The 115343-nt window shown below is 60.3% G+C and carries 99 protein-coding genes and 1 tRNA gene (1 of these 100 running past the window's edge); 44 read left to right on the top strand and 56 right to left on the bottom strand.

Going from position 1 to position 115343, the window contains the following annotated elements; translation table 11 throughout:
* A protein-coding gene (locus tag ACGHU1_RS10960) for a MaoC family dehydratase N-terminal domain-containing protein (RefSeq protein WP_390586832.1) crosses the window boundary here: on the top strand, positions 1-682 show its 3' portion. It extends 176 nt beyond the left edge of the window; the window shows 682 of its 858 coding nt (coding positions 177-858); the start codon falls outside the window, past its left edge; it ends in the stop codon at positions 680-682.
* Here ACGHU1_RS10960 and ACGHU1_RS10955 read toward each other — a convergent pair.
* From ACGHU1_RS10955 to ppk2, 3 genes are all read right to left on the bottom strand, one after another.
* Positions 679-900 carry a toxin-antitoxin system HicB family antitoxin gene (locus tag ACGHU1_RS10955; protein WP_390586830.1) on the bottom strand — a complete coding sequence of 74 codons (222 nt, stop codon included), beginning with the start codon at positions 898-900 and terminating at the stop codon, positions 679-681. The genes ACGHU1_RS10960 and ACGHU1_RS10955 overlap by 4 nt on opposite strands.
* A gap of 22 nt (positions 901-922) precedes the next feature.
* The gene (locus ACGHU1_RS10950; protein WP_390587043.1) at positions 923-1795 is read right to left on the bottom strand and encodes an SPFH domain-containing protein; all 873 of its coding nucleotides are present in this window, start codon (positions 1793-1795) and stop codon (positions 923-925) included.
* A 77-nt stretch (positions 1796-1872) separates the two neighbouring features.
* Positions 1873-2652, bottom strand: a complete 780-nt coding sequence (gene ppk2, locus ACGHU1_RS10945) for a polyphosphate kinase 2 (RefSeq protein ID WP_390586828.1) — start codon at positions 2650-2652, stop codon at positions 1873-1875.
* A 60-nt stretch (positions 2653-2712) separates the two neighbouring features.
* Here ppk2 and phhA point away from each other — a divergent pair, with 60 nt between their 5' ends.
* A complete protein-coding gene (phhA, locus tag ACGHU1_RS10940; RefSeq protein WP_390586826.1) occupies positions 2713-3651 on the top strand; it encodes a phenylalanine 4-monooxygenase in 939 nt (312 codons plus the stop codon).
* A gap of 86 nt (positions 3652-3737) precedes the next feature.
* Here the strand turns inward: phhA and ACGHU1_RS10935 are convergent, their stop codons facing one another.
* From ACGHU1_RS10935 to ACGHU1_RS10915, 5 genes are all read right to left on the bottom strand, one after another.
* Positions 3738-3986 carry a hypothetical protein gene (locus ACGHU1_RS10935; RefSeq protein ID WP_390586824.1) on the bottom strand — a complete coding sequence of 83 codons (249 nt, stop codon included), beginning with the start codon at positions 3984-3986 and terminating at the stop codon, positions 3738-3740.
* Between the two features lie 86 nt (positions 3987-4072).
* Positions 4073-4330, bottom strand: a complete 258-nt coding sequence (locus tag ACGHU1_RS10930) for a hypothetical protein (protein ID WP_390586823.1) — start codon at positions 4328-4330, stop codon at positions 4073-4075.
* 90 nt (positions 4331-4420) lie between these two features.
* Complete coding sequence (locus ACGHU1_RS10925; RefSeq protein WP_390586821.1) at positions 4421-5278, bottom strand: undecaprenyl-diphosphate phosphatase; 858 nt, start codon at positions 5276-5278, stop codon at positions 4421-4423.
* 117 nt (positions 5279-5395) lie between these two features.
* Entirely contained in the window at positions 5396-7576 is a 2181-nt protein-coding gene (locus ACGHU1_RS10920; protein ID WP_390586818.1) for a M13 family metallopeptidase, read from the bottom strand.
* 113 nt (positions 7577-7689) lie between these two features.
* Complete coding sequence (locus ACGHU1_RS10915) at positions 7690-9516, bottom strand: ABC transporter transmembrane domain-containing protein (protein ID WP_390586816.1); 1827 nt, start codon at positions 9514-9516, stop codon at positions 7690-7692.
* Positions 9517-9729: 213 nt separating this feature from the next.
* Here ACGHU1_RS10915 and ACGHU1_RS10910 point away from each other — a divergent pair, with 213 nt between their 5' ends.
* The gene (locus tag ACGHU1_RS10910) at positions 9730-10980 is read left to right on the top strand and encodes a polyhydroxyalkanoate depolymerase (RefSeq protein WP_390586815.1); all 1251 of its coding nucleotides are present in this window, start codon (positions 9730-9732) and stop codon (positions 10978-10980) included.
* Positions 10981-11170: 190 nt separating this feature from the next.
* On the top strand, positions 11171-11599 hold the full coding sequence (locus ACGHU1_RS10905; RefSeq protein WP_390586812.1) for a hypothetical protein: 429 nt from the start codon (positions 11171-11173) through the stop codon (positions 11597-11599).
* Between the two features lie 121 nt (positions 11600-11720).
* Here the strand turns inward: ACGHU1_RS10905 and ACGHU1_RS10900 are convergent, their stop codons facing one another.
* From ACGHU1_RS10900 to ACGHU1_RS10875, 6 genes are all read right to left on the bottom strand, one after another.
* Positions 11721-12320, bottom strand: a complete 600-nt coding sequence (locus tag ACGHU1_RS10900; protein ID WP_390586810.1) for a DUF4126 domain-containing protein — start codon at positions 12318-12320, stop codon at positions 11721-11723.
* Between the two features lie 86 nt (positions 12321-12406).
* Complete coding sequence (locus ACGHU1_RS10895; RefSeq protein WP_390586808.1) at positions 12407-13366, bottom strand: DUF5996 family protein; 960 nt, start codon at positions 13364-13366, stop codon at positions 12407-12409.
* 15 nt (positions 13367-13381) lie between these two features.
* Positions 13382-14563 carry an acetyl-CoA C-acyltransferase gene (locus ACGHU1_RS10890; protein ID WP_390586806.1) on the bottom strand — a complete coding sequence of 394 codons (1182 nt, stop codon included), beginning with the start codon at positions 14561-14563 and terminating at the stop codon, positions 13382-13384.
* Between the two features lie 84 nt (positions 14564-14647).
* A complete protein-coding gene (locus ACGHU1_RS10885) occupies positions 14648-15097 on the bottom strand; it encodes a MaoC family dehydratase (protein WP_390586805.1) in 450 nt (149 codons plus the stop codon).
* Between the two features lie 124 nt (positions 15098-15221).
* Positions 15222-16640 carry a putative O-glycosylation ligase, exosortase A system-associated gene (locus ACGHU1_RS10880; protein ID WP_390586804.1) on the bottom strand — a complete coding sequence of 473 codons (1419 nt, stop codon included), beginning with the start codon at positions 16638-16640 and terminating at the stop codon, positions 15222-15224.
* Positions 16640-16828, bottom strand: coding sequence for a hypothetical protein (locus ACGHU1_RS10875; protein WP_390586803.1), 189 nt, complete (start codon positions 16826-16828; stop codon positions 16640-16642). Before ACGHU1_RS10875 ends, ACGHU1_RS10880 begins: the two co-directional genes overlap by 1 nt.
* Before the next feature lie 63 nt (positions 16829-16891).
* Between ACGHU1_RS10875 and ACGHU1_RS10870 the strand changes: the two genes are divergently transcribed.
* The 6 genes from ACGHU1_RS10870 to ACGHU1_RS10845 all read left to right on the top strand — a co-directional run bounded on the left by ACGHU1_RS10870 (position 16892) and on the right by ACGHU1_RS10845 (position 27741).
* On the top strand, positions 16892-18157 hold the full coding sequence (locus ACGHU1_RS10870; protein ID WP_390586800.1) for a TIGR04063 family PEP-CTERM/XrtA system glycosyltransferase: 1266 nt from the start codon (positions 16892-16894) through the stop codon (positions 18155-18157).
* Between the two features lie 27 nt (positions 18158-18184).
* On the top strand, positions 18185-19273 hold the full coding sequence (locus ACGHU1_RS10865; RefSeq protein ID WP_390586799.1) for a hypothetical protein: 1089 nt from the start codon (positions 18185-18187) through the stop codon (positions 19271-19273).
* Positions 19274-19501: 228 nt separating this feature from the next.
* The gene (gltB, locus tag ACGHU1_RS10860) at positions 19502-24142 is read left to right on the top strand and encodes a glutamate synthase large subunit (protein WP_390586796.1); all 4641 of its coding nucleotides are present in this window, start codon (positions 19502-19504) and stop codon (positions 24140-24142) included.
* A gap of 12 nt (positions 24143-24154) precedes the next feature.
* Positions 24155-25591, top strand: coding sequence for a glutamate synthase subunit beta (locus tag ACGHU1_RS10855; protein ID WP_390586794.1), 1437 nt, complete (start codon positions 24155-24157; stop codon positions 25589-25591).
* A gap of 263 nt (positions 25592-25854) precedes the next feature.
* Positions 25855-27192 carry a carbohydrate porin gene (locus tag ACGHU1_RS10850; RefSeq protein ID WP_390586791.1) on the top strand — a complete coding sequence of 446 codons (1338 nt, stop codon included), beginning with the start codon at positions 25855-25857 and terminating at the stop codon, positions 27190-27192.
* A 27-nt stretch (positions 27193-27219) separates the two neighbouring features.
* Positions 27220-27741 carry an AAA family ATPase gene (locus tag ACGHU1_RS10845; protein WP_390586789.1) on the top strand — a complete coding sequence of 174 codons (522 nt, stop codon included), beginning with the start codon at positions 27220-27222 and terminating at the stop codon, positions 27739-27741.
* A 119-nt stretch (positions 27742-27860) separates the two neighbouring features.
* Here ACGHU1_RS10845 and ung read toward each other — a convergent pair whose 3' ends face one another.
* Positions 27861-28550 carry a uracil-DNA glycosylase gene (gene ung / locus ACGHU1_RS10840; RefSeq protein ID WP_390586786.1) on the bottom strand — a complete coding sequence of 230 codons (690 nt, stop codon included), beginning with the start codon at positions 28548-28550 and terminating at the stop codon, positions 27861-27863.
* A 101-nt stretch (positions 28551-28651) separates the two neighbouring features.
* On the opposite strand from ung, the gene ACGHU1_RS10835 reads away from it, so the two are divergent.
* The 3 genes from ACGHU1_RS10835 to ACGHU1_RS10825 all read left to right on the top strand — a co-directional run bounded on the left by ACGHU1_RS10835 (position 28652) and on the right by ACGHU1_RS10825 (position 30562).
* Positions 28652-29272, top strand: a complete 621-nt coding sequence (locus ACGHU1_RS10835) for a ribonuclease D (protein ID WP_390586785.1) — start codon at positions 28652-28654, stop codon at positions 29270-29272.
* A 25-nt stretch (positions 29273-29297) separates the two neighbouring features.
* Positions 29298-29963, top strand: a complete 666-nt coding sequence (gene lptC / locus ACGHU1_RS10830; protein ID WP_390586782.1) for an LPS export ABC transporter periplasmic protein LptC — start codon at positions 29298-29300, stop codon at positions 29961-29963.
* A 68-nt stretch (positions 29964-30031) separates the two neighbouring features.
* Positions 30032-30562, top strand: a complete 531-nt coding sequence (locus ACGHU1_RS10825; protein WP_390587041.1) for an LptA/OstA family protein — start codon at positions 30032-30034, stop codon at positions 30560-30562.
* Positions 30563-30606: 44 nt separating this feature from the next.
* Here ACGHU1_RS10825 and ACGHU1_RS10820 read toward each other — a convergent pair whose 3' ends face one another.
* From ACGHU1_RS10820 to ACGHU1_RS10800, 5 genes are all read right to left on the bottom strand, one after another.
* Positions 30607-32010 (bottom strand): sugar transferase, encoded by a 1404-nt coding sequence (locus ACGHU1_RS10820; RefSeq protein WP_390586780.1) that lies wholly within the window; start codon positions 32008-32010, stop codon positions 30607-30609.
* Between the two features lie 101 nt (positions 32011-32111).
* A complete protein-coding gene (gene holA, locus ACGHU1_RS10815) occupies positions 32112-33152 on the bottom strand; it encodes a DNA polymerase III subunit delta (RefSeq protein ID WP_390586777.1) in 1041 nt (346 codons plus the stop codon).
* Positions 33153-33159: 7 nt separating this feature from the next.
* On the bottom strand, positions 33160-33702 hold the full coding sequence (gene lptE / locus ACGHU1_RS10810; RefSeq protein WP_390587039.1) for an LPS assembly lipoprotein LptE: 543 nt from the start codon (positions 33700-33702) through the stop codon (positions 33160-33162).
* Positions 33702-36212, bottom strand: a complete 2511-nt coding sequence (gene leuS / locus ACGHU1_RS10805) for a leucine--tRNA ligase (RefSeq protein ID WP_390586776.1) — start codon at positions 36210-36212, stop codon at positions 33702-33704. The genes lptE and leuS overlap by 1 nt, the downstream gene beginning before the upstream one ends.
* A gap of 25 nt (positions 36213-36237) precedes the next feature.
* Positions 36238-36690: a DUF3576 domain-containing protein gene (locus tag ACGHU1_RS10800; RefSeq protein WP_390586773.1), complete on the bottom strand. Its 453-nt coding sequence runs from the start codon at positions 36688-36690 to the stop codon at positions 36238-36240.
* Between the two features lie 445 nt (positions 36691-37135).
* Between ACGHU1_RS10800 and ACGHU1_RS10795 the strand changes: the two genes are divergently transcribed.
* Both ACGHU1_RS10795 and phbB read left to right on the top strand, forming a co-directional pair.
* Positions 37136-37876 carry a hypothetical protein gene (locus ACGHU1_RS10795; RefSeq protein ID WP_390586771.1) on the top strand — a complete coding sequence of 247 codons (741 nt, stop codon included), beginning with the start codon at positions 37136-37138 and terminating at the stop codon, positions 37874-37876.
* 108 nt (positions 37877-37984) lie between these two features.
* A complete protein-coding gene (phbB, locus tag ACGHU1_RS10790; protein ID WP_390586768.1) occupies positions 37985-38707 on the top strand; it encodes an acetoacetyl-CoA reductase in 723 nt (240 codons plus the stop codon).
* A gap of 33 nt (positions 38708-38740) precedes the next feature.
* Here the strand turns inward: phbB and ACGHU1_RS10785 are convergent, their stop codons facing one another.
* Positions 38741-39514: a DUF4019 domain-containing protein gene (locus ACGHU1_RS10785; protein ID WP_390586765.1), complete on the bottom strand. Its 774-nt coding sequence runs from the start codon at positions 39512-39514 to the stop codon at positions 38741-38743.
* 119 nt (positions 39515-39633) lie between these two features.
* Between ACGHU1_RS10785 and ACGHU1_RS10780 the strand changes: the two genes are divergently transcribed.
* The gene (locus ACGHU1_RS10780) at positions 39634-39849 is read left to right on the top strand and encodes a TIGR03643 family protein (protein ID WP_390586763.1); all 216 of its coding nucleotides are present in this window, start codon (positions 39634-39636) and stop codon (positions 39847-39849) included.
* Between the two features lie 237 nt (positions 39850-40086).
* A complete protein-coding gene (locus tag ACGHU1_RS10775) occupies positions 40087-40317 on the top strand; it encodes a ribbon-helix-helix domain-containing protein (protein WP_390587037.1) in 231 nt (76 codons plus the stop codon).
* A 3-nt stretch (positions 40318-40320) separates the two neighbouring features.
* Here the strand turns inward: ACGHU1_RS10775 and murA are convergent, their stop codons facing one another.
* A complete protein-coding gene (murA, locus tag ACGHU1_RS10770; RefSeq protein WP_390586761.1) occupies positions 40321-41604 on the bottom strand; it encodes a UDP-N-acetylglucosamine 1-carboxyvinyltransferase in 1284 nt (427 codons plus the stop codon).
* Positions 41605-41727: 123 nt separating this feature from the next.
* Here murA and ACGHU1_RS10765 point away from each other — a divergent pair, with 123 nt between their 5' ends.
* The gene (locus tag ACGHU1_RS10765) at positions 41728-42609 is read left to right on the top strand and encodes a UTP--glucose-1-phosphate uridylyltransferase (RefSeq protein ID WP_390586759.1); all 882 of its coding nucleotides are present in this window, start codon (positions 41728-41730) and stop codon (positions 42607-42609) included.
* 80 nt (positions 42610-42689) lie between these two features.
* Here ACGHU1_RS10765 and ACGHU1_RS10760 read toward each other — a convergent pair whose 3' ends face one another.
* The 8 genes from ACGHU1_RS10760 to glnE form a co-directional block, all read right to left on the bottom strand.
* Positions 42690-44375, bottom strand: coding sequence for a flotillin family protein (locus tag ACGHU1_RS10760; RefSeq protein WP_390587035.1), 1686 nt, complete (start codon positions 44373-44375; stop codon positions 42690-42692).
* Between the two features lie 143 nt (positions 44376-44518).
* Positions 44519-45169: a YqiJ family protein gene (locus ACGHU1_RS10755; RefSeq protein ID WP_390586757.1), complete on the bottom strand. Its 651-nt coding sequence runs from the start codon at positions 45167-45169 to the stop codon at positions 44519-44521.
* Between the two features lie 195 nt (positions 45170-45364).
* The gene (locus ACGHU1_RS10750; protein ID WP_390586753.1) at positions 45365-46660 is read right to left on the bottom strand and encodes a cytochrome P450; all 1296 of its coding nucleotides are present in this window, start codon (positions 46658-46660) and stop codon (positions 45365-45367) included.
* Positions 46660-48198, bottom strand: a complete 1539-nt coding sequence (locus ACGHU1_RS10745; RefSeq protein ID WP_390586750.1) for an acyl-CoA synthetase — start codon at positions 48196-48198, stop codon at positions 46660-46662. The genes ACGHU1_RS10750 and ACGHU1_RS10745 overlap by 1 nt, the downstream gene beginning before the upstream one ends.
* A gap of 233 nt (positions 48199-48431) precedes the next feature.
* Positions 48432-49130, bottom strand: coding sequence for a M23 family metallopeptidase (locus ACGHU1_RS10740; RefSeq protein WP_390586748.1), 699 nt, complete (start codon positions 49128-49130; stop codon positions 48432-48434).
* Between the two features lie 158 nt (positions 49131-49288).
* The gene (locus tag ACGHU1_RS10735) at positions 49289-50080 is read right to left on the bottom strand and encodes a ferritin-like domain-containing protein (protein WP_390586745.1); all 792 of its coding nucleotides are present in this window, start codon (positions 50078-50080) and stop codon (positions 49289-49291) included.
* Between the two features lie 14 nt (positions 50081-50094).
* Positions 50095-50568, bottom strand: coding sequence for a peroxiredoxin (locus ACGHU1_RS10730; protein WP_390586743.1), 474 nt, complete (start codon positions 50566-50568; stop codon positions 50095-50097).
* A 42-nt stretch (positions 50569-50610) separates the two neighbouring features.
* Positions 50611-53346 carry a bifunctional [glutamate--ammonia ligase]-adenylyl-L-tyrosine phosphorylase/[glutamate--ammonia-ligase] adenylyltransferase gene (gene glnE, locus ACGHU1_RS10725; protein WP_390586740.1) on the bottom strand — a complete coding sequence of 912 codons (2736 nt, stop codon included), beginning with the start codon at positions 53344-53346 and terminating at the stop codon, positions 50611-50613.
* A gap of 88 nt (positions 53347-53434) precedes the next feature.
* On the opposite strand from glnE, the gene ACGHU1_RS10720 reads away from it, so the two are divergent.
* The 3 genes from ACGHU1_RS10720 to ACGHU1_RS10710 are packed head-to-tail and all read left to right on the top strand — an operon-like array spanning position 53435 to position 56341.
* A complete protein-coding gene (locus ACGHU1_RS10720; protein ID WP_390586737.1) occupies positions 53435-55138 on the top strand; it encodes a M28 family metallopeptidase in 1704 nt (567 codons plus the stop codon).
* Positions 55139-55169: 31 nt separating this feature from the next.
* The gene (locus ACGHU1_RS10715; RefSeq protein ID WP_390586736.1) at positions 55170-56156 is read left to right on the top strand and encodes an agmatine deiminase family protein; all 987 of its coding nucleotides are present in this window, start codon (positions 55170-55172) and stop codon (positions 56154-56156) included.
* Between the two features lie 50 nt (positions 56157-56206).
* Positions 56207-56341 (top strand): hypothetical protein, encoded by a 135-nt coding sequence (locus ACGHU1_RS10710; RefSeq protein WP_390586734.1) that lies wholly within the window; start codon positions 56207-56209, stop codon positions 56339-56341.
* An 8-nt stretch (positions 56342-56349) separates the two neighbouring features.
* Here the strand turns inward: ACGHU1_RS10710 and ACGHU1_RS10705 are convergent, their stop codons facing one another.
* Positions 56350-57060 carry a TSUP family transporter gene (locus ACGHU1_RS10705; protein ID WP_390586730.1) on the bottom strand — a complete coding sequence of 237 codons (711 nt, stop codon included), beginning with the start codon at positions 57058-57060 and terminating at the stop codon, positions 56350-56352.
* 36 nt (positions 57061-57096) lie between these two features.
* Complete coding sequence (gene thrS / locus ACGHU1_RS10700; RefSeq protein ID WP_390586727.1) at positions 57097-59112, bottom strand: threonine--tRNA ligase; 2016 nt, start codon at positions 59110-59112, stop codon at positions 57097-57099.
* Positions 59113-59480: 368 nt separating this feature from the next.
* Here thrS and ACGHU1_RS10695 point away from each other — a divergent pair, with 368 nt between their 5' ends.
* From ACGHU1_RS10695 to ACGHU1_RS10685, 3 genes are read left to right on the top strand one after another with little or no spacing between them, the layout of a single operon-like run.
* Positions 59481-59669, top strand: coding sequence for a hypothetical protein (locus ACGHU1_RS10695; protein ID WP_390586725.1), 189 nt, complete (start codon positions 59481-59483; stop codon positions 59667-59669).
* A complete protein-coding gene (locus ACGHU1_RS10690; protein WP_390586723.1) occupies positions 59666-60259 on the top strand; it encodes a hypothetical protein in 594 nt (197 codons plus the stop codon). The genes ACGHU1_RS10695 and ACGHU1_RS10690 overlap by 4 nt, the downstream gene beginning before the upstream one ends.
* Positions 60256-60447: a helix-turn-helix transcriptional regulator gene (locus ACGHU1_RS10685; protein WP_390586720.1), complete on the top strand. Its 192-nt coding sequence runs from the start codon at positions 60256-60258 to the stop codon at positions 60445-60447. Before ACGHU1_RS10690 ends, ACGHU1_RS10685 begins: the two co-directional genes overlap by 4 nt.
* 85 nt (positions 60448-60532) lie before the next feature.
* Here the strand turns inward: ACGHU1_RS10685 and ACGHU1_RS10680 are convergent, their stop codons facing one another.
* Positions 60533-60805 carry a hypothetical protein gene (locus ACGHU1_RS10680; RefSeq protein WP_390586719.1) on the bottom strand — a complete coding sequence of 91 codons (273 nt, stop codon included), beginning with the start codon at positions 60803-60805 and terminating at the stop codon, positions 60533-60535.
* Positions 60806-60933: 128 nt separating this feature from the next.
* Between ACGHU1_RS10680 and ACGHU1_RS10675 the strand changes: the two genes are divergently transcribed.
* The 5 genes from ACGHU1_RS10675 (at position 60934) to ACGHU1_RS10655 (ending at position 69682) form a co-directional block, all read left to right on the top strand.
* On the top strand, positions 60934-61668 hold the full coding sequence (locus ACGHU1_RS10675) for an alpha/beta fold hydrolase (RefSeq protein ID WP_390586716.1): 735 nt from the start codon (positions 60934-60936) through the stop codon (positions 61666-61668).
* A 13-nt stretch (positions 61669-61681) separates the two neighbouring features.
* Entirely contained in the window at positions 61682-62542 is an 861-nt protein-coding gene (locus ACGHU1_RS10670) for a tetratricopeptide repeat protein (protein WP_390586713.1), read from the top strand.
* Positions 62539-63534, top strand: coding sequence for an LLM class flavin-dependent oxidoreductase (locus ACGHU1_RS10665; RefSeq protein ID WP_390586710.1), 996 nt, complete (start codon positions 62539-62541; stop codon positions 63532-63534). Before ACGHU1_RS10670 ends, ACGHU1_RS10665 begins: the two co-directional genes overlap by 4 nt.
* 136 nt (positions 63535-63670) lie before the next feature.
* The gene (locus ACGHU1_RS10660) at positions 63671-68380 is read left to right on the top strand and encodes an NAD-glutamate dehydrogenase (protein WP_390586708.1); all 4710 of its coding nucleotides are present in this window, start codon (positions 63671-63673) and stop codon (positions 68378-68380) included.
* A gap of 51 nt (positions 68381-68431) precedes the next feature.
* A complete protein-coding gene (locus tag ACGHU1_RS10655) occupies positions 68432-69682 on the top strand; it encodes an NAD(P)/FAD-dependent oxidoreductase (RefSeq protein WP_390587034.1) in 1251 nt (416 codons plus the stop codon).
* Here ACGHU1_RS10655 and queG read toward each other — a convergent pair.
* The gene (gene queG / locus ACGHU1_RS10650; RefSeq protein ID WP_390586707.1) at positions 69666-70727 is read right to left on the bottom strand and encodes a tRNA epoxyqueuosine(34) reductase QueG; all 1062 of its coding nucleotides are present in this window, start codon (positions 70725-70727) and stop codon (positions 69666-69668) included. The genes ACGHU1_RS10655 and queG overlap by 17 nt on opposite strands.
* Before the next feature lie 52 nt (positions 70728-70779).
* Between queG and ACGHU1_RS10645 the strand changes: the two genes are divergently transcribed.
* The 4 genes from ACGHU1_RS10645 (at position 70780) to msrB (ending at position 75119) form a co-directional block, all read left to right on the top strand.
* Complete coding sequence (locus ACGHU1_RS10645; RefSeq protein ID WP_390587033.1) at positions 70780-71772, top strand: ABC transporter ATP-binding protein; 993 nt, start codon at positions 70780-70782, stop codon at positions 71770-71772.
* Positions 71769-73073: an ABC transporter permease gene (locus tag ACGHU1_RS10640; protein WP_390586705.1), complete on the top strand. Its 1305-nt coding sequence runs from the start codon at positions 71769-71771 to the stop codon at positions 73071-73073. The genes ACGHU1_RS10645 and ACGHU1_RS10640 overlap by 4 nt, the downstream gene beginning before the upstream one ends.
* 95 nt (positions 73074-73168) lie before the next feature.
* Positions 73169-74512: a cytochrome P450 gene (locus ACGHU1_RS10635; RefSeq protein WP_390586702.1), complete on the top strand. Its 1344-nt coding sequence runs from the start codon at positions 73169-73171 to the stop codon at positions 74510-74512.
* Between the two features lie 106 nt (positions 74513-74618).
* Positions 74619-75119 carry a peptide-methionine (R)-S-oxide reductase MsrB gene (msrB, locus tag ACGHU1_RS10630; RefSeq protein WP_390586700.1) on the top strand — a complete coding sequence of 167 codons (501 nt, stop codon included), beginning with the start codon at positions 74619-74621 and terminating at the stop codon, positions 75117-75119.
* Here msrB and ACGHU1_RS10625 read toward each other — a convergent pair.
* The 3 genes from ACGHU1_RS10625 to ACGHU1_RS10615 form a co-directional block, all read right to left on the bottom strand.
* Positions 75077-76318 (bottom strand): hypothetical protein, encoded by a 1242-nt coding sequence (locus ACGHU1_RS10625; protein ID WP_390586697.1) that lies wholly within the window; start codon positions 76316-76318, stop codon positions 75077-75079. The two genes, msrB and ACGHU1_RS10625, sit on opposite strands and share 43 nt — an antisense overlap.
* 124 nt (positions 76319-76442) lie before the next feature.
* Positions 76443-77069, bottom strand: a complete 627-nt coding sequence (locus tag ACGHU1_RS10620; RefSeq protein ID WP_390586695.1) for a PilZ domain-containing protein — start codon at positions 77067-77069, stop codon at positions 76443-76445.
* A gap of 139 nt (positions 77070-77208) precedes the next feature.
* Positions 77209-77293, bottom strand: a tRNA-Leu gene (locus tag ACGHU1_RS10615).
* A gap of 161 nt (positions 77294-77454) precedes the next feature.
* Between ACGHU1_RS10615 and ACGHU1_RS10610 the strand changes: the two genes are divergently transcribed.
* A complete protein-coding gene (locus ACGHU1_RS10610) occupies positions 77455-79137 on the top strand; it encodes a cation:proton antiporter (protein ID WP_390586693.1) in 1683 nt (560 codons plus the stop codon).
* 15 nt (positions 79138-79152) lie between these two features.
* On the opposite strand, the gene ACGHU1_RS10605 is transcribed toward ACGHU1_RS10610, so the two are convergent.
* Together ACGHU1_RS10605 and ACGHU1_RS10600 are read right to left on the bottom strand one after the other, a co-directional pair.
* Complete coding sequence (locus tag ACGHU1_RS10605; RefSeq protein WP_390587032.1) at positions 79153-79434, bottom strand: integration host factor subunit beta; 282 nt, start codon at positions 79432-79434, stop codon at positions 79153-79155.
* A gap of 212 nt (positions 79435-79646) precedes the next feature.
* Positions 79647-79985, bottom strand: a complete 339-nt coding sequence (locus tag ACGHU1_RS10600; protein ID WP_390586691.1) for a GntR family transcriptional regulator — start codon at positions 79983-79985, stop codon at positions 79647-79649.
* 174 nt (positions 79986-80159) lie between these two features.
* On the opposite strand from ACGHU1_RS10600, the gene ACGHU1_RS10595 reads away from it, so the two are divergent.
* The 4 genes from ACGHU1_RS10595 to ACGHU1_RS10580 all read left to right on the top strand — a co-directional run bounded on the left by ACGHU1_RS10595 (position 80160) and on the right by ACGHU1_RS10580 (position 85358).
* Positions 80160-81848 (top strand): peptide MFS transporter, encoded by a 1689-nt coding sequence (locus tag ACGHU1_RS10595; protein WP_390586688.1) that lies wholly within the window; start codon positions 80160-80162, stop codon positions 81846-81848.
* A 34-nt stretch (positions 81849-81882) separates the two neighbouring features.
* Positions 81883-83280, top strand: coding sequence for an amidohydrolase (locus tag ACGHU1_RS10590; protein ID WP_390586687.1), 1398 nt, complete (start codon positions 81883-81885; stop codon positions 83278-83280).
* Positions 83277-84602, top strand: a complete 1326-nt coding sequence (locus ACGHU1_RS10585) for an amidohydrolase (protein WP_390586685.1) — start codon at positions 83277-83279, stop codon at positions 84600-84602. Before ACGHU1_RS10590 ends, ACGHU1_RS10585 begins: the two co-directional genes overlap by 4 nt.
* A gap of 87 nt (positions 84603-84689) precedes the next feature.
* On the top strand, positions 84690-85358 hold the full coding sequence (locus ACGHU1_RS10580) for an NnrU family protein (protein ID WP_390586682.1): 669 nt from the start codon (positions 84690-84692) through the stop codon (positions 85356-85358).
* 18 nt (positions 85359-85376) lie between these two features.
* Here ACGHU1_RS10580 and ACGHU1_RS10575 read toward each other — a convergent pair whose 3' ends face one another.
* The gene (locus ACGHU1_RS10575; RefSeq protein ID WP_390586679.1) at positions 85377-86174 is read right to left on the bottom strand and encodes a crotonase/enoyl-CoA hydratase family protein; all 798 of its coding nucleotides are present in this window, start codon (positions 86172-86174) and stop codon (positions 85377-85379) included.
* Positions 86175-86293: 119 nt separating this feature from the next.
* Here ACGHU1_RS10575 and ACGHU1_RS10570 point away from each other — a divergent pair, with 119 nt between their 5' ends.
* The gene (locus ACGHU1_RS10570) at positions 86294-87472 is read left to right on the top strand and encodes a VacJ family lipoprotein (RefSeq protein ID WP_390586677.1); all 1179 of its coding nucleotides are present in this window, start codon (positions 86294-86296) and stop codon (positions 87470-87472) included.
* Between the two features lie 24 nt (positions 87473-87496).
* Here ACGHU1_RS10570 and dxs read toward each other — a convergent pair whose 3' ends face one another.
* The 4 genes from dxs to ACGHU1_RS10550 all read right to left on the bottom strand — a co-directional run bounded on the left by dxs (position 87497) and on the right by ACGHU1_RS10550 (position 90947).
* A complete protein-coding gene (gene dxs, locus ACGHU1_RS10565) occupies positions 87497-89422 on the bottom strand; it encodes a 1-deoxy-D-xylulose-5-phosphate synthase (RefSeq protein WP_390586676.1) in 1926 nt (641 codons plus the stop codon).
* Between the two features lie 127 nt (positions 89423-89549).
* Positions 89550-90011 (bottom strand): Fur family transcriptional regulator, encoded by a 462-nt coding sequence (locus ACGHU1_RS10560; RefSeq protein ID WP_390586674.1) that lies wholly within the window; start codon positions 90009-90011, stop codon positions 89550-89552.
* A gap of 58 nt (positions 90012-90069) precedes the next feature.
* The gene (gene msrA / locus ACGHU1_RS10555) at positions 90070-90756 is read right to left on the bottom strand and encodes a peptide-methionine (S)-S-oxide reductase MsrA (RefSeq protein WP_390586671.1); all 687 of its coding nucleotides are present in this window, start codon (positions 90754-90756) and stop codon (positions 90070-90072) included.
* An 11-nt stretch (positions 90757-90767) separates the two neighbouring features.
* Entirely contained in the window at positions 90768-90947 is a 180-nt protein-coding gene (locus ACGHU1_RS10550; protein ID WP_390586669.1) for a hypothetical protein, read from the bottom strand.
* Here ACGHU1_RS10550 and ACGHU1_RS10545 point away from each other — a divergent pair, their 5' ends adjacent.
* Entirely contained in the window at positions 90948-91133 is a 186-nt protein-coding gene (locus tag ACGHU1_RS10545) for a hypothetical protein (RefSeq protein WP_390586666.1), read from the top strand.
* A 39-nt stretch (positions 91134-91172) separates the two neighbouring features.
* Here ACGHU1_RS10545 and purH read toward each other — a convergent pair whose 3' ends face one another.
* The 3 genes from purH to rpe are packed head-to-tail and all read right to left on the bottom strand — an operon-like array spanning position 91173 to position 95372.
* Positions 91173-92795 carry a bifunctional phosphoribosylaminoimidazolecarboxamide formyltransferase/IMP cyclohydrolase gene (gene purH / locus ACGHU1_RS10540; RefSeq protein WP_390586664.1) on the bottom strand — a complete coding sequence of 541 codons (1623 nt, stop codon included), beginning with the start codon at positions 92793-92795 and terminating at the stop codon, positions 91173-91175.
* Positions 92796-92802: 7 nt separating this feature from the next.
* Positions 92803-94710 (bottom strand): heparinase II/III family protein, encoded by a 1908-nt coding sequence (locus tag ACGHU1_RS10535; RefSeq protein ID WP_390586662.1) that lies wholly within the window; start codon positions 94708-94710, stop codon positions 92803-92805.
* Positions 94710-95372, bottom strand: a complete 663-nt coding sequence (gene rpe, locus ACGHU1_RS10530; RefSeq protein ID WP_390586661.1) for a ribulose-phosphate 3-epimerase — start codon at positions 95370-95372, stop codon at positions 94710-94712. The genes ACGHU1_RS10535 and rpe overlap by 1 nt, the downstream gene beginning before the upstream one ends.
* 233 nt (positions 95373-95605) lie before the next feature.
* On the opposite strand from rpe, the gene ACGHU1_RS10525 reads away from it, so the two are divergent.
* On the top strand, positions 95606-96124 hold the full coding sequence (locus tag ACGHU1_RS10525; protein ID WP_390586660.1) for a DUF2141 domain-containing protein: 519 nt from the start codon (positions 95606-95608) through the stop codon (positions 96122-96124).
* Positions 96125-96131: 7 nt separating this feature from the next.
* Here the strand turns inward: ACGHU1_RS10525 and ACGHU1_RS10520 are convergent, their stop codons facing one another.
* A complete protein-coding gene (locus ACGHU1_RS10520; protein WP_390586658.1) occupies positions 96132-97049 on the bottom strand; it encodes a hypothetical protein in 918 nt (305 codons plus the stop codon).
* 27 nt (positions 97050-97076) lie between these two features.
* Positions 97077-98138, bottom strand: a complete 1062-nt coding sequence (locus ACGHU1_RS10515; protein ID WP_390586656.1) for a diacylglycerol/lipid kinase family protein — start codon at positions 98136-98138, stop codon at positions 97077-97079.
* Between the two features lie 178 nt (positions 98139-98316).
* On the opposite strand from ACGHU1_RS10515, the gene ACGHU1_RS10510 reads away from it, so the two are divergent.
* Positions 98317-99522: a M20 family metallopeptidase gene (locus tag ACGHU1_RS10510; protein WP_390586654.1), complete on the top strand. Its 1206-nt coding sequence runs from the start codon at positions 98317-98319 to the stop codon at positions 99520-99522.
* Positions 99523-99543: 21 nt separating this feature from the next.
* On the opposite strand, the gene ACGHU1_RS10505 is transcribed toward ACGHU1_RS10510, so the two are convergent.
* Together ACGHU1_RS10505 and ACGHU1_RS10500 are read right to left on the bottom strand one after the other, a co-directional pair.
* On the bottom strand, positions 99544-100782 hold the full coding sequence (locus ACGHU1_RS10505) for an outer membrane beta-barrel protein (protein WP_390586652.1): 1239 nt from the start codon (positions 100780-100782) through the stop codon (positions 99544-99546).
* A gap of 368 nt (positions 100783-101150) precedes the next feature.
* Positions 101151-103499, bottom strand: coding sequence for a TonB-dependent receptor (locus ACGHU1_RS10500; RefSeq protein WP_390586650.1), 2349 nt, complete (start codon positions 103497-103499; stop codon positions 101151-101153).
* On the opposite strand from ACGHU1_RS10500, the gene ACGHU1_RS10495 reads away from it, so the two are divergent.
* Positions 103477-103992 carry a hypothetical protein gene (locus ACGHU1_RS10495; RefSeq protein ID WP_390586648.1) on the top strand — a complete coding sequence of 172 codons (516 nt, stop codon included), beginning with the start codon at positions 103477-103479 and terminating at the stop codon, positions 103990-103992. The two genes, ACGHU1_RS10500 and ACGHU1_RS10495, sit on opposite strands and share 23 nt — an antisense overlap.
* Positions 103993-104661: 669 nt before the next feature.
* Here ACGHU1_RS10495 and ACGHU1_RS10490 read toward each other — a convergent pair.
* The 5 genes from ACGHU1_RS10490 to ACGHU1_RS10470 are packed head-to-tail and all read right to left on the bottom strand — an operon-like array spanning position 104662 to position 112909.
* Positions 104662-107874 carry a type I restriction endonuclease subunit R gene (locus ACGHU1_RS10490; protein ID WP_390586646.1) on the bottom strand — a complete coding sequence of 1071 codons (3213 nt, stop codon included), beginning with the start codon at positions 107872-107874 and terminating at the stop codon, positions 104662-104664.
* Positions 107874-109637, bottom strand: a complete 1764-nt coding sequence (locus ACGHU1_RS10485; RefSeq protein ID WP_390586644.1) for a DUF262 domain-containing protein — start codon at positions 109635-109637, stop codon at positions 107874-107876. Before ACGHU1_RS10485 ends, ACGHU1_RS10490 begins: the two co-directional genes overlap by 1 nt.
* A 25-nt stretch (positions 109638-109662) precedes the next feature.
* A complete protein-coding gene (locus tag ACGHU1_RS10480) occupies positions 109663-110079 on the bottom strand; it encodes a hypothetical protein (RefSeq protein ID WP_390586642.1) in 417 nt (138 codons plus the stop codon).
* Positions 110076-111365: a restriction endonuclease subunit S gene (locus tag ACGHU1_RS10475; protein WP_390586640.1), complete on the bottom strand. Its 1290-nt coding sequence runs from the start codon at positions 111363-111365 to the stop codon at positions 110076-110078. Before ACGHU1_RS10475 ends, ACGHU1_RS10480 begins: the two co-directional genes overlap by 4 nt.
* Positions 111362-112909: a type I restriction-modification system subunit M gene (locus tag ACGHU1_RS10470; protein ID WP_390586638.1), complete on the bottom strand. Its 1548-nt coding sequence runs from the start codon at positions 112907-112909 to the stop codon at positions 111362-111364. The genes ACGHU1_RS10475 and ACGHU1_RS10470 overlap by 4 nt, the downstream gene beginning before the upstream one ends.
* A gap of 218 nt (positions 112910-113127) precedes the next feature.
* On the opposite strand from ACGHU1_RS10470, the gene ACGHU1_RS10465 reads away from it, so the two are divergent.
* A partial coding sequence (locus ACGHU1_RS10465) for a DUF4011 domain-containing protein (RefSeq protein WP_390586636.1) occupies positions 113128-115343 on the top strand: 2216 nt, incomplete at its 3' end.

Here is a 115343-nt window from a genome sequence, read left to right as displayed (position 1 = left end):
CAAAGATGGTCATCCAGCGCGGGATACCAGCGAGGCGAGCTTCCTTCCGCCGTTCCCGATGCCGCGCCGGATGTGGGCGTCGAGCAGGATCGCCTTTCACGCACCGATAGCGGTGGGCGCAGCGATCAGCCGGTTAAGCACCGTCGCCTCCGTCTCCGAGAAGTCGGGGAGCAGCGGACGCCTTGCGTTTGTCGATATTGAGCACCGGACGCAGGCCGATGGCGCGCTCGCGGTGAGCGAGATGCAAACGCTTGTCTACCGCGATGTGGCTGCGGCTGATGCACCGCTGGTCCCGCCACAGCCGGGCGCGGACGCTTTCGATCCCTCAAGGTGGGAGGCGCACCGCCAAATCCTGCCTGATCCGCGCCTTCTGTTCCGCTTCAGCGCGCTCACGTTCAACACCCACCGCATCCACTACGACGCGCACTATGCGCGCGAGGTGGAGCGGTATCGCGGGCTGGTGGTGCATGGACCGCTGACGGCCAGCCTGTTGTTACAGCTTGCCGCGGGCGAGCTGGGCGACAACGCGCTCACCAGCTTCGCCTTTCGCGGCCTCTCGCCTGCGATCTGCGGAGAGGCATTGCATCTGGTCATGCGCAAGACCGGCGAGGGATCGGAATTTGAACTCGGCGCATTCGCGAGCGATGGCAGGCACGTCATGTCGGCAAAGGCCGCGATCTAGCTTCCGGCTTTGGGCGGGCGACCGCGCCGTGGCCGCTGAGTCCGCGGCGCCTCGATCCCCCGCCCTTTCAATGCTTCTCGCAGCAGCATTTCGATCTGCGCATTGGCAGAGCGCAATTCGGCCGCTGCCAGCCGCTCAACCGCGGCGTGGACCGCCGGATCGAGCCGCAGGGCGAAGGCTTTCTTCGCCGGTTTCTCTGGCTTTTTCGGCGCAGCCATCGCTGCCTCCCGTCATCGCGGATTACTGGTAGAGCGTTCCGGCGTTCACCACCGGCTGCGCCTCTCGGTCGCCGCACAACACGATCATGAGGTTTGAAACCATCGCGGCGCGGCGTTCATCGTCAAGTTCCACGATCCCGTCGCGTGACAGTTTATCAAGGGCGTCCTCAACCATGCCGACGGCGCCAATCACCACTTTCTTGCGGGCTGCGATAACCGCATCAGCCTGTTGGCGGCGCAGCATTGCGCCTGCAATTTCAGGCGCATAGGCCAAGTGGGTTAGGCCCGCTTCATCGACTACGATGCCTGCGACCAACAGCCGCTCATTGAGTTCAACGCGCAGTTCGTTGGCGACCACCTCAGCGCTGCCGCGCAGAGTCGTCTCATCCTCATCCGACATATCGTCATAGGGATGGCGAGCGCCCACGGTACGCAGTCCCGCCTCAATCTGGATGTTGACGAATTCCTTGTAATCATCGACATCGAACACCGCCTGAGCGGTATCGGATACGCGCCACACGACGTTGCAGGCAATTTCAATCGGGTTGCCGCGCAGATCGTTGATCTTGACCTTGTCGGAGTGGATGTTGTGCGCGCGCACGCTGATCTTATTTTTCAGCATCCAGGGCCAAACCCATTGCAGCCCTTCTTTACGAACAGTGCCGCGATATTCGCCGAACATCGTGATGACCGCCGCTTGATTGGGCTGGATCATGAAAAACCCGATGCTCAGGAAAAGTGCAAGGATCAGTCCGGCAATCACACCGATGACGAAATATCCCTTGCCGCCCATGGCGATCCCGATGAGCTGCGGGAGTATTAAAGCGGCAAGGACCACCAACAGCATAATATAGCCGTTATACCCCGTCGCGCCGCTTTCCCGGCTTACCGCCATTGCGTGTGAATTATCCGCCACTTCAATTCCCCTTCATATAATTACGATATCATATTTATATGAGAAGGCGGTTGAAGTCAATCGCTGACCGGATAGTCCTTAATAGGTTGCAGTACCGGGTAACTCTCCCGTTTCGGCTCCCGCCCCAGTTCGGGAAAGTCGATTTCAGGCGGTGCGACATGCATATCGGGTAGCCGGTCCAGCAGATCGCGGATCAGCGTCAGACGCCCGCGCTTCTGATCGTTGAAATCAACCAGCGTCCACGGCGCACGGCCGGTATGGGTCGCCTCCAGCATGGCTTGCCGCGCGTCGGTGTACGCGTCGTAATGGCCACGAGCGGCAAGGTCGATCGGCGACAGTTTCCAACGTTTGAGCGGATCGTCCAGCCGTTCGCGAAGGCGTTCTTCCTGGTTTTGCTGGTCGGTCGTCAACCAGTATTTGAACAGCAATATGCCGTCATCGGTCAGCATTTTTTCAAACACCGGCGCCTGATTCAAAAACAGATCGACCTGATCCGCATCTGCAAAACCCATCACCTTTTCAACCCCGGCGCGGTTGTACCAGCTGCGGTCGAACAGCACGATTTCGCCTGCACTGGGAAGATGCTGGATATACCGCTGGAAATACCACTGGGTGCGTTCGGCATCGGTTGGTTTGCCCAAAGCGACCGTGCGGCACTGCCGCGGATTAAGTTTGTCGCGGACCGCGCGAATAGCGCCGCCTTTGCCCGCCGTATCGCGTCCCTCGAACAGCACCACGATCCGCGCCCCGGTGGTTCGCGCCCAGCGGGCCATGCCGACCAGCTCTTCGGTCATCGGTTCCAGCAGATTGCGGTATTCCTTACCTTTCAGGCCCATGACATTCCCTTGATAAAATTGCCCTTGTTTAGCCGCAGTGGTAGTCTCAAATGACGCGCTATGGCTACTCTTGCTGATCCTGACACCGATTTTTCCCGCCTGCCCGACCTTCCGGCGGACGTATTCACCGCGCCGCTGGCAAAACCGGCGCATCTGGGTGAGGATTGGCTGGAGCCTGCGCAGACCGATTATTCGTCTGATGATCACGCAGTCTGGAACGATCTTTTCGCGCGCCAGATGGAGGTTCTCCCCGGCCGAGCAGCCAGCGCATTTATGGCGGGACTGGATAAGCTGGATCTATCGCGCGGCGGCATTCCTGAGTTTGAAAAATTGTCAGAGGAATTGGGCAGTCTGACGGGATGGAGCGTCGTGCCCGTGCCTATGCTGATCCCGGACCATGTGTTTTTCTGGCACTTGGCAAATCGGCGTTTTCCTGCAGGCAATTTCATACGTACGCGCGAAACGTTCGATTACATCCAGGAACCCGACGTGTTCCACGATGTGTTCGGCCATGTGCCGATGCTGACCGATCCGGTCTACGCCGATTACATGCAGGAATATGGCCGCGCAGGCTGGAAGGCGATGCATTACAACCGTCTAAAGGCGCTTGGCGCGCTCTATTGGTATACGGTGGAGTTCGGCCTCATTGAAGAGGCCGACGGCATAAAGGCGTATGGCGCAGGGATCTTGTCCGGCCCGACCGAAGCGAAATTTGCGGTCGAGGCGGAAAGCCCGAACCGGATCATGCTGAACGTCGACCGGGTCATGCGCACCGATTACGTGATCAGCGACCTGCAACCGACCTATTTCGTGATCGAAAGTTTCGAGGATCTCTTCCGGCAGACCGTAGAGCGCGATTTCGACCGCCTTTATCGCAGCCTTGCAGCCAATTTCACCTACGCAAATTCCGCGATTATCGATGTCGATAATGTCGTGCATCGCGGCACGCAGGAATACCACCTGCGGGGCGGCAGGGGATCGGGCGCGGCGCCCGTTTAAACCAAGAACGCTAGAGCGAAGACCGAGCAAACGAAAAAAGGCGCCGGATCGCTCCGACGCCCTTTTCAAATTCGCATTCGCGAAACTTACATTTCGTCGATTTCGTCAGCCTGCTCTTCAAGCGACTCTTCCATGGCATCGGTGTTGTCGTCCATGACATCAGCCTGATCTTCAGTGATCTGGCCAGCTTCTTCCATGGCATCAACCTGCTCGTCGCGGGTGTCTTCCATTTCTTCGATCGCATCTTCAGCTTCGTTTTCAGCCGGGCTGTCACATGCGGTGAGGGTCAGGCCGAGCGAAGCTACAGCAGCGAGAGTGATTGTGCGGATGTTCATGAATATTTCCCTGATATCGTTGTTGTCGATGGAGACAGGACGGTTTCGGACACTTTTGGTTCCTAACCTCCCGCTCTAACAAAGTGTTACGCGTCAACGCGGTGTTCACGCAACCAATATATCGCCCCAACCGCCGCAACGCTTGCGGCAAAAGCCAGAGCGAGCGCGAGAAACGTCAGTCCGCCAAGGAACGTTCCGCCGTTTGCTGCAAGTCCAACAACCAGTGCGCTGACTGTTCCTGCAGCCATCATGCGAAGAATGTCACGCGAATGTTCAGTGCGCGTGATGATCGAGGCAAGCCAACCAATGGTCGCCCCCATCATTATCAGCACCAACAAAGCCATTACGTTTTCTCTTTTAATTCAATTACCAAGTTACACTTAAAGAATGCGTCCGGCCGCTTTGCGGTTCCGAGAAATACGGCATTTCTCCGCTCAGAAGAACCAGAGCAAGGCACAGCCCATCGCGATGCGGTAGACCACGAAAACCATCATTGATGCGCGTTTCAGGAAATTCATCAGGAACGCCATGGTCGCAAATGCCGCGATGAATGTCAGCACGCCCGCAATCAGCGCATCCAGCGCCAAAACCGCGCCTGCTTCGAATATTTCCGGCACGATCAACACGCCCGCGCCGGCCACTGCGGGAATCGATAACAGGAAAGAGAACCGCGCAGCCTCGACCCGCTTATACCCCAAGAACCGGGCAGCAGTCATCGTCACGCCGGACCGGCTGGTGCCCGGAATAATCGCCAGCGCCTGCGCTATCCCGACGATCAGGCCGTCGCGCCAACTCATATCTTCGAACGATTTGACCTCTTTGCCGACCCAATCGGCGATTCCCAGCAGGATGCCGTAAACGATCAGGTTGAACGCGATGAGATCGGTGAACCGGATCGATGACATCAGATCATCATCGACCACGGTGATGTTGAACATCGTTTCCGCGATGGAATTGAAGGCGCCCAGTTTGATCGCCAGCCCGAATGCGACCGCCGGGATCGTGCCCAGCACAATCCACCAGAACAGCCGCCGCTCTGCCGGGGCATTGGGATTGCGCGTCCCGATCCCGATGCTGGCAAAGCCCCCGCGCGCCAGAACCAGCACATCTTTAAGGAAATAGACGATGATCGCCAGCAGCGATCCGACATGCACGGCGACATCGATCAGCGGACCCTGATCGGGAAAGTCGGTGAAAGTCGGGATCAGGATCAGGTGGCCGGACGAGGAAATCGGAAGAAATTCCGTGATCCCCTGAACCACCGCAATAATCAGCAGCTGGATAAAAGTCATTGAGGGTCTGGCACCTTCATGGGCGCGGGATGTGCGCTTTCACGGGGAGGCCATAACCACCCCCGACTCCCGCTGCAAGCGAGAGGAGCCGGGGGGGGGGGCCCTTAGCTGCTGTGATTACCAGATGCGCACGCGGTCTTCCGGTGCGATATACATTGCGTGATCCTCTGTAATGCCGAACGCTTCGTACCACGCGTCGATATTGGCGACGACGCCGTTGACCCGGTATTCCTCGGGGCTGTGGCTGTCGGTGCGCAGGCGCTGGCGATAGTTTTCCTCGCGCTGCGCCGAACGCCATACCTGCGCCCAGGCAAGGAAGAAGCGCTGGTCGCCGGTCAGACCGTCGATCACCGGCACGTCCTGCCCATCCGTTGCGATCTTATAAGCGCGGTAGGCAAGGCTGAGCCCGCCAAGGTCGCCGATATTTTCGCCCAGCGTCAGGCGGCCATTTACGCAGGTTTCTCCGCCATCAAGCGGGCAGAAGGCATTGTATTGCCGGACCAAGGCATCGCCGCGCTCGTCGAAATTCGCACGGTCTGCGTCCGTCCACCAATTGCGCAATTTGCCGGTGGCATCGTATTTTGAACCCTGGTCATCGAAACCGTGGCCGATTTCATGGCCGATCACGCCGCCAATCGCACCGTAATTGACCGCCGGATCATTGCTCAGCGCAAAGAACGGTTGCTGCAAAATCGCGGCGGGGAACACGATCTCGTTCTTGGTCGGGTTGTAATAGGCATTCACTGTCTGGGGCAGCATGAACCATTCGGTCCGGTCAATCGGCTCACCCAGCTTTGCTATGTTATCGGCGAGCTCCCACGCTTCGGATGCAATTTCATTGGCGAGCGGATTGCCGGGCGTAACCTCAAGCCCGTCATAGCTGTCCAGATTGTCCCGATACCCGATCTTGGGATCGAAGCTGGCCAGTTTTTCAAGCGCCTGCGCCTTGGTCTCTTCGCCCATCCATTCAATCTCGCCGATGGACTGCGCCACGGAGAGCCGCAGGTTGGCGACCAGTTCTTCCATCGCCGCCTTGTTTTCTGCGGGGAAGTAACGTTCGACATAGGATTTGCCGATCAGCTCACCCAGGCCGCCCTCAGCCGCAGCGATGGCGCGTTTCCAGCGCGGGCGCTGTTCGGGCGTGCCGCGCAGCATCTTGCCGAAAAATTCAAACTGCGCGCGGTCGTATTTTTCTGGCAGGACGTGAGAGCGATCCGACAGGAATTCCTTGATCGACCATGCCTGCAGCGTCGCCAGCGGCGTATCGTTCAGCAGCTCCATCATGCCTGGCAAGCCTGTGCCAATCTTGGCGAGGGCTTCGGCGTCCAGACCCAGCTCTGCGATTTCATCCTCGGTCGGCGGCATTTCACCGACAACGAAGATCGGCGATGCAGCGAGGCCGATTTCCGCGAGCATGGCCTCCACCGGAAAATCACCGGCCATCGCATTCAGTTCAGCGGTGGTCAGCGCGTTGTAGGTGAGGTCGCGGTTGCGGCGCATTGTGCGGTCCCAGCTGATATCGCGCGCAATCCGTTCCTCCAGCGCGTAAACCGCAGCAGCGGCCGCCTGCGGATCGGCATAGCCTCCCGCCTCCAGGATCAGCGTCATATAATTGCGGTAAGCCGCCTGAATTTCGCGGCCCTTCTCGCTCTCGTCGAGATAATAGTCGCGGTCAGGCAGGCCCAGACCGCCGCTGCCGATATAAGCGACATAGCGATCAGGCTGTTTCGCATCGACATTCACAAACCCGCCAAGCGGGCTGGCATAGCCCGGCTGCGCCCACAGCATCGCCAGTTCATCCAGAGAGGAAACCTGCGCCAGCGCATTGATATACGGCTGCGCGTGCGAAAGCCCCGCCGCATTGATCGCATCCACATCCAGAAACGCATTGTGCATATCGACGATGCGCCGTTCGTCCATGGTCAGCGTGGCCGGGTCTTTGGCAATCAGCTCGTCCATCAGAGCCTTTACGTCACTGGTCGATTTTTCGCGCAGCAGGTTGAACGCGCCAAACCGGCCAAATTCCGCTGGCAGCGGGTTGGCATCCAGCCATTCCTGATTGACGTAAGCGAAAAAGTCGTCGCCCGGCGCGATCTCTTGGGAAAGCAGTGCGGGATCAACGCCCCATGTGCCGAAACTCATCGTCGGCGTGTCCGGCGCTTCGGCTTCGCTTTCGGCCTCTTCCAGCAGCATTTCGATCGGCAGGGCCGGACCTTTATCGGCGCTGTTGGCGAGGACTGGTGCCGAAATGGCGAGCGCGAGCGCGCTGGCCCCGAAAAATACGGTGCGACGGATCATGTGTGCGAGTCCCTGTAAAAATCAAACGATATCAATGGCTCTGGATAACGCGCGCAGGCTGGCGGTGTTGTCGCTGGTCCGATGCGGGCAGCGATTGATCGAAAACAGCTGCGTCAGGCCGCCTGATTGGCCGCGAATTGCAGCTTGGCGAGGCGCGCGTAAAGCCCGCCTGCCCGCGACAATTCGGCGTGATTGCCCTGCTCCACGATTTCGCCGCCATCCAGGACGACGATCCGGTCCGCTTTGCGCACGGTGGCGAGGCGGTGCGCGATGACGAGCGTGGTGCGGTCCTGCATCAGCGTATCGAGCGCCTGCTGCACCAATTGTTCGCTTTCGGCGTCCAGCGCGCTCGTCGCCTCGTCCAGCAGCAGGATCGGGGCATCGCGCAGCAGCGCGCGTGCGATAGCAACGCGCTGTTGCTGCCCGCCGGAAAGCTGCGTTCCGCCCTCGCCCAAATACGTGTCGAGCCCGTCGGGCAGGTCGCGCAGGAAACTTTCAGCATTTGCCGCGCGCGCCGCATCCCAGATATCGCCGTCGCTCGCTTCCCAATTGCCATAGCGCAGATTGTCGCGGGCATTGGCGCTGAACAGCACACCGTCCTGCGGCACCAGCGCCAGCCGGTCGCGGATGTCGGCAGGATCGGCCTTTGTCAGCGGCACTCCGTCAAGCCGGATGGTGCCGATCTGCGGATCGTAAAACCGTTCGACCAGTTGGAAAATGGTGGACTTACCCGCACCAGACGGGCCGACGATTGCGACCGTTTCCCCTGGTTCGATCTCCAGCGTGAAGTCTTTGAGCGCAGCCGTTTCAGGGCGCGCCGGATAGCGGAAGGTGACATTGCGGAACGAAAGGCTGCCACGCGGCGGCTGCGGCAGGGTTTCTGGCCGCGCCGGGGCCGCGATGCCCGGCTTTGCCTCAAGCAATTCTGCCAGCCTGCTCGCCGCGCCCGCTCCGCGCAGCAATTCCCCATACACCTCGGTCAGCGCGCCGAACGCGCCCGCAACAATCATCGCGCCGAATATGAAGGCGAGGATTGTGCCGCCGGTAATCTCGCCGGTGGCCACCCCCTCAGCCCCGCGCCACAGCAGCAGGACGATAGAGCCGAAGATCGACAGGATAATGATCGCGGTCATCACCGAACGCAGCACGATACGCCGTTTTGCGGTTTCGAACGTGCGCTCCACCGCATCGCCGAACCGGTCAGCTTCCCGCGCCTGCTGACCAAAGCTCTGGACGATCTTCATCGCGCTCAAAACCTCGGTCACCATCGCCCCGACATCGGCCACGCGGTCCTGATTGTCGCGCGAAATGTTGCGGATTTTCCGGCCGAAGAACACAATCGGCAGAATGATCCCCGGAATACCGATGGCGAGCCAGATCGTCAGGCCGGGCAGCAGCCAGAACAGGTAAATCGTCCCGCCAATGCCCAGAAAGATATTGCGCAGCGCAACAGAAACCGTCGTGCCGACAACCGTTTCGATGATCGTCGTATCTGACGTCATCCGGCTGGAGATTTCTTTAGGGCTGTTCTCTTCATAGAATGACGGTGACAGGCGCAGCAGATTGCGGTGCACCTTGCGCCGGATATCCGCGACAACGCGCTCTCCGATCCAGCTCACGAAATAGAACCGGGCCGCCGTACCGACCGCAATCACTACGACTATGCCGAGCAGCAGCTGGAACCAGTAACCGATATCGGCCATCCCGCTGCCTGCCTCGCCAAATCCCCGGTCGACGATCATCTGCATTGCTGCGGGGATCGCCAGTGTCCCGGCAGCGGTCACGACAAGCGCGATCAGTGCAAACACGACCTGGCGCGGATACTTTGCTGCCTCGCGGTAAACCATGCGCAGAGGAGCGAGCGAGCGCGGCTTGCGCGGCGCAGCGGCAGGCTTGGCCGCAGCGTCGCCCGGTATCTCTTTGGCGAGATCGGCGGTCATGTCTGGTTCGGAGTGCGCGGCCATTTCAACGGTGATCTAGCTATCGCGGTGCGAAATTTCACGTGCAAAAAGCACACAGACCCCGGCCCAATGCCTCCGCAAGCTTTATTGTGCATTGCACAATGAGCTCTATATCCCCATTTAATGCGGTAACAACACACAATTATGCGCCGGACTGCGTCCGCATTCGGCCGAAAAGATACGGGGCCGACCATGCTTTACCACGCCTATGAAATTCAGCGTAACTTGATGAATTCCGCCAGTTCATGGGCAGCAATCAGTGCCTCTGTCCTTTCAAACACGGCCAACCCGTTTGCGAAAATGGGGGCGATCCCGCTGGCTGCGAACGCTCTTGACGTGTTTGCCCACGCGACCGCCAGCTATGGCAAGCCGGCTTTTGGCATTACCGAGATTGAAAGCGGCGGAAAACTGTATCCCGTGATCGAGGCGACGGTGGTGAACCGCCCGTTCGGTGATCTCAAACGCTTTCGCCTGGACGGCATTGATGACACGGACGACACGGTCCGGCCAAAAATGCTGATCGTCGCCCCGATGAGCGGGCATTACGCCACGCTGCTGCGCGGCACGGTCGAACGGATGCTGGAAAGCTACGAAGTCTACATCACCGACTGGGCCGATGCCGCAACCGTGCCGGTTCACGAAGGGCATTTCGACCTCGACGATTATATCGATTACCTGATCGATTTCCTCGAATACATCGAAGGCCAGCAGCCCGGCCAGCGCCCGCACATGCTGGCGGTGTGCCAGCCGTCGGTTCCGGCATTTGCCGCGACCGCTTTGATGAACAAGCATAAGTCACCCGCCGCGCCGGCAACGCTGACGATGATGGGCGGCCCTATCGACACGCGCGAAAGCCCGACGTCGGTCAACGATCACGCGATGAACCGTCCGATCGAATGGTTCCGCAATTCGGTGATCGCCACGGTGCCGATGAATTACCGCGGCGCGGGACGTAAGGTGTATCCCGGTTTCATGCAGCTATCCGCGTTCATGAGCATGAACCTGCGCAGCCACATGATGAGCCATTACGAGATGTTCAAACACCTCACATCGGGCGATGATGCCAGCGCGCAGGCGACCAAGGATTTCTACGACGAGTACCGCAGCGTCTGCGACATGACGGCGGAATTCTACCTGCAAACGGTCGAGGAAGTGTTCCAGAAACACTCGATCCCGAACGGCACCTTTGAACATAAGGGCGACATCGTCGACCTAGGCGCGTTGACCGAGACAGCGCTGCTCGCGATCGAAGGCGAACGCGACGATATCTCAGGCCTCGGCCAAACCCGCGCCGCGCTGAAGCTGACGCCGAACCTGCCAGAAGACAAGAAACGCTATTACATGGCGGAGGGCGCCGGACATTACGGCATCTTCAACGGCAGCCGCTGGCGGACCAAGGTCGCGCCGGTGGTTGAGGAATTTGTTGCGGCGCATCCAGGATAAGATTTCCTACTCAGGCTCGGCTAACTCAATCGGTCCGATGGCTGATCTGAATATCACCTGCTGATACGATGCATTCCTTGTGTAATCGCAACGCTTACTGTCTAGTGCTTTTGGTTCGCGCAACTTGGGGAAGCGAATTGGTTAAGGGTCGCAATCCCAATCAAGGGTCGTACACTTGAGGGAAATGACTATGATGCGAACACTTATGGGCGGCGTTGCAATCGCGACGATTGCGATGTCTGCCGCACCTGCTGCGGCTCAGGAAGAAGCTGAAGAAGCTCGGACAACCTACAGCGTAGAGTTTGTGCGTTTTGCGGACGGGAAAGAAGAAACCTGGGCGGAAATGCGCGAGAAATACTGGGTGCCTGCTGCAAAAGCAGCCGGGCTACCCGTGCCTACAGTCCACTGGATGATGGATGGAGAATGGGACCTTATGATAGTGCGAGAAATGCCTCGCGGTCTTGCCTCGCTCGATGCTCATAATGTTCCAGAAAGAACACGCTGGACAGAGGAATACCATAAACTTGTTGGCGGAGAAGATGCTGCCAAGGCCTTGGAAGAAGAAAACGGCGACTTGATTGAGGCTCAAACAAGGTTTCTGACCCACACCCACCCATAAATCCTGATCGAGCAATCGCTCCGATTTTGCCCAAAAATTAGAAATGGGGCCATTTTTTAAAAAGATGGCCCCTTTTTTGCTTTCAATCCATCAACCGCCGCCGATGCCAAAAAATGGCGAACTAACCCTGCACATTCGGCGTTCTGAAAAACACCCGCTTGATAATCCGCCGCGCCCACAGGAGCAGCGCGATCATCAGAACCAGCAGCACCACCGCGATCCCGGCGGCTACCACCGGATATTCGTAGGCCAGCCACAGCAGACCGACAGTTGCGATATCCTCTCCGCTTGAGACTAGCGCATTGCTGACCGGTTCAGGCGAGGTGTTGACCACGGCGCGGGCGCTCGCTTTACCGCCATGCGCAAGGAAGCTCGCCCCGCCGCCCAGCATAAAGGCGATCACCTGCATCGCCGGATCGGACGGATCGACAATCGCCAGCGCCAGCAGTGCGCCGCCCACCGGACGCACCAGCGTGTGGACTGTATCCCAAACGCTATCGAGCCACATGACCTTGTCGGCAAAGAATTCCGCCAGCGCGCCGAGCAGCGCGATCCCCATAACCCACGGATTTTCCAGCACGCCAAGACTGGCGAGATGCTCTGGTACAGGCAGCGCCTCCAGCCGCATCGCAAGTCCCGTCGCGAACACGCACAAATACAGTCGCCAGCCCGAAAGCAGGCTGACGCTGCCCGCGATCCCGATAATTTCCATGATGCCCAAAGCCTGCCCTCCTCTGCAAAGAATGCGGACAATATACGGGCAGGGCAAGCTTTGAGCGAATGGGCGCTCCGCGAATTACCTCAGGCTCAATCGCGGTTTCGCAGCGCCGCAAGGTCGTAAGGCGCGCCATACTTGCCGCCAGGTATCTCCAGCGCAGGCCGGTACCATCCGGCGCGATCCGCAATCGCAGCGTAGCTTTCTTCAAGAAACATGAGCAATGCCGCATCCGGGTCATCGGCAGAGACCACCGCTGCGTAGGGGAGGACAAACTCACCGAGATCGCCGTGCCAGAATGCGCCTGAGGCTGAAAGCGGCGCATCGCTCAGACCATCGGGCGAAGGATAGCCATAGGCATAGAACGCGGCTTCATCCACGCCGCCGCCCCCTAGCCAGAATCCTGCGCTGGCGACTTCGTGGCTATAGGCTTCGCGCGTGACGCGGTCGGGCAAGTTTGGAAAACCGCCGGGATGAAGCGGAGCCTCGCGTCCCGAAAAACGGGTGACTGCCAGATCGAGACTGCCCCAGAAAAGGTGTGAAGGGCTCGATTTGCCGACAAATCCGCTACGGAAATGTTCGAACACCCGGTCTGCGCTGCGGAATGCTGCGTGGAACCGGCGAACGGCCCCGGCATCCCAGCTGCGCTCGCGTTTGTCCTCGGCAAAGGGGATGGCGGGATCGACCTCATTGGGCGCTCCTGCAACATCCGTCGCAATCCCGGCCTTGCCGAGCAAAGCCTCGAAATCATCGAGGAATTGCGCGACGGTCTGGCCAGCGATGGGCATTGCGCCGCGAAAGCCGTCGGTTGTTTCGAGCGCAACCTCGCTGGCAATGCAATCGAACAGGATTTCGGCGTCGCGCTCGCCTGCCGCTACCGGATAGAAACGAAAGCCGCGCGGGACGACGCGCAGCGCCACGTGCCAGCCGTGATTGCTCCACACGCGTGCGCGGGTTGGCAACTTGCCAATGACTTGCAGGTACGCGTGGCAGGTTTCGATCACCGCCTTGTCGGCAGCGTAATCGAGATCCGGCCAGCTTCCTGCAGTCATTATGTCAGCTCCAGATTAGAAGACCTCGAAAAGCCCCGCTGCGCCCATGCCGCCGCCGACGCACATGGTCACGACGACGTATTTCGCGCCGCGACGCTTGCCTTCGATCAGGGCGTGACCGGTGCAGCGTGCGCCGGTCATGCCGTATGGGTGACCGATGGAGATCGAGCCGCCATTGACGTTGAGGATGTCGTTATCGATGCCCAGCTTGTCGCGGCAATACAGCACCTGCACGGCGAACGCCTCGTTCAGCTCCCACAAGCCGATATCGTCCATTTTCAGACCGGTCTGCTTTAGCAGTTTCGGGATCGCGAACACAGGGCCGATGCCCATTTCGTCAGGCTCGGTGCCCGCAACAGCCATGCCGACATAGCGGCCCAGCGGCTCAAGACCTTTTTGCTCGGCAAGCTTGGCTTCCATCAGGACGCTGGCCGAAGATCCGTCGGACAGCTGCGAGGCGTTACCGGCGGTGATCACCTTGCCCGGACCCATGACCGGGTTGAGCGATTGCAGACCTTCAAGAGTGGTCGAAGGGCGGTTGCCTTCGTCTTTGGTCAGGGTGTGTTCGACCTGGCTGACTTCGCCGGTTTCCTTGTCCTTCACCATCATGGTGGTGGTGACAGGCACGATTTCGTCGTCGAATTTGCCCGCTTCCTGACCGGCCGCGGTGCGCATCTGCGATTGCAGCGCATATTCGTCCTGCGCTTCGCGGCTGATGCCATAGCGTGCAGCGACGGTCTCTGCCGTGCCAAGCATCGGCATGTACACATCCTTGTGCATCGCGATGAGCGAAGGATCGGGGGCGACGCGCATTTCAGGGGTCTGGACCATCGAAATGGAATCCTGACCGCCGCCAACAACGACATCCATATTGTCGACAATGATCTGTTTTGCCGCGGTGCTGATTGCCATCAGGCCCGAGGAGCACTGACGGTCGATGGTCTGTGCCGCGACCGAAACCGGCGCGCCGCCGCGAAGGGCGACCTGGCGGGCGATGTTGCCAGCCTGCGTGCCCTGGGTAAGGACAGCGCCCCACACGACATCGTCGATTTCAGCAGCGTCGATACCGGCGCGCTCAACAGCGGGGGCAAAAGATGCAGCGCCAAGTGTGGCACCGGGGGTAGCGTTAAAGCCGCCTTTGTATGCGCGGCCGATTGGCGTGCGGGCGGTGGAGACGATGACTGCGTCACGTGACATGAGGGGGTGTCCTTTCAAAAGGGTATTGGACCGCCGCACCGGATCGGCACAGCGAGATTGAGTTAAGCGGGCCTAGGCGCGCGATTAAACGAAGTAGAGCGTCATCCATTCACAGATGAGAGCAGGCTTCTCTTCGCCTTCGATCTCGATCGTGATTTCGCAGGTCTGCTGCCACTGGCCCGGACGTTTCTCAACCATTTCGGTAAGCTTCCAGTGACCGCGAATGCGTTTGCCAGAACGGACAGGCGCGATGAAGCGCGTTTTGTTGCCGCCGTAGTTCACCGCCATCTTGATCCCGTCGAGCTTGGGCATATCGCTCGCCGCGCCCAGCGCCGGGATCATCGAAAGCGTCATGAAACCATGCGCGATGGTGCCGCCAAACGGCGTCATCTTGGCGGCTTCTTCGTTGACGTGGATGAACTGGTGATCACCGGTTGCCTCGGCGAACATGTTGATCTTGTCCTGGCTCATCTCGATCCATTCAGATGTACCGATATTCTCGCCGGTTTTTGCTGCCAATTCTTGCGGGTTCATGGGGTGCTCCTCTGCCATTATCGCCGCGCGCAGTGATGCTGCGCAGCCGGTTTACGTTTACGTTATGCTGGCCGCTACATGGCAGGCGAGAGGAGTTGATGCAATGCGCCAGAACGGCGCTGGCCTATGCCGTTACGGAATCGCCATCAGGAAAGCGGCCCGCGCCATCACCGCGATTTACGCGCTCCCCACCCGGCCCCGCCAATTTGCGTTCCAGCCGGGCAAGTTCAGCCCGCTCCGATTCGATCCGCAGGCAATAGGAGTTCAAACCGATTTGCAGGCCGATAATCATCAGCACGACCGGTTGATAGGCGATACCCTGAAACAGCGCGCCGGTGACGTAAACCAGCGTCGCCAGCTGGAGCGAGGCTGCCATTGGCGCGATCCAGTTTTCCTCTTCGGATTGCTTGCCCCGCCAGCGCCGGTGAATGCGCTCCATCTGCCAAACGCCCAGCCCCTGCAGCATCAGCCATATCGCCAGCCCCGGATACCCCTGTTCGCCCAGCAGCTCGAATATGGCCGAGTGATAGGCGCGCGCCTGATCGGTGACTTCGCGGTATTCGATGGAGGTCGTGCTCCCCACCTGTTCGCGGACCGGCAATTCATATGTAACACTGTTGCCGCGATATGCATCGAAGCCTCCGCCCGCCGGATTGCTGGCGGCATAATCGAGCGTCCATTTCCACACGGCCATGCGGGTCGAGGCGCTTTCATCGCCGCTAGGCTGGGTGATGGTCGCCATGCGTTCATAATAGGATTGCGGCAGGAACGGCAGCGCCATCAGGCCCAGCGCCCCCCCTGCGACGATAAACACCATGCGCCGCTTCACATAACGAAGCAGCAGCAGCGCCAGAACCGCGATACACACCAGCCCGGTGCGTGCCTCCGTTCCGATGGGCACCATCAGGCACGCAAAGATCAGCAGGACGGCAAAACCGGTCACGGCTGGGCTGGGTTTAAAAATCGTGCCATACCGCGCAAACCACGCGATCAGCGGCGTCAGCGCGATGGAGACCGTCGCCAGTGTAGAGCTTTCGTAAATACCGCTGTTGTCGTTGACGAAGAATTTGAGGTTCTCATACCCGCCGCCGCCCAGCACGGTTTTCATGCCTGTGCCGATGACGATGGTCGCGATGGACAGGACCAGGATCAGCGCCAGTGCCTCTATCCGCGCCCGCGTTGTCAGCGTCAGCGGAAGGAACAGTGCAAACAGCAATGCCTTCCACACCCAGTCCCATTTCGTGGCCGCGCTATCGGGAAAATCGGCATTGCTCGTGGTCCACCAGCAATACATCAGCAGCGCCAGGATCAGCCCCTGCCGGAATGAAAAGCGCGCGCCCTCTTTCCGGTCCAGCAGCAGCCACCCGCCAAACGCCGCAGCAAACGCAACGAGGGAGATTTGCAGCTCCGTTATCAGAGTGTAGCCGATACGCTGCGGCGCCACGATATCGATATAGACATACAGCAGCACCCACAGGAACGGCCGTCTCAGCCCCAGCAGCAGGATGTAGAAAATGAAGGCGAGGAAGACGAGATCGAGCATCAGCTCTCCTCGGCTTTCGCTCTGGATTGGCGCCGCCCGGCCCCGCGCAGCTGTTTGCGCGTTTTTGTATTGGCTTCCTTGATGCCCTCTATCAGGGGATCGGTATCGACCCTCTCCCGCCCAAACAGCTGCCAAAAGGCAAACGCCATCAGCGCGTGTCCAATAGTAAGGGCGAGGTAATCGATCATCGCCCTGCCTTAAAGCGGTGCGGTTGACGGTCCGTTAAGCACAAGTGTGCAAGACGGCGCGCCATGACCCGCATCCTGCACGTGCTTGACCATTCGCTGCCGCTTCACAGCGGCTACACTTTCCGCACGCGCGCCATTTTGAAAGCGCAGCAGGCGGCAGGGCTGGAGGTGCGCGCCATAACCGGACAGCGGCACCATGTGGACGCGCCGGGCGACGGGGCGGACCAGATCATTGACGGGCTGACCTTTCACCGCACGCCCGGCGCGCCGTCGGGTCCGGCGGTGGCAAAGGAAGCGCGCGAGATCGCGGCTTTGTCCTCCAGCATTCGCGGCCTTGCGCGCAAATGGCGGCCCGACATCATTCACGCGCACTCACCCGCATTGTGCGGGGCGGCTGCGACGGGTGCCGCCCGCGCGCTTGGAATACCGCTGGTCTATGAAATCCGCGCTTTTTGGGAGGATGCGGCGGTCGGCAACCACACCGGCACCGAAGGGTCGATGAAATATCGCCTGACCCGCCAGCTTGAAACGCGCGTTGTCAAAAGCGCCGATGCCATCTTCACCATTTGCAGCGGCCTGCGCGATGATCTGATTGCGCGCGGGATTTCTCCCGGCAAAGTCGGCATCATGCCCAATGGCGTCGATCTGTCGCTGTTTGGCGATCCTCCGGCTCGCGACGTATCCCTGGCCTATGAGCTGGATTTACAGCGCGGCGATCCGGTGATCGGGTATATCGGCAGCTTTTACGATTACGAAGGCGTGGACGATCTGATCGCCGCGATGCCGATCCTGCGAAAGGCGCATCCGCGGGCGAAATTGCTGCTGGTCGGCGCGGGCGAGATGGATGCGAAATGGCGCGAAGCCGCAGCGCGGTTGCCCGATCCCGGTGCGGTGATTTTCACAGGGCGCGTGCCGCATGACACGGTTGAACGGTATTATTCGCTCATCGATGTGCTGGCCTATCCGCGTAAGGCATCCCGCCTCACTGATCTGGTCACTCCGCTCAAACCGCTTGAGGCGATGGCGCAGGGGCGGATCGTGGCGGCATCGAATGTTGGCGGCCACCGGGAGCTTATCACCGATGGCGAAACCGGCACCCTGTTCGACCCCGGCGACCCGCAGGCCTGCGCCGATGCGCTGGCCGACATTCTGGCATCGCGCGATGATTGGGACGCGCTGCGGGAACGCGGACAGCAGCACGTCCGGTCCCGGCACGACTGGTCGGTCAATGTTCAGCGTTATCTATGCGTTTACCAAGCCCTGCTAAACCGCAAGCACACCGATGCTGCACTATTACAGGCAGCCCATCAAAGCGGCCTTCGGGCCTAGGCAGTTTTAACGCAGCGCGGGGGCGATATGCGCAATATCAGAGCACGTTTGGCCGAAAATGCGCAGGCAAAGGCACAGGCACAGGCCGAAGCAGAGGCGCACGGCGCATCTGCCGAAACCAGCGACACCGAGACAAACGCAGCAATCCGCACCGAACCTGCCGCGGCCAAGGCTGCGCACCCGCGGGCAACGCGCGTTGGCAAAGCTCCGCTTGTCGCGCATCCTGCTTTCATCCCGATGCTCACGGTCTGGGGCGCTTTATTGTGCGGCCTTAGCGCGATTGTTGCGCCGCCCTGGCTGGCAGAACGTTTTACAGCGATCACCGGGCTTGGCACGGCAGCCGGGTATGGCGCGGCGGTTTTCGCCGGCCTTGCCGCGCTGATCGGCGGGACGATCGCATTTTGCGCCGCGATGCTGGTGAAGCGCGCGACCATTGATGCGCATTCCAACGGAGCGGTCGCTCGCATGGCAACCACTCTGGTGCGCCCGATTGATCCCGCGACCGAACTGGGCAGCGACAGCTTGGACGCGCCGATTGAGGACCGGGCCGATCTTACGGATGGACCTTCCATTCCAGACGCAGGCGAAATGCCAGCCGAGGGCGGATCAAACCTGCCGCGCGATCTCAGTCTGGGCGAATTTGCCGAGCTAAAGGGCCGAAACGCGGTCTGGGTTGAAGAGACAGAAGACGAGGCATTCGATCACGGCGTGAGTGTGACCGCCGACGATCTCACCGCCGATTTCAGCGATTCGCAGCCTGAAATCGCGGCCCCGGAAGAAATCGAAACGCCGCCGGTCATGCCCGCTGCGGTCGCGAAACTGCGCAAGGTTCCGCCGCAGGATCTCAGCCTGATCCAGATGGTCGAACGATTCGCTGTCGCCCTTCATGAACGGCAGGAGGCCGAGCAGATGGACAAGGGCGCGCATACTGCAGACACGCGCGATGCCCAGCTTGCCCAGGCGTTAAAGGCGCTGTCCACGTTTACGCAGGACGATCCGGCCGCGCCGGGAATCGCGTCTGCGCGGCCCCATTCCGTGATGGAAGAACTGCAAGACACCAACCGCGAACTGCGCGAGGCATTGACCAAATTGCAGGGGCTCAGCGGCGCTGCCTGACCAGGCCTTAAAGCCAAAGCGCACAAAACGCATAGCTGACGCTTACCTATGCGTAATAAAACTTCGCTCTTCGCGGTTGCAAAATCCCAATTCCGTCGGCAATAGGAATGTGAAACGCGGCGCAGCTGCCCGATGGTTTGCTGCGTCCGACATTCTGCCGCTGTTTGAACCATGCGCCGCACGTGCATAGGTATCAGGTATCGGCATCTTACAGATCGGATTTTTGCCATGGGACAGCCCACCTCCCAGGGTCTTTACGACCCCGCCAACGAACATGACGCCTGCGGTGTAGGCATGGTCGCCCATATCAAGGGCGAACGAAGCCACTCGATTGTCCAGCAATCGCTTGAGATCCTTGAAAAACTGGATCACCGCGGCGCGGTGGGAGCCGATCCGTTGCTGGGCGATGGTGCGGGTCTGCTGATGCAGATTCCCGACACGCTGATCCGCCGCTGGGCCGACGAAAACGGCCTTTATCTGCCGCCTTCGGGCGAATACGCGGTGGCGATGGCGTTCCTGCCGCAGGACGATGCGGCGCGCGATTTCGTGATTGACCGGTTTGAAACCCTCGCCGCGAAAGAGGGCCAGAATATCATCGGCTGGCGCGATGTGCCCACCACGATGGAAGGGCTGGGCGCGGCTGTCATCGATTCGATGCCGGTCATCAAACAGGCAATCGTTGCGCGCGGCGAAGAACTGGCCGATCAGGACGCGTTTGAACGCAAATTGCTTGCGCTGCGCAAACAGACGCTGAACCCGTTGGCAAAACTGGCCGAAAAGCACGGGCTTGAAGGTCTGACCGAAACTTACATGCCGAGCTTTTCCAGCCGCACCATTGTTTACAAAGGGCTGCTGCTGGCGACCCAAGTGGGCAGTTTTTATGACGACCTGCGCGATCCGGAATGCGTCTCCGCGTTCGGCCTTGTCCACCAGCGGTTCTCCACCAACACCTTTCCCAGCTGGCGGCTAGCCCACCCGTTCCGCTTCATCGCGCATAACGGAGAGATCAACACGGTTCGCGGCAATGTGAACTGGATGAATGCGCGCCGCCGCACGATGGAAAGCGACCTACTTGGTCCTGATCTCGACAAGATGTGGCCGATCATCCCGCACGGCCAATCCGACACCGCCTGCCTCGACAATGCATTGGAACTGCTGCTGGCGGGCGGATACAGCCTTGCCCATGCGATGATGATGCTGATACCCGAAGCGTGGAACGGCAACGCTTTGATGGACCCGGCCCGGCGCGCCTTTTACGAATATCACGCCGCCCTGATGGAGCCGTGGGACGGCCCCGCCGCCGTGTGCTTCACCGATGGACGCCAGATCGGCGCGACGCTGGACCGCAATGGTCTGCGCCCGGCGCGGTTCTGCGTGACCAAGGATGACATCGTCTGCCTCGCGTCAGAAAGCGGCGTGCTGCCGTTTGCCGAGGAAGACATCGTGCGCAAATGGCGTCTTCAGCCCGGCAAGATGTTGCTGATCGACCTCGAACAGGGCCGCATCATCGAAGATGACGAGCTGAAAGCCGATCTCGCCACGTCCGAACCCTTCGCCAAATGGCTGGAACAGGCGCAGGTCCGGCTTGAGGATCTAACCGATATAGAGCCGGAGCTGTCCGAAGTGCCGGAGGATCACACCACTCTGCTCCAGCGCCAGCAGGCGTTCGGTTATACGCAGGAAGACATCTCGCGCTTCCTAGAACCGATGGCGGTCAAAGGCGACGATCCGATCGGCTCCATGGGCACCGATACGCCCATCGCCGTCCTGTCGGACAAGGCGCGGCTGCTCTACGATTATTTCAAACAGAACTTTGCGCAGGTCACCAACCCGCCCATCGACCCGATCCGTGAAGAGCTGGTGATGAGCCTGCTGTCGATGATCGGCCCGCGGCCCAACCTGCTGGGCCATGATGCCGGCACGCACAAACGGCTGGAAGTCAAACAGCCGATCCTCACCAATGACGATCTGGCAAAAATCCGCTCGGTCGAATCGACGGTGGACGGCGCGTTTCGCTGTGCGACCATCGATACGACTTGGGATGTAGAGGCCGGGGTTGAAGGCATCGAGCTTGCCATTCGCGAAATGTGCTGGGCCGCGACCGAGGCGGTGCTGCAGGATCACAACATTCTGGTCCTGTCCGACCGCGCGCAGGACGAAGGGCGCATTCCGATGCCCGCACTGCTCGCCACGGCGGCTGTTCACCATCACCTCGTGCGGCAAGGTTTGCGGATGCAGACCGGCCTCGTCGTCGAAACCGGCGAAGCGCGCGAAGTGCACCATTTCTGCGTGCTGGCCGGTTACGGAGCGGAGGCGATCAATCCGTATGTGGCGTTTGAAACGCTGGAGGATATCCGCAGGCGCAAGCATTCCGAAATCAGTGCCGAAGAAGTGCAGCAAAACTTCATCAAGGCCATAGGCAAAGGCATCCGCAAGGTGATGTCGAAGATGGGCATATCCACCTACCAGTCCTATTGCGGGGCACAGATTTTCGACGCGGTCGGCCTGTCGAGCGACTTTGTGGAACAATATTTCACAGGGACCTCCACCACCATCGAAGGCGTCGGGCTGGCGCAGGTGGCAGAGGAGAGCGTGCGCCGCCACGCGCAGGCATACGGTGATAATCCGCTGTACAAGAGCATGCTGGATGTCGGCGGTATCTATCAATACCGCCTGCGCGGGGAAGAGCACGCCTGGACCCCCGCCAATGTCGCGCAATTGCAGCACGCGGTGCGCGGCAACGATGCGAAAAACTACGAAGAATTCGCCAAGAGCGTGAACGAGCAATCCGAACGGCTGCTGACCATTCGCGGCCTGCTCGAATTGAAGAAGGCGGACAGCGCCATCCCACTAGACGAGGTCGAACCGGCCTCTGAAATCGTGAAGCGGTTCTCCACCGGCGCGATGAGCCTGGGGTCGATCAGCCACGAAGCGCACTCGACCATGGCGCTGGCCATGAACCGCATCGGCGGCCGTTCCAACACCGGTGAAGGCGGAGAGGAGCCGTTCCGCTTCCGACCGATGGAAAATGGCGATTCGATGCGCAGCCGCATCAAACAGGTCGCGAGCGGCCGGTTCGGCGTCACAACCGAATACTTGGTCAATGCCGACGATATCCAGATCAAGATGGCGCAGGGTGCAAAGCCTGGTGAGGGCGGCCAATTGCCCGGTCACAAGGTGGACAAACGGATCGGCGCGGTGCGCCACTCGACGCCGGGGGTGGGCCTCATTTCCCCGCCGCCGCACCACGACATCTACTCGATCGAAGACCTCGCCCAGCTGATCCACGATCTGAAAAACGTGAACAATGACGCGCGCATCTCGGTAAAACTGGTGTCCGAAGTGGGCGTCGGTACGGTTGCGGCTGGCGTATCGAAAGCGCGCGCCGACCACGTTACCATTTCCGGCTATGACGGCGGCACGGGTGCTTCGCCGCTTACATCGCTGACCCATGCGGGCAGTCCGTGGGAAATCGGGCTTGCCGAAACGCAGCAGACATTGCTGCTCAACGATCTGCGCAGCCGCATCGCAGTGCAGGTCGATGGCGGCCTGCGCACGGGCCGCGACGTTGCCATTGGCGCTTTGCTGGGCGCAGACGAGTTTGGCTTTGCCACCGCTCCGCTGATCGCGGCGGGCTGCATCATGATGCGCAAATGCCACCTTAATACATGCCCGGTCGGCGTCGCCACGCAAGACCCTGAACTGCGCAAGCGGTTTACCGGCACGCCCGAACACGTGGTCAATTACATGTTCTTCGTCGCCGAGGAATTGCGCGGCATCATGGCCGAAATGGGCTTCCGCACGGTTGAGGAAATGGTGGGCAGAGTAGACCGGCTCGACATGACCCGGATGCACCGCCACTGGAAAGCGCGCGGCATCAACCTGTCACGCCTGCTCCACGTGCCCGAACTTGCCGAAGGGGCAAAGCTCTACAACACCGAAACGCAGGATCACGGTCTGGGCGCGGCGATGGACAACGCGCTGATCGCGGACGCAAAGGACGCGATCGAGGGGGCGAAACCGGTTCAGCTCGATTACGAAATCCGCAATGTGAACCGCACGGTCGGCGCGATGCTATCGGGCGAAATTGCGAAAGCACACGGCCACGAAGGGCTGCCGGTCGATACCATCCGCGTAAATCTGACCGGGGTCGCCGGGCAAAGTTTCGGCGCATGGCTCGCCCACGGCGTAACGCTCGACCTGTCGGGCGATGCGAACGATTACGTGGGCAAAGGGCTTTCGGGCGGACGCATCATCGTGCGCCAGCCGGACGGCGTGCCGCGCGATGCGGCAAACAACATCATTGTCGGCAACACCGTGCTTTATGGCGCGATTGCGGGTGAGGCGTATTTCAGCGGCGTCGCAGGTGAACGGTTCGCGGTCCGCAATTCAGGCGCGATCGCCGTGGTCGAAGGCGCGGGCGACCATGCCTGCGAATACATGACCGGCGGCGTTGTCGTCGTGCTGGGCAAGACGGGCCGCAACTTTGCCGCCGGGATGAGCGGCGGCGTGGCCTATGTCTACGATCCTGATGGCGATTTCAGCAAGCTGGTCAATCACGCGCAGGTCGAGCTGGAGCCGGTATCGGGTCAGACCGACAGCGAAGAGGGCACCGGCCGTCCGGCGCAGCGGCCACGTTCCGTCAGCGATTTCGGCATGGGCGACATGCTGCGTCATGACGGCGACCGGCTGCGTATCTTGATTGAGCGGCACCAGCTGCACACCGGCAGCGCGATTGCCGGGGAGCTGCTGGCAGACTGGGACGCGGCGCTGACGCGTTTCGTCAAGGTCATGCCGACCGATTACAAGCGCGCGCTTGAAGCTATGGAAGCCGAGCGCGAAGAAGCCGCCTCTGTCGCGGCGGAATAAGGGTTAGTTACGATGGGTAAAGACACCGGATTTCTGGAACTGGATCGGCGCGAGCGCGACTATCTCGATCCCAAGGAACGTCTCAATAATTACCGCGAATTCGTAATCCAGCCGGATGACGAAACGCTATCCTCGCAGGCATCGCGCTGTATGGATTGCGGCATTCCGTATTGTCACAATGGCTGTCCGGTGAACAACATGATCCCGGACTGGAACCATCTGGTCTATGAGAACGACTGGCGCAATGCGCTGGACCTGCTGCATTCGACCAACAACTTTCCCGAATTTACCGGCCGCATCTGCCCCGCCCCGTGCGAGGCAAGCTGCACTCTCAACATCGTCGACCAGCCGGTCACGATCAAGAGCATCGAATGCGCGATTATCGACCGCGGATGGGACGAAGGCTGGGTCACCCCGCAGATTCCCGAAACCAAAACCGGCAAATCTGTCGCCGTGGTCGGTTCCGGCCCCGCCGGCCTTGCCTGCGCGCAGCAGCTGGCGCGCGCGGGTCACAGCGTGACCGTGTTTGAAAAAAGCGACCGCGTTGGCGGCTTGCTGCGTTACGGCATTCCCGACTTCAAGATGGAAAAGCAGCTGATCAGCCGCCGCTGCATCCAGATGGAGGCTGAAGGGGTTGAATTCCGCACCAGCAAGGAAGTTGGCGTCGATGTCTCCTTTAAAAGCTTGCAGGAAAACTTTGATGCCATCGTCCTGTCGGGCGGGTCCGAAGATGCGCGCGCTCTCTCCATTCCCGGCGCCGAGATGACAGGCGTACGGCTGGCGATGGAATTCCTGACCCAGCAGAACAAGCGTAACGCAGGCGACGAAGAAGTTCGCGCTGCACCGCGCGGCAGCCTGCTCGCCACTGGAAAGCACGTGGTCGTCATCGGCGGCGGCGACACCGGCAGCGACTGTGTCGGCACGTCCAACAGGCAGGGCGCGAAAAGCGTCACTCAGCTGGAAATCATGCCGAAACCGCCTGAAAAAGAAGACAAGGCGCTGACATGGCCCGACTGGCCGCTGAAACTGCGCACCTCTTCCAGCCATGAAGAGGGCGTGGAGCGCGACTGGGCGGTCCTGACAAAGCGCGTGGTCGGCGACGGCGAGAAAGTCACCGGCCTCGAATGCGCGCGCGTCGAATGGAAAGACGGGCAAATGCAGGAGGTCGAAGGCAGCACCTTCACGATCCCTGCCGACCTTATCCTGCTGGCGATGGGCTTTACCGGTCCGAAGAAAGCCGGTCTGCTGGAACAGGCAGGCGTCGAGCTGACCGATCGCGGCAATGTGTCGGCCGACACGGATCGCTATGCCACCAGCGTTGATGGCGTCTTCACCTGCGGAGATATGCGGCGCGGGCAGAGCCTTGTCGTGTGGGCCATCCGCGAAGGGCGCCAATGCGCGCGCAGCGTGGACCAGGCGCTGATGGGCGTGACGGAACTGCCGCGCTGACATTGGCTTGGCCTGTAATGGCAGGCTGGTAATGGCTAGCAGGGCGACCAGCTTGGTTAGTGTAGGCTTACCAAGAGTATGATTTTTGCGTGATTGTGCCGGATCGGTCCAATTGCGCTTGCTCCCAATCCACGATGATACTGACAGACAGGCCAAGACAGCCTTGACGCTGATCGATAGGAATGTTTCTATCTATCAAGTATCGAATACTAATAAGTAAAATCGCTCTGGGTTTCTGGAGCCGGTCTACGGGTGGGAATAACTTGGTCGCAATTTCGCATTTCAGGCAGGCACTGTTTTTGCTTGCCGTCAATATTGCTGCGGTCAGCCTGGCAACTGCGCCGCCTGTTCTTGCCAATACGTCAGCGGGCGCGAATGATCCGGCCCCTGAAACACCGGAACCCGCACCCGTTACCCACGCCGTCACGCCGCAAGACGGCGGGGGCGCGCAGGTTTCCGTCGAAACCGAAACAGCATCCGATCACACAGAGCCAAAGGCCGCCGCAGCAAATCCCCTCTCCGCCCGCGTTGTCATGTCACAATTTGTCGACATGCCGGTTGTGGGCGATGCGGACAGCACGCTGCGATATGCGGGCCGGGCGGATGCCTATATCGACATTGCGGGCAGCGCGTGGGGGCTGGATGACAGTTTCACGCTGACGGTCCGCCCTGAATACACATGGGGCAAGGACAGCAATGGCACGATCGGCCTGATCCCGAACAACACCGCGCTGTTCCGGGGCGAAACCGCGGGCGATTTCGACGTGTCGGTCAGCGTGTCGAAACAGTGGCAGTCGGGGGCCAAACTGACAGTTGGCAAAGTCAACGTCCTCGATCTGGGCGGGCAATTACCAGTCGTCGGCAGCGACGGGCATCACGGGTTCCAGAACCTCGGTTTTGCGCTGCCGCCTTCGGCCATCATCCCGAACACGATCACCGGCGCGCTGCTTTCAGTCCCTACCGAGGATGCGCTATTCCGGCTCTGGGTGTTCGACCCGGATTCGCAATATGAGCGCACCGGGTTTGAAACCGGCTTTGAAAGCGGGGTCGGGTTTCTCTCATCGGTGACAGTCCCGGTAAAAATCGGCGGAAAGCCCGGCTATTACGCGCTCAAACTGTCGGGTTCGACCCGCGATGACATTTCTTCGAGCAACCTTCCTGCGGCGCTGATCCCGCCTGCGGCAAGCGGTTTCGGAAACACCAAAGGCGAATTCGCCGCCGTGCTTGCCGCGTATCAGTTCCTCGATGTCTACCCGGAGGCACCGGGCAAAGGCTGGGGCTTTTTCGCGCAGGCCTATGCTTCGCTGGGCGATCCGACGTTCCTCGACAAAAGCGGCTTTGTAGGCATCTCGGGCAACCCGCGCCGCCGCACTCAGGACCGTTTCGGCGCGGGCTATTTCCGCTATTCGCTGACCGACGGGCTGGTCGATGCTTTGAACACACGGCTCGGGCTTGAGGACGAAGAGGGGGTGGAGCTGTTCTATACCCTCGGCATTGCAGACCGGTATGAACTGACAGCAAACGTCCAGATTATCGACAGCGTCGTGACCGCGCGCGACACAGGCGTACTGGTGGGCCTGCGGCTGACCACCGGGTTTTGATGGGAGGCACGCATCGCCCGACGTATATTGATCACAGGATGTTCAGGCGGAGGCAAAACCACTGTGCTGGAAATCCTATCTCGTCGCGGCTTCCATGTTGTGCCAGAGCCGGGTTTGCGGGTCATCCGATCTGGCGGTCCGGCACCCTGGGATAGTCTCGATCAGTTTATTTGTGCAGTGATCGACCTGTCCAAAGCCGATTTGGACGAGGCCGCCAACGTAAAGGGCGATGTCTTTTTCGACCGAGGATTGCTGGATGCGCTATCGGGCCAAGCCGCAAGGTCCGAGACGGATCTCGCGCTCCTATCGTTCGAGCCATTTCCTTACAGCGAGCCTGTTTTCTACGCTCCACCTTGGCCTGAAATATTTGAACAGACGCTTGAGCGCCAATTGCCATTGGATGCTGCAATTGAGGAGGCCGAGAGGCTGAAGCGGGACTTACAAGCGCTCGAAATTGTGCATCTCGTTCTGCCCAAATCCTCTGCAGAAAAGCGTGCGGATTTCATAATTGAAAGTCTACACCATGTTCCCTTGGCAAGCGCAGATTAACCTGCGCCTATCGCTCGTTGCTGTATTGCATCTATTCGGCTTAAACCGCCGAGAGGGTCTTTGAACTCGTGCTGCCGGGTATGTGCTTCCAGCGCATCTTTGGCATCCTGCCAGCCCCTTCACTCCAGCCTCCAGTCGATTGCGCCGCGCCCGCGCGCTTCCAGAAAAGCATTCACCCGGCTGAAGGGGCGCGTGCCGAAAAATCCGCGGTGGGCCGATAACGGGCTGGGATGCGGGCTTTTGATGACGAGGTGGTGGTCGCCCCGGCCCAGCGCCGCGATCCGGTCCGCTTTCTTGGCCGCATGGCTGCCCCACAGGATAAACGCGCATGGATCGCCCCGCTCCGCAACCGCAGCGACGGCCGCATCGGTGATTGCGTCCCATCCGCGCCCGGCATGACTGCCCGCCTGGGCCTGCTCGACTGTCAGGGTATTGTTGAGCAGCAGCACGCCCTGCCGCGCCCACGGCGACAGGTCGCCAGATTGCGGGCGAGGGATGCCGAGATCGCTCTCCAGCTCCTTGAAGATATTTGCGAGCGACGGCGGCGGCTTCACCCCGTCCCGCACCGAAAACGCAAGGCCGTGCGCCTGCCCCGGCCCGTGATAGGGATCCTGCCCCAGAATAACCGCGCGAACATTCTCCAGCGGGGTCAGCGATAATGCCGCCAGCCGCTCCCCGCGCGGGGGATAGACGGTCTTGCCCGCATCCTCCTGCGCGCGCAGCCAGCCGCCCAGCTTGCGCGCCTCTGGCGTGGCAAGCGCGGGTTCCAGCGCAGCGCGCCAGCTTTCGGGTAGATCGTCCTGTGCCATGACGCTGTGCAGCCTACACCGCGCAGGCCAGATATCGCCACCGCCGCGTTTCCCGCTATCCCCCTTTCCCTAACCCCGCATGTGGCGTAGGGCAGCGCGCTATGGCCGTACATTTTCATGAAGAAGACCTGCCCGATGGCGTGCTGCAAGGCACCGGGGCGCTCGCCGTTGATACCGAGACGATGGGACTGATCACGCACCGCGACAGGCTGTGTGTCGTCCAAATCAGCGATGGATCGGGTGATGAACACTTGGTGCGCTTTTCACCGGGCAGCGAATATGACGCGCCCAACCTCAGCGCAATCCTCGCCGATGAAAGCCGGGTAAAGCTGTATCACTATGCGCGGTTCGATCTTGCCGCGCTGTATTATTACCTCGGCGTAATGGCCGCGCCAGTGTTCTGCACGAAGATCGCGAGCAAGCTTGTGCGGACCTATACCGACCGGCACGGGCTTAAAAACCTCACCGATGAATTGCTGGGCGAAAGCATATCAAAACAGCAGCAAAGCTCCGACTGGGGCGGGCCGGTGCTGAACGATGCGCAGCGCGATTACGCCGCGTCCGACGTGCGGTTCCTGCACCGCCTGCGTGATGAGCTGACCAAGCGGCTGGAACGCGAAGGTCGCACGCACATTGCACAGGCATGTTTCGACTTCCTCCCCACCCGCGCGCAGCTCGATATTGCCGGCTGGGCCGAACACGACATTTTCAACCACTCCTGAAAGCCAAGAGCCACGTAAACGCGCCATGGTCCTGAAACGCCGCATAGAAACCAGTGAAGCGAAAGAACTGCGCGGAAAGCGCCAGCATTTCGCCGCGCCCGGCGGCTCGCACGACAAGCTGATCGGGTTTTTGGCGCGCGCATTGCCAGCGGGTGTCGGCGTGCTTGCGGCGCTGATGGTTATCACGCCGCTTTCCCCGCGCGGCGAGGTCAGCTTTCTGCTGGACCGTAACAAAGTCGCGGTGATCGATGAGCGGCTGAGCGTGGACAATGCGATGTATCGCGGGCGCGACAGCAAGGACCGCCCCTTTGCGGTATCGGCTGGCGACGCGGTGCAACGCTCCAGCGCGGAAGGGCTAGTGCGGATGGAGGATCTGGTGGCGCAATTGCTTCTTCCCGATGGCCCGGCGCGCCTCACAGCAAAAGGCGGCGTCTATGACATCGACACCGAAATCGTCGCGATTGACGGCACCGTGCTGCTGAACGCCGCCGATGGATATTCGATGCGGGCGAGCGGGGTTTCGGTTAATCTCGAAGAGCGCACTTTGATCGGTGATAACGGGGTCGAGGGGGAGGTGCCTGCGGGCAGCTTTTCCGCGCAGACCATGCGCGCCGATCTGGGTGAACGCACCGTCACACTCGATGGCGATGCCAGCCTGCGAATGATACCTGGCCGATTGAGGATGCCATGACAGCAATGAAAACCGCCGCCCCTGACCAGACCCCCTTCAGCGATCCCTGCGCAAAACCGCTGGGCAGGATGATGTTCGGCTGGATGGCGGGCGGATTTGCGCTTACCTGCGCGCTGGCAGGCGGTATCGCCGTGCAGGCGCAGGGCATCGCCTTGCACAACACCAACGCGCCAGTAAATTACGATGCGGGCACGATCGAATTGCAGGACCGGCAGAACCGCGTGACATTGTCCGGCGGGGTGATCGTGACGCAGGCCGGACTGACGGTGCGATCATCGCGGATGCTGGTGAACTTCACCGACACCGGATCGCTCGACATCCAGCGTATCACCGCGACCGGCGGAGTGACCGTGACGCGCGGCAGTGAACGCGCGACAGGCGATGTTGCGATCTACGATTTTGGCCGCCGGATTATCACGATGGCAGGCGATGTCAGCCTGCGCCGCGGAACAGACACGCTGAACGGCGGCAGGCTGGTGATTGATCTGGCAAGCGGCGTATCAAGCGTCGATGGGCGAGCATCGGGCGGGTCGGGCGAAGCGGGATCATCCGGCGGGCGCGTGACCGGCACATTCTCCGTCCCGCAATCGGACGACTAGGCTTTTACAAAAGCAACGGGCGCGCTCCACAGCGGGCCTTGCGATCAATATGCGTTGTCGTGACGCAGCACCGCTATCGTCTTCAGCACGATGATGAAATCAGTCAGCAGCGACCAGCGCGAGACATATTCCAGATCTGACTGAAGCCTGTCGGTCAGGTCCTTCTCCTGCTCCGTCGCGCCCCGGTGGCCGCGCACCTGCGCCAATCCGGTGAGCCCGGGTTTCAGACAGTGGCGCTGCCAGTATTGCTGATCCACTTCCCAGAAATATTTGTTGTTGGCCCGGCTGCCCAGCGCATGGGGACGCGGGCCGACAATCGACATTTCGCCGCGCAGGACGTTCAGGATTTGTGGCAGCTCATCAATGCTGGTCCTGCGGATGAAGGCGCCTATACGGGTGATCCGGTCATCGCTGCGTCCGGTCGATCGTGCGCCGTCCGCATCGAGGTTGTCGACCCGCATGGAGCGGAATTTGTACATGTCGAAAAACTGGTTGCCCCGCCCCAGACGGCGCTGGATGAAAAACACCGGTCCGCCATCCTCCAGCTTGATCGCGGCCGCCACGATCAGCAGAACCGGCGACAGGGCGAGCAGACCAGCTGATGCGACCACCATATCGAAAGCGCGCTTCCCAACCCGCCCGCGCAGTCCCAGCGGGCCGGTCGACACCACTAAAGTGGTGCGTGCGGGATCAACGTAGCGGTGGACGCCCAATGCGCCAAGATCATGCGCAGGCTCGCTCACGATTTCCCCGTGAACGCCGCTCGATTTCAGCAGGAACGCCCATTCCAGCCTGCGCGAACGGTCGCAGCTGACCACGACCTTGTCCTGATTGCGCAGCAGCTTGCCCAGCCTGTCCAGCATGAACGGATCGTGCCCGGTCGGATCGATGCCGAACTTCTTGGCCGATATGACATCCGCTGTATCGAGCGAGAATTTCGGCCCCTCATCGTCGATGACCAGAAAGTTGCGCGTGCGCCCGCCCCAGAACATGCCGATCAGTTTGATCATCGCCCAGCGCGACCACACCAATGCCGTCAAAAACAGCACCAGCCCTAGCGTGACGGCGACCCGCGAAAACTCGGCATTTGCCTTCATGTAGAACGCGATGAAGTTCACCATGGCGGCGGAAATGATGATGGCGATCACCGCCTGACGCGCGCCGAAAATCCAATCTCGAAGGGCGCGTCCGCTATACGTCGAATTGTAAAGAGCGATGGTGAAATACAGCGGCAGAATGGTCTGCGCAGCCAGCATGGTGCGGTTTTGCCACCACACGCCTTCATAGATATAGGCGGCGAAAATAAACGCTGCATGCAGCATCAATCCGTCGGCGATCAGCATCAGGGTGTAAGTGCGCAGACGGCGCCGTTCCAGCGACGGCGCGATCTTCGCTTCGGCCAAGCCGGGCAACGACCTATCGATTAGCGAGCCAGAAGGTTTGTTCATTATTGAAGCCTGACGCAGGGCTGCTTAGTATTTTTACCTAGTCGCTCCTACAGGGCATCTTCAACGTATTGCAACTGCGAGGAGGGCGTTGGGCGCAAATTTCAGCGCTTCGTCGCAAACCTGGCAATTTCAGCGAGGTCCTGAGCCAAAAACAGCTCGGCTGCCTGGCTGTTTGACAGCAATCGGCGGTGCAGGCCGATCAGGCGCGGGATCAGCCGGTCCAGTTTCTTGCGGTGCCAGCGCGTCAATTGCTGGCGGATATCGCGTTCTTCTTTCCAGAAAATACCGAGCTGCGCTTTCTCGCCCTTGCTCAAGTTATCGAACGACCCGCGCGGCCCCAGCCGGGCGGTGATCTGCGCAAGCTGAGCGGCGCGGCGTTCCAGCGCGAGCAGCAGACCGACCGGATTGAGGCCCAGTTCGCGCATCCGGCGAACTTCCTGTGAAAGCCGCCCGGTCTCGCCCCCCATGACCGCATTGACGACAGGCTGGAACCCGTCCTCTTCGGTCGCCGCGCCGATTTCGGCATACTCTTCAACGCTGGCGGATTTCGGGGACTGCGGATCGGCATCGCAGTAGAGCGCAAGTTTCGTCACTTCCGATTGCGCCAGCCGCACGTCCAGCCCGGCGGCGCGCGCAATGCGCTCCGCCAGATCGCCGCCCAGCCGCAAACCCGCCGCATCCGCCATTGCGCGAACCGATGCCGCGACCGACATCATGTCGGGCGGATAGAACATCGCGACCAGCGCATCGGCGCGCTTTTCCAGCAGCTTTGCGGTGCGCGATTTGTCGGTGGCAGAGGTCGCCACGACCAGCACCGGGGCCGCGTGGCCTGCGCCGCTCTCACCCGTTTCGATCAGCGCCTTGAGCGCATCATGCGCCTCGTCTCCGCTGGCCCTGACAAGAATGTGCCGCTTGTCGCCAAACAGGGATTCGGTGCGCGCCTCATCGCCCAGCAGCGCGGGATCGCGGCGCAGGTCGGCGCCCGACAGGTCTAACCGCTCGCCTGCATCGGGCATGGCTTCGATGATTTTGTCTGCCGCCGCCGATGCGCCCGCCTCGTCCGGTCCGCAGAAAAAGAAGATGCTTGCCTGCAACGCGCTGCGCGGAATACCGCGCGCGAAATCGGTATGCTTGGCCTTCATCGCGGCATCATTGCGGCGCGGTTTCCCCGGCCCTGCTGCGCAGCGTCAGGGCGATGCGCGTCGCCATCCGGTCGGCGACTTCCTTGGCGATGTTTTCCAGCGCGTATTGTTCAGCCGCGATGGTGGCGTATTCGCTGGAAACAACGTCGATACCCGCATCGAAGCCTTCGGTTGCGTCCAGCAATATCTCGCCGCTCGACAGGTCGACCAGTTGATACCGCGCCCGCAAAATCCGGCGTTCGCGGCTGATCGTGTCATCGTTGAGCACACCAAGCGCCTCAAGCGAATCGTCGAGCCGTACGTCGAGCCTGTAAGCGGGCGATACCTCGGAGCCGACCTTGCCCAGCCGTTCATTCAGCGCATTGCGCACCAGCCAGCCGCCGCGTCCCGGGATCGCAGGCACGTCCACCGCCGAAAGCCCCTGAATAACACCGGCAGAACTGCCACCGGAATAAAGCGGCTGGAGTCCGCAGCCCGAAAGCGGCAGAGCAAGAGCGGCGATCAGAGCGGCAGGCATCAGGGCGCGCAGGAAGGAGGGCGCAGTGCGCATCATGTCACGATATTCACCAACCGGTCCGGCACGACAATCACCTTGCGAATTTCAGCTCCGTCGATCGAACGCTGGACGTTCTCGCTCGCCAAGGCAAGCGCCTCCAGATCATCCTTCGCCGCCCCCTTGGGCGCGGTGATGGTGTCGCGCAGCTTGCCTTTATGCTGGATGGCGATGGTCACTTCATCCTCGACCAGCATGGCCGGATCGTGATCGGGCCATGCGGCATCCGCGATCAGGGTGTCATGGCCCATGATCGCATAGGCCTCTTCGGCGAGATGCGGCATCATCGGGCTGACGAGGTGCAGCACCGCCCGGATGGCAAAATTGCGGCTTTCGCTCGGCGCGGCTTTTTCCGCTGCGGCGGTGAGTTCGTAAATGCGCGCAACCGCCTTGTTAAAGCCAAGCGCCTCGATATCCTCGGCAACGGCAACAATGGCCTGATGCGCCTTACGGGCTAGAGCCTTGTCCTCTCCGGTCGCGCCCGTGTCAAAGCTGCCGAACAGCCGCCAGAGCCGCTGGACAAAACGCGAGCATCCCTCGATCCCGCTATCGGACCACGGCAGGTCGCGTTCGGGCGGGCTGTCGGACAGCATGAACCAGCGCACCGCGTCTGCGCCGTACTGGTCGATGATGTTGTCAGGATCGACGACGTTCTTCTTCGATTTCGACATCTTGACGACGCGGCCAGCGGTGACCGGCGCGCCGTCTTCGATCCGGGTCCAATCGGCTCCGTCCTTTCGCACTTCGTCCGGCGAAAGCCAGCTGCCATCGCCCAGGCTATACGTCTCATGCGTGACCATGCCCTGCGTAAACAGCGCCGCAAACGGCTCTTTCACATCCAGCTTGCCAATATGGGCGAGCGCGCGGGTCCAGAACCGGGCATAGAGCAAGTGCAGGATCGCGTGTTCAATTCCGCCGATATAATGCTGCACCGGCATCCACTTGGCGACTTCCTCCGCATCGAACGGAGCATCGTCCGGCTGGCTGGCAAAGCGCAGGAAATACCAGCTGGAATTGGTAAAGGTGTCGAGCGTGTCTGTCTCCCGCACAGCTTCGCCGCCGCATTGCGGACATGCAACATGCTTCCATGTGGGGTGGCGTTCCAGCGGGTTGCCGGGCGTTTCGAAATCGACATCTTCTGGCAGAGTGACGGGCAACTGGTCCTTTGGCACGGGAACCACGCCGCAGGCATCGCAGTGAATGAACGGGATCGGCGTGCCCCAGTAACGCTGGCGCGAAACGCCCCAATCGCGCAGCCGCCAAACGGTGGTGCCATTGCCCCAGCCGCCCGTTTCAGCGCGTGTGATAACTTCGGCCTTGGCATCCTCGACGCTCATCCCGTCGAGGAAGTCCGAATTGACGATCACACCGTCCCCCGGCTCCGCCTCGCCAGCCATTGGCGCATCGCCGGCAGCGGGATCGCTGGCGACGACGCGCTGGATCGGCAGGCTGTATTTGGTCGCAAATTCGAAATCGCGCTGGTCGTGTCCCGGCACGCCCATGACCGCGCCAGTGCCGTAATCCATCAGCACGAAATTCGCGATGAAGACCGGAAGAGCCTCTCCGCTAAAAGGATGCTGTGCCGTGATCCCAGTGTCGAAGCCGAGCTTTTCCGCTGTCTCCAGCTCCGCCGCGGTGGTGCCGCCGCGTTTGCACTCCTCAATAAATGCCGCCGCATCCGCATTGTCAGCGGCGATGCCCTGCGCAATCGGGTGGTCAGCGGCAATCGCGCAGAAACTCGCGCCGAAAATCGTGTCGGGACGGGTCGTGTACACGGGCAGCTTTTCGCCGCTCGACAGATCAAAGCTAAACTCAAGGCCAGACGATTTGCCGATCCAGTTTTCCTGCATCAGCCGCACTTTTTCCGGCCAGTCTTCCAGCTCATCAAGTCCGGCCAGCAGCTCTTCGGCAAAGTCGGTGATTTTCAGAAACCACTGGTCGAGCTTGCGCTTTTCAACCTCGGCGCCTGATCGCCAGCCCTTGCCGTCGATCACCTGTTCGTTGGCGAGCACGGTCATATCGACCGGGTCCCAGTTCACCTCGCTTGACCGGCGATAGACCAGCCCGCCTGCATACATGTCGAGGAACAGTGCCTGTTCGTGGCCGTAATATTCCGGGTCGCAGGTCGCAAATTCGCGCGTCCAGTCGAGCGCAAATCCGATGCGTTTCAGCTGCGCCTTCATCCCTTCGATATTGGCGCGGGTCCAGCTGCCGGGATGCACTTTCTTTTCCATCGCGGCGTTTTCGGCCGGCATTCCGAATGCGTCCCAACCCATCGGGTGGAGCACTTCATGGCCGCGCATCTTTTTATAGCGCGCCAGCACATCGCCCATCGTGTAATTGCGCACGTGCCCCATGTGGATGCGGCCCGATGGATAGGGGAACATCTCGAGGATAAAGCTTTTCGGCTTTTCGCTGGAGGAATCGGCGGTGAATGTGCCCGCATCTTCCCACGCGCGCTGCCAGCGCCCGTCTGCCGAGGACGGATCGAATCGATTATCAGTCATGGTAAAACCGCTAGTGCGATTGCGATCAGGAAGCGAGAGCCTTGCGCCGCAGATCACGTGCCTTGGTGAGGATGATGTCCTCCAGCTTTTGCACGGTCGCCGCCTGAACCGGTGCATCGACCCAGCGCCCGCTCTGCGAAACCTGGCGGCTGGCCGCGACGCGCAGGGCGTCAGCGCGCAAATCCTGGTCGAGGATCGTGACCGTCAGCTTCACACGTTCATCCGGGTTGGATGGGTTCGCATACCAATCGGTCGCGATCACGCCGCCATTGCTGTCGGCAGAGGCAAGCGGGGCGAAACTGACCGTGTCGAGCGCAGCGCGCCACAGAAACGCGTTCACGCCGATTGTGTTGATCTGCGCCGATTGCAGTTCGGTGGTCGGACGCTCATTGCCGCCGCATGCGGCGAGACCGAGGGCGGCTGCGCCGACAAAAGCGATGCGGGTCGTTTGCAAAAAGGCGTATTTGGCGCGTGTCACAACAAGAAAATCCTTTGGCTGTCTTCCATGGCTCTATAACCCGCGCACCGCGCGCGGCAAGCGCCTAGCGTTCGCTACCCGCAGGTCAGCGACTGGCGAAGCAGGGCGATAAAGGCCATTTTTCGCCTTAAGCCGGGCTGAACCTGTGCGCCGCCCCTACCCCCGCCCGCGCGGCCATCGCGGCATCGCCGCCGCCGCTGTTTATGTGTGGCTAGGGCAACAGTTCTGGTTTTAAGCGACTCTTTCCATGTGGAAAACATTGCGCGCCAGCGACTTATAAGCCTACTATTTCACTCGATTGCACAGGCGACTCGGCTCCGGGTCATCATGCAGACTTCATTACCGGTTAAGGCGGGAACCGTTTTTAAGGATTGAAGTTGAGATTTTATCGCAGCCGTTTTTGAACGATGCGACAACGGAAGAGGTTGGTTAAGTGGCAAAGCCAGTGATCAGGTCAGCAAAAAAGCAGCGTCAGCTGCCGCTGCTTGGCATGGCCGGCGCTCTTATGCTTGCCCTGCCAACCGCCAGTCTGGCCGTTGTTGGACTGGATCAGGGCTCAAACGCCGACGAAGCATCGGCTTTCGACCTGTTCACGCCCGCATCGGTTGATCCCGAACTTGCCGCCCGCATCGCTGATAAAGCGCGGGCCAAGGGTATCCGGTTTACTCCAGCGGGCGCGAACCCTGCGCTGCGCGGCAAGACGGTAACCGTCGCAATCCGCGTCGATGCCGAAACCGCGAACGCCATTTCGGTCCGCTCCGCAGCCAATTCGGTGCCGGGCGCCGGCGAATCGATCGCCGCACTGCGCTCCAGCAAATTCAACCTTGGCACGGCGCGCGGCTATCAAAGCTTTGCCCGCGAGATCGAACTGCCCAGCAATGTTCGCAGTCTGTCGATGCCCGACCTCAGCGAGTTTGAACCTGCCAAGCCGCAGGTTTCGGACAAGCCGAGCCGGCTTCAGCCGCGGATCGAGCTTGAAGATGAAGCGATTGCCGGTCGTTCGGTCAACACGCTGGACGCAATCGGATCACAAACCGTCGATGTCGGCGGCAGCTTCAGCCTTTCGTCGAAAGTCGATGTAACCGCTGGTGTGCGTTATTCGCAGGAACGCGAGCGGCTTGATCCGCTGACCAGTGAGCAGCAGGACAGCCAGGCTGTCTATGTCGGAACCCAGATCCGTTTCTGACCTACCCCAGACATTCGTATGCAAGACCCCGCTTCGGCGGGGTTTTTCTTTGCCTTACGTAACGTCACGTCGCATCATACCCTCCGAATAACGCTCAGGAGGATTGCCATGAACCGTGTTGCTGTTGTTACTGGAGGAACGCGCGGGATCGGACGCGCTATTTGCGAACAATTGAAAGCGGACGGCTTCAACGTCGTGGCCAATTATGCCGGCAATGACGAGGCTGCCCAGCAATGCACCGAGGAAGCGGGCATCCCGTGTTACAAATTCGACGTTGGCGACCATGAAGCCGTGCTGGAGGGATGCACGCAGATCTCCGCCGAAATCGGCCCGATCGAAGTGGTCGTGAACAACGCCGGAATTACCCGCGACGGGACGCTGCACAAAATGTCATTCGAGGACTGGAACGATGTGATGCGCATCAATCTGGGCGGCTGTTTCAACATGTCGAAAGCGTGCTTTCCCGGGATGCGGGAGCGCGGCTGGGGCCGGATCGTCAATATCGGTTCGATCAACGGGCAGGCCGGCCAATACGGCCAGGTCAATTACGCCGCCGCAAAATCCGGCATCCACGGCTTTACCAAGGCGCTGGCGCAGGAAGGCGCGAGAGCCGGCATCACCGTCAACGCCATCGCCCCGGGCTATATCGACACGGACATGGTCGCCGCCGTCCCGCAGGGCGTGCTGGACAAGATTGTCGCCAAAATTCCCGTCGGCAGGCTGGGTCAGGCCGAAGAAATCGCGCGCGGCGTCAGCTTCCTGTGTTCGGAAGACGCAGGCTTTGTCACGGGATCGACCATGAGCATTAATGGCGGCCAGCATATGTATTGACTGGTGTGGACAGCCCCCATTTTCAGCTGCGCTTTATTTGATCCAGTAGCCGCCAACCTCGTACCGACCATCTTTCTGAACCAGCGTCACGGTTTCGATGACGCTTTCTTTGTTTTCGAAATCGGTTGTAAATTGAACAAGGCGGTAGTCTATCGACGACGCTTTCACAGCTCCGAATTGCAGCAATTCGCGCTTGGTGACAGCGCCTAGAGGTTCGATGCTCTGCCGCATCGCATTTTCGAAGGTCGCCAAGTCAATAAAATTCGGCATTGAGCTGGCTTCAAACCCGCCCTTCCAGTCATTCGCGTCGACGAATGTCAGCCAATCGCGCGCGACAGTCTCAAGTGGATCGAGGACTTCGGTTGGTGGAGCAGATTGCATTGCAGTATCAGCCTTTGCGTTGTCGCGAGTTTCAGCATTATTCGGCAATTTTGGTCCGGTTTCTATTCCGGACGGCGCGAATGCTAGCGTCAACGCAAATATCAAAGACACGACGATTACTCCTCCAATCAGCCATGGGCGGAACCGCCCGACACCCAATTGATCGGTTGAAACGTCCGTCAGTGCATCCCCCATTTGCTTGGTTACAAGACTTTCGTTGCCATTCGCTTCGCTCTCGAGCAGCAACCGCGCCGCCTCCCGGCTGCTCGTCACCCCCAATTTGCGCCGCGCACTGCGCAACCGTTCGTTGATGGTGTGCACGGACAGATCGAGTTCGCACGCCGCAGATTTGGCACCGTGCCCCCGCACGATAAGGCGCAGCGTCTCTTTCTCTTTTTCGGTCAGAGCGTCGAGCGTGTCAGACATGGAACTGCTATAAATCCCGGCAGCCCGCCAGCCACCCCCAATTTCTTGTTATTCGGACGGGATCCGCCGTTTGGCCGCGCAACTCCGGAACGCGCGGCTTACTCGGTCATTTAGCTCGCATGACCACAACGCCCGACCTTACCGAAGCAGAAACCAGCGCGGTCATCGAAATGGCGCTGAGCGACCACATCGCTTTTGCCGAGATCGAGGCGCAGTTCGGCCTTTCGGACAAACAGGTCAAAGTGCTCATGCGCAGCAATCTAAAGCCATCAAGCTACCGCACATGGCGCAAACGGGTGCGGGAATTTTCCGACCGGCGCGAACACTACAAATAAAGCGGCAGCGCCGCCGCGCGTTTTCCTACAGGCATGGCGCACGCTAAGGGCGGAACTTGCTCTTTGAAATTGTATCCCTGCTTGAAAACGCCGCTTTGGCGCCGGCCATGTTGGACAAGTGTCACCCGTGTCCTACACCGCCTTTTGCAGAAATGTCAGTATGTTACCGTGTAGGGCGTGCATGACACTTCGCCCGATCTGTCATGCGGTGCCTACATCGGTTATTATCTGTGGCACATGACCACGCCGCTTTATCATCCCCCCGTCAAACGGTCGGTCGAAATTGCCGGACACAAGACCTCGATCAGTCTTGAGCCGGTTTTCTGGGACATGTTGAAAGCCGCTGCCGAACGCGAAGGCGTGCCGATCAACGCGCTGGTCGCGCGGATCGATGCGGTGCGCATTGCCGCCGAAACACCGCCTGGCCTCGCCAGCGCAATCCGCGTTTGGCTCGTCAGCCAGTTCTGAAGCCTAGTCGTCGCCGACCCGCTCAATATCGGCGCCCACCAATTGCAGCTTTTCCTCCAGCCGCTCATATCCGCGGTCGAGGTGATAGATGCGCCGCACCGTAGTTTCGCCCTCCGCGGCGAGCGCGGCAATGATCAGGCTCATCGAGGCACGCAGATCGGTTGCCATCACCTCTGCGCCGGTCAGCGCGACCGGGCCTTTTACGATAGCCGTGCGGCCCTCTGTTGAAATGTCCGCCCCCATCCGGGTCAGTTCGGGCACGTGCATGAAACGGTTTTCGAAAATCGTTTCTTTGAGAACGCTGGTGCCGCCTGCCTTGCACAGCAGGCTCATCAACTGGGCCTGCATATCGGTGGCGAGGCCCGGAAACGGCGCGGTGGTCAGGTCCACCGGTTTCAAACCGCCATTGGCAGCGACAGTTACGCCGTTCTTGTCCTCGGTGATTTCCAGCCCGATTGATCGCAGTGCGGCGAGCGAAGATATCATGTCGCTTGCCCGCGCGCCTTCCAATCGCACTTCACCGCCGGTGATCGCTGCGGCGCAAGCATAGGAGCCTGCCTCGATCCGATCCGGCATCACTTTATAGGTCGCGCCGTTCAGCCGCTTTACCCCGTGGATGGTCAGTTCCGAAGTGCCGATCCCTTCGATCTCTGCCCCCATCGCGGTCAGCAGGTTGCAAAGGTCGACAATCTCCGGCTCGCGCGCTGCGCCGGTCAGGCGGCTGGTGCCATTGGCCATGACCGCCGCCATCAGCGCGTTTTCGGTCGCGCCGACGGACACAACAGGAAAGTCGAAATCGCCGCCCGGCATGCCGCCATCGGGCTGCGAAGCGCGCACATAACCCTGCGCCATCTCGATTTCCGCGCCGAACGCTTCGAGAGCTTTGAGGTGGAGGTCGATCGGCCGGTTGCCAATCGCGCAGCCGCCCGGCAGCGACACCTTCGCCTCACCCGTGCGGGCCAGCAGCGGGCCGAGCACAAGGATTGAGGCGCGCATTTTGCGAACGAGGTCATACGGCGCGACGCTGGAGGTGATGCGCGATGCCTCGAATGTAACGACCCGGCCAAAATCCTCGGGCCGCTTGCCCTGAATACCCACCGATACGCCGAACTGGGTCATCAGGTGCTGGAACCCGTCAATATCAGCGAGGCGCGGAAGATTGCGCAGCGTCAGCGGTTCTTCGGTCAGCAAAGCGCACGGGATCAGCGTAAGTGCAGCGTTCTTGGCCCCGGAAATGGGCACCGTGCCCGACAAGCGGTTGCCGCCGCGAATGATTAATTTATCCATGCCTTTGCCCAATACCCCTTTTGAAACGCGCGGCAACTCCAGTGATAGGTTGCCTGCGTCATATCATTGCAACCATAACCGCCCAATTGACCTTGCGATCCCGCAAACCCTAAGCGAGCCATCATGAGCAACCAGAAACCAATCAGAAAAGCCGTCTTCCCAGTTGCGGGGCTTGGCACACGTTTCCTGCCTGCGACCAAGGCTATTCCGAAAGAGCTGCTGCCGATCGTCGACCGGCCGCTGATCCAGTACGCCGTTGACGAAGCGCGCGAGGCCGGGATCGAGCAGATGATCTTTGTCACGGGCCGCGGCAAAACAGCCATCGTCGAACATTTCGACGTCGCTTTTGAGCTCGAAAGCATGATGAGCGAGCGCGGCAAGGATATGAGCGTGCTGGACCCGACCCGTGCGACGCCCGGTGACATTATCACGGTCCGCCAACAGGTGCCGATGGGCCTTGGCCATGCGATCTGGTGCGCGCGCGCGATTGTGGGCGATGAACCCTTCGCCATTTTCCTCCCTGATGAACTGATGGTCGGGAAGAAAGGCGGCAGCGGCTGCATGAAACAGATGGTCGATGCCTATACAGAGGTCGGCGGTAACCTGATCAGCGTCCTCGAAGTGCCGATGGAGGAGGTTTCGAGTTACGGCGTGATCTCTCCCGGCGCAGAAAACGGCGCACTTACCGAAGTGACCGGGCTGGTGGAAAAACCGCCCGTGGCAGAGGCTCCGTCAAACAAGATCGTCTCGGGCCGCTACATTTTGCAGCCCGAAGTGATGCGGACGCTGGAAACGCAGGGCAAGGGCGCAGGCGGCGAAATCCAGCTGACCGATGCGATGGCCCGCATGATCGGCACCCAGCCGTTCCACGCGGTGACCTTTGACGGGAACCGCTACGATTGCGGCAGCAAAACCGGCTTTGTCGAGGCGACGCTCGCATTGGCGCTCGAACGCGAAGACATGGGCGCAGATGTGCGCGCAATTGCGGAACGCCTGCTGAAATAGGCGCACTTTGCGCGCTCAAACGAAAAGCCCCGGAGATGCAGCGGCACCTCCGGGGCTTGGTTTCTCAGGTGTGGGCCTGCTTACTCGGCAGCCTCATCCGTTTCCATCGGACGCATCGGCTCTTCATCGCCAGAGTTTTCTGCGGCCGGCGTTTCGTTTTCGATACCCAGGTTGGAAAGCGCCTGCGCTGCATCGGAGGATGGATCATCCGCAGCCGCCTGGACCAGCGTTCCCAATGATGAACCGTTAAGGCCCAGCTCTTTCATAAGCCCGTCAAGCACCGGCGCCTGCGCGCGGTAGGCTAGGGCCGCCGACACGGCATCGCTGGCAAGGTTGCCCGATCCGCCGCCAGAGCCGCGAGAGCCGCCCGTGCCGGAACCGCCGCCTCCATTGTTGGTGAGGCCGTCGACCTGAACAATCTTGATCGAATCAATTGCTTCCATCGGCTTCGCGCTCTCCCGGATGATCTCCGGCAGCACCTTCAGCAGAGCGAGCTTTGTCTGCAGGCTTATCTGATCCATCGATAGGATGTTAGCAGCCTCGTTAATCGCTTCCTGACCTGCAGCTTCGACTTCGAACCGGACCCGGTCTGCCTCGGCGCGAAGGATTTGCGCGTCGGCATCGCCTTTCGCCTCAAGGCGTGAAGCCTCGGCGCGGTTGGTGGCGGCATCTCTTTCAGCTTCGGCTTCGACCTTGATCCCGATGGCTTCGCGTTCGGCCTGCTTCGCCGCCTCGATCAACTCGATCTTTTTCTGACGTTCCGCAATCTCGCTTTCACGCGACGTCGCCACCTGCTCCTCGGCTGCCACCGCCTTGGCGCGCGCAGCGTCGGCTTCAGCCTTGGCCTGGCTTTCCTCGCGCGATTTGTTCTGGACAGCGATCTGCTGTTCCTGACGGGCAATCTCGAGCGCACGCTGCTGGTCGATCCGTGCCTCTTCGACGAGCCGATCAGCCTCGATCTGCTGCGCATCGACCTGCTTTTTCGCCTCGATCCGCGCCGCATCGGCTTCACGCTGACGCTCTGCCTGTTCGCGGGCGATTTCCGACATCTGGCTGGCACGGCGGATTTCAACTTCGCGTTCCTGGCCAAGCCGGGCGTATTCGGTGTCGCGCCCAATTTCGAAGCTTTTCTGGTCGGCTTCGAGGTTTTTCGTCTCCATCTGGACGCGCGTGTCCTGCTCGATATCGTTACGCAGTTTCTTGCGCGCTTCGATCTGCTCGGTCAGTTTGGTCAGACCTTCGGCGTCGAACGCGTTGTTGGCGTTGAAGTGTTCGATGCTGGTCTGATCGAGTCCCGTTAGCGAGACCGATTCCAGCTCAAGCCCGTTCATCGCAAGATCGTTCGAGGAGACCTGCTGCACTTTCTGGACGAAGTCGGCGCGCTGTTCGTGCAATTCGTTCATGCTCATCCCAGCCGCAACCGAACGCAGCGCATCGACGAATTTACCCTCGACCAGATCTTTGAGCATTTCTGGCTGCATGGTCCGCTGACCCAGGGTCTGTGCGGCCATTGCGATGGCCCCTGCATCGGGGCGGACACGGACGTAAAATTCCGCTTTTACGTCGATCCGAAGCCGGTCGAGCGTAATCAGCGCCTCGGCATCGCGGCGGATTACCGCCAGCACCAGCGTGTTCATGTTGACGGGCATAGTCTCGTGAAAGACCGGCAGCACCAATGCGCCGCCATTCATGACGACTTTTTCGCCGCCTACGCCGGTCCGCACGAAAGCCGTTTCCTTCGACGCGCGCCGGTAGAGCATCGTCATCGATATCACGATCACGAAGAAAGCTAGGATCGCGATCCCTGCCCAGATTAAGATGTCGAGATATTCCATTATTCCTCCTGTCCAATTTTCAAATGCGGCGGCTGCGGTATGGATCGCGCCGCTCGCGGATCATTATCCCCGCTCTAGTTCAGGCCGAGCAGCGGGTTTTCGTAGTGCACACCGTAAAATGTGCCCCCTTCGCGCCGCACTAGCAGGACGGTTTCACCTTCCTTAAGCTGCGTATCGGGATCGTGCGGTTCGACCATTACGAAATGCGGCTGTCCGTGCATGTCGATCACTTTCGACCGCGCAGGTGAGCCTGCCTTAGCAGTGCCGATCTGTATTTCGGCATCGCGGCGCACCAGACTGTCCAGACCTACCGCGCTGGTTTCATCCTTGGGTAGCAAGGCACCCACAGGGCGCACCAAAAGACCGTTTACCGGTAGCGTCCCGATACCTGATAACACCGCTGCCAGCCCGGCATGAAGCGGAGCGCCAAGCAGGCTGATCGCCAGCGCCTGACCCGAAACACCGATAGCAGCGAACAACACCAGAAACAGGGTCAGCCAAACCAGAAATGGTACACGGCCCAGTCCGATGAGACTCAGCAGCCCTTCGACAAAGCCGGAGCCGGATATTGCGTCTGGTCCGTCCATATCGGCATCAAGGTTGATATCGACATCTGCATCAGCCCCGAAAAAGTCCGCAAGGCCAAAAATCTGCATGATCGCGACAAAGCCCAAGAGGGCGATAGCGACAGCGAATGGCAGGTTATGCGGCTCCAGCAGACTCATAGAACTGACCCCGCAAAAAAGTGCGCCGCATTACCTGCAACGAACTTGAACGTGACTTTTCCCATGAACGCAGTGTTAATACATGTTGCGCCGAAATAACAGTAAAATCGCACATGCTAATCCTATACTGCGCGTCAAGCATCTTTATTGCTCAAGCACCCTTGTTTTATTGCGCACAAGCCCCATATCAGAGTCTTACGCCGGAGTGATACTTAGCGGCAGAGACTTCAGCCCTCCAACGAATGTGCTCGTTGCGCGGCGTGGATCTCCTGCCAGCTTGACAGTATTGACCCGGTCAAGCAGCACTTCGAACAAGATACGCATCTCCAGCCGGGCCAGATGAAGGCCTAGACATTGATGCGCGCCCGCTCCGAATGCCAGATGCCGGTTTGGCGAGCGGCTCGCATCGAAACGGCGCGGATCGGGAAATTGCGCCGGATCGTGGTTTGCCGCGACGTAATTGATCATCAGCCAATCGCCCGCCTTGATCTGCTGGCCGCCCAATTCGACATCCTCCGCCGCGGTCCGCATGAAATGCTGCACAGGAGAAGTCCACCGGATCGCCTCCTCGACCACGCCGGACAGCAGCGATCTATCCGCTTTCAGCCGCGCCCATTGATCGGGATCTTTGGCTAATGCCTGCATCGCCCCTGCGGTCGAGGCGCTGGTCGTGTCGTGCCCTGCGGTGGCGACGATAATGTAATAACCGGCCATGTCGCGCGGAGGCAGCGGCTTTCCGTCCACCAGCGCGTTGGCAATAACGCTTGCGACGTCATCGGTCGGATTATCGCGGCGCTGCTGCGCAAGATCGGCGAAGTAATCTTCGAACGTCTTGACCGCTCCGGCGACCAGCTGGACTACCTGTTCCGGCGTCATATCGGCCATACCGGTGCCTGACAGGTCGGCATCCTGCCCGCCGAACAATTGCTGTGTCAGCATCTGCATGCGCGGCTCATCTTCCGGCGGCACACCCAGGATCTGCATCACCACGCGCAGCGGGTACGGTCCGGCCACTTCCTTGACGAAATCACAGGTTGGGCCTTGCTCCAGCATCCGGTCCACCGTGCGATGCGCCAGCGCGCGGATCTCGCCTTCGATCCGGGCGAGATTGCGCGGCATAAACCAGTCCTGCGTCAACTTGCGGTATTTTGGATGCACCGGCGCATCGAACACCACCAGCGAATCGACCAGCATGTTGGAACCCGTGGCCGCGCGGCTGAATTCAATCGCCTGTTTGAAGCTAAAGACGACGGGCCGAGGGTTGTTGAGAAACGTCGCATTGTCTTTCGACACGCGCATCGCATCGTCATATCGCGTGATCAGCCAGAACGGATCGAACAGCCCCTCTTGCTCGGGCACAATCTTGGCGACAGGCTGGGTTTCGCGCAGCGTGTCGAACGTGTCGAGCAGCGGGTCCCAACTGGCGTAGGAATGCGGATCGATGATCTGTTTGGCGATGGCGGTCGGCAGGATTGCCGGATCGCCCGCCATCAGCCTGCTGCCCTGGCTTCGTATTCATCGCGCAGTTCGCGTTTGTAGAGTTTGCCATTGGCCTCCCGCGGGAGGTCGGGGCGGAAATCGAACCGTTTAGGCATCTTGATACGCGCCAGTTGTGGCGCCAGAAAATCGCGCAATTCATGCTCCAGCGTGTCGCCAGCCTCGGCCATGTCGACAGGCTGGATCACGGCAACAACCTGTTCGCCAAGATCGGGATCAGGTGCGCCGATGACCGCTGCATCCATCACCTTGTCATGGGTGACAAGCAGGTTTTCGATCTCCTGAGGGTAGATGTTCACGCCGCCGGATATGATCATGTGGCTTTTCCGGTCGGTCAGGAACAGAAATCCTTCACCGTCCAGATGGCCAATATCGCCCAGCGTCATCCAGCCTTTCGTGTGCATCGCCTCGGCCGTTTTCGCAGGGTCATTGTGATATGTCGGCAAGAGCGGGTTTTCAAAGAAGATAAGCCCGCCTTCATCCGGGCCCAGTTCTTCCCCGTCCGGTCCGCAGACATGCACGATGCCATGGATGGCGCGCCCCACGGTTCCGGGATGCGCGGTCCAATCGTCTGAATTGACCAGTGTCATGCCGATCATTTCGCTGCCCGCGTAATATTCGTTCACGATCGGTCCCCACCATTCGATCATCTCCTGCTTGATCGGGACGGGGCACGGCGCGGCGGCGTGGATGGCGCGCTTGTGGCTCGACAGGTCATATCCGCTGCGCTGCTCGGGATCGAGTTTGAGGAACCGCACAAAATGGGTCGGCACCCATTGGCTGTCAGTCACCTTGTAAGTCTCGATCGCCTTAAGCGCCGCTTCGGGATCGAACTTTTCCATCATTACGACAGTCCCGCCCAAACGGTGGATCACCGAACACCAGCCAATCGGTGCCGCGTGATAAAGCGGCGCGGGCGAAAGATAGACTATCGATCCGTCAGCCGGCATCCCCACGCCCATTGTGGCGAGACCGATAAGCGGCACCGGAGCCTCCGGATCGGGGTCTTCGGGCGGCGCGGGGCGGATTCCTTTGGGCCGCCCGGTAGTCCCGGATGAATACAGCATCGTCAGGCCAGCGATTTGATCAGCAACAGCATCGGCACTGTGGCGATCCAGCTCTGCGGCAAAGTCCTCTTCATCGCCTGAATTGAGCACCAGCAGCTCCATATCGGGACATGCCGAGCGGATGTCGGGCAGGATTTCCGCGAAATGCGTGGAGGTCACCAGAAACCGCGATTCGCTGTCGTTGAGAATATAGGCAATTTCGGGCGCGGTCAGCCGGGTGGAGATCGGGGTAAGCATCGTGCCGACCCGTTGTGAACCCCAGATCATCGTGAAAAATTCGATCCGGTTTTCAAGCAACACCGCAAACGCGTCGCCCGGCTTCAAACCCCTTGACCGGAGCAGGTGCGCGAACCGATTGGCTGCCTGGTCCATCTCACCATAGGTCATTTGCGCGCCGCTGCCCGCCATGATCACGGCCGGATGATCAGGTTTTGCGTGCGCGTGCGCGATTGGATGCAAAGTCATGTCTCTCTCCCGCGTGCCGCCGTCAGTGGACGGTCACGATTCCTCTGGCAGAGAACGTAACGGGAGGGGCCGCGCACTCAAGCGAAATCGGACAGCCACCAAACTGCGCGTGACAGATGCAAAACCAGGAGCACCAGGGCGATAAAAAAGGCGGCGGGAAAACCCGCCGCCTATACTCGGACACCCTCTCCAATGTCCGACCCGCTCATCGGCGGGCTAGCTCAATCCGGCGATTATTTACCGCCGGCGCCTGTCAGCCCGCTGTCGGTAGACGCGGCCAACTGCATTTCGGTTTCCACCATATAAGGAATCGGATTCACTGCAACCCCATCGACGCGCACTTCATAATGCAGGTGCGGGCCAGTCGAACGACCAGTCGATCCTACGTAACCGATCACGTCGCCCTTTTGTACATACTCGCCCGCCGCAACGGCGAGGCGGGACATGTGGGCATAACGGGTTTCGAGATCCGCGCCGTGGTCAATGCTGATGTAAAGGCCATAGCTGGAAAACCAGTCTGCACGGCCAATGACACCGTCAGCCGTCGCATAAATCGGTGTGCCGGTCGGCGCGGCCAGATCGACGCCGTTGTGGCGGGCGCGCTTGCGAAGAACGGGATGGTTGCGCATGCCATAATCGCTGGTCATGCGGGCGCCGGCGAGCGGCATACGCGACGGGACAGCGACGGTAGGCTGCTCCATCGGCGAGCCAGGGCCGGCGCTGTCGAGCGCGCTCCAGCTGGCGAAAAGTTGACGGAAACGCGGATCGCCCGAAGTCAGGCTATCGGATTGTGCTTCGCGGATTGGCTCGGCCACATCGGCCGCTGCGTTGGTGGAAGTGTTGGCGGCAGCCGGTGCTGCGGCGGCGAGCATGATGCCTGCGCCAAGCACACCTGCTGCATGCCGAAAATTGCTCTTGAACAGAGAGAACATTATTGACCCGTCCTTTTGCGGGTAAACCCCGCTAACTTTATGTGCCGGCACGATTTTTTCGTACAAAACGTGGAACCATCCCTGCGTTCACACGTAACAACACCATGACTGGGCCCATTTCTGCCCGCTGCGTTGGCGATTGTTATCGGGGCAAAAAGTTAAAGCGCAACTTTTTCATAAAATTCTCGGGACAGACCGGCTGCAAGACGCGCTGAGTCGTTGAATGGCGGCTTTAGGGCTCCTCTAAAGTGGGTCCGAACGAGCTCTTGCCACATCGATTCTGCTGGTTTTTCTGCGTTTTCCGCGCATTTCAGGAAATGTTTGGTGCCAAACGCGACGTGACGAATTTCATCGTCAAGGATGCGACTCAGGATTTTTGCACCGTGTTCGTCGCCCGCCGCAGACACCCGCTCCAACGTCGCCGGGGTAACGTCCAGCCCGCGCGCTTCAAGGACCATCGGCACTACGGCCAGCCGCGCCGCAACGTCGTGACGGGTTGAATACGCAGCCTCCCACAGACCAGCATGGGCCGGCAGCGCGCCGTAAAAACTGCCAAGTCTTTCAAGTTTGCGCGCGAGCAAGGCGAAATGCATCGCCTCATCCGCTGCGACATACAAAAAGTCCGACACAAATTCCTCGCCCATTTCTTCGCCAAACCGGCCAGCCATATCCAGCGCAAGGTCAATGGCGACGAATTCGATATGCGCGAGGCTGTGCCACAGGGCGATGCGCCCCCTATCCGACCCAAACTTTCCGCGTCTGGGCATCTGAGTGGGCGGCAGGAGTTCTGGCGCAGTAGGCCAGGCGGGTTGATCGGGCATTGCAGCATCAAACCGCCATGCAAGCTGCCCCTTGCGCCAGCGCCGCGTGACATCGCGCGCGGCAAAGCATTTTGCGCGCGGGTCTGCCGTCATCAAGGCTGCGCGGATCGTTTCGGCAACGCTTTGCATGACCGCCGCGCCTATTAAAGCGCTTGCGCCGCGGCCAGCACTTCTTCGGCGTGACCTTTGACCTTCACCTTGTTCCAGACCTGCGCGATCTTGCCATTGGCATCCACCAGATAGGTCGAGCGAACCATGCCCATGTAGGTCTTTCCGTACATCTGTTTCTCGGTCCAGATACCCAATGCATCGGACAGACCGCTTTCCTCTGCATCAGTGGCGAGCGGGGTCTTAAGGTCATGTTTGGCGATGAAATTCTGATGCTTTTTCGCGCTGTCCTTGCTCACGCCCAGTAACGCCGTACCAGCGGCATCGAATTGCGGCTTGAGCGCGGTAAAATCTTTCGCCTCTGTCGTGCAGCCGGGCGTGTTGTCTTTAGGGTAGAAGAAAACGACCAACTTCTGCCCTTTGAAATCGGATCGTTTGACGGTGCCGCCATCAGGCGTGCCCATTTCAATGTCCGGCATCGCATCACCGGCTGCGGGGAAATCTGTCATTTGCTGCTCCATCATTCATCTGGCCGTCCAGAAAGCGCGGCCTTAGCTATAAATTTCTTCGCCGAAAACCTCGCTCCAGATACCGGCAACGACTTTCCGCGCCTCGCCCAGGCCCCGTTCCAGCTCTTCGTAGCTGCTCGCATGGCAAGCCTTTGCCATAGCGCGGGCGGCGGATTTGGGCGGTTTGGCTCCGCCGGGGGCGAGCAACCGTCCCGCCACCAGCATCCGCGTCATCAAGGCATGGGCATCCGATGCCGTTTCGGGCAGCAGGCCCGCTGATATGAGGCCGCCCGTGGCAATGCCGAGATCGGGATCAAACGCGTCGGGATGCGCATCGGCCAGCGCATTACCGCCCCGCAATTGCAGGAAGTGGATTGCAAACTCCAGATCGACCAGCCCGCCGCGCAGCAGCTTTACATCCAGCGGTCCGCCCGGCTTTTTGTGCTGCGCCATGTCATGCCGCATTGACGTCAACGCGCTACGCAGTTCGCTCTCATCGCGCGGTTTGCGCACCACATCGTTGACGATCCCGCACAGCTGCGCGGTTGCTTCCCCAGACCCTGCGAGCACGCGCGCCCTTGCCAGCGCCATATGCTCCCACGTCCACGCCGCCTCGTTCTGGTATTTGCCAAAGGCCTCGCAGCTGACCGCCAGCGGCCCCTGCGCGCCTTGCGGCCGCAAGCGGGTATCAACCTCGTATAAAGCGCCCTGCGCCGTCGGGACCGACAGCGCCGCAGTCACCCTGCTGGCCAGCCGATTGAAATAATGCGTGGCCCCCAACGGGCGTTCGCCATCCGACTGGTTCGAAAAATCGCCGGTAAAGACATACACAATGTCGAGATCGGAGGCATGGGTCAAAGCGCCACCGCCCAGCCTGCCCAGCCCCAGCACCATCAGCTCGCTGCCCTCGATCCGCCCATGCGCGCGGGCAAAATCTGCCTCAGCCGTACGGACCGCCAGTTTCAACCCGGCCTCCGCTGTGCGTGACAGGGCGCGGGCAATGTCCAGCGGATCGGCCAGCCCCTCGATTAACTGCACGCCCAGCGCAAAACGGATTTCTCCGGTCACCACCCTGATCGCGTCCAGCATCGCTTCGTAATCGGGGCGGTGGGCGCAGGCCTCCATCCGTTTTGCGATAGTCTCGCCAGATCCGGGCAGCTCGCGCCCATCCTGATCGATCAGCGTGTCGAGCAGCTCGGGTCTGCGCGCCAGTTCATCCGAAAGCCGAGGGGTAAGCGTGAGCGTGGCGACCAGTCGGTCGAGCAATTCCGGTCTCGCATCAAGCAGATGGAACAGCCCGATCGCCGATGAAGCCTCGTCCAGCACGCCCTCCCAGCGCACAATGGCGCGCCTTGGGTCGTCGCTTTCGGCAATCGCATCAAGCAGGCGCGGCAGCACCCGGTCGAACGCCCCGATCGCGGCGGGAGAGCGCAGGGATTGATAGCGGCCATCGCGCCAGCTTTCGATCCTTGCGGTAAGCGCATCTGCATCGACGGAGCTTCGCGCGGCTATCCGCTCGGTCACGGCGGCCGGAGCTGGCGCGGGAACCTCAGCCTGTGTCTGCGCGCCGATCAGGCTTTCGTAAATCAGGCCGGTTCGCTGCGTTAGCGCGGTCAGCTCTTCGACAAGTGTGCTGCCATCATCCAGTCCGTCCAGCCGGGCAACATTATCCAGCGCATCGCCGCCGGGCAAAGTGTGGGTCTGACGGTCGTTCACCATTTGCAGCCGGTGTTCGACCTGTCTCAACCGGTCATAGGCCTCGCCCAGAATGCGCGCGTGATCGCCGTCGATCCGTCCGGCTTTTGCAAGCGCATCCAGCGCCTCCCTTGTCCCGCGCACACGCAGGCTGGGATCGCGCCCGCCGTGGATCAGCTGATGCGTTTGCGCAAAAAATTCGATTTCGCGGATACCGCCCTGCCCGCGTTTTACATCAAATCCGGGCCCGGGCGTGATCGGCCCGTCATAGCTTTCACGGATGCGAAGGGTGAGCGCGCGTATTTCCTCGACCGCACCGAAATCGATTGCGCTGCGCCATACGAACGGCTTGATCGCTTCCAGAAAAGCCTGCCCTGCAATTACATCTCCTGCCGCAGCGCGAGCGCGGACAAATGCAGCGCGCTCCCAAGCAAGGGCCGCGCCCTGATAATGCGCCAGCGCCGATCCATAAGGCACCGCCATGGGGCTGATTTCGCTGGCGGGGCGCAGGCGCAAATCGACCCGCAGAACGTAACCCTCGCCCGTGTTTTCGCTCAGCAATTTTACAACGCGCCGTGCATATCGCTGCGCCGCTTCGCCGGGGTCGTCGCTGTCACGGCAGCGCAGTGTTTCAGGATCGTAGAGCAGGATCGGGTCGATATCGGATGAATAGTTAAGCTCGCCCGCCCCCTGTTTGCCCAGCGCCAGCGCAATGAACCCGGATGGATCATCGCGCCCCGTCCGCTCTTCGATAGCAGCGCGGATGGCCCGGTCGAGCGCGCGGTCCGCAAAATCGGTCAGCGCGCCGACAACCTCTGCCAGCGAAAGCGCACCGGCGAGATCGCCAATTGCAATCGCCGCGGCCATAGCGGATCGTTCGCGGCGCAGCCCCTTGCCCACGTCGCCAGCTTGACCGATTTCGCGCGCTTTTGCCAAAGCCGCATCCAACGCCCCCTCCACCAGAAGCGCGCGCAGATCAGGCTGCCGCGACAGTGCCCTAGCCAGAAACGGGGAATGCGCCTCAGCCCGGGCAATTGCGCCCTGCCAATCACCGCCCCGATCACCCTGTCTGCTGCCGCTCATGCGGGCATCTCTTGCAGCGGGCTGCGCGCTCTGCAAGAGATGCCCGCAGTATTTTGGCGCAAGCCACGGACGAGAGGACATTTTCAAGATGATGAAACGCGCGATTGGCTTTAGCGGCCTGATTGCAGGCGCGCTGGCCCTGGCGGCCTGTGACGGCATGATGGCCGGGGGAGAGACTGCGCCGGAGCTAGACATCCCAGAGGTAGAGGCAGGCGACCTGTCCGAAGCGACAATGATCGACGTCACGCGCGAACTTTCCAGCGACGAATTCGAAGGGCGTATGCCTGGCACTATCGGCGAGGAAAAAACCGTTGCACTGCTGACCGAGCGGTTTGAGGCGGCGGGCCTCCAGCCGGGCAATTCCGGCAGCTGGGTGCAGGAAGTGCCTCTGGTGGAAATCACTGGCAGCAATTTCGCGCCGCTCACCATCACCAATGGCGAAACCGATCTGGTGTATGATTTCGGCAGCGAATGGGTCGGCGTGACTTACCGCGAAGACGCGCAAACCCAGCTGGCCAATAGCGAGCTGGTGTTCGTCGGATACGGTATCAACGCGCCGGAGCGTGACTGGAACGATTACGAAGGCATCGATGTCGAGGGCAAAACCGTCGTCATCCTCGTCAACGATCCCGATTATGAGACGCCGGGCCTCGAAGGGCCGTTCAACGGTAAAGCAATGACGTTTTATGGCCGCTGGACCTACAAATATGAGGAAGCCGCGCGTCAGGGCGCTGCCGCTGCGTTGATCGTACATGACACGGCGCCAGCCAGCTATGGCTGGAATGTCGTCGAAAGCTCATGGTCGGGTCCGCAGGCCTATGCCGCGCGGGGCGATAATGCGCCGCCGATGACGTCGATCAATGGCTGGATCCAGAAAGAGGTTGCAGCCGAAATCCTGTCTTCGCGCGGGTTCGATCTGGCCGAGCTTTCTGCTCAGGCGAAAACGCAGGATTTCGAAGCGGTCGAGCTGGGCATCACTGCCTCGACCAGTTTCCAGAACGATATCCGCACTTTCACCTCGCAAAATGTAATCGGTATTCTGCCGGGCAGCGAAGCGCCTGAAGAGTACGTTCTGCACACCGCGCACTGGGATCACCTTGGCCGGTGCAAAGCGGCGCCCGATGGCGATGACATCTGCAACGGCGCGGTCGACAACGCGACCGGCACTGCGGCTTTGGTCGCTCTCGCGGAGGCGCACGCTAAGGCGGGGGCGGCAAGCCGCAGTCTCGTGTTTCTGGCGGTGACGGCGGAGGAATCCGGTCTGCTCGGCGCGTATTATTATGCCTCGAACCCGGTGTTTCCGCTCGACCAGACCGTTGGCGGGATCAACATGGATGCGTTTCAGGTTGCCGGCCCGGCCAAGGACGTGACAGTCGTTGGTCCGGGCAAATCGCAGCTTGATGCGTTCATGAATGCCGCGCTTGAGGCGGATGGCCGCGTCGCGACCCCCAATCCCAAGCCGGAGGCAGGCTATTACTACCGTTCCGATCACTTTGCCTTCGCCAAACAGGGTGTGCCGATGCTGTATATTGATGGCGGCGAAGACCTCATCGATGGCGGCACCAAGGCAGGCGCTGCGGTAGCGGCGGAATATACCGAAAACCGCTATCACGGTCCGAAAGACGAATTTAACGAGGACTGGGACTGGTCAGGCGTGATGGCCGACCTGCAGCTATATTACCGCATCGGACGCAGCATGGCGATGAGCTCAAGCTGGCCGAACTGGAACGATGGCGATGAATTCCGCGCCATCCGTGATGAAAGCTGCGCGGGCGCCGAAACCGGCTGTTGATCGCGCAGTGACGACAAAAGGGAGCCGGTCCATGGCGCAAATCCTGATGCCGCCCGAATGGGCTCCGCAGGATTGGCTGTGGATCGGCTTCCCGCATCTGGCCGATGAATGGCCGGGTTATCTGGGGCGTGCGCAAGAACAGATCGCCGCGTTCGCCAATGCTGTCGCAGAGAGCGGGCAGGACGTCCGGTTGTTGGTGAGGGAGGGTGCCAATGCCGCCCGCGCAGCCGAACTCGTCAGCGCCAAGGTCAGGATTGAGCCGCGCATTTTTGGCGACATCTGGCTGCGCGATACCGGCCCGCTGATCGTGCATCATGGCGCAACGCGCGCGGCGCGCCGGTTTGCGTTCAACGGCTGGGGCGGCAAATACGAGATGCCGGGCGATGAAAGCATCGGGGCAGAGCTGGCGCGCGACGCGGACCTGCCACTGGGCACGTCGCCAATGGTCCTTGAAGGCGGGGCGATTGAGGGCGACGGAACCGGTCTGGTGGCCACGACCGAACAATGCCTGCTCAACCCCAATCGCAATCCGCACATGGACCGCGACGATATCGAAAGCGAGCTTGCCCAAACGCTTGGATTTAACCGGATGCTTTGGCTGGGCGACGGGCTGATCAATGACCACACCGATGGGCATGTCGATAACCTTGCGCGCTTTGTTGCACCGGGCCGGATCGCAGTGCCCGAGGCTGCTGGTCCAGATGATCCGAATGCCGCGATTTACGAGGATGCGGCCCGCCGCGCTGCCGATTTCGGTGTGGAAGTGGTGCGGATTCCGTCGCCGGGATTGATCGAGCGGGATGAAGCCATCGAACCTGCCAGCTACGTCAATTTCGCTGTGACCTCGCATCTGGTCGTGGTGCCCACATTCGGGTCACCCCGCGATGCAGACGGAGTGTCGGCGATTGGCAGGCTGTTCCCGGACCGAGATTGCATCGGACTGCCCGCCGATGCGGTGCTGGCAGGCGGCGGCGGTTTCCACTGTGCCAGCCAGCAAATGCCTGCTGCGCAGGTCTGACTGCAGACAGCCTTAACCTTCCGTTAGGATTTGGCGGCGAAAATGGCGGTATGACCAAAGCTATCGCTCTTTCGAAAACCGCCCTGGACGCAGCCAATGCGCGCCGCGCCGAGATTGCGCAGAGCGTTGCTGTCATCGCTTTGGCTGCGGCCTTGATCTTTGCAGGCCAGCCAGTCCCGCTTTGATGTAAGCGTCAGGCGAGTTTCGCCAACGCGCCCAGCGCAGCAGCGCCCAGCACCGCTGCAGTGGCCACTTGCCATTGCCGCGACGACACGCGCCCGAAAGCCCGGTGCCCGGCCCAGTCGCCGATCAGAACAAACGGAAAAAGCGCCGCCGCCAGCGCCGCTTCGCGCCATGACCCCATGCCGAGCGCAATGAAGAACAGCGCCGAAATCGGTGTGGTCACCACAAAAACCGCCATCATGGATGCGCGCGCTCCAGCCGGGGGCAGACTGCCCCGAAGGTAGAACGGTGCCATTCCCGGCCCGGGCATCCCGGCAAATCCTCCGAAGAACCCCGTGGCCGCGCCCGATATGGCGAGCACCGGCTTGCGCGGTAGTGCCATTTTGCCGAGCGGGACGACAACCAGCACGAACGCTCCTAGCGAAACGAGTGCGATCAGAACCCGCGCCCAGTCAGGCGGCAAGGCAGCGAGCGCCCACAGGCCCAGCGGCATGAAGATCAGCGCGATTGCGATAATTGCCGCCGCCGACCTGTCCGCATCGCGCCGTATGCGCCCAATGTCGGCCAGCCCGGCAAGGAACAGGGAGATCAGGCCAATCAGAACAGCGGCGGCTGGCTCGATAGCCAATTGCAGGACCGGGACCAGCACGACCGATAGACCGAAACCTGCCAGCCCCCGCACAAATCCCGCCGCGACCGCTGCCAGCGCAGCCGCGATCAATGCCTCGATCCCGAACCCGAAAATCGCCTGAAAGCCCTATTCGGCGAGGTCTGGCGGTGTGGCCGCTTTTGAAAGGAAGCTGGCCGCCTCTTCGAGTGACATGACCCGTTGATCCTTTTCGCCCAGTGTCCTCATCGTCACCTTGCCCTCTTCGGCTTCGCGCTTCCCGACGACCAGAATATGCGGCACCTTGGCAAGCGAGTGTTCGCGGACCTTGTAATTGATCTTCTCATTGCGAAGATCGCTTTTCACGCGCAGTCCGGCTGCGGCCAGCTTGGCCTCGACCTCTCCGGCATAGTCATTGATATCGGACACAATCGGCGCGATGACCGCTTGAACCGGCGACAGCCAGACCGGAAGGCGGCCTGCATAATGTTCGATCAGGATACCGATGAACCGTTCATACGAACCGAAGATCGCGCGGTGCAGCATGACGGGGCGATGCTTGCCGCCATCCTCTCCAACAAACGTCGCGTCGAGACGATCGGGCAGCACGCGGTCGGATTGGATTGTCCCGACCTGCCACGTCCGCCCGATTGCGTCTGTCAGGTGCCATTCCAGCTTGGGCGCGTAAAACGCACCTTCGCCCGGCAATTCCTCCCAGCCGTAATCATCGTTGTCCATGCCCGCTTCGGCTACGGCGTCGCGCAATTCCTGTTCCGCCTTGTCCCAATCCGCGTCTGATCCGAACCGCTTCTCAGGCCGAGTGGCGAGCTTCACATGATAGGTGAAACCAAAGTCACGGTAGACCTCGTCGGCGAGCTTGCAGAACTTGCGCACTTCCTCGACGACCTGATCTTCGGTGCAGAAGATGTGGGCGTCGTCCTGCGTGAACTGGCGCACCCGCATCAGACCGTGCAGCGCGCCGTGCGGTTCGTTGCGGTGGCAGCAGCCCATCTCGCCAAGGCGGATCGGCAGGTCGCGGTAAGACGTGATGCCCTGTTTGAACACAATGACATGCGCGGGGCAGTTCATCGGCTTTATCGCCATCCAGTTGGCATCGTCCTCGACCGATGGTTTGGCCGCTCCATCGCCGTCTTCGTCGACCTGCGGCACCATGTCGGGCACGGCAAACATGTTTTCGGCGTATTTGCCCCAGTGGCCTGATTGCTCCCACTGGCGCACATCCATCAGCTGCGGCGTCTTGATCTCGCGGTATCCGCCGCCGTCCATCTTGCGGCGCATATACGCCTCCAGCTCGCGCCAGATGCGGTAGCCTTTCGGATGCCAGAATACAGAACCGTGCGCCTCTTCCTGGAGGTGGAACAGATCCATTTCCCGGCCCAGCTTGCGGTGATCGCGCTTTGCGGCTTCTTCCAGCCGGTTAAGGTGGGCGTTCAGCTGTTTCTTGTTGAGCCAGCCTGTGCCGTAAATGCGCGTAAGCTGTGCATTTTTCTGGTCGCCGCGCCAATACGCGCCGGCCACCCGCATCAGCTTGAACGCTTGCGGATCGAGTTTGCCGGTGGAGGGAAGGTGCGGGCCGCGGCACATATCGAGCCAGTCATCGCCTGACCAGTACACCGTCAGCTCTTCGTTCTCGGGAAGCTCTTTGGCCCATTCAGCCTTGAATGCCTCGCCTTCCGATTCCCATTTTTCAATCAGCTGTTCACGCGTCCACGCCTCGCGCCGCAGCGGTTTGTCCGCCTTGATGATCTCGCGCATCTTCTCTTCGATCGCGGGCAGATCTTCGCTGCTGAACGGTTCGCGGTTCGCCGGGGCCATGACGTCGTAATAGAACCCGTCTTCGGTCGCCGGGCCAAACGTAATTTGCGTGCCGGGATAAAGCGCCTGCACCGCCTCGGCCAGAATGTGCGCGTAATCGTGCCGCGCCAGCTCCAGCGCGTCCTCTTCGTCGCGCGAGGTGATCAGCGCCAGTTCGCTATCGCCGTCAAATGGCCGGCCCAGATCGCGCACCTCGCCGTTTACACGTGCAGCCAAAGCGGCCTTCGCAAGGCCCGGACCAATCGCGGCGGCGACATCGGCAGGGCTGCTGCCCGGCTCCATTTCGCGCACCGATCCATCGGGCAGGCTGATCTTGAGCAGTTCGGTCATCGTGTATCCAAATCCGGTTTTATTACGCTTTGAGCCGCAGGGACCATTGGCCCTTTGGCACAGCAAAGCGCGCGCTTGAAGCGGCGTTTGCGAGAATTACCGATTTCAGGAGGCGGCCGCGCCGCCCGAAATCAGGCGGCGGCTGGCTTGGCTTAACCCAGCAGCAACCGCCCCCGGACATCCGGGGTCGTGGTGGTGGTGGTCGTGGTCAGCAATTTGGCCATACCGCGCAGATAGCGATGCCTCGCGCCGATGTCACCCTTTCGCCAGCGAGACGGAAAGGAGCCGCTCCAATTTGGAAAGGATGCTTGACATAGCGCCGAATCAATGACAAGTGTGCTTTCCATAGTAGAAAGGGAGCTTTCCTTATGGAACGGACTACACGAACACGGATGCAGGCATTGATATGGGCCGCGATCATCATTGCAGCTGCGCTTATCGGCTCTGCGGCAGAATTGAGCAGCGGCGCCTCTGTCGGGATCATCACAGGTCTTAGCGGAGCGGCATGGGCGTCTTTGCAGTCAGGCGGTTCATGCTGCGTGCGGGCGCTGCAATGACCTCGTCCGCGCCCGCATCGACCATTCGCCCCGGTGCATGGGCGGGCGGCATGTTTGCATCGCTGGGCATTATCGCCGGCCTGAAATTCAGCGGCGCAATAGAGCCTCCCGCAATCTACCTGTTGCTCATCATCCCGCTCGTGCTGAGTGTGCAGTTCTATCGGTCAATGCAGCGATCCGCTGACAATTGCGGGGCCAGCAGTCCAGCAATCAAACGGTATAATCGCGGTATTGCGCTTGCATCTCTCGCCTATGTCCTGGGCATGGGAATCGCGGTCGCAATCTGGGAGCGGACCGAATTGACTGACGGGTTGGTCTTCCTGATTTCGCTGCTGCCAGCCATCCCGACATTCGCGATGATCTGGGTCATGGGCCGGTATCTTACCGATGAGCAGGATGAATATCTTCGCCACCGGTCGATCATGGCCTCTTTGGCCGGGTTGGGTCTGGTGCTGGCCTTGGGCACGTTTTACGGTTTTCTAGAAATGTTTGGCCTTGTCCCGCATGTCTGGGCGTGGTGGATCTTGCCTATCTGGGCGATCGGCATGGGGCTGTTCCAATACTGGCAAAGCTGGAGGTCGGACCGTTGAACAACCGCCTCAAAGTGCTGCGGGCAGAACGCGACTGGAGCCAGCAGGATCTGGCCGACCGGCTTGAAGTCAGCCGGCAGAGCGTGAACGCCATCGAGAAAGGGCGCTATGACCCGTCACTGCCGCTGGCGTTTTCAATTGCCGAGGTTTTCGGCCTGACGATTGAGGAGATTTTCAGCCGCGACTGAAATATCTGACTTTCGGAAGGGCCAAAACGAAAAGAGCCGCCAGCCCACCGGGGCGGCGGCTCTTTTGCATAATTGGTCGCGGCGTTTATGCGGCGTTTGGCTGCGGAATGTTCGCCACCGGCGCTTTGTTCGTTGCCGGTTTCGGCATGGTCTTCTCGTCAGAGGAGGACTTGTCCTTGCCGAAAAACTTCTTTGCGGCGTAACCGCCAACTCCCAGCGCGATCATGGCCGGAATGCTGATCCGGCTGAGTACGAAGGGTGCAGCCGCACCGATCATGGCGCCGGTTGTGCCGCCAATGCCGGATGTCTGTTTTGCGAGTTTGCCGCCAACTGCGGCTCCGATAATTTTACCAAGCATTTCAATCTCCTTGTTTGCCTAACCAACGGCAAACTCCCTTTCCGGTTCCGAGATAGAGGGGCACTGGCGGCAATCATGCACGGATCATCCGGTTTCCTTTTGCTGGCAGGCGGGGCATGGTAACGGTCATGTCTGGCACACAGTTTCTCGAATTGGACGGCGGCGCGGCGCGCATCGCCTATCGCCATACGCACGGCGCAGGCCCGGCGATTGTTTTCCTGCCCGGCTATATGTCTGACATGGCAGGCGGCAAAGCGACCGCGCTGTTTCAAGAAGCGCAGGAACACGGGCGCGCCTGCCTGCTGCTCGATTATTCGGGCTGCGGGCAAAGCAGCGGCGAATTTGCAGACGGCACGCTGTCGAAATGGCGCGATGAGGTGCTCGCGCTGATCAAGGCAAAGCTGGACGGGCCGGTCTTGCTGGTCGGATCGTCGATGGGCGGGTGGCTGATGCTTTTGGTCGCAGAACAACTGGGCGCACGTTTGGCCGGTGTCGTCGGAATCGCCGCCGCGCCCGATTTTACGCGCTGGGGATATTCCGATGCCCAGCGCGCGCAGCTTGCCGCGGGGCAGACCGTATTCGAAGACAATCCCTACGGCCCCGAACCCACGCCGACCTATGCCGGATTTTACGCCGATGCCGAAACGTTGATGCGGCTGGAGAGCGAGGTTTCAATCACCTGCCCAGTCCACCTGCTGCATGGCCAGCGCGATGCCGACGTGCCGTGGGAAACCAGCCTTGAACTGGCCGAGGCGCTGCGTTCGGATGCGGTAAAGGTAACGCTGATTAAAGACGGCGATCATCGTCTTTCGCGCGATCAGGATATCGCCATGCTTAAAGACGCGATTGCCAGCTTTTACTGATGGAAATTCCCCCATGTCCCTGTTTTTAGCCCTGCTCTTACAAGTCGGCCCGAACCCGGCGCTCGACAATTCGCTCGGCCTGCCGGACGAATTGGCGAACCGGCCCCCGCGTGAAAATGCAGTGGAGGAGTCCGCCGACCCGGTCAGCCAATGGCTCGCCGGCTGCCTTGCCCAGCTTGCCGAAGACCCCGCCCGCGCGCATTCGCAGGCGCAGATCAGGCTGCCTGAGGTATCGGGGCCGGACAGGGTGATGACCAACCATTGCCTCGGCCTCGCCGCAACGGAACTGGGCCTATGGCAGGATGCGCGGCAGGCCTTTATCGCAGCACGCGACGAAACACCGCCAGAGGAGCTGCGGGCGCGGGCGCGCTTTAGCCTGATGGCAGGCAACGCCGCGCTTGGTTCAGGCGATGGCGAAGGCGCGCTTTTGCTGCTCCAGACTGCGCAGCGCGACGCGAATGCCGCCGCTGCCGCCACACTCGAAGCGATCGCCGCGATGGATGTAGCCCGCGCGCTGGTGGCGCTCGACCGGCCGGGCGAGGCATTCGTGCCGCTGTCACGGGCGACCCTGCTTGAGCCGGAAAAGGCCGAAGCATGGCTGCTTACAGCGACGCTTTATCGGCGGCTGGACCGGCTTGATGATGCGCAACAGGCCATTGAGCAGGCGGCAAAGCTTGCGCCGATGGCGGGCGACATCGGCCTGGAGGCAGGCGTAATTGCGGTGCTCTCAGGCCGCGAAGAAGCCGCGCGGCAAAGCTGGGGTTCGGTGATCGAGACGCAGCCTGAAAGCCCCGCTGCAATCACCGCGCAAAGCTATCTCGATCAGTTGGGACCCGCGCCTGCACCAGCCAAGCCGGCGGGGAGCGGATCGTGACCGCATTTTCCGTTCTCGATCTGGTGCCGGTGCGCGAAGGCGGCAGTATTGGCGAGGCGTTCGAGGCTGCAACAACGCTTGCCCAGAAAGCCGAATCGCTTGGTTGCAAGCGGTTCTGGGTGGCAGAGCATCACGCGATGGACGGCATTGCGGGCGGCGCGACCTCGGTCGTGCTCGCCCATATCGGCAACGCGACCAGCCGTATCCGCATCGGGTCGGGCGGGATCATGCTGCCCAATCACACGCCGTTCCAGATTGCAGAGCAATTCGGCACGCTGGATGCGCTGTTCCCGGGCCGCGTCGATCTCGGGCTGGGCCGGGCACCGGGGGCAGGACCCGAACTGCAGCGTGCCCTGCGCAAAAACCTGCAGCAGGCATCGGAATATTTCCCGCAGGACGTGGCCGAACTGCGCGCCTTGCTGACAGGCGATTTCGACCTGCCGATCACCGCAACGCCCGGCATGGGGGCGAAGGTCGATCTGTGGATGCTCGGGTCGAGCCTGTTCGGCGCACAGCTCGCGGCGAAGATGGGCCTGCCCTATGCCTTCGCAGCGCACTTTGCACCTGACCATCTGGACGCGGCACTCGCGCTTTACAGGCGCGATTTCCAGCCCTCCGCACAGCTTGCGAACCCTTACGTCATGGTGGCGATGAATGTGTTTGCAGCAGACACTCACGAAGAGGCCTGCACGCTCGCGTCGAGCCAGCAGCAAAGCTTTGTCGCGCTACGCACCGGAAACCCCGGCAAGCTAAAGCCCGCGATTGCCGGATACACCGATACGCTGCCCGCCCCGCAGCGCGCTATGCTGGATCATGTGGGGCAGGCCTCCGCCATGGGAACGCCTGATGAGGTAGCCGCCGCCATCGCCGCTTTCATAAAGCGCACCGGTGCCGATGAAATCATGCTGTGCGGATCAACCTTCGATCCCGATGCCCGTTTGCGCTCGCTGGAAATGACGATGGAATCCGTCCGCAGTAAAGCCGCTGCCTGATTCCTTCAGGATCGGGCTGATTTTTCGCGATTAACTCGGCGCCGCGAGACGAACGCGCTTGCACCGGACTCGCTAAAGCGGGTATCGCGGAAACGATAGAATACACCGGCATAATAAAATTACCCGGAGCAGGAAAATGGCGGCAAAGCCCAAACCCAAATCTGCAGCCGCAGCCTCAGGCAAACGCGCGCTGCACGCGGCGCTCAAGAAAAAGGTTAAAGCGGCCATTTTGCCCGGCGATGTGGCGTTGGACGACAAACAGCTTTCCGAAACGACCGACTTCCTGCTTGACGCGGCCGCCGTGCGCGAACCTGCGCGATCGGCGCTAAAGCTGGAATCGGCGACCGGCGAAAAACGGCGCCTGCGCATCGCAATCATCAACAATGACATGCCGTTTCTGGTCGATTCGGTAGCGGCAACGCTGGCAGCCCAAGGGCTTCCGATCAACATGCTCGTCCACCCGGTGATCGGGGTGAAGCGTAATGAGCAGGGCGAACTGATCGATCTGGTCGATGCCGATCCGGTCGCCGCCCAGACCGAATCGATGATTTATATCGAGACACCGCGTGTCGATGCGAAACAGCGCGGCGAGCTGCTGAAACAGCTGCGATTGACGCTGGGCGATGTGCGGGCAGCGGTGACCGACTGGGCCAAGGTGCAACAGGCGGTGCAGGCCGATGCGGATGCCCTGAAGAACGTCGATGCAGAAGCTGCCGCCCTGCTCGAATGGCTCAACACCGGTATGCTCACCCAACTGGGTCATCTGGTGCGGAAACGCGATGGCAGTGAAAGCGGCGTGCTGGGCATTTGCCGCAAAAGCGCGCGCGGATTGCTGGCCGAAACATCGTATGACCGCGCGTTCGAGTATTTCGATGAAAGCGGCCCTGACCGTCACCTGCTGATTATCAAGTCGAACCGCATTTCCACCGTTCACCGCCGCGTTCCGCTCGACCTGTTCGTGGTTCCGCTGCGCGACAAAGGGGGCAAGGTTACCGCGCTTTCGATCCATGCCGGTGTGTGGACCAGCATCGCGCTGGCATCGCCTCCGGGCGAGGTTCCGGTGCTGCGGTCGGTGCTGCAATCGCTAAATGATGAACTGGGCTTCGACCCGTCGGGCCACGCTGGCAAGGCGCTGGTTCACGCGTTTACCGCGCTGCCGCATGACGTCCTGATCGCGTTCACGCCCGATGACATGTGTCGCCTTGCGACGGCCTCCATGAGCCTGGTGGACCGCCCGCGCCCGCGCCTTGTGATGGTGCAGTCACCGCTTGGCCGGCATATTTTCGCATTCGTGTGGCTGCCGCGTGACATGCTGTCGACCGATGTGCGCCTGCAAATCCAGAGCCTGCTGACCAAAGTGCCCGGAACCGAAGTCCTCGACTGGACACTGGAGGTTGAGGGCGGCGCTCTCGCCATGCTGCAATACCTGCTCGATGTGCGCAGCGCGGATGCGCAGCCCGATGGGGAGGCCATCGAAGCCCAGCTCGAAGATATGCTGCGCGGCTGGAACGAAGCGGTCGAAACGCGGCTTGCAGATATTGACGATGCAGGCCGGTCTGCCGCAATCGCCGCGCGTTATGCCGGTGCATTCCCGCCCGCATTCCGCAGCCTGTATGGCCCGGCGGAAGCGGCAAGCGATATTGTCCGTCTGCGCGCCATTGCGATGGGCGATAATCCTGCTGAGCAGCGCGGCTCACGCCTCTACCGTTTAAGCACCGATGCGCCCGAGCAATTGCGGCTGAAAGTGTATCATATCGGCGGTCAGTTCGCTTTGTCGGACGCAGTCCCCGCGCTCGAAAATTTCGGTTTCCGCGTGATTGGCGAAACAGCGACGTCGCTGGAATCGGGCGAGCTTGGCACGATCCATGATTTCACGCTGGAACTCACACCCGGAGACGAAGCGGCCGCGATCCTGGAGCGCGCCGGCCCGATCGAAACCGCTATTGCCGATGTGCTGAACGGTGCGGCGGAAGATGATGCGTTTAACCGGCTGGTGGTCGGAACAGGTCTGGCAGCACGCGATGCCGAATGGCTGCGCGCGTTCTACCGGTATCTGCGCCAGACGGGCATGGGCTTTACGATTTACACCGTGGTCGACGCACTTGGCCGCGCGCCGGGCGTGACGCGCGCGATGATCGACCTGTTCGCCGCCCGCCACGATCCCGATTTTGCCGGCAACCGCGAAGACGCTGTCGCAGGGGCTATATCGGCGTTCACCCGCGGTCTGGCAAAGGTCAGCGCGATCAATGATGACCGTCTACTGCGCCTTTACCGCGCGGTGATCGATGCGGTTTTGCGCACCAACGCATTCGCTCCGGCGGCGGCAGAGGCGCTGGCGTTCAAGATTGATTCCAGCCTTGTCCCCGGCCTTCCCAAACCGGTCCCGTGGCGCGAGATTTTCGTCTATTCGCGCCGCGTTGAAGGTATCCATTTGCGATCCGGCGCGATTGCGCGCGGCGGCCTGCGATGGTCGGACCGGCGCGACGATTTCCGCACCGAAATCCTCGGGCTGATGAAAGCACAGCGGGTAAAGAACGCAGTTATCGTGCCAACCGGGGCAAAGGGCGGCTTTTACCCAAAACAGCTCCCATCGCCCGCGCTGGACCGCGAAGGCTGGGCGGCAGAGGGGCAGGCCAGTTACGAAGTTTTCATCCGCACGCTGCTGTCGGTCACCGACAACATCGTGGATGGCAAAGTCGTCCATCCGGAAAGTGTCGCGATCCATGATGGCGAAGATCCGTACTTCGTTGTCGCCGCAGATAAAGGCACGGCGCGCTTCTCCGATGTGGCCAACGCAATTGCCGAAAGCCGCGATTTCTGGCTCGACGATGCATTCGCGAGTGGCGGATCGAACGGTTACGATCACAAGGCAATGGGCATCACCGCGCGCGGTGCATGGGTGTCCGTCCAGCGGCACTTCCTTGAAATGGGTGTCGATGTTCAAAAGGACAGCATCCGCGTTGCAGGCTGCGGCGACATGTCGGGCGATGTGTTCGGCAACGGAATGCTGCTTTCCAAGGCGATCAAACTGGTCGCTGCATTCGATCACCGCCATATCTTCATTGATCCCGATCCCGATCCGGCGGCAAGCTGGAAAGAGCGCAAGCGGCTGTACGATCTGCCGCGCTCCAGTTGGGAAGACTACGATCCGTCCCTGATCTCTCGCGGTGGCGGCGTGTATTCGCGCGATCTCAAACGCATCAAACTGTCCAAAAAAGCGCGCACCATGCTGGGGATCGAGGACAAGGAGATTGAGCCAGATGCACTCGTATCCGCTATCCTGACAGCAGAGCTCGACCTGATCTGGTTTGGCGGGATCGGCACCTATATCAAGGCCGAGGCTGAGAGCCATCTGGCGGTCGGTGATCCGGCCAATGATGCGCTGCGCGTCGATGCGCGCGATGTCCGTGCAAAGGTTATTGGCGAGGGTGCGAACCTCGGCATAACGCAGGCCGGGCGCATCGCCTTTGCTCTGAATGGTGGCCGTATCAACACCGATTTCATCGACAATTCCGCCGGTGTCGATTGCTCCGATAACGAGGTCAATATCAAGATCGCGCTGGCAGCCGCTTTGCGTTCTGGCAAACTGACCGAGAAAAAGCGCAACACGCTTCTGGCAAAGATGACGGACGAGGTTGCCGACATCGTGCTGGAGGATAACCGCTTGCAGGCGCTGGCTTTGTCGATTGCGGAAACCGGAGGCGCGGATGCGACAGCCTCTTTCGTGCGGCTGATCGAACAATTGGAAGATATCGGTGATCTCGACCGGCGGACAGAGGGGCTGGCCGATGGCGAGAGCCTTACCCGCCGCGCCGCAGACGGGCGCGGGCTGACCCGTCCCGAACTCGCCGTGCTGCTTTCATCAGCAAAGCTGGTGCTGCAGGACGCGATCGAGGACAGCGGACTGCCCGATGATCCGGTGCTTCGCGATTCGCTGATCGTGCTGTTCCCGGCGCCGATGCGCAAAACCTATGCAGACGAGATTGACGGCCACCGCCTGCGCCGCGAGCTTGTCGCGACCGATCTTTCGAACCGGATCATCAACCGGCTCGGACTGGTCCACGCGTTTGAGCTGGCCGAGGAAGAGGGCGTTGGCCTGTCCGATGTCGCCGCCGCCTTCGTCGTGGTTGAGCGCCTGTTTGATCTGCGCCAATTGTGGGACAATCTCGACACGGCACCAATGGGCGAGGCTGTGAGGCTTACGCTGTTCGACCGGCTTTCAGCCGCTGTCGGCAACCTGATGTCGGACGTGCTGCGCACCTCTGCCGGTCAGGTCGAGGCAGGCGAAATGATCGGCGCATTGCAGCCGGGTGTCGCAGTGCTAACCGATGCGCGCGAAACGCTGCTGTCACCAGAAACGCGCGAGCGGTCAGAGCAGCTGCGCAAATACTTTACCAATCACGGCGCGCCAGAGGGGCTCGCTGCGGATGTTGCGAACATGTTTGATTATGATGGCTCTATCGGTCTTGCGCAATTGGCCCGCAAAACGGAAATCGGCCCTGAAAAACTCACCCTCGCCTTTACCGATATCGGCGAACGCATCGGCATCGACTGGGCGCAGGGTATTGCCGCGCATATGTCTCCCTCCGATGTGTGGGAGCGGTTGCTGGTCGACGGTCTCGCACGCGATTTTCAGCATATGCGGCTCGAATTCCTGCGCCGGCTGATGCGGCGCAAGCTGGGTAAGGATGATCCGCAGGCCGCAATCGCTGAATGGGCAGAAGAAAACGAGAATGCGGTGGCCCAGTTCCGCCGGATGGTCACCCGCGCCCAGGCCCGCCCCCCGGTTGCGCCCGCCGTTCTCGCGCAGATTGCAAGCCAGGCGCGCAACCTTCTGGAACGCTGAAGTTAGTCTCGCGGCTTGACGCAGCAGCGTTTTGCGGCGACCCACCCGGCCATGGAGCGAGAGGGAAGCAACCGCAACAGCGCCGATGTCGTCATCGTCGGCACGGGTCATGGCGGCGCGCAGGCGGCAATCGCATTGCGTCAGCAAGGGCACGAAGGGTCAATCCTGATGGTCGGGCGCGACAATGCGCCCCCTTACGAACGCCCGCCTCTGTCCAAGGAATACCTTGCCGGGGAGAAGGGGTTTGAACGGATCATGATCCGTCCGGAAAAATTCTGGGCCGACAAGAATATCGACCTGCGTCTGGGCAGCGGTGTCATGGACATCAATCCGGCGGCGCATACGCTCACTCTCAGCGATGGCAGCACTATCGGATACCGCAAGCTGATCTGGTCGGGCGGAGGTGATCCGCGCAGGCTCGGCTGCACCGGCGCAAACCAGAAAGGCGTTTTCTACGTCCGCGACAAACGCGATGCCGATGCCATGATGGCCGCGCTGGAAGCGGGCGCAAAACGCGCCATCGTAATCGGCGGCGGGTATATCGGGCTGGAGGCGGCGGCTGTCCTACGCAAGCTGGGCTGCGAGGTTACGCTGCTGGAAATGCAGGACCGCGTGCTGGCCCGCGTCGCTGGCGAGGAGCTTTCGCGTTTTTACGAAGAGGAACATCGCAGGCAGGGCGTAGACGTGCGCCTTTCACGCGGAGTTGAGGAGATCATTGGCGAAGACGGCAAGGTCACAGGCGTTGTGCTCGACAATGGAGAGACACTGCCATGCGACATGGTCGTCGTCGGCATCGGGATCGTGCCTGCGGTTGCACCGCTGATCGCGGCAGGCGCGGCCGGTTCCAACGGCGTCGATGTCGATTATTGCTGCCGCACGACGCTGGATGATATTTACGCCATCGGTGACTGCGCAGCGCACGCCAACCCCTATGCCGACAATGCCGTAATCCGGCTCGAATCCGTGCAGAACGCGCACGATATGGCCAACACCGTGGCCAAGGCGATTATGGGCGACAAACAGACCTATGACGCGCTGCCGTGGTTCTGGTCAAACCAGTATGATCTCAAACTCCAGACCGCCGGATTAAGCCTCGATTTCGACGAAACGGTGCTGCGCGGCGATCCTGCAACACGCAAATTCACGGTCGCCTACCTGAAAGAGGGCAAACCGATTGCGTTCGATTGCGTGGGCACGATGAAGGATTACGTTCAGGGCCGCAAAATGCTGGAAGCAGGCACCGAAGCCGTGGACCGCGAGGCACTGGCTGATATCGACATCCCGATCAAAGAGCTGATTTAAGCCGCGCCGCCGCCCAGCGCGCGGCATCGGCAACAACCGGGTCGGGATCATCCGTCAGACGGTCACACAGTTTGGCAAGCGCGCCGTCACCGCTATTGCCGGCCGCGTAGAGGCAATTGCGAACAAACCGGTCCCGCCCAATCCGTTTGATCGGGGAGCCTGAGAAAAACGAGCGAAAGCCCGCATCATCCAGCGCGAGCAATTCTGCCAGACGCGGCGCGACAAGCTCTGCGCGGGGCAGAAATTCGCGCATAGCATGCGCCTCGTCAGCGAATTTGTTCCATGGACAGACGGCCAGGCAATCATCGCAGCCATAGATACGGTTCCCCAATGCCTCGCGAAATTCCTCTGCAACCGGGCCTTTATGCTCGATGGTGAGGTATGAAATGCAGCGCCGCGCATCCAGCTGATAGGGCGCGGGAAACGCATCGGTCGGGCAGGCATCCAGACAGGCACGGCAGGTTCCGCACTGGTCGCGCTGCGATCCCCCTTCGCTCAGGGCCAAGGTGGTGTAGATTGCACCGAGAAACAGCCAGCTGCCATGATCCGGGCTGACCAGATTGGTATGTTTGCCCTGCCAGCCGATCCCCGCCGCCTCGCCCAGCGGTTTTTCCATGACGGGGGCGGTGTCGACGAACACTTTAACCTCAGCATCCGGCTCTTCTGCCACCAGCCACCGCGCTAGCGCTTTCAGCCGTTTCTTGACGACATCGTGATAATCCTTGCCCTGCGCATAAACAGAAATGCGCGCATGGCTGCGTGCGGTTTCGAGCGCCATGGGATCATGCGCAGGGGCGTAACTCATGCCCAGCGCGATGACACTGCGCGCCTCCGGCCATAGCCCTTGCGGAGATCGGCGGTGGTGCTGGCGCGTCTCCATCCACTCCATCGAACCATGATGGCCATCGCCCAGCCACCGCTCCAATCGCTCGGCTCGCACCGGGTCTTCGGCAGCGGGCGCAATTCCGAATGCTGCAAAACCCAGCTCGCGTGCCTGCCTTTCGAGGCGCTGCGTCAGATCAGAAGTTGCTTGGGCGTTAACCACGCTTGGGGTTGCTCCCGTTCAGTTTCGCGCGTTAACTGCCGCGCTCATGCACATGCAAGTAGGCGAACACATGGCGGCGAGCAATGTCCCCGCACCGGCGCAGGACGAACGACCGCTCGCAATCGAAGCGCGCGGACTGGTCAAACGGTTTGATGGCACAATCGCTGTCAAAGGCGTCGACCTCAGCGTGCCTGAAGGCGCGATCTACGGCGTGCTCGGCCCGAACGGTGCTGGCAAGACGACGACGCTGCGGATGCTGCTGGGTATTATCGACCCCGACGAAGGCGTCCGGCGCGTTTTCGGGCATGACCGGCCCCACGACATCGGACGGCTGATCGGATATCTGCCCGAGGAACGCGGGCTGTACCCGGCGATGAAAGCGATCGAGGCGATTGCATTCATGGGCGCCCTGCGCGGCTTGCCGCTGGCCGAGGGGCGAAAGCGCGGGCTGGAATTGCTGGAGAAGCATGATCTTGGCTACGCCGCGGACCGCACGATCCGGCAATTGTCGAAAGGCATGGCGCAGACCGTGCAGTTGTTAGGCACGCTGGTTCACCGGCCACGTCTGGTGGTGCTGGATGAACCGTTTTCCGGTCTCGATGCAATCAATCAGGGCAAACTGGAACGGATGATCCGTGCGTTGGCCGATGATGGGGTTACCGTCATTTTCTCGACCCATGTTATCCACCATGCAGAGCGTCTGTGCGAAGGTGTCGCGATTATTGCCGGCGGCGAGGTGCCCTATGCTGGCAGCGTCGAGGCAGCGCGGGACCGCATTCCGGCACAGGTCAGGCTGGAAACACGTGCGCGTGACGGTGCGTGGACCGCTGCTCTCCCGGCAGAAACGCGGCGCGAAGGCGACTTTTTCTACTTCCCGCTGCCCGAAACCGGAGTGGAACCGCTTTTGAAACATCTCATCGACGGACAAGCGGGCATCCTATCGCTGTCCATTGAGCGTGCAGGCCTGCACGATGCGTTCGTCGCGATTGCCGGTGAAGCAGCAGCACGCCAGCTGGAGGCCGATCAGGCGGGAGACGCATCATGAGCAACCACGATCAGGCAGCCATCGACGCGCGCCCGCGCCTGTCCCGGCTGGAGGCAGCCTGGGTGATTGCCCGGCGCGATTTCATCGCTGTGCTGTTTAGCCGCGCGTTTCTGTTCTTCCTTGTCGGCCCGCTGTTTCCGGTGCTGGTCGGCGGTCTTGCGGGAAGTATTGGCGGGCAGGTTTCCCGCTCGACCGTCAGCACCGAAATCGGACTTGCGATGTCGGCAGCGGATAACGCTGCGATGATCGCCGCTGCGCAGAAACTGCGCCCGCAGCTTGGCAACACGATGCCGCAGCTTCGCGAAGTGCCCGAGGCAGCCGGGTCGGACGCGTTCGATGCCGCCCGCTTCCTCGATGAACGGCGCGGCAATTATGCAGCGATCGTAACCGGCACCTTGGCCGCACCCGAGGTGGCCGGAACAGCAAGGCAAATTGGCCGCTGGAGTGGGCCTGTCGAGTTGATGGCGGCAACGGCGCTTGGCGCGTCACCTGATACGTTCCCCAGCAGCTCCAGCACCGTGGTCGCCAGCAGCGCCGTATCCGAACGAGCCAACCGCGTGCGGACCGCGCAGGCTGCGCAAATGGTCCTGTTCCTGCTGACCATGCTGCTGGCCGGGATGGTGCTATCCAACCTTGCCGAGGAAAAGGGCAACAAGATCATCGAAATCCTCGCCGCGGCCCTGCCGATGGATGCGGTGTTCATGGGTAAGCTGTTTGCGATGCTGGGCGTATCGTTCGTCGGCGTCGCGGTGTGGGGTACGCTTGGCTGGGCGTTCTGGACTGTCGCTGAAGAGGGCATCGTAACGGTCACGCAGACCAATTTCCGCGATCTTCCCGGACCGGCAGTCGGTTGGCCGGTCTTCCTGAGTCTCGCGATTGTCTACTTCTCGATGGCATACCTGCTGCTCGGCGCGCTGTTCCTGACGATCGGCGCGATGGCGGAAACCGTGCGTGAGGTGCAGACGATGTCGATGCCCGTCACCATGATGCAGCTGATGGTGTTTTTCCTCGCCGCCTACACGATCACCATGCCAGGTTCGGCGCTGGAGACATTTGCGATCATCTTTCCGCTCTCATCGCCCTTTGCAATGTTGGCCCGCGCCGCTCTCGAAGAGACCTTGTGGGTCCATGCAGTCGCTGTCGTATGGCAGGGAATCGCCGCCTTTGGTCTGATTAAGGCGGGGTCGCTGCTGTTCCGCAAGCGCGTGATGAAATCGGGAAGCGGCGGCCGCGCAAAAAAGAAGCGCGGGTTCTTTAAGCGCAGTGCCGCGAAAGAATCTTCCACTCAGCTGGCGCAATAGGTCGCTAATCGCAACTGACTATTGACACACGTGTCAGTTACGGCAGGATGCCCGTTAACGACTATGCAAAGCCGGTCGACACGGGAGAGAGAACCATGGCCACAATAGCCCCAGACGCCGCAGACCAGCAGCCGCAATGGCGCACATCGCCCACCGCACACGAGGCGCTGAAAGAGCATCTTGAGCAGCATCCGGGCGAACGACCCAGCCACCCTCACAAATGGGACGTAAGCCGGTCGGACATCTATTACGAGGATCGCTGGCAGCCGATTTTCAAAGAGATGCAGGATGCAGGCCCGCTGCACTTCATCCCTGACAGCCCGTTTGGCCCTTATTGGGCAGTGGTCGGTCACAAGGCGATCCAGCATATTGAGGCACTGCCAGAGACATTCTCTTCCAGCTGGGAATATGGCGGTATCACGATCCTTGAACGGCCCAAGGATGAAGATCTGGCGGAGGGTGAGGAACGGTTCGAACTGCCGATGTTCATCGCCATGGACCGCCCGCAGCATACCGGCCAGCGCCGCACCGTTGCACCAAAATTCACGCCCAGCGCGATGGCGGATATGGAAGCGGACATCCGCGCGCGCACCGGCGAATTGCTCGATTCCCTGCCTCGCGGTGAAACTTTCGACTGGGTCGACAAGGTTTCCATCGAACTGACCACCGGCATGCTCGCGCTGCTGTTCGATTTCCCTTGGGAAGACCGGCGACTGCTCACGTTCTGGTCGGATTGGTCTGGCGATACGGAGCTTGGCTCGATCCGCGAGCTGGACATGGTCCGGCGCGGCATTCTTCAAGAAATGGCTGCGTATTTCCAACAGCTGTGGGTCAAGAAAACCCATGAAGAGCCGGGCGATGATCTCATTTCGATGATGATCCATTCCGACGCCATGAACCAGATGAGCCCGCAGGAATTCATGGGCAATCTGGTGCTGCTGATTGTCGGCGGCAATGACACCACCCGCAACACGATGAGCGGGATTATACATTCGCTGGATAAATTTCCCGATCAGCGCAAACTGTTCGAAGAAAAGCCCGAACTCATCCCGAATGCGGTGCAGGAATGTCTGCGTTATCAGACACCGCTGGCGCATATGCGCCGCACCTGCACAGAAGATACCGAGGTGTTCGGCCAGACAATCAAAAAAGGCGACAAGGTCGTGCTCTGGTATCTCGGTGCAAACCGCGAGGAGAGCGTGTTCGAAAATCCGCACAAGCTCGACATTACGCGCGACAATGCGCGCCGCCATATCGCCTTTGGTTATGGCATTCACCGCTGTGTCGGTGCGCGTCTGGCAGAGCTGCAATTGCGCGTCCTGCTCGAAGAGATGCACAAACGCCGGATGCGTGTGCATGTGGCAGGCGATGTGGAGCGCGTGCGCGCAAACTTTGTGCATGGTTTCCGCAAGCTCGAAGTGGAAATCACCGAGTTCTAATTTCGCCGCCATTTCGCCTGTGCATTTGCTGCAGGTGAAACTTTTCGGCCGTTTCCGACGTAATTGAAGGTATAACAACCCCTTGATTGCGCAGGAATTGCACGCGATGAAATTTGGAAAATCGACCCGCCGCCGTTTTATCGGCACTGGCAGCGCCGCTGCGCTGTTGCCCCTTCTCGCAAGCTGCGGCGCAGAGCCAGCACAGGCGCGCGGCGACTTTCGTATCCGCAAAACCGAAGCGCAATGGCGACGTGAACTTACCAGCGGCCAGTTCCGCATCCTTCGGGAAGCGGGGACAGAGCGGGCATTCACCTCGCCGCTGAACAAGGAAAAACGCAAAGGCGTTTATAAATGCGCTGGCTGCGACAATCTGATCTATTCGTCCGCGCATAAATACGAAAGCGGCACGGGCTGGCCTGCTTTTTACCAGCCGATCGGCAGCGGCGCTGTCGGCACGTCAACCGATTACAAGATCGGCTACCCCCGGACAGAGGTGCATTGCGCGGATTGCGGCGGGCATCTGGGCCACATTTTCGGCGATGGCCCCCGCCCAACCGGCAAACGTCACTGTATCAACGGGCTCGCCATGACATTCGCGCCTGCGTAGCTTGCCACCACCATCGGCAATGACGGCAGCAGCGCCAGCGCAACCGCGATAAGGGCAAATGCGCGCGGCGCTGGATTGCGCATGGACCGGATAGAGCGGAACCAGCTGCGCGCCTGCCATGCCAGCGGAGGTGCTGCCAGCACGCATGCGACCGCACCGATTTGCCCGAGCAGCACCGATGCCGCCAGCGCAGCACCCAAGATGACCGCATAATCAAACCAGAATTTACGCAGCCATTGATGCGAACGGCTCGCCAGATTGATCGTGGCAATCAGTCCGATAAACGGGGTGATCGCATATTGCAGTCCCGGACCCGGCATCCACGACCAGATAGGACCGGCACCGGATGCAGCCGCGATTGAGGGCAGCCAATACGGCGCCGTGACCAGTGCAATTACGACGCCGCCAACGATGGCGAACGCAAATCCCACTGCGATCCGGCCTCTGGGCAATGGCTCCAGCTTAGCCAGAATAGTGAGCACAGCTGAACCCCAGGCCAAAATACCCAGATGGACGAAGCTGGCTGCAGCCAGCGGTGTGATCGCTTCACCCAGAGGCATGGCCAGAAACGTAAAAACTGCGCTGAAAACGGTAAAGGATTGGACGGCGGCGACAGCGACAAAACGTTCCTCGCGGTTTTGAAGCCAGCGCAAGCCAAGCAAGGCCGCGATCGCTGCTATAACGGGCCAGCTGTGAATGGATATCTCTAGCCACGCGGCAAGCGATCCACCGGCGATCCACCCGCCAAGCCGTGGCGTTCGCAGCATCATCCCGTTGATCGCGCCAAGCGCGCAGATCATCTGCCAGCCGTAAAAATCAAGCCGTGTCGGGGCAAGCTGCACCAGCACCGGCACGGAAATCGCAAGGATGAGTGCCGTCAGCGTCGCTTCCTCATCGCCCAGCAATTTCCATGAAACATGCGCCGACAAAAGCATCGCCGCGCCCAGTGTTAACAGCGGCATAAGAACCGATGATGCCGTGTGCGCGATTTGAGAGCCGAAGACGGGCGCCAGAATGAACGTCAAAATGCCCGGAGGCGCTTCGGCCAGGTCGAAACCCCGCTCAGCGCCCAGCACAGGTCCGCTAATCAGCGCGGCCCAATGGATCGTCAGCAAGAGCGCGCAAACAAACACCCAGACCGCGCCTACCCGCGTCAGGAGTTCGCCCGGCAAGGCAGTGCGGCGACGTTCGACCAGCATTTGTTCTTGCCCCCATTCCACTTGGCCCGAAACACTGTGCGCGGGCTTTGATATGGATCGGAGGATGAATTAAAATGGTTATCGCCGCGTAAACGCCGTTTCTGCGGCAGGATCGGCCATGGTCTCAGTCCTTTATGAGAGCTGGCGCCTGCATTCGCGCGGTCAATCTCGCAAAATCGCCAAGCGTGAGGGTATCGTCGAAGACAAGCCCGTAATGCGATCCCTGACGCCAGCGCACCTTGGCCCGAGCGCCCTTGTACTGATCGCTTTCAATCAGCAGCGACTGGTCCACGGAATAGTCGCTATCGCATTCGATCCGCGCGCCCTGCTGGGAGAGGTTTTCGACAATCGCATCCGATTTGCCGCTGATGCTGGTGATCGTGACGGGAAAGCATACCGATAGCCGCAGGCCCCGGGTTGGGTATTCGCCAGCTTCGTGGATCAGCTTTGCAATATCCACAGGCTCGCTGAACTCAAAGCCCGCCTCGTTATCGCGCTCCCATACAGGTGCGACATTGTAGGCCGCGCCGCCCGGCATGCTGAGTTGGAAAGCCTTGTCGCTTGGCAATGCGTGAAACAAGCGCATGCTTATGCCCGTTTCCGAAACATCGCGAATAACGCAGACGAATTCGCCTTGCAGGCTCACCAGTTTGGCGGCCCGGATCAAAAGCGTGAAGCGCGGTGCCGAACGCATTTCGCCAGCATCGAGGTCGTCAGCTTCGAAGCGTTGACCAATCGCGGTGTTATCCATGTCTGTGTTCCTGCCCCGGTTATGGTTCCGGTATGCGGCATGCGCCCTGAATTGTGCTTAAATCGACACTTCGGGTATTACGGGTGAGCAGGTTAAATTATGGTCAACGATCACGGTCGTCATAGCCAGGCATTTACTATGGTGCGGGTGGCGGGACTCGAACCCGCACGATCAAAGATCAGGGGATTTTAAGTCCCCGGCGTCTACCATTCCGCCACACCCGCACAGATCTCAACTCCGCGCGTCATCCCGATAGACAGAGCGGCGCGATGCGGCAACCGGCCTGCGTGCGCAATATGTGCGCGGTGCGCACGCCTGTTGAAAGAGCGCCCTGAAAGGCGCATCTGCTCTAGAGGCGGCTAAGCGAGACAGGTGGAAAAAAGCGATGGCAGGCGATCTGAACGATGCGCATTCGGTGGTGGCTACCATCCAGCCGGCGATCACGCTGCTTGGCCTTGGCATAGGGGCGGCGCTGGTCGCACGCGCGTGCAAGCTTAATCCCATCGTCGGTTATCTCGGCCTTGGCCTCGGCATTTCGGCGCTTGGCTTTGCGGACGGGTTCGAGGGTCCGGTGGTCGCTGCCATGGCGGAAGCCGGGGTGATGTTTCTGCTGTTCAACCTCGGCCTGCACTTTTCGCTGGGGCGGATTCGCGCAGAGGCCGGCAACATCTTCGGATTTGGCAGCCTGCAAATGCTGGTGGCAGGCGGCGGGTTCGCCGCGTTGTTCTGGATGATCGGATTGCCAACCGAATTCGCCATAATCGGCGGGTTTGCGATGGGGCTATCGTCGACCGCAGTAGTCATCGGCCTTGTGAGGGAGCGCGATCAGGCGGATTGCCCCGTGGGACGGGCGGCCCAATCGATCCTCATCTTTCAGGATATCGCCGCGATCCTTCTGCTGGTCGCAGCGGGTGCGCTGGGCACTGGCGGAGCGATCGCGGCCGCTTTGGGAATTGCCGGGGTGAAGGCTCTGGTAGCGTTCGGCATCGCCATCATTTTTGCACGGTATCTGACCGGGCCGATCTTTCGGCTGATCGCACGCGCGGGCAGCAGCGAAGTGTTTACCGCCACCGCTTTGTTCATCGCGCTCGCGGCGGGATGGGCTACGGGAATTGCGGGATTGTCGCTTACCCTCGGGGCGTTTCTGGGCGGCATGGCAGTGGCCGATTCGCGCTATCGCATTCTGGTGCAGACAGAGATTGAGGCGTTTCGCGGGCTATTCCTCAGCTTTTTCTTCATCTCGGTCGGGCTCAGCATCGATCCGGCTGTGATCGCGGATAACTGGATCACCGTAATTGTCGCAGCGGCGGGGCTGATTATCCTCAAATGCGTTTTCAACGTATTGGCAGGTCTCGCCAATCGTTGGTCGGTCCCCGGATCGATTCAGCTTGGATTTCTGCTCGGGCAGGGAAGCGAATTTGCGCTTGTCTTGTTCGCGATACCTGCGGTCGCAGGTCTGGTCGATGCAGAACCACTGGCGATTTTGGTGACCGCCATCGCGATCAGCATGGCGGTCACGCCGTTCATATCCAATGCCGGACGCAAGATCGCTGGGAAGCTGCGTTCCGGCCCTGCCGATGAAAAGCTTGAGGGCGATAATGCGCCGGTCATCGTGATTGGTCTGGGGCCATCAGGAAGGGCCGTCGCCGATGCTCTTAGCTTTAATAACATCGACTATCTTGCCGTCGAACCCAATCATGTGCGCTTTGAAGAGGCGATCGCGGACGGGTATCAAGCGCACCACGCCCATCCGGGCGATCCGCGCAGCTGGGATGCGCTGGGTATGGAGCGGCGCGAGGTTATCGTCATCGCGACCGGCAACATCGAATTGAGCCGAGAGCTCACTCCGTTGATTGAAGAGCGCCTGCCTGCCATGCACCGGATCGTCGCCCTGCCGTCTGAAGACGCGCGCGAGGAATTCGAGGAGCTGGGCCTCACGCCCATCGTCATGACCGGCGAAGAAGCGCAAGAGAGGTTGGTAGATGCGGTTTTCGCTGCCTTGGAAATAGAACGCGAAAGACCGCTTCCCGGACGTGTTTACGACGGGAGCGTTGCCCAAGCGGCCTGAGAAGGCGCGGCTGGCCTAGTCTTTATTGAGACGCAGGCGGATTTCCTTGCCCGCCTTGAAATAGGGAACCCGTTTAGCCGGGACCTCTACCGCTTCGCCAGTGCGCGGATTGCGCCCCGTGCGCGCCTCGCGTTCACGCGTTGAGAACGCGCCAAATCCGCGCAACTCCACACGTCCGCCTTCTGCCAGGCGTTCCGCAATTTCATCAAAGAAAATATCGAGCACCTGCTCGACTTCTTCCACTCGCAGTTCCGGATTATCGTTGTGCAGCGCCTGCAGCAATTCGGATCTGATCATCTTGATCTCCTGGCAATTCCGGCATCGCAGCGCCGTCGCCAATGGCAGCCTTAGCTGCTGTTACCCCCCACCATGTCCCGACCCGAAGACATGCTGAATTCAAACGATAATGCCAGAGAGATACCGTTCCCGCAAGCAACAGCCGAAAATTTCATAAAGCGCGATATGCAGAGGATTTATTCAGCGAATTTAATCGCTTGAGCCGCAAACGATCAGGTGCACTCGGCCAGTTCGGCCAGATCGAGCCCCAGCCGCTGCATTCTTGCACGGATTTCCGGCCATTCTTCACTCAGGAACTGCTCTTTTTCGCGGGCTCGCAAATGCTCCGCTGCGCCCTTCACGACATACATGCCAACGCCGCGCTGCACCTCAACCAGACCATCATTCTGGAACTGCTGGTATGCCTTCGCCACGGTCAGCGGATTGGCTCCCTGTTCAGCCGCCAGCGCGCGCACTGATGGTAGCATTTCGCCCTCGGCATAGTCGCCCTGGATGATGGCAGCCGCGATCTGATCGCGCAGTTTGAGATAGACGGGTCGGCTTTGGCTCATGGTTTCCTCACTCAGTGCTTCACTGCCATAATACACCGATGCGCGTCAAGGTTCCCCGATTGTGAAGCATAGCCGTAACAAAGGCTTCACAGGCCCGAAACAGACGCTAGTGTGCCGGACTTCAAAGCTCACGGGGGTGAGCCATAAAACAAATCAATACGGGATCTGCATTTAATGGGCGAGCTTAAGGATTTTGCGCTTTGGGGTTACGGCGACTGGGCGGCGGTCATCGCCGCAGCGGTGCTGGGCCTGTTTCTGATTGGCGGTGCATGGGCAGTTACCCGTCCGCAAGACGAAGTGCTGGGCCACCCCAAAGGCCTCTACATGCTGTTTTTCGCAGAGATGTGGGAGCGGTTTTCCTTTTACGGTATGCGCGCCCTGCTCACCTTGTATCTGGTGAAGCACTGGCTTTATTCCGATGGCAGCGCGAACCTGATCTACGGCGCGTATACCAGCCTTGTCTACATCACCCCGGTGCTGGGCGGGTGGCTTGCAGACCGGTATCTGGGGCAGCGCAAAGCGGTGCTGTTCGGGGCCGTATTGCTCACAGCCGGGCACTTTTTCATGGCGTTCGAGGGTGATGGCTCAGGCTATGACAGTGATCCCACCCTCAATGTTTTCTGGCTTGCCCTTGCGCTCATCATTGTGGGTTCGGGCTTCCTGAAGGCGAACATTTCTGTGATTGTCGGACAGCTTTATCCGCGCACCGATATTCGCCGCGATAGCGCTTACACGATCTTCTACATGGGCATTAATCTGGGCGCTGCGACCGGCGTTTTGATTGCCGCCTATCTGGGCGAAACGGTCAGCTGGGCGCTGGGCTTTGGTCTTGCCGGTGTCGGCATGTTGCTGGGCCTCGTGGTCTTCATCATCGGCAAGCCACTGCTTAAAGGTAAGGGCGAAGCGCCCAATCCGGCCAAGCTTAAAGAGAAGGTCGCGGGCCTCAACCTCGAATGGCTGCTATACGGCGTCGGCCTGCTGGGCGTGGCGGTGATCTGGTTCCTGATCCAGTATCAGTCCGCCGTGGGCTGGATCCTGCTCGCATCAGGCATCGCGCTACTGGCATATGTGCTGTTTGAGGCATTCAAGCTCGACAATGAAGCGCGCGACCGGGTGTTTGCGATGATCTTCCTCATCCTGCTCATGCCGCTGTTCTGGGGTCTGTTTGAGCAAGCGGGCGGATCGCTGAACCTGTTTACCGATCGCCATGTGGACAAGGGCGGCATCCCGACCACGTTCTTCCAATCGATCAACCCGATTTACATCATCCTGCTCGGCCCGCTTTTCGCAGGGCTTTGGCAGTGGATGGCGCGGCGCGGGATCGAACCATCGACGCCTGCAAAAATGGGCCTAGGCATCGTGCAGATGGGCCTTGCCTTCGTCGTGATGGTGTGGGGCGCTGAAAACTTTAGTGCGACAGGCGAAGCGGGCGCGCTGATGATGCCGGTGCTGTTCCTGTTCATCTTCTACTTGCTGTCGACCACGGGCGAGCTTTGCCTGTCCCCGGTCGGACTGTCGGCGATGAACCGGCTTTCGGCAAAGCACATGGCCAGCCTGATGATGGCGGCATTCTTCTTCGGCACGGCGGGCGGCAACTATGTCGCTGGTTTCATGGGCTCGCTCATGGGTGAAGGCGAAGGCGGCAACATGACCCGCGAAGGCGCATTGGAGGCATACTGGACGATGGGTCTGGTCGCAGTCGGTGTCGGTGTGGTCGTCATGGTCGTCAGCCCGCTGGTGAAGAAACTGATGCATCTCGACACGCTTACCGATGACACCGTCGACGACGATCTGCTCGGGCAGAACGAAGTCGGTGAGCCGCAGGCGGCAGGCATCCGTCCGGCGACGCGGCCGGCAGAGTAAACTTCAACCGATCTGAACCAACAGGGGAACAGGTGTGAATTCCAAAGTCTTGATTGCGGCGGCGAGTGCATTTGCGCTCGCCGGGTGTGCGACAACCGGCTCGGCTGGCACGGCAGGCGACAGTGCCAGTGTTGAAGAGGCCCCGCGCTTCGCAGCCAAGACAGAGGCAGAGGGACCGTTCCCCTCAACATATTCCGCCTATCCCGGCGTCGCGACCGCTCTGGTTGGGGCAACCGTGTTTGACGGTGCAGGCAATCGGATCGACGGCGGCACCGTGCTTTTTCGCGATGGCAAAGTTGTCGCAGTGGGCGGCAGCGATCTCTCGACCGAGGGTTACAGGGTCATCGACGGCACCGGCAAATTCGTAACGCCAGGCATCATCGACATCCATTCACACCTCGGCGACTATCCCAATCCTTCGGTGCAAGCGCACAATGACGGGAATGAAGCAACATCACCAACCACTCCCGATGTCTGGGCCGAACATTCGGTCTGGCCGCAGGACCCCGGATTCAGCCGGGCGATGGCCAATGGCGGCATCACCGCGCTGCAAATCCTGCCAGGTTCCGCCAACCTGATGGGCGGGCGCTCGGTAACTCTAAAGAACGTGCCGAGCCGCACGGTCCAAGGCATGAAATTCCCCGGCGCGCCCTACGGCTTCAAGATGGCCTGCGGTGAAAACCCGAAGCGCGTGTATGGCGGGCGCGGGCGCAAACCATCGACCCGCATGGGCAATTTCGCGGTCAACCGCCAGACTTGGTACGACGCGATCAATTACGCCAATGACGAAGATGCCAAACGGGATCTGGGCAAAGAGACGCTGAAAGGCGTGCTCGAAGGCGAAATCCTGGTCCACAATCACTGTTACCGCGCCGACGAAATGGCGCTGGTGATGGATATGGCGAAAGAGGTTGGCTACAAGGTGTCAGCGTTCCACCACGCAGTTGAAAGCTACAAGATCGGCGATCTGCTGCGCGAAAACGGCGTGTGCAGCGCAATCTGGGCCGACTGGTACGGTTTCAAGATGGAAGCGTATGACGGGATCATGGAAAACGCCGCATTGCTGCAACAAGCAGGCGCGTGCGTCGTGATCCACTCCGACAGCGAAAACGATATCCAGCGCCTGAATCAGGAAGCTGCCAAAGCGCAGGCTGCGGGCGCGCGGATGGGGATCGAGATCTCCGATGCGACGACGATCGGCTGGATCACCCTCAACGCGGCAAAGGCGATGGGGATCGACGACATGACCGGCAGCCTTGAGGAAGGCAAAATGGCCGATGTCGTACTGTGGAACGGCGATCCGCTCTCAGTGTATTCACGGCCCGAAAAGGTCTGGATCGATGGCGCTTTGATGTTCGACGCGATGGACCCGAAACGGCGTCCGGTGAGCGATTTCGAGCTGGGCCAGCCCGGTGAAGGAGATGTGAAATGAAGCGGATTCTGAACACCGCAATCCTCGGCGCGGCCAGCGCGCTGGCGCTTTCCGCTTTGCCCGCAGCCGCGCAGAACGTGGTGGTTGCAAACGCCACTGTGGTAACCGGCGATGGCAGCGAACCGGTCGAAAACGGCGTGGTCGTCGTTGAAAATGGCCGGGTCACCTATGCAGGCTCTGCCGATGGTCGTTCGTATCAGACGGACGTCATCATCGATGCGGAGGGCGCTTGGGTGACGCCTGGCCTGTTTGCGACGGTCACAACACTTGGCCTGGTCGATGTTGACGCTGTCAGCGAAAGCAATGACAGCCGCGCAGGCAGCTCTCCTTTCAGCGCGGCGCTCGATGTCGCCCCGGCGGTCAATCCCAGCTCGCAAAACATCATGATCCACCGCGCCGCAGGAATTACCCGCGCCGCGACCACGACCCTGCCATCGGCGTCGATCTTTGCCGGACAAGGGGCCATCATAGATCTGGACGCGGACAGCAATCCGATTGTGAAGGCACGCGCATTCCAGATGGTTGACCTTGGCGAAGGCGGCGCCAGTCGTGCCGGGGGAAGCAGGGCTGCGACCTATGCTTTGCTGCGCGCCGCTTTGCGGGAGGCACAGGCACTTACCGGCTCACGCGGTATCCCTCAGACCACCGAAATCGCGCAGGATGCAGAAGTGCTGCTAAGCCGTTTCGATGCCGAGGCGCTGAAGCCTGTCGTCGCCGGCACACAAAAACTGTATGTTGCCGTAGAACGCGCAGCAGATATTCGCAGCGTGCTCGCGCTTAAAAATGAATTCCCGAACCTCGATATGGTGCTTGTCGGAGTGAGCGAGGGCTGGCTCGTCGCGGACGAGATTGCCGCAGCCGGTGTACCTGCGCTTGCCGATCCGCTCGACGCGCTGCCGACCGGGTTCGACCAGCTGGCTGCAACGCAAAGCAATGTTGGCCGGATGAAACAGGCGGGCGTCAAAGTCGGCCTTAATACTGCCGGGATCGAAAATCCCCGCCGCCTTGCGCAGCAGGCTGGAAACCTGGTCGGGCTGGCCAAAATGCCGGGGGCAAGCGGGCTGACCTGGGGCGAAGCCTTTGCCTCGATCAGCTCGATCCCTGCCGATATCAGCGGAATGGGCGGACAGGCTGGCATTCTGGCGCAGGGCGCGCTGGGCGATGTGGTGATCTGGAACGGCGACCCGCTGGAGGTCACATCCGTGCCGACGCGCGTATTCATCGGCGGTGTCGAACAATCGCTCGGCAATCATCAGAGCCGCCTGCGCGATCGTTACAGGGATCTGGATGAAAGCGACCTTCCCAAAGCCTACGACTGGTAAAACGCACGCTGTTTCGTGTATCTATCGGGCGCGGCCTGCTGCGGCAACTGGCTGAATGCGGGCTGCGACTGGTGGGGGAGTTAAAACGTGGAACTGGTCAATCTGGTCGCTGCCAATATCGGTTTTGTGGGCACGCATTTTGCGATGTCACACCCGCTGCGGGCTGGCATTGTCTCTGCCATTGGAGAGACCGGGTTTCAGATCGCCTATTCGCTGGTCAGTTTCCTGATGCTGGCGTGGGTTTATTTTGCCTTCACAGCGGCGCCCGCCGGTGATCTTCCTGGCAGCGGCAATATCGGTTGGGCAATTGCCACCGCGCTAACGCTCCCCGCGATGGTCCTGCTGGTCGGATCGCTGTTCGGCAATCCCGCACTGCCCACCCCGATGGCAAAGGATCAGGCCCGCGCCGAACCGCGCGGCGTTTTCAAGATCACCCGGCATCCGATGATGTGGGGTGTTGGCCTGTGGGCGCTGTCCCACATCGTCATCCATGTCAGCTGGCGCACGACGATTACCGCCTTTGCCATGGGCATTCTCGCGCTGGCCGGTTCCAGGCTGCAAGATCGCAAGAAACAGGCATTGATGGGCGAGGCGTGGGCTGAATGGGAAAGCAAGACAAGTTACTGGCCGCGCTGGGGCGCCATGCTGCAAGCAGGCACGTTTGCGTGGGCAACGGGGCTGCTGCTGTTTTTCCTGCTCACGTGGCTGCACATCCCGGTTGGCGGGATAGAGGCGGGGCTGTGGCGCTGGTTCTGATACGCCTGCCGGACGGTCCTACTCGCCCTTGAACACGGCCTCGCGTTTTTCAATGAGCGCCGCGACACCTTCTGCGTGATCTTCGGTCATGTGCATCATGGCCTGGGTGTTGGCGGCCATTTCCAACGCGGTATCGTAATTGACCTGCGCGCCCTGTCGCAGCAGCATCTTCGATTGGCGCAGTGAGTGGGGCGGCATCTTGGCAATCTTTTGCGCCAAGGCATTCGCTTCTTCGATCAAGCTATCATCGGCGACCACACGGCTTACCAGACCCCAATCCTGCGCGGTCGCGGCATCGATGACATCGCCGGTGTAGAACAATTCGGCAGCGCGGCTCATCCCGATGACGCGCGGCAGGATCCATGTCCCGCCGTCGCCCGGAATGATGCCGAGTTTCAGGAAAGTCACACCGAATTTCGCCTTCTCGCTCGCGATGCGAATATCGGCAAGGCACGCCACATCGCAGCCCAGCCCGATGGCGGGCCCGTTGACCGCCGCGATCACCGGCACACGCAGCCCATGCAGTGCGCGCAGCATTTTATGGATATTGTCGCGGTATCCGTCAGAAATTGCTGGGGCAGAGCCGCCAAACGTGCCCGACTTGTCGCGCATAGCCTTGATATCGCCGCCCGCGCTAAAAGCACGCCCTGCGCCGGTCAGGATGACGCAGCGCACCTCCATATCGTGATTGATGGCGTCGCAGGCCCCGGCAAATTCATCTCCGTCGCCCGGGCTGCCTAGCGGGTTCATCGTTTCGGCGCGGTTGATCGTAAGAGTGCATACGGGGCCGGATCGGGAGACAGAAAGTAAGGTCATAACGGATTTGGAGCTTTCATTGGCAGAGGCATCAGCGTCGTTTGCAGGGAACGGAAAGGCACTCGGTCCATTTGTGGCTATATCATTGTTTTATTTTGTGCGGTCCCGGGAGGACAACCATGCCAGCGTTCCCGCTAACGGCCATAACATCGCCGCTTCTTATCGGCCAGATTCCAGCGGCCGAAGTTCCCATGCATGCCGAGCCGCCTATCCAGCAGGCAGCGCAGATCGCCCGCTTGCCGCGCAAAGAGCCGGCTGCATTCGGCCCGGTGATGTGGATCGACTGGTCTTTGGCCCAACAAGAACCGCAGATTGAAAGCCAGACTGCCGAGGGCGAGCCGGGTCAGGGGCAAACTGGTCAGGGCCAGACAGAGGGCGAAGAGCCTGAAGATGGAAATGTCATCATCGTGGAGGGCACGTATGGCCCGCCCGAAGGCGATCCGCTGGTTGAATTGAACGAGCAAGCGTTCGAGCTGACGCAGGATGTGGACCGCATTTTCGTGGAGCCGCTCGCCGACGCGTATGAAGATGGCTTGCCCAATGTGCTGCGCACGGGCCTGCGCAATGTCGTGCGCAATCTGGGGGAGCCGGTCAACGCGCTCAATTTCCTGTTGCAGCTTAAGATCGGCAAGGCGTTCGAAACGCTGGGCCGGTTCGGCATCAATTCCACCCTCGGCCTAGGCGGTTTGATCGACATGGCAGATAAGCCGGGTATTGGCCTGCCTTATCGCCGCAACGGGTTTGCCAACACGATGGGATATTACGGCGTCGGATCGGGACCATACATGGTCATTCCGCTCGCCGGATCGACATCCCTGCGCGATGTGATTGGCAGCACGCTGGACAATTCCCTGCTTCCGCTGGCGGTTGGAAAGCCGCTGAACAGCCCGGAGGTCGGCGTGCCGCTGTTCGTGGTAAGCCAGCTTCAGGCGCGGCTTGAAATTGATGAGAGGCTTGAGCGGGTGAACAGCTCGATCGATCCCTATGCCACCATGCGCGAAGGATACCTCGCCGAACGCGAAGCGGAGATCGAAGAATTTCGCGTTGGCTCCCCGCTACAGGGCATCCCCGATAGCGAGCGCAAACGCGAAAATCGCAACGACACCGAATATAGCGACGGTTTCGAGGATGAATTTCCAATCGACCTTGGTCCGGGCGCCGAGGGCGAGGCTGAGGACGAAGCAGGCGCTGCGCCGGATCCGGCCATGCTCTCGCTCTTCACCAAGCCAGAGCGTGTCCTCATCACATCTCAGCGGACTGCCCTTAACCTGGCAGGCGACGACCGCCACACTCGCTAGAAACGGCGCGATTTAGCCCTGTGATCAGGCGCGCGCCTCTTCGATACCTGACGAATTGTGCTTCAATGCCTTCAACACGGTGTCGACGATCTGCGGCGCGTTGAGGCCCGCCTCGTCATACTGCTTCTGCGGATCGTCGTGATCCTGGAAGGTATCGGGAAGGCGCATTGTGCGAACCTTCAGGCCGTTATCGGTCAACCCGTCATCGGTGGCGTAAGTCAGCACATGCGCGCCCAGCCCGCCAATCGCGCCCTCTTCCACCGTCACCACAACTTCGTGGGTGCGCATCAGCTTCGCGATAAGCTCTTCGTCGAGCGGCTTGGCAAAGCGCATGTCGGCAACAGTCGTCGAAAGCCCCTTGGCCTCCAGCGTGTCGGCAGCCTTTTTCGCCTCTTCAAGGCGTGCGCCCAGTGAAAGGATCGCCACTTTGGACCCTTCGCAGACGAGACGGCCCTTGCCAATCTCAAGCTTTTCCAGCTTGTCCGGCATCGAAACGCCGGTGCCTGATCCGCGCGGATAACGAAAGGCGATCGGCCCGTCATCATACTGCGCCGCCGTGTAGGTCATGTGCGCCAGCTCCGCTTCATCGGCGGCGGCCATCACGACCATGTTGGGCAGAGTTGCCAGATATGTGATGTCGAATGCGCCTGCATGGGTGCAGCCATCCGCGCCGACCAATCCTGCGCGGTCAATTGCGAAACGCACCGGCAGGTTCTGGATCGCGACGTCATGCACCACCTGGTCATACGCGCGCTGGAGGAATGTCGAGTAAATTGCCGCGAACGGGCGCATTCCCTGCGCGGCGAGGCCAGCAGCAAAAGTCACGCCGTGCTGTTCGGCAATGCCGACGTCAAAACTGCGTTCAGGGTGCGCCTGTGCAAAGCGGTCTACCCCGGTGCCCGAAGGCATCGCTGCGGTAATTGCACAAATGCGGCTGTCGGTCTCTGCCAGTTTCGCGAGCGTATCGCCAAAGACGTTCTGATACGCTGGCGGGCCGTCACTTGCGCCTTTTTTCTTCTCGCCTGTGACGACATTGAATTTGGGCACACCGTGATATTTGTCGGCGCTTTCCTCGGCGAATTTATAACCCTTCCCCTTGGTCGTGACGACGTGGATCAGGACCGGCCCTTCGGACGTGTCGCGCACATTTTCGAGGACTGGGATCAGGTGGTCGAGATTGTGCCCGTCGATTGGCCCGACATAATAAAAGCCCAGCTCTTCGAACAGCGTCCCGCCGGTCACCATGCCGCGCGTGTATTCTTCGGCCTTGCCAATCGCGTCGTGAACGCGGCGGCTCATTTTCCTGACTGCTTTGGATGCAAGGCTGCGCAGGCCGAGATATTCGCTCGATGACACCATCCGCGCCAGATACGCGGACAGCCCGCCAACCGGCGGCGCAATCGACATATCGTTATCGTTAAGGATCACGACCAGCCGGTTGCCCGCCTGCGCCGCATTGTTCATCGCCTCATACGCCATGCCTGCGCTCATTGCGCCGTCGCCGATCACGGCAATGCCGCGGCCCGGCTTGTCATTCAGCTTGTTCGCCATGGCAAAGCCGAGCGCCGCTGAAATCGAGGTGGAGGAGTGCGCCGCGCCGAACGGATCGTATTCGCTTTCGCTCCGCTTGGTAAAACCGGACAGGCCGCCGCCCTGACGCAGAGTGCGGATGCGGTCGCGCCGGCCGGTCAGGATCTTGTGCGGATAGCATTGGTGCCCGACATCCCAGATCAATTTGTCGTCCGGCGTGTTGAAAACGTAGTGGATCGCCACGGTCAGTTCGACCACGCCAAGGCCGGAACCCAGATGGCCGCCGGATGTGCTAACCGCGTCGATCATTTCGGCGCGCAGTTCATCGGCAAGTTGGCGGAGCTTTTCAGGAGGAAGCTGGCGAAGCTCGTCCGGCGTTGGCACGGTGTCGAGCAATGGTGTTTGAGGCGACTGATTCATGACAAGTGGCTCTACACTCTCGAACCCAAACTGTCGATGAACGGTTTGCCGCTAGAAATACACGGCCTGCCGTCACGCTGACCATTTACACCGAAGTTCGGCACGTCAAACACCCGTTAAACAGCGTTCAGGCGCAGGCCCGGCATAGTCCGCGAATCTCCAGCACCGGGCGTTCGGGTTTGAACCCGCGATCGTTGGCGAGCCCCCGCACCGTTTTGCTGACAGCCTCGTCATCAATATGCGTTGCCTCACCGCATTCATCGCAAACCAGAAAGATGCAGTCGTGCTGGCAGCCCGGATGGGTGTTTGCGAGATAGGCGTTGGAGCTTTCGACCCGCAAAGCGAGGTTGTTGGCCACAAACAGGTCAAGAATGCGGTAAACACTGTTGGGCGCAACCCGCTTGCCCCGCGCCCGCGACAGGTTGTCGGCGATGTCGTAGGCGGAAACGGGGCGTTCATGCTGGGCAAGCTCTGAAAACACGGTCTCGCGCATACCGGTCCATTGCTCACCCGAAGACGTCAGCGCCTCTCGCGCCGCCTCGAGCAGGGTTTCGCCGGAATGTTCGAGATGCGCGTGATCGTGAGCCATGGATGCAGATATAGGCGCGGATCGCCGCTGCGCCAAGGTGGCGGGTGCGCTGGCCCGGTTAAGTGTTGTCGCGCAGAAAAGCGGGCCGGTAATCGCCCGGGAACATCGCTTTCAAAGCGCGAACCTTGGGCGCGTCCCAGCGCGTGATGTACGAATGCCGCGGGTTCTTCGCCATAAAGTCCTGATGGTATTTTTCGGCTGTGTAGAATTTGCGGTGCTTTTCGATTTTCGTGACGATCGGGCGGTTCCAGACACCGGATGCTTCCATCTGGGCAAGATACGCCTTGGCCACAGCGCTTTGTTCGGCGTTCATCGGCACCAATGCGCTGCGGTAATGCGCGCCAACATCCGGGCCCTGACGGTTTTTGAGCGTCGGGTCCGCGACAACCGAAAAGAAGATGCGGAGCAGCTCGTCATACCGGACAACATACGGATCATAGGTGATCATCACAGCTTCGGCGTGATTGGTGCCGCCTGATACGATGCGGCTGTAACTCGCCGTGCCCGCTGCGCCGCCGTGAAAACCGGAGACGGCCGATTTTACACCTTCGACATGACTGAACACGCCCTCCACGCCCCAAAAACATCCGCCAGCAAAGATCGCGGTTTTCAGGCCGGTGCCTTCTTTCGCGATGCGATTTGGCGCAGGTGCGTTAACAGGTTCATCCAGCGCAAGTGCGGGAGAGGAGCACGCGCTGAGCGCGAGCGATCCTGCCGCAATGCCGAGCGCAAGGGCGCGTTTCATCCGGCCCGCCATCATTGTGCGATTGTCCAGAAATCATTCGCGGGCTGGGGCATTTCAAACGCCGCTGCTGCATTCGCCGGAGGGGAGAGTGCATCGCTGACTACATCGGCATTTGCCGCGCCCAACAAAAAGGCTCCGCCAAGGAAACCGATGGCAAAGTTGCGGTAGAGGTCGGGGGAGAAGAGGGACATATGTTTTCTCTGTTTGCGTGGTCTGACAGGCTGCGATCCGCATTGCTCCGCGCCGAATTGCGCGAAAATGAACGGAGCGCCTGTGAGACAATTCGTTACATTGCGGTGATTGGTTACAGCTACGCAGCCGCAGCTTACGCCGCGCTTAAGCTGTCGATGAAACGGGGCATGATAGCGGTAAGCTGAGCGGATACTCGCATTTTGCCGCGTCTGGCGGACCAACGATCAGTGGCGGAAGTGACGCATTCCGGTGAAGACCATTGCAAGTCCGGCTTCGTTGGCGGCGGCGATCACTTCGTCGTCGCGGATTGATCCGCCCGGCTGGATTACAGCCGTTGCGCCAGCTTCAGCCGCGGATATCAACCCATCTGCAAACGGGAAGAAAGCGTCCGATGCCACTGCGCTGCCAACTGTGCGCGGGGAAGACCATTCGTACGTTTCGGCGGCTTCTTTCGCCTTGATCGCGGCGATCCGTGCGGAATCGCGGCGGTTCATCTGACCTGCACCGATCCCTGCGGTCGCTCCGTCCTTGGCATAAACTATCGCGTTCGATTTGACGTGCCGGGCGACGGTCCACGCGAACAGGCAGTCTTTCAATTCCTGCTCGGTCGGCGCGCGCTCGGTTACGACTTGCAGATCATCCAGCGTCACAGCGCCATTGTCGCGGCCCTGGATCAGCATTCCGCCCGCAATCGTCTTCATCGCAAACCCGCCGCGGCGCGGATCGGGCAGACCGCCTGTTTCGAGCAAGCGGAGATTTTTCTTCTTTGCGAATATCTCGCGCGCCTCGGCACTGACTTTCGGGGCGATCACCACCTCGGTGAAGATGCTGGCGATTGCTTCGGCCGTTGCGCCGTCCAGCTCGGTATTGACCGCAACGATGCCGCCAAACGCCGAAACGCTGTCGCATTGCAGCGCGTCGTTCCATGCATCCAGCAGCGATCCTCCCTGCGCCACGCCGCATGGATTGGCGTGTTTGACGATAACGACCGCCGGGTCTTGGCCGGCAAACTCTGCCGCAAGTTCCAACGCCGCATCGGCATCGTTCAGATTGTTGTAGCTAAGCGCCTTGCCCTGCAATTGCTCGGCCTGCGGAACGCCCGATGTGCCCGCGACCTGCGGTACATAGATCGCTGCAGACTGATGCGGATTTTCGCCGTAACGCAGTTCATCTGCACGCTTGAACGCGAGCGGCATTGTTTCGGTGAAGGGTGTCGCGTGCAGCGCCTCGGTCCCCAGCGGGTTGGTGAACGCATCGCCAAAAGCGAACCAGTTGGCAATCGCCGCATCATAGGCAGCGGTGCGCGCATAGGCCTTGCCCGCCATGCGAATGCGGAAGGCGTCGGAAGTCGCGCCGTCATTCGCGTCCAGCTCGCTCAGCAATTCGGCGTAATCCGCCGCGTCGGTCATGATCGTGACGAAACCGTGGTTCTTCGCCGCAGAGCGCACCATGCTGGGTCCGCCAATATCGATATTCTCGATGATTTCGGCCCGCGAAGCCCCTTTCGCCACGGTTGCCTCGAACGGGTAGAGGTTGACCACAACAAGGTCGATGGCACCGATGTCATGCTCTTTCATCGCGGCGACATGCTCATCGTTGTCGCGCAGCGCCAGCAGGCCGCCATGCACCGAGGGATGCAGCGTCTTGACCCGGCCATCCATCATTTCAGGGAAGCCGGTGAGGTCTGACACATCGCGCACGTCCAGCCCCGCCTCGCGCAGCGTGCGCGCCGTGCCGCCCGTGCTGACCAGTTCTACGCCGCGCGCGGCAAGGGCGCTGCCTAGTTCTGCCAGACCGCTTTTATCGGACACCGATAGCAGTGCCCGTTTGATTTTCGCAGGCGCCATGTCGCCATTACCCCATTTTCTTGAGCAGCCAGGAGAATTGTCCCCCGCCGCGTGATGTCAAACCTTCGATCACCAATTGCTCTGTCGGGTGCGGGCGGCCATCGCCATCGACCCACAGGCTGTCTTCACAGCTGAGCACGGCATCGCCTGCCTCGTTTCTCAGCCGGAACTGCCACAATCCGCCGCATGGCAGCAGCAGGCTCGCGCCGCGCCCATCTTCGGAAATGTGTGCCTCTACCCCGCGTCCCAGATGGAACCGGATGGCAAAGCCGATTTTGCCGCGCTTACCCTTGCGAGAGACCGGTAGCAGAATGTCTTCGCCCGCCAGTTCGCTGCCGTCACCGCGCAGTGAGAGGATGCGGCTGTGCGTCAGGCCAAATCGCGCTCCGTATCCGTCGTGGCTCGCCTCAACCCGCGTTGCCTCGCCGCCGTTTTTGCGGATGACCTGCCGTTCAACCTCGACGTTTTCAGCGCCTCTGCCCAGCTTGCCGTGCAGCAGGACAGCGGTGGAATTGGCATTGTCAAGCGTCAGGGTCGAATGGGCGGCGGTTGCGCGCAGTCCCTGCCCGATCCGCGCTGGAACCTGCCCGCCAGCGAGCGCCGATCCGCCGCAATTTACAATTAGCCGCGATGGCCCGTCGGACATTTCAAACGCGAGTGTCGATGCGCAGCCCGTCCGCGCATGGCGTGCACGCGGCGGCGGAGCGGCATCGAACTGCACCACAGTCTTGCCGCCGCGAAGCCGCTGAAAACCCCAGTGCTGCACATCTTTAAGTGGCCGCGTGCGCACGCCCGTCGCTTCGATCAGGGCCGCAACCCGGTCTGCGCGAACGGCCCCTTGTCCCTGCCAATTGCCGAGTGCGCCGTCGCCGTGGCGCAGTGACAGCAGCGGCGGAACCAGCAATTCGCGCATGACATACAGCGCCTCTGGCGGCTCATGACCGGCCGCGTCATAGCAGGCCAGCAGATCGGTCAGCACCGCGATGGCCTGCATCTGCGCCTCGGGACAGCGGGACAGGACGCCGCCATCCTCGCCCACCAGATCGCCGAGCGAACGGATGAGCGCCGCCTCTCCGTAAAGTCTGCGCGGCTTACCCTCCGGCAGCAGCAGTCCCGCTGCGGTAACCGCGGCAAGGCCGGAAATCTGTCCGAGCCCGGCACCAGCGCGCAGCGCACGGCGATCCAGCCACAATGCCGTCTCGGAAATCGCGGCCAGCATTTTCGGTTTGAGCGAGGCATCCTGACCGCTGAGGACGAGCGGCGCATGGACCAGCCATGCGAGCAGGCGCAGTCCGGCATTTTCCGCTTCCCACGCAGCACCTTTGCCCGGCACCGAATTGGCGGCGAGCCACTGCGCGGTGATCCGCTCTGCCACCGCCACGCAATCGGCGCGCGGGGCACTGGCGGCAAGATCATACAGCCATGAAAAACTGTGCAAGGCGCGCTCAATCCCCGGCGCAAGACGCGCATTGGGATCAAAATCGATCTGGCCGATTGGCTGTTTGACGCCATGGATCAGGAAATGGCCCGCCCTCAGCGCGGTGCCCGCCGCGCGGTCGCCTGTGACAGGGCTTTCTACCGTGGCCAGCACACGCATCGCAGTGGGGCGGCGGAATGGCGCAGCCAAAGCGTGGCCAGGCACGCCCATCTTGTAAGCCAGCCGGATCAACGCCTCGCCCGGCCGAGTGCGCGGCGCGATAACATCGGTCAGCGCCAGCGCGCGCGACGTTTCGACATTGTCGTTGGCGCGCCCCTCGGCTTCGTCGTCGAATGCAGATGCCTCGCCATGCGGGCGAGCAAATGCCTGATCGTCGCCGCTGCCAGTCAGGGGTAAAGCGCCCTGATCCGGCGCATCCGCCACGCCTAGATTGCCTGCAGCCTGCTCCTCATCCGTTTCGCGAAACAGGCTCGCCATTATGTCGTCCCTTTAAGCGCGGCGATATTGGCCGCGTAATGATCAGGCCCGCCCTTGAAAGTGGCCGATCCGGCGACCAGCACGTCGGCACCGGCGGCAACGCATTGTTTCGCGGTATCCGGGTTCACGCCGCCATCCACCTGAAGATGGATCGGGCGTCCCTCTGCCTCGATCATGGATCGGATGCGCCGCACCTTATCCAGCTGCGAAGGGATAAAGCTTTGCCCGCCAAAGCCGGGATTGACGCTCATCACCAGCACCAGATCGACGAGGTCCATCAGGTTATCCAGCGCCTCGACAGGTGTGCCGGGGTTCAGCACTACGCCCGCTTTCTTGCCTAGCGTACGGATCGCCTGAAGCGTGCGGTGAATGTGCGGGCCAGCCTCTGGATGGACGGTGATGATATCCGCACCCGCCTCGGCAAAGGCTTCAAGGTAGGGATCGACCGGCGCGATCATCAGGTGCACGTCAAACGGCTTGTCCGTGTGTGGCCGCAACGCCTTCACCACGTCAGGGCCGATGGTGATATTGGGCACGTAATGCCCGTCCATCACATCGATATGCACCCAATCGGCACCGGCGGCGTCTATCGCGCCCACCTCTTCGCCGAGCCGCGCAAAGTCGGCTGACAGGATCGAGGGGGATATCAATGGTGTCGGCATGGCTGGTGACGCGCCCTTCCTTGCGCGACATCCGCAGTAAAGCACGGGCGAAACGCCTGCCAAGGATGGGATCAACTCTTTTCCACCGCGCTACGTCCGATTTACAGGCAATTCAGGTCAAATTCAGCGCAATTGCGGCAGATGGGACGGCATACCGGCGGAATTTGGCCCGCCTCACGGATTGACGGATATAGACACATGTTCGCCAGGCCACAGAAATTGGACAGTTTGAAATGAAAATCCTTGCGAGCGGCATGGCCGCAATCACGCTTCTTGCCGCAGGTGCAGGAGCATCTTTTGCCCCGCTCTCCGCCCAGGCGACGAGCACCAGCGATTATCGCAACGTCATCTCCAATAATATGCGCGCTTGCGCTCCGGGGGCCGGCCCTGCCGTGCGCGTGACGGTGAACGGGATCAAGAGCTCCAGCGGGAAAATCCGCGTGCAGGTCTATCGCGGTACAAAGTCGGAATGGCTTGAAAAAGGGCGCTGGCTCAACCGGATCGAAATGCCTGCGCGCAAGGGCAAGATGACATTCTGTCTGCCCGTACCCGCCAGCGGCACATATGCCATTGCTGCCCGTCACGACGCCAACGGCAATGGATCGACCGATATCCGGGAAGACGGCGGAGCAATGTCGCGCAATCCGTCGATCAACATTTTCAACCTTGGCAAACCCAGCGTCGACAAAACTCGCTTCACCGTCGGCGAACAGGCAGGCTCCATCGCGATCACGATGAAGTATTTCAGCTGAGCCTTAGCTATTTCGCGCGCGATTGCGCCCGCTTGTGCCGCCACAATGACACCAGAACGCCCGGCGCGGCGAGGATCGGGTATTTCTCCCGAAATGGGGTGATTTCTACAGGCATTCCGGTGTGTCGCTCAATCTTCCAGGCGGCATAGCGCGACGCCCCTTCGAAAGTGGTGCTAGCCTTTAGCAGGCGCAGGAAATTGAGCGGTTTGCCGAGCCGCTGACGCTGCCTCCACCAGTTCAGGATTTCGCTCCGCTTCCCCTCCGGCAGATGCGGCGTTATCCGTTCCCCGTCCTGATCGAACGCGATGCCTGCTGCGCTAAGGGCCAGCGGCAGAAGCCCCCTGAAATGCTCTGCATTGACGCTGAGGATGTCATTTTCGCGCCCCGGTTTTTCGACCCGGAACTCAGCTTTGTAGGTCGCCTGAAACAGGGCGCGCCAATATTTTTCTGCCGTGCCGGTTTCAGGGCCAAGCGCCGCGGCAAGCTGCGCCGCCGTCTGCGCCGCCGCCGATAATGCCGCGGCAACCTCTTGAGCGGCGCTTTCATCCGCCTGCCAGACCAGCGCAGAAGGCTGGACAAAGCGCGCCCAGATGGTCGTGTCGCGCAGCTCGCCCGCTGCGGCTTTGGCAAAAGTTTCCAGCGTCATCGCAGCTACTTTTGCGCGCAAGATTATTCCCGCATCCTCGCGCTCGTGATAGCTCACCACCGGCCAGATCGCCGGTTCATCACTGCCGCTGCGAAGGACGTAGAAATCGAGCACACCGTCCAGCGATCCGGTACGCAAGTTGGAGCCGTAGAACAGCACGGCACGGGCACCGGCTTGCTGCGCCAGAGCATGGGCGAACCGTTCCACTGCGGGGTTTATGTCGGCGTTGAGCCGGTTTGTAAGGCGTTCAGCCAGTTGGTTGGAATTGTCGCCTGTCATACCGGCTAGTCTGGCACCGTGCCGCTATCAGGGCGCGACGAAATGCAGTTCAGGCCCCTGCCCGATGCGGTATTCGCCTGCCGGAAACGCCTCTCCGTCGAGGATGAACTGGTCGTCGATCTCCAGCGTAAATTCCGGCGCGCTAAGCTGGTGAATCCCGCGTTCGCGCAGATTGGCAACCTCCCGGCCCATGATCGCCAGCGGAAGCAGCGCGGCCGTGCGGCGCGAAATCTGATCGAGCGCCACCAGTTTCAGGCCTGCTTTCAGCTTACCAAAAGGACGGGTGCCGGCGGGCAGGCGTTCCAATGTGGAGGCGAACAGCAATTGCCGGTATTCCGTGTCCCCGCGCCCGCTATGCGCCATCGCCGTGCGCTGCGCCCCCAGCTCGATCCGCATCCGCGATCCCTTGCGCCACGGATTTTCCGCGCCCGCAAACAGCGCCTGCGCAATGGTCCATGCTGTCGTGACGCCAACCGCAAGACTGTTGAACGCCCCCAGCCGGTGCGCGCTTTGCCCCGCCTGCGTGGCTTTCGTAAATGCGCCCGCGCCAAGGATGAAGCCTAGCACCCTGGAACCGGCGTGCCCGCGCTCCGCATCGGCTTTGGTGCTAATTTCAATGGGTCTGCGCCGGACACGCGATCCGCTGTCCAGCGCGTCAATCGCATCTTGCAACGTCCAGTCCGCCGGCACACCCAGATCCACGGTCAGGGCATTGGTCTTGCCTTTTGGAAGCACCGCTATGGCAGGCCAGTTATCGCCGAAAATCGCCGCGCCGCAGGTCAGCACATCGCGCACTGTGCCGTCTCCGCCATTGATGACAAGAAGATCAATGCCGCGCTCGGCAAATTCGGTTAATGCGGTGGGCAATTGCGACCGGTCACCCGGTTTGGCGATATGTACATGAGGGCTGACGCCGCAATCGAAATCGGCGCCCTGATTGCCGTGGCTTCGCGGGTTGTAGATCACTCCGACGCAGGGCGCTTCGCCAGCTTTCCGCGCGGTTTCGCGTGATGGGCGGCGCGTGCTGCCGGGTGCCGTCGTCGCGGCGTGCCGCGGCATCTGGCCAAATTCGTAGATCGGAGTTGCCATAATTATCCTTAATGCACCCCTTGCCCGCATCTTTGCCAGCAATCTTGCCGCTTGTCACATCCGCCCCGCTCTTCTGGCCGCCATTTCGGGGCATGTTGCATAATTTTCAAGGGCAGAGTGCGCAGAGCAGTGCGTATTTCAAGCTGGCCTTGCGTGCGCGGCGCGCTAAGCTGGCGAGATGTTGACAACGTCCCTGATCGAAACCGCCCGCACCCTTGCCCCCGATATGGTGGCGCTGCGCCGCGCCATCCACGCCGAACCGGAGCTTGGCCTGCATTGCCCGATGACGATGGAGAAAATCCGCGCCGCGCTCGCCGGGCTGCCGCTGGAATGGCGCACCGGGCCATCAACTACCGGAGCGGTCGCGACGCTGGTCGGCGGCAAAGCTGGCGCTGATGGCCCGCGCGTCCTGCTGCGCGGTGATATGGACGCGCTGCCGATGGATGAGAAAACCGGCCTCGACTTTTCCTCGACCATTCCCGGCCGGATGCACGCCTGCGGGCACGATACGCACACGGCCATGCTGGTGGGCGCTGCGAAACTGCTGACCGAGCAAGCTGGCGAGATGACAGGCACGGTCGATTTCATGTTCCAGCCGGGGGAGGAGGGGCATCACGGCGCGCGGTTCATGCTGGATGACGGGTTAATCGATCCGCTGCCCGATGCCGCATTCGCGCTGCACATCATGCCAAACGCGCCCTACGGTGTTCTGGCTGGCCGGGCCGGGCCGCTTCTCGCGGCGGCAGACCAGTTCACAATCACGGTGACAGGCAAGGGCGGTCATGCCTCCATGCCGCATGATTGCGCCGACCCTGTGCCCGCCGCCGCCGCCATAGTCGGCGCGATACAAGCGATGGTCACACGCCGTTTCAAGGCGACGAGCGCGGTCGTCGTAACTGTCACCCAGATACACGCTGGCACCGCGCACAACGTTATCCCTGACGAGGTTATGCTGGGCGGCACGATCCGCACCCTCAGCGCCGATCACCGCGAAAAGGTTCACACATTGATCGCCGAAACGGCGCGGCAGACTGCGGCAGCTTACGCCGTGGAGGCGATGTGCGAGCTGGAATTCGGTTTTCCCGTGACGCTGTGCGATGCACGCGCGGTCACGTTGGGGCGTAAAGTCGCGCAGGAACTCGGCGGCGCAGAAGGTTGGCAGGATATGGCCGATCCGATCATGGGTGCAGAGGATTTCTCCTACGTGCTCGAAAAGGTGCCGGGCGCCATGTTCTTCCTCGGCGTTGCGCCGGAGGGGGATGACTGGACGCAGTGCTGCGCGATCCACTCGCCGCGAATGCATGTCGACGAAGGCGCGCTGCCGCATGGCGCAGCGATGCTGGCGGGCTGCGCGCTCGAATATTTTGAAAACGGTTTTGGCTAGGAAACCGCGCGCGCGATCATCCTAGAAACGGATGCGCGCGGTCAGATCAACGCGGAACCGTTCAAATTCCTCGGTGATATCGTCGCTGATCCGCTCGGAATAATTGACCCCCGCGATGAACGACAGGTTGCGATTGGCGAGATATTCGACCGCCAGCGTCGGGCCATAGGTTTGCTCGCTGATGCCCGTGCCAACAAATTCGGTATCGCGAAAACGCATCCCGGCCCGGCCATAGAAATTGTGCCGCATTTCCACCTGAGCTGTCACCGCAGCACGCGTGTCGGTCCGCGCCTGCGCGCCGGTGCGGAACGTGGCGACATCACCGCGAAATGCGTCAACGATTACCGCTGCACGGCGATCAAGCAGCAATGAAATCGAAGCATCCACCGACAAACCGGTGCGCGAATCCAACCGCGCATCCTCAGGGTCGAACTGGAACACACCGATGCCCACACGGCCCCGGATCCGCTCACTATCGACAAAACGCAGGCCAACACGCGCGCCATAGGTCGTCGCATCGCGATCAGGATCAATGGCTGTACCCGGTAAGACAAAATCGCGCGCGGAGACAAAGCCTGTGGCCGTCGCATAAAGCGGCCCGCTCACCCGGTAACCCAAAGTGGCCCTGCCGCTATAAGTGGTGAAGTCCCGGTCATCATCAATCGCGGCGACCGCATCAAGTTCGCGAATTTCACCCTCGACATCGACCAGCAATTGCCCGCCGTCCCGCCGGTAATTGATATTGGTGAGCAATTGGTCGAACAGGCGCGGGCCGGGGCCTGCAAGATCGCGTGCCTCGGGATCGCCGCGATCCTCGGCGAGCCGGGCATATCCGGCTGACGCGGAAAACCGCTCGCCCTGACGCGGGCTGTAGATCGCGCCCAAATCGGCGCCGTACGTATCCGAATTTTCCGTGGTAAAATCAGCAAAGCGGGAAAACTGTCCGAACCCATCAAGAGTAAAGCGGAAGTCGTTTTCGCCCAGCTCCACGCGAACTTCGGGACGCACCACCAGTTCGATATCGTCAACCTCCGCTCCGTCCACATCGGCCAGCACGTTGCTGTCATAACGCGCGGTAGTGATGATCTGCGGCGAGATTTTGAACGCCCCGGCTGTGATCGGATCAATCTCGAAATCGGAATCCTGGCCATCGACGATCGGAGCGATAATCGATTGCGCAGCCACTTGTGTTCCAGTGAGCGCGGCGCCTGCAATTGCCATGAGCGAAACGGCGCGCATGGCTTTGTATCCGTGGGACATTAGAGCCACCTTTCAATGTGGAGGACGCGGGTGCAGGTCATCGCAGCTGGGCCGCCGTGCGTATCTGTGCCGGTAAAAGATGGCAGGCCGGCAAGAGTGTATGAGCATGTCGCTGCTGCAATTCTGGCCAAGTGCGCTGACAATCGCATGATAAAGCCCCCCGCTTTTGTATCTCACGTTCGCTAACACACAAACCTTGGCGATTATATAATCCTAAGGGGGCACTGGCAGGGATTATCCGGTCCGGAATGTGCGGCATCACGGCATTATCCCGGGATTAGCATCTGCATCACGTCAATCCGGAGAAACATACAAAAAGCCCCGCATCTTGCGACGCGGGGCCTTGTTACATTTCAGGTCGGGCGCTTTTAGAAATTGATCGCCGCCGATACGCCCCATACGCGCGGTTCGTTGACGAGCGCGGTGAGGTTGTTGAAGTCGATGGCGCCGACCGCAGAAGTATCATCAGTCACGTTGCGCACGAACGCCGCCACTTCGTAGGTGTCGGTTTTGTAACCAGCGCGCACGCCCCCTTCGAGCTGGCTTGCATCCTGAAATTCAAGCGCCTCATACAGGAAGAAGTTGATGCGCGAGCGATAGGCCCAATCGGTAAAGGCATAGATTTCGCCATTGCCGACCGGAATGCTGTAACGCGCGGTCCAGTTCGCGATCCAGCGCGGAGCCTGCGGCAAGGAATTACCGTCGATATTGACCACAGCGGCAGCAAACGGAGCCGCGGGCGTCACAATCGGATCAAGGATAGTGCACAGCGACACGTCGGGGAAGGTATCGACACGCACCGCACCGCAGGCGGCGGTGGTCAGATCTTCGTCCTGGATCTCCGTGAAATTGTAACTGAGCCCGGCAGTCAGGAACAGGCTGTCAGTCGGAGCAAATTCGGCGTCCAGCTCAAACCCGTAACCACGCACATTGTCCGCATTGATCAGACGGTTTGCATTGACCGAACCGCCTACCGCAGTCAGCTGGGCATCGTTCAGATCATAGTAGAAACCCGTGAGGTTCACGCGCGCGCGCCCGTCCCAGAACGTCGATTTCACACCGGCTTCGTATGAAGTGATTGTTTCGGAAGCTGCGACAGTCACACCATCTTCGAGCGGAGTGGCGGTTGCCGGCGGGAACAGCACACGCCCCTGAATGCTGGGCGCGCGATAACCACGCGCAACCTTGGCGTAGAAATTGATGTCGTCACTCGCAGCGAAGGTCGCGCTCAAATCCCACGTGATCGTGTCATCGCTGACCGAACGGGTCACGGTGCCAAGCGGGTTTTGCAGGAAGTCCGGGAACTGCGTATCCTGACTGCGAACGACTACAAAATCGCGCGTATCATCATTGTAGCGGATGCCGCCGCCGACACTGAACTGGTCGGACAGCGCGTAAGTCAGTGATCCAAAAATACCCAGCGCCTCGCTTTCCTGCTCTTGCGAAACGACGATATTGATCCCGCCCGGCGCATTGAGCGGATCACCCAATGTCGAGAAGTTGTTGCTGACGATTTCCAGCGACTCGTCGAAATAAAAGATGCCGGCCTGATAGCTCAAAGGCCCATCGCCGTTGCTGGCGATCCGAAGTTCTTGCGTGAACTGTTCGAGGTCGGGGATCGTGTCCTGTGTTTCAGCAGTGAACGGAATGACCCCGGGGCCGGTCAGTTCAGGCGGCAGGAAGCTCGCGCCGAACCCGCCATCAACATCACCAACCGATGCGGCCTTGCCCTTCCATAAGCTGGTCACCGAGATGAGCGACACCGGTCCCAGATCCCACGTTGCGCGGGCGGATGCGTTGCTCGTCTTCACCGATTGTTCGTTCTGGCCGTCGACCGAAACAGCGGTCCGGCTGAAATTCTCGTTCAATCCCGATTGCCCGCGCGTAAAATTGTTGGCCCGGAAAATACGAGCTGTTCCGTCAAGATCGCGCAGTTGTCCCGTCAGCAGCAGGTCGAAATTATCCGACAGTTGAAAATCGAACTGGGCGCGAAGGGCGAATTCGTCGAACCCGCCCAAAGCATCCTCTGTGGTCCCGCTGGGCAGGACATTGTCGACATAATCATCCTGACGCTGATACAGCGCGGACAGGCGAACACTCACCTGCTCGCCCAAGGGGCCGCCAACCGCTGCCTCGGTGTTCAGATTGCCGAACCGCCCCACGCTGACGCTGGCATAACCATCGGCATAATCGCGCGGCTTAACCGAATCGAATTTTACGATTCCGGCTGGGGTGTTGCGGCCGAACAGGGTGCCTTGCGGGCCGCGTAAAACCTCGACCTGCTGCACATCGAAAACCGGAAACCCTTTGAGGATCGGATTTTCCAGAACCACATCATCATAAATGAGGCTCACCGGCTGGGACGCGTTGAAGTCGAAATCGGTATTGCCAAGCCCGCGGATATAAAAGCGCGGGAAAGTGCGTCCGAATGAGGATTCAACGATCAGGCTGGGCACGCGCGCGGACAGAACGCGCACATCCTGACCGCTGCTGTTGATCGCGGCCAAGGTGTCCTGATTGATTGCCGTCACGGATACAGGGACATCCTGAATGTCCTGCTCGCGGCGCTGCGCTGTAACGATAATCGTGCCGACGCCGTTATCCTGCGCCGCGTCTTCTTGTTCCGAAGCGTTTGACTGTGCAGCGGCTGGCGCAGCAGCCAGAATAGCCGCAATCGGAGCAACCGAAGCTGTAGTGAAAAACCGTGCCAATGCCATTGCGCGTGCCCTCATTCAAAAGTGCGAACCGCTTTCGCCAAACACAGGAATGCCGGATCTTTTTAGAGATGGACAAATGCGCGAGAAACGATGGAGCGAATCGAGTAACAAAATTGAAACGTCGACACGCTTTTGCAACGGGGCGAACGGCGGTCAATTTCGCGCCTTGGTATTCACCGGTTTCTGGCAGGCGTCGTTGCCGTTAAGCAACAGCCATGACGACGCGAGTTTTGCAGGCATCCACCGCCCAGCAGGTTGCAATGCTCTGAAGATAAAGGCGTTTATCCGCGTCGGACTTCGCAGCACCATGACACCGGCCGCACTAGAGGCCCGATTCAGGATCGACTTTGCGAGTTTTGCTGTCTTGCTGCACTCGTTCGATCTTGCGCGCTTGATTGCTCGTCCAGACCTGTCGAGACAATGGCGCACCCGGCCTGATAAAGATGGGCACTTAGAACATTGGGAAATTATTGTTAGCATCGATGGCGGCTAGCGTTTTTTGTCACATCGAATACCCCGCCACGAGCACGCCAATAGCAAATCCGTCAAATCACCGGTCTAGACAACAGTGCGTGAGTATGGCGAGTAGTCCGGCGCTGCGCTTTCCTGCCAGCCTCGACCGTCTAGGGGTATGGCGGATACTATGCGATCATCTCATTGCAATGTGGGCCCTACAGATATCGCTTGAAACCAGAGGGTGATCTGACAAACCGACCTCCACGAGGGCCATATTCGATCATCTTCGATGGCGAATAATCCCTGTTGAACCTGGGTTCCTTTCCAACAAGCTCTGTTTCTCGCAACTGGCCGCGGCGTTGGGAAATGTTATGTTTGTGTGACCAAGCCTTCTTCCCGAAGACCTCCACAAGAACCCAGTCGCCTTATTCGCGAATGACCGCTATTTCTGTTCCAACCGGTGGCGTGCAACGAATGGCGCTTTCCCGATGCGGCTCGTAGAGGCAATGAGCTTTTTCAGCTACAATATATGCCTTTCCTTCAAACAAGGGCCCAATCTCCAACGAAAAGCCAGTTCGTTAATCCGTGCGCATCTCGACTTTTAATAGATTTATGGTGAGCGTTGACAATGGCTTTTGCAACTGGAAGTTGAGACAGTGGCTGCAACATTACGGCGCTTTGTTGCAGCTACCATCGTTTGCGTTATTCACCATGCCGCTGCGAGGAGTTCGGCCTGCTGGATTACGGTCTGCACAGCCGCGTCCTGAAGGTCCGGCGGGTAGCCGTATTTGCGCAGGATGCGTTTCACCAGAACCCGCATTCTCGCGCGTGCCGATTCCCGATGCGCCCAATCGACACTCGCGTTCGCTTTGAGGTTCTCGACCAGTTCAGCAGCGATGATCTTGAGGCTGTCATTCCCCATGATATCGACGGCGCTCTCATTGTCCGCCAGCGCCTCGTAGAAGGCAATCTCCTCGTCGGATAAACCTCCCTCTTCGCCTCGCGCCAATTTCTCGCGTATCTCTTTCGCTAGTTCGATCAGCGTCTGTAGCACCTCGACGGTGCTGACTGCATTTGTGTGATAGCGTGCGATGGCGGCCGTCAGTCGTTCGGAGTATTTCCGACTTTCGACAGCGTGGGTTTGCGACCTCGACCGGATTTTGTCGGCCAACAGTTTCTTAAGGGCTTCAAGCGCCAGATTAGGTCGCTCGCTATCGCGCATTTCGGCCAGGAACTCATCCGACAGGATTGAGATGTCTGGTGAGGCCATACCCGCGGCCTGCAAGATATCGACGATCTCCGTCGAGACGACCGATCTGTCGATCAACTGTTGGATCGCAAGTTCGCGGTCCTTCTTGGATTTTGTCACACCACTACTTTTGACCAAAGCGGCCCGCACGGTCTGATAGAAAGCCACCTCGTCGCGGATGGCTTTGGCTTCATCGCTTGCGGACGCCAAGGCAAATGCCTTGCTTAGCGCTAGAACCGCATCCTGAAAGCGACGGTGCGCGGCCTTCCTTGCTTCGTCGGTCGTTTCCTTCTGCGCCGCTTCTTGCTGACGAGCCAAAATCCACTCGAGCGCTTCAGCGAGACATTTTAATCGCTGGCTCGGTGTTCCATGCATTCCAGGCCCGCAATCGAAGCCATGGAACATGGCGCTGACGATTTCGAACCGCTCGAGCATCACGCGGATCGCCAGCTTCTCGTCGATACCGGTTTTCTCGCGGTCGGATGGCGAATAGATACCAAGCGCTGCTTTCAGATTTTGAGCGATACCGATGTAGTCGACAACAAGTCCGGCTTCCTTATCGCGGAAAACGCGGTTCACCCGCGCGATGGCCTGCATCAGACCATGGCCGCGCATCGGCTTATCGATATACATCGTATGCATCGACGGAGCATCGAAGCCGGTCAGCCACATATCGCGCACCAGCACGAGCTTGAGGGGGTCAGTCGGATCCTTGGCACGTTTAGCCAGCTCATCTCGGCGTGCCTTCCCGCCAATGTGCGGCTGCCATTCCTGCGGGTCCGAGGCGCTGCCGGTCATCACAACTTTCACCGCGCCCTGTGACACATCGTCGGAATGCCATTCCGGACGAAGAGCGACAATCTCGTCGTAGAGCGCCACGCAGATGCGGCGGCTCATGCAAACGGCCATTGCTTTGCCGTCTAACGCCTCCAGCCTTCGTTCGAGATGCTCGACCAGATCGTTTGCGACGAGCTTCAGCCGGGCCTTAGAGCCCACCAAACGCTCGACAGCGGCCCAACGCGCCTTTAGCTTCTCCTGATCCGAGGCAGCCTCGTCCTCAGTCAGTTCCTCCACCTCGGCATCGATAAGTGGCACCTGTTCTTCCGGCAGTTCGATGCGCGCCAATCGGCTTTCGTAATAGATTGGCACTGTGGCACCGTCTTCGACCGCACGGCTGATATCGTAGATGTCGACATAATCGCCGAACACCGCAGGCGTGTTCACATCGTCCTTCTCGATCGGCGTTCCGGTGAACCCAATGAAGGATGCGTTAGGCAGAGCATCGCGCAGATACTTCGCGTGGCCATAAGCGCGTTTGCCAGTCTTGGTGTCGATGCGCGCGCGGAAGCCGTATTGTGATCGGTGCGCTTCGTCCGCCATTACGATGATGTTCTGCCGCTCGCTCACAGGCGCAAGTTCATCATCGCCCTCGGCCGCCGCGAATTTCTGGATCGTAGTGAAGATCACCCCGCCCGCCGCTCGGTCAAGCTGCACGCGCAGATCATCGCGGCTGTCGGCTTGAACCGGCTTCTGACGGATGAGATCGCTACACATGGAGAAGGTGCCGAACAGCTGATCGTCGAGGTCATTGCGGTCCGTGATGACGACGATAGTGGGATTTTCCAACGCAGGATCGCGAACGAGCAGACCCGCGTAGAACGCCATCAGCAAGCTCTTGCCTGAACCCTGCGTATGCCAGATCACCCCAATCTTCTTGTCGCCCGGCGCCTGCTCTGTCTGGCTTGGCAAACCATAGTTGAGCGGGCTTTCACGTAACGGTCCACCGCTTCTAGCAGTCGCATAGGGCAAAGCACGAAGCGTTGCTGCCAAGGCGTTCTGGGCAGCGAAGAACTGGTGATACGCCGCGACAATTTTGACAATCCCGCTGCCGGTATCGCCAAACACTGTGAAATCGCGCAGCAGGCGAAGCAGGTTGCCCCGGTCCAATACCCCTTTGATGAGAGTTTCGAGCTGGGGATCGCTTGTAGGCGCGATGGTTTCGCCGTCGACCGAACGCCAGGGCATGAAGCGCTCTTCATCTGCAGTCAGAGAACCGGCTCGCGCCTTGATGCCGTCAGACGTGACCAGGACAGCATTGGTTCGAAACAGCGAAGGTATTTGCGCCTTGTAGGTCTGGAGTTGGTTGAAGGCGCCGGACAAGGTTGCGTTCTCATCGCCTGGGTTTTTCAGTTCGAGAACACCCAGAGGCAGGCCATTGACGAACAGCACCACATCCGGGCGTCGGTTATGCCCCTGCTCGATGACGGTGAACTGGTTCACGGCCAACCAGTCGTTCTGATCGAACCCGCCGCTTCCTCCAAAATCGATCAGGCGAACCCGGTCTCCGCGCATATTGCCGTCTTCGTAGAATTCGACAGGCACACCCTCGACCAAGTATTGATGAAGCCGCCGGTTCTCCTCCACCAACGATGGCGTCTCGCTCGCTAGAACGCGACGAATGGCCTCTTCGCGTGTGTCAGCGGGGATTGACGGGTTCAGCCGCCCGACTGCATCGCGTAGACGGTCCAGCAAGACGACATCTTGATAGGCAGCGCGCAAAGGCTGCTGGCTGTCCGGAGACACATCGGGTCCGTGCGCGATCGTCCAGCCCAATTCACTGAGCCATTCGAGCGCCGCTTCCTCGACGTGGTCTTCTACGAACTTTCCCACTAGGCGAGCTTCTCGAAGCCGCGGCGCACCACACCCGCCATGAGATCACGTCGTTGTCCAAGAAACTGGTCGTAGGGCATCGCTTCCCATCCCATCGGCAAGCCGTGAGATCGATGCATTTCGGCCCAGTCCTGATCGGAGAAGCGAGCCTTGATCTGCGGCACATAGTCCTGCGGTGCCTTGGCGCTGATGTCGATATTGTCCGGCCATTCCACCAAAGCATAATTCGCCATCTGGTTGCGCATCCGCTGGTCGCTCACACCTTGCGCTTCAAGCCAGGCTTTGGGGAACAGATGGTGCCGCTCCAGCGCCTTCTTCGTCGTCTTGATGGTGGGATCCAGCATATCCGAGACCGTCTTGTGCGAGAACAGCACTGGCGCGCCTAGCCGGTTCTGCGCTGCGAAGAATGCGAACAGCTGCGGATTGCGGGCAGACGAACTGTCGAACTGCGATGGCAGGGTAATCTGCCAGAAATCATTGGTCAGCTCGCTGGTGATCTCTCCGTCGAGCCACGACAGGAAGGCCTCGCCATTGTCGATCTCGCGAATGCGGGCGAGATCGCCATCCATCACGGTTTCGGGCGAACTGGTATATCGGCCGGTTAGCGAGGCGAAAAAGAACCAGCGTCCGATTGCCCGCTGCAATTGATGTTCGGCCAGTCCGAACCGGACTTTGCCGATCAAATAGAATGCGTAGCCAAACAGCAGCGCGTTCGTGGACGAAACGAGCTCACCGCTGCGGAAGCCTGCGCCCACCAGTGCTTTGAAATACTGGTGCCAGTTGTTGAGGTTGAGAACGTGCGCCTGCGCCTCAGCCAAAATGTCGAACTGATCCTGTCTGCGCTGCGGATCGTATTCGCCGGTATCCGGATCCTTGCCCCGCAAGACCTGATACACGCTTTTCAGACGGCCACGATTGAAGGCCAGCGCGACCGCCACGCGGAGAAGCTGGTCCGGGTCCGGCTCGAGAAAATGGTTGAACGGGGACGTGTCCGATCCCTTCGCGGGGACCCGTGCCGCCCTGCAGAACTGCTCGAGATCGGTGCGCCCCTTTTCCCAGAAAACCGACAGCAATGTCAGGATGAAGTCCGCCTGGTTGAGCTTCACCCCTTCGCTGTTGATGCGCACGAAGATGTCGGCGACCTGCTCCTCCTCCACCGACTGGGCGATCTCCAGCGCCGTGAACGGATATTTCTGCAGGTCGAACAGCCGATCGAGATTGTGGGCGATGTGCTCTTCCTCGGCCTCCGTCAGTTCCGATTTCTGGGCGAGCTTTTCGATGAAGCCATTGACCAGCTTTCGGCTGGAGGCGCCCGACGACCACAGCTGCGAGATATTCGGGATCCAATCCGGGTCACGCCGGATGGCAGCATCAGCCACTTCGAATTTGCCGTCGCTAGGGCGGAAGGCGATTTCGATCTGGCGGTAGGCGTAGTTCTCGTCGAGCACCTTCTGACCCCGAAACACGGCATAGAGTGAGGTTAGCCGCTGCTGCCCATCCACGATCAGGCGAGCGGGCACATCGCGCTGCTTGTCATCGAGCCCGATCTGCTTCGCGCCGCTCTCGACGGCATTCTCCCAGAACAGGAGATAGCCTACCGGGAAGCCGCGATACATGGAATCGAACAGGTCGCGGACCTTGGCGTTCTTCCAGACGAACGGGCGTTGAATATCGGGCAGGCCAATATCGCCTACGTCGATGAAGTGCAGCAAACTGGACAAGTCGTAGTCCACGCGTTTGAAACAGGTCTTGAGTTCGCTCACCAATTTCCCCCTTCAACAGAGCCGTTTACCTCAGTTCTGCGGGCGTAACTGTAAGCAGATGATCAAGAACAACGCCAGCGTCTGACAGGCTTTTTAACCGGAAGTGGATCAGGTCGGCATTGCCAAGCTGGGGCATATTCTCGAGGCTACTATGCCGCCCATAGAGCGGTTGGCCCTTCGCATTCTTCTTGGCGTGAAGCACGGATGCGGGCGATGCAGTGGCAGAAGGGCCGCCGACAAGGCGTGCGACTGCCTTTTCAAGGCACCATAAGTTGGCGGGCACTTGAGCGTTCTTTTCGAACATCAGTTCGATCTGCGCTCCGCCAGAGGTGGTCAGGACGTAGCGAGCGGCTTTGCTGTCCTGATGGCCAAGGGGGTGTTCTGCGGCGAGGCTGTCGAGCAGCGCAACGACTGCTTTCTTGAGTTGGTCGCGGGCTATCATGCTCGTTCAATCTCCCGCTCCGCTTCACCGACGCGGATTTCGCCGGACATCAGCTTGGGCAGCAGTAAGTCGCGGGTGTTAGCCAGCGTTCGGTTTTCAAGTTCATTGGCAACGATCTTCTCAAAGAACGGCTCAACCATGTTGTCGAATTGTCGGTGTATGGGCTTCTCGGCGACGATAACTGGCAAGGGACGGAAGTTCTTCTTGCTGATTTCCTGAAAAGTAGAGCCGTTCGCGTTTTGAAGGATCAAATCCATATTCTCCTTCGCCCATAGGTAGGCAAAGTAATTGGAGATGCGCCCTTCGCAGCGCATCGCGATGTAGCCTTGGTTCACCGCCAGCGGGATCTGGGTAATAGCCAGATATCCAACAGGTGCGCGCGACGACAGGAGGACTGTCCCTTCCGGCAGCAGACCGGAACTGATCTTGGCAAGGCCGACGGGTGTGATGCTGCGGGACGTTTCTAGAAGAATTGGCGAGTTCAGGCCGGAAAGATCCTTCGGTGTTGTCCAAGCGATGTCACCATCCCAATACGCAGCGTCTTTCGTGCTCGGCGTCGAACCGCCCACCGCGTCCACCTCAGTGCCAATTGTCGAATAGGCCCACCCCTCCGGCACGCCGTCATCGTCTAGGCAGTTGGGGAAGAGGGACCAGAGGTCCGGCGCGAGATAGGGGGTGTCCCCGGCCATATTGGCCTTCACCGGGCCAAAGTCGACGAACCAGTCGCGGAACAGCGCCCGCGCCTGCGCCTCCAGCGTCTCGTTCATCCGCCGGTTCACGTCAATTTTCTCTGATAAGCAGAGATAGAGATCGCCAATCGCAATTTGAGTATCTTCATCCGGTAGAGGGATGAGAAGCTTGTCAAAATCACCCTTTTTAAAATGCGGGATCATCGTTCCGACATGCATATTTGCAATCTGACGTTGCACAACGGACGAGCGCAGAGCCGCGAACAGGTAGGCCGGGTATACTTTGTCTTTATCTGCACGAACCGCGACCATATCCTGAGCGATGCAGAAATTGAATGGGTCAGGAACTAAACAGGTCTGTCCGGGCGTTCCTTTGCAAACGAACAGGATATCGCCTGGTTGCGGGTGGCCCCGAAACCAATTCGACATAGTCGCTTCGTCTACATAGCGCACCTTCTCGAAGACCGGAAAAAGTGTGGATTCCTTTACACAATTAGTCGCGATTAATGGCGTTCCGGAAGTAGCGGTAGGGCAAGTCTTGCCCCGGTTATCTACCACGTGTTCGAGAAGATCTAAGAATGGTGCGGCGGTATTCATACGATCACAGCCGACAATCGTTCGGTAATTTCGCCGTTAAGCCGATCTCCCTCCTCGAACTGCGCCTCCAACGTCGCCTGCAACGCCGCGAACCGCTCGGCAAACGGCACGCCATCATCCTCGACATCTTCCGCGCCGACATAGCGCCCCGGCGTCAGCACATAGCCGTGCTTCGCCACCTCGTCGTGGCTTGCCGAATATGCAAACCCCGGAACGTCCTCATAATCCTTGCCCTCGCGCCACGCGTGATACGTGTCCGTAATCCGCGCGATGTCCTCGTCCGAGAACTCCCGCCGGGTGCGGTCGACCATGTGGCCAAGCTTGCGAGCGTCGATGAACAGGATTTCGCCGCGCCGGTCGCGCAGCTTGGCATCGCCGACCAGCCCGTTCGACTTGTCCTTGGCAAGGAACCACAGGCACACCGGGATCTGGGTCGAATAGAAGAGTTGGCCGGGCATCGCGATCATGCAGTCGATCACATCGCCTTCGACCATCGCCTGCCGGATCTCGCCTTCGCCGCTCTGCGTGGAGGACATCGACCCGTTGGCCAGCACCACGCCCGCCGTGCCGGCCGGGGCTAGATGGTGCAGGATGTGCTGAAGCCAGGCAAAGTTCGCATTACCGGCAGGCGGAATGCCAAACTTCCAGCGCCCATCCTCCCGCAGCCGATTGCCGCCCCAGTCCGACACATTGAACGGTGGATTGGCGAGCACGTAATCGGCGCGCAGGTCCGGCAATTCGTCGCGGTGGAAGCTGCCGTCGCTGTTCCAGCGAATGTCAGCGTCGATCCCGCGCACCGCGAGGTTCATCATGCAAAGCCGCCAGGTCGTATGGTTCGATTCCTGACCATAGACGGCGATATCGCCGATGCGCCCCCCGTGGTTCTCGACGAACTTTTCAGATTGCACGAACATGCCGCCCGACCCGCAGCACGGGTCGTATACGCGCCCATCATGCGGCTGCAGCATCTCGACCATCGTTCGCACGACCGAGCGCGGCGTGTAGAACTCGCCCCCGCGCTTGCCTTCTGCACCGGCGAACTGGCCGAGGAAGTATTCATAAACGCGGCCGAGCACATCGCGGCTCTTCCCCTCGTCCGACTTGAACCCGATGCCGGAGATAAGGTCGATCAGCTCGCCCAGCATGACGGGGTTTAGCGCAGGGCGGGCGTAGTCCTTCGGCAGCACTCCCTTGAGGGAGGGGTTCACTTTCTCGATCTCGAGCATTGCCTCGTCAATCAGCTTGCCGATACCGGGCTGCTTGGCGCTGGCTTGGAGGTGCGCCCAGCGCGCGGGCTTGGGCACCCAGAAGACGTTGTCGGCCCTGTATTCGTCCTCGTCCTCGACGCCGTCCGGATATTCTTTTTCGAGTTCGGCGCGCTTGGCCATGAAGCCATCGGAAATGTGCTTGAGGAAGATGAGGCCGAGGACGACGTGCTTGTAATCGGACGGCTCCATATTGGCGCGGATCTTGTCCGCCGCCTTGAACAGCTCGGCCTCGAAACCGAGGTCCCCGCCCTTAGAACTGTCTGCTTTCTTTGCCATTCTCACCCCTCAAATCGTGCGGCCAAGCCAGCGATAGCAAGGCTGTGACGGTCTCGCTACGCCGAACTTCGGTAAATTGGCACAATCATGCTGCGACCGACCGGTAAAACTGGTGCAGCCTTATACAATCACACAGTATTAGATTGATTTGCAGCAAGTAAATTGATTTGCAGCAAGTAAATTGACAACCTAACACAGGGTAAAACAGGGGAATTTGAATGAACGCCGTCGCCAATCCGCAAGTGCGCAAGCTGTTCGACGAGACGCGGCGCAGGCTGGTTGAAACAGGCACTCGCAACCGGCTCGTGCACGTCAACAGGGCAAACACCCGCGGCGCCGTCGTGAACATCATCAATGAGCGCTCGGATGACGTTTATTCCATATTGGCCAGCGGCAAGACGATGCGGTTTCGTGCCCTTGGCAAGGACAAGCACGAGCAGGGGGAAATCCTACTTGCAGACGATACCGGGGATGCCGAAGCCTTCGACGAGAATCGCTACACCGACAACTTGCTGGAAAGCCCGTTAGGGCCGGACGCGCTTGCCAAAAAGCTCCTTAAGATCGCGCGGGATGCGCGCACCGCCGAGGAGGAGCAGGGGGTAAACATCCTCTACCTGGCCCTCGGCTTCGTCACCTGGTTTGAAGATGAGAAGTCCGACGTTCGGCGAGAAGCGCCCCTTATCCTGCTCCCGGTGGAACTTGTCCGAAACCAGCGCACTTCAACATATGACATCCGCATGCGCGGTGAGGATCTCATTACGAACCTTCCGCTTCAGCAGCGATGGCAGGATGATTTCGGGTTGGTTCTTCCCGAACTTGAAGTCGGCGAGGACTGGCAGCCATCGCAATATTTCGACCAGGTCGAGGAAATTGTCGATGAACGTGATCGCTGGGAAATCGACCGTGATGCCATTCAACTGGGCTTCTTCTCGTTCTCGAAACTGCTCATGTATCGCGACCTTGATATCGATGTATGGCCGGATGGCGCGCTGGAAACCCACGAGCTCGTCAAAGGCCTCCTGTATGAAGGGTTCGAGGGCGACGATGACGCAATTTTCGGCGAAGAAGACAGGCTTGATGATGTCTTGCCGCCGGAAAAAATCTTCCACGTAGTCGATGCCGATGCGAGCCAGGCCCGGGTGATCGAAGAGGCCCGGTCTGGTCGCAACCTTGTAGTGCAGGGGCCACCGGGCACGGGGAAAAGTCAGACCATCGCCAACATCATCGCGGCTGCCGCGCAGGAGGGCAAAACCGTCTTGTTTGTGGCCGAGAAGATGGCCGCACTGGAGGTCGTTCACGACCGATTGGTGAAAGTGGGTTTGGCAGATATCTGTCTTGAGCTGCACTCGCGCAGCGCGAACAAGCGCCAAGTGCTCGAGGAACTGAAGCGCACACTCAACGCAGGTGCCGCCGTGCCTGCAATTCCCGCACGGCCTGAAGCGCTGCAGCATAGCCGAGATAGGCTCAACGCCATTACCCAGGCTCTCCATTCGCCTATCGGCGATACAGGCGAAACGGCGTTCGGGATGCTGGGCCGCCAAGCGCGCTTCATGGGCTTGAAAGCGCCTCCGCCAACTTTCGCTGCAGACGGCCTTGCTGAAATGGATCGCTCTGCCGAAAGCAAAGCGGTGGATGCACTCAAGCTGTATGGTGGCGCACTGAAGGAGGCTGGCGATCCAGCCAAACATCCGTTCCGATCAGTAACGGTGATGCAGCTTCAGCCGGTCGATCAGGCACGATTGCGGCCGATCCTGGATGAGGCGCGGGAAGCGGTAACGGCCCTTGATAACGCCCTCAATGTCGCTCTGGATTCTCTCGGGTTGGCTGAAGGCGGCTGGTTCGACCTGGTCGCGCCGGTCGAAGAACTCCTGCGTGCGCTTTCCGGTTTGAACGAGGGGGAAGGCAATCTTGCCAAAGAGCTTCTGCAATGCCGCGATATGGACCGCCTGTCTCAAGCGCTCGCATCTGGGCGCCGGTGGCGCGAAGAACGCGATGCGGCCAGTGCTTACTTTATCGATCACGCCTTCACGGTTGATGTGGCGCACCTTCGTGCCCCGCTTATCGCAGGGACAACATCATTCTTCGCTCGCTGGGGCAGCGCTTATCGCAATGCCTCACGTGAACTTGCGGGATTGCTAAACGATCAGCTGCCGAAATCTGCCGATGAACGTGTGGAGCTGGTAGATAGCCTGTTGCAAATTTCCCGGCTCCGGAATGAATGGGGACACGAGGAGGAATTTTGTCGGACCACGCTTGGCGGAAATTGGCGCGGCGAGCGGACCGATTGGGGGCGCATCGAGGCTGTCCAGGCATGGGCCGCGCGAGTGTCGTTAGCCAACGCCGATCTTGATGCCGAACCCGAATTCCTCGTCTCCACTGCTCTAGCTGTGGAGCGCGAAAACTGGGCCGATAAGATAAAACAGTTGGCGGGCCT

Source organism: Erythrobacter sp. MTPC3, assembly GCF_042854385.1.
In the GTDB taxonomy this organism is placed as follows: domain Bacteria; phylum Pseudomonadota; class Alphaproteobacteria; order Sphingomonadales; family Sphingomonadaceae; genus Erythrobacter.
The sequence above is the reverse complement of the archived record's forward strand: the minus strand, read 5'-3'. Positions and strand labels throughout refer to the sequence as shown.

Bases quoted from the DNA above. Each gene is read 5' to 3' on its own strand.
- ACGHU1_RS10470 (WP_390586638.1), bottom strand. From the start codon at position 112,909: ATGGCAAAGAAAGCAGACAGTTCTAAGGGCGGGGACCTCGGTTTCGAG.
- gltB (WP_390586796.1), top strand. From the start codon at position 19,502: ATGGGACAGCCCACCTCCCAGGGTCTTTACGACCCCGCCAACGAACAT.
- ung (WP_390586786.1), bottom strand. From the start codon at position 28,550: ATGGCACAGGACGATCTACCCGAAAGCTGGCGCGCTGCGCTGGAACCC.
- ACGHU1_RS10715 (WP_390586736.1), top strand. From the start codon at position 55,170: ATGGCGCAAATCCTGATGCCGCCCGAATGGGCTCCGCAGGATTGGCTG.
- ACGHU1_RS10880 (WP_390586804.1), bottom strand. From the start codon at position 16,640: ATGCTCGATCTCGTCTTCCTCGCCTTCATTTTCTACATCCTGCTGCTG.
- ACGHU1_RS10525 (WP_390586660.1), top strand. From the start codon at position 95,606: ATGAAAATCCTTGCGAGCGGCATGGCCGCAATCACGCTTCTTGCCGCA.
- ACGHU1_RS10690 (WP_390586723.1), top strand. From the start codon at position 59,666: ATGACCTCGTCCGCGCCCGCATCGACCATTCGCCCCGGTGCATGGGCG.
- ACGHU1_RS10635 (WP_390586702.1), top strand. From the start codon at position 73,169: ATGGCCACAATAGCCCCAGACGCCGCAGACCAGCAGCCGCAATGGCGC.
- msrB (WP_390586700.1), top strand. From the start codon at position 74,619: ATGAAATTTGGAAAATCGACCCGCCGCCGTTTTATCGGCACTGGCAGC.
- glnE (WP_390586740.1), bottom strand. From the start codon at position 53,346: ATGAGCGGCAGCAGACAGGGTGATCGGGGCGGTGATTGGCAGGGCGCA.
- ACGHU1_RS10500 (WP_390586650.1), bottom strand. From the start codon at position 103,499: ATGGCATTGGCACGGTTTTTCACTACAGCTTCGGTTGCTCCGATTGCG.
- ACGHU1_RS10655 (WP_390587034.1), top strand. From the start codon at position 68,432: ATGGAGCGAGAGGGAAGCAACCGCAACAGCGCCGATGTCGTCATCGTC.
- ACGHU1_RS10625 (WP_390586697.1), bottom strand. From the start codon at position 76,318: ATGCTGGTCGAACGTCGCCGCACTGCCTTGCCGGGCGAACTCCTGACG.
- ACGHU1_RS10955 (WP_390586830.1), bottom strand. From the start codon at position 900: ATGGCTGCGCCGAAAAAGCCAGAGAAACCGGCGAAGAAAGCCTTCGCC.
- dxs (WP_390586676.1), bottom strand. From the start codon at position 89,422: ATGAATCAGTCGCCTCAAACACCATTGCTCGACACCGTGCCAACGCCG.
- ACGHU1_RS10885 (WP_390586805.1), bottom strand. From the start codon at position 15,097: ATGAACCCGCAAGAATTGGCAGCAAAAACCGGCGAGAATATCGGTACA.
- ACGHU1_RS10870 (WP_390586800.1), top strand. From the start codon at position 16,892: ATGACCCGCATCCTGCACGTGCTTGACCATTCGCTGCCGCTTCACAGC.
- ACGHU1_RS10535 (WP_390586662.1), bottom strand. From the start codon at position 94,710: ATGGCGAGCCTGTTTCGCGAAACGGATGAGGAGCAGGCTGCAGGCAAT.
- ACGHU1_RS10750 (WP_390586753.1), bottom strand. From the start codon at position 46,660: ATGGCGGGCGATCCGGCAATCCTGCCGACCGCCATCGCCAAACAGATC.
- ACGHU1_RS10610 (WP_390586693.1), top strand. From the start codon at position 77,455: ATGGCAGGCGATCTGAACGATGCGCATTCGGTGGTGGCTACCATCCAG.
- ACGHU1_RS10920 (WP_390586818.1), bottom strand. From the start codon at position 7,576: ATGATCCGTCGCACCGTATTTTTCGGGGCCAGCGCGCTCGCGCTCGCC.
- ACGHU1_RS10570 (WP_390586677.1), top strand. From the start codon at position 86,294: ATGCCAGCGTTCCCGCTAACGGCCATAACATCGCCGCTTCTTATCGGC.
- phbB (WP_390586768.1), top strand. From the start codon at position 37,985: ATGAACCGTGTTGCTGTTGTTACTGGAGGAACGCGCGGGATCGGACGC.
- ACGHU1_RS10675 (WP_390586716.1), top strand. From the start codon at position 60,934: ATGTCTGGCACACAGTTTCTCGAATTGGACGGCGGCGCGGCGCGCATC.
- ACGHU1_RS10875 (WP_390586803.1), bottom strand. From the start codon at position 16,828: ATGATCGATTACCTCGCCCTTACTATTGGACACGCGCTGATGGCGTTT.
- ACGHU1_RS10780 (WP_390586763.1), top strand. From the start codon at position 39,634: ATGACCACAACGCCCGACCTTACCGAAGCAGAAACCAGCGCGGTCATC.
- ppk2 (WP_390586828.1), bottom strand. From the start codon at position 2,652: ATGGGCCTGAAAGGTAAGGAATACCGCAATCTGCTGGAACCGATGACC.
- ACGHU1_RS10785 (WP_390586765.1), bottom strand. From the start codon at position 39,514: ATGTCTGACACGCTCGACGCTCTGACCGAAAAAGAGAAAGAGACGCTG.
- lptE (WP_390587039.1), bottom strand. From the start codon at position 33,702: ATGCGCACTGCGCCCTCCTTCCTGCGCGCCCTGATGCCTGCCGCTCTG.
- ACGHU1_RS10760 (WP_390587035.1), bottom strand. From the start codon at position 44,375: ATGACGATGCTCTACCGGCGCGCGTCGAAGGAAACGGCTTTCGTGCGG.
- ACGHU1_RS10680 (WP_390586719.1), bottom strand. From the start codon at position 60,805: ATGCTTGGTAAAATTATCGGAGCCGCAGTTGGCGGCAAACTCGCAAAA.
- ACGHU1_RS10575 (WP_390586679.1), bottom strand. From the start codon at position 86,174: ATGACCTTACTTTCTGTCTCCCGATCCGGCCCCGTATGCACTCTTACG.
- ACGHU1_RS10720 (WP_390586737.1), top strand. From the start codon at position 53,435: ATGATGAAACGCGCGATTGGCTTTAGCGGCCTGATTGCAGGCGCGCTG.
- purH (WP_390586664.1), bottom strand. From the start codon at position 92,795: ATGGCGCCTGCGAAAATCAAACGGGCACTGCTATCGGTGTCCGATAAA.
- ACGHU1_RS10510 (WP_390586654.1), top strand. From the start codon at position 98,317: ATGTTGACAACGTCCCTGATCGAAACCGCCCGCACCCTTGCCCCCGAT.
- murA (WP_390586761.1), bottom strand. From the start codon at position 41,604: ATGGATAAATTAATCATTCGCGGCGGCAACCGCTTGTCGGGCACGGTG.
- ACGHU1_RS10865 (WP_390586799.1), top strand. From the start codon at position 18,185: ATGCGCAATATCAGAGCACGTTTGGCCGAAAATGCGCAGGCAAAGGCA.
- ACGHU1_RS10520 (WP_390586658.1), bottom strand. From the start codon at position 97,049: ATGACAGGCGACAATTCCAACCAACTGGCTGAACGCCTTACAAACCGG.
- ACGHU1_RS10930 (WP_390586823.1), bottom strand. From the start codon at position 4,330: ATGGCTTTGTTGGTGCTGATAATGATGGGGGCGACCATTGGTTGGCTT.
- ACGHU1_RS10730 (WP_390586743.1), bottom strand. From the start codon at position 50,568: ATGACAGATTTCCCCGCAGCCGGTGATGCGATGCCGGACATTGAAATG.
- ACGHU1_RS10505 (WP_390586652.1), bottom strand. From the start codon at position 100,782: ATGTCCCACGGATACAAAGCCATGCGCGCCGTTTCGCTCATGGCAATT.
- ACGHU1_RS10915 (WP_390586816.1), bottom strand. From the start codon at position 9,516: ATGACCGCCGATCTCGCCAAAGAGATACCGGGCGACGCTGCGGCCAAG.
- ACGHU1_RS10765 (WP_390586759.1), top strand. From the start codon at position 41,728: ATGAGCAACCAGAAACCAATCAGAAAAGCCGTCTTCCCAGTTGCGGGG.
- ACGHU1_RS10475 (WP_390586640.1), bottom strand. From the start codon at position 111,365: ATGAATACCGCCGCACCATTCTTAGATCTTCTCGAACACGTGGTAGAT.
- ACGHU1_RS10895 (WP_390586808.1), bottom strand. From the start codon at position 13,366: ATGACTGCAGGAAGCTGGCCGGATCTCGATTACGCTGCCGACAAGGCG.
- ACGHU1_RS10820 (WP_390586780.1), bottom strand. From the start codon at position 32,010: ATGAACAAACCTTCTGGCTCGCTAATCGATAGGTCGTTGCCCGGCTTG.
- ACGHU1_RS10695 (WP_390586725.1), top strand. From the start codon at position 59,481: ATGGAACGGACTACACGAACACGGATGCAGGCATTGATATGGGCCGCG.
- rpe (WP_390586661.1), bottom strand. From the start codon at position 95,372: ATGCCGACACCATTGATATCCCCCTCGATCCTGTCAGCCGACTTTGCG.
- msrA (WP_390586671.1), bottom strand. From the start codon at position 90,756: ATGAAACGCGCCCTTGCGCTCGGCATTGCGGCAGGATCGCTCGCGCTC.
- ACGHU1_RS10605 (WP_390587032.1), bottom strand. From the start codon at position 79,434: ATGATCAGATCCGAATTGCTGCAGGCGCTGCACAACGATAATCCGGAA.
- ACGHU1_RS10595 (WP_390586688.1), top strand. From the start codon at position 80,160: ATGGGCGAGCTTAAGGATTTTGCGCTTTGGGGTTACGGCGACTGGGCG.
- leuS (WP_390586776.1), bottom strand. From the start codon at position 36,212: ATGACTGATAATCGATTCGATCCGTCCTCGGCAGACGGGCGCTGGCAG.
- ACGHU1_RS10480 (WP_390586642.1), bottom strand. From the start codon at position 110,079: ATGATAGCCCGCGACCAACTCAAGAAAGCAGTCGTTGCGCTGCTCGAC.
- lptC (WP_390586782.1), top strand. From the start codon at position 29,298: ATGGTCCTGAAACGCCGCATAGAAACCAGTGAAGCGAAAGAACTGCGC.
- ACGHU1_RS10640 (WP_390586705.1), top strand. From the start codon at position 71,769: ATGAGCAACCACGATCAGGCAGCCATCGACGCGCGCCCGCGCCTGTCC.
- ACGHU1_RS10935 (WP_390586824.1), bottom strand. From the start codon at position 3,986: ATGAACATCCGCACAATCACTCTCGCTGCTGTAGCTTCGCTCGGCCTG.
- ACGHU1_RS10890 (WP_390586806.1), bottom strand. From the start codon at position 14,563: ATGTCACGTGACGCAGTCATCGTCTCCACCGCCCGCACGCCAATCGGC.
- ACGHU1_RS10825 (WP_390587041.1), top strand. From the start codon at position 30,032: ATGATGTTCGGCTGGATGGCGGGCGGATTTGCGCTTACCTGCGCGCTG.
- ACGHU1_RS10550 (WP_390586669.1), bottom strand. From the start codon at position 90,947: ATGTCCCTCTTCTCCCCCGACCTCTACCGCAACTTTGCCATCGGTTTC.
- ACGHU1_RS10560 (WP_390586674.1), bottom strand. From the start codon at position 90,011: ATGGCTCACGATCACGCGCATCTCGAACATTCCGGCGAAACCCTGCTC.
- ACGHU1_RS10740 (WP_390586748.1), bottom strand. From the start codon at position 49,130: ATGTTCTCTCTGTTCAAGAGCAATTTTCGGCATGCAGCAGGTGTGCTT.
- ACGHU1_RS10660 (WP_390586708.1), top strand. From the start codon at position 63,671: ATGGCGGCAAAGCCCAAACCCAAATCTGCAGCCGCAGCCTCAGGCAAA.
- ACGHU1_RS10905 (WP_390586812.1), top strand. From the start codon at position 11,171: ATGATGCGAACACTTATGGGCGGCGTTGCAATCGCGACGATTGCGATG.
- ACGHU1_RS10670 (WP_390586713.1), top strand. From the start codon at position 61,682: ATGTCCCTGTTTTTAGCCCTGCTCTTACAAGTCGGCCCGAACCCGGCG.
- holA (WP_390586777.1), bottom strand. From the start codon at position 33,152: ATGAAGGCCAAGCATACCGATTTCGCGCGCGGTATTCCGCGCAGCGCG.
- ACGHU1_RS10925 (WP_390586821.1), bottom strand. From the start codon at position 5,278: ATGACTTTTATCCAGCTGCTGATTATTGCGGTGGTTCAGGGGATCACG.
- ACGHU1_RS10620 (WP_390586695.1), bottom strand. From the start codon at position 77,069: ATGGATAACACCGCGATTGGTCAACGCTTCGAAGCTGACGACCTCGAT.
- ACGHU1_RS10855 (WP_390586794.1), top strand. From the start codon at position 24,155: ATGGGTAAAGACACCGGATTTCTGGAACTGGATCGGCGCGAGCGCGAC.
- ACGHU1_RS10755 (WP_390586757.1), bottom strand. From the start codon at position 45,169: ATGAGTCTGCTGGAGCCGCATAACCTGCCATTCGCTGTCGCTATCGCC.
- ACGHU1_RS10645 (WP_390587033.1), top strand. From the start codon at position 70,780: ATGCAAGTAGGCGAACACATGGCGGCGAGCAATGTCCCCGCACCGGCG.
- ACGHU1_RS10585 (WP_390586685.1), top strand. From the start codon at position 83,277: ATGAAGCGGATTCTGAACACCGCAATCCTCGGCGCGGCCAGCGCGCTG.
- ACGHU1_RS10950 (WP_390587043.1), bottom strand. From the start codon at position 1,795: ATGGCGGTAAGCCGGGAAAGCGGCGCGACGGGGTATAACGGCTATATT.
- ACGHU1_RS10545 (WP_390586666.1), top strand. From the start codon at position 90,948: ATGTTTTCTCTGTTTGCGTGGTCTGACAGGCTGCGATCCGCATTGCTC.
- ACGHU1_RS10600 (WP_390586691.1), bottom strand. From the start codon at position 79,985: ATGAGCCAAAGCCGACCCGTCTATCTCAAACTGCGCGATCAGATCGCG.
- ACGHU1_RS10515 (WP_390586656.1), bottom strand. From the start codon at position 98,138: ATGGCAACTCCGATCTACGAATTTGGCCAGATGCCGCGGCACGCCGCG.
- ACGHU1_RS10775 (WP_390587037.1), top strand. From the start codon at position 40,087: ATGACCACGCCGCTTTATCATCCCCCCGTCAAACGGTCGGTCGAAATT.
- ACGHU1_RS10735 (WP_390586745.1), bottom strand. From the start codon at position 50,080: ATGCAAAGCGTTGCCGAAACGATCCGCGCAGCCTTGATGACGGCAGAC.
- phhA (WP_390586826.1), top strand. From the start codon at position 2,713: ATGGCTACTCTTGCTGATCCTGACACCGATTTTTCCCGCCTGCCCGAC.
- ACGHU1_RS10835 (WP_390586785.1), top strand. From the start codon at position 28,652: ATGGCCGTACATTTTCATGAAGAAGACCTGCCCGATGGCGTGCTGCAA.
- ACGHU1_RS10710 (WP_390586734.1), top strand. From the start codon at position 56,207: ATGACCAAAGCTATCGCTCTTTCGAAAACCGCCCTGGACGCAGCCAAT.
- ACGHU1_RS10910 (WP_390586815.1), top strand. From the start codon at position 9,730: ATGCTTTACCACGCCTATGAAATTCAGCGTAACTTGATGAATTCCGCC.
- thrS (WP_390586727.1), bottom strand. From the start codon at position 59,112: ATGACCGAACTGCTCAAGATCAGCCTGCCCGATGGATCGGTGCGCGAA.
- ACGHU1_RS10745 (WP_390586750.1), bottom strand. From the start codon at position 48,198: ATGACTTTGCATCCAATCGCGCACGCGCACGCAAAACCTGATCATCCG.